The following is a 104,009-nucleotide window of genomic DNA, read 5'->3' as shown; positions in this document are numbered from 1 at the left end:
GGCCTCCTCCTACTCGATTGGAAAACCTACTTCTTCATCTCTCTAATGATCATCTGAAAATTCAACAGCGCTGATTACCATGTGTGTATATGTCTTTGAAATCACCCAAAGATCGAAGGCGATGATCTTTCCTTGGGTCGAAATGGACAAAAAAGGATCTATATTGATTTGGTTATCCACAGTTTCTGTGGATAACCTGTCTCAAATTCAGTGAGTAACCAGATCTAAGTGGAGTAGGGAGGTTATTTCGAAGGCTGTATTTGAGCGAGAACTCGCCCTTCTTTGGTCAGAGATGTCTTCAATGAGAGGTGAAGTACAAGGGCTAGAGAGCAGCTCATCATCACGAAAATCGCCAGCATGATCATCAGTTGATACTTAATCGCGATCATCGGTGAAGCACCACCTAAGATCTGTCCAGTCATCATTCCCGGCAGCGTTACTAAGCCTGTGGTTGCCATAGAGGCCATGATAGGGGACATCGCTTTCTGTATTGCATTACGTACAAAAGGCGCAGCAGCATAAGTAGGAGACGCGCCTAACGCGATTGCTGCTTCATATTCTGATTTCTGTGTTTCAAAGGCACCAAACAGGTTCTGCAATGCCACGATATTACTGCTTAAGCTATTACCCAATAACATCCCTGCGATTGGGATAAGGTACTGCGCGTTAAAAACCGGTGTCGGCTTAATGATGAAAAAGCAGATGAACAAGACAATAGGTACACAAGTTACCGCAAGGCTAACGGCGACAGGAGCCAAAAGTAGGTTTCTTGGCAGTCTAGATTTTTCAACAATCGAGCTTGCACCGACGATAATCATAGTAAATAACCACAGCAAATTGACCCACAAACTATTCAAAGTGAACAAGTATTCTAGGTAAAGTCCCACCAGAAATAGCTGAATAACCATACGAATGATGCTGATAGAAGCCTCTTTGCCAAGGCCGAGTTTTAACTTGTGGTTGATGGTAATGGGTAGCAAGAGAAGTGAGCTGAAGAACAATAACTGCCACCAAGATATATCAATAACGTCTTGCATAATGTTTCCTTTTAAGTAGGTCCCCATCATATCTGAAAGTGCCAAATGATGCATTTCAGCTTCTCAGCCGTTGCTTTAAAAAATACTCAATAATTTAACAATCAAACCACAGAATATTGGTTTTTTGAGGCATTTTTGGCTACTACTTAGTAGGTAAAACGTTAAAATTGGTTACAATACGGTTGCGCAGGTGTTGGAATTTAACATTTGTGAAATATACTTAATTCTTCACATTTGTTAATACTTTTTAATAACTTTGTTTAACTAAAAACAACTTTGGATGAGCTCAAAAAAGTATTGATTAGCAAGGGTTATAACGGGAGATTTGATTGAACCCTACTTTGAGTATGGTCTAAAATTTGTCGTTAGATACTTAAGAACTTTAGCCCCATAGAATGGGTTACTCGAAATTACTAAATACAAAATAGGCAAAATGTATGAGTGATGTTAATAAAATTGAAACTAGCGAAAAACATTCGCTGGAGTGGAAGTCTTTCCTCTTCATCGCGGTGGTTCTCTTCCCAATATTAAGTGTGGCTTTTGTAGGCGGTTACGGCTTCCTAGTTTGGGCACTGCAAGTGTTTGTATTCGGACCTCCAGGTGCTCACGGCGGCATGTAATGCCCTCTAAGTAACAACATTTTTTAAAATCAATATTTAAGAGAGCTAAACATGAAATCATTTTTAGTTAAATTATGGCGCACAATGACTCGCCCAGCAGTACACATCAGTCTTGGTGTGCTAACTATGGGTGGCTTTATCGCCGGTGTTATTTTCTGGGGCGGTTTTAACACAGCTCTAGAGCACACAAATACAGAAGAATTCTGTGTAAGCTGTCACACCATGCGTGACAACGTATACGTAGAACTACAAGAAACGGTTCACTGGAAAAACACTTCTGGTGTACGTGCTACTTGTCCTGACTGTCACGTTCCACATGAATGGACAGCAAAAATCGCTCGTAAGATGCAAGCTTCTAAAGAAGTATTCGCTCAAGTATTTGGTGACCTAGATACGCCTGAGAAATTCGAAGCTCGTCGTATCGAACTGGCTAAACACGAATGGGATCGCTTCTCTTCGAACAAATCTCTAGAGTGTAAAAACTGCCACAACTACGATTCAATGGATTTCGAAAACATGCGCCCAACAGCGCGTATCCAGATGAAGAACGCGGCAGAGCGTGATCAAAGCTGTGTTGACTGTCACAAAGGTATTGCTCACAACCTTCCATTAGATATGGCATCAGCGAGCGGTATTGTTGGCGAGCTAGAAAACGTAGCAAGCAGCACATCTTACGCAAATGGTTCAGACGTGATCTCTATTCGTCACCTACCAATGTACACAGATGAAACAGCTGAAGTTGAAGCGGGTCTATTAAGCCCTGCAAGTAAAGTTGCGGTTATCGACGAAAAAGGCGATATGATCAAGATTCAAATCGACGGTTGGCGTAAAGCGAAAGGCTTCGGACGTGTAATCCAAGAAGACTTCGGTATGAACATCTCAACTGCAATCTTGACGAAAGAAGTATCTCAAAGTGACGTTATCACTGTTGGTGAGAAGAAAGAAGATGAGCTTACTGGCCTTCCATGGGAAGAAGTTAACCTAGCACTTTGGATGAAGAAAGAGTCTATGGTTGATAACTTCGATCCAATCTGGAACGCAGCGGGTCAAGCGTACCAATCTAACTGTTCAACGTGTCACTCACAGCCAGATGAAGCTCACTTCAGCGCTAACGGTTGGGTAGGCATGCTAGATGGTATGATTGCATTCGTTAACTTCGATACAGATACAGAAGCACTGGTTCTTAAGTATCTACAGAAGCACTCATCAGATTTTTCTGAAGGCCATCACTAATAAGACGTCAATTGGAGTAACACAATGGCAATTACAAGAAGAAGTTTTCTGAAAGGTGTCGCTACTACAAGTGCGGCATCGGTTATCGGTCCAAGCTTATTGGCGTCGGCATCAGCGTCTGCAGCAGAAACAGACGGTGCGTGGAAAGTCTCTGGTTCTCACTGGGGTGCATTCCGAGCTCGTGTTTATGCGGGTAAAGTACAAGAAATTAAACCTCTAGAAATCGATCAACACCCAACTGAGATGTTGAAAGGTATTAAAGGTATTATCTACAGCCCATCACGTGTGCGTTACCCAATGGTTCGCCTAGATTGGTTGAAGAAGCATAAATACAGCGCAGACACGCGTGGTAACAACCGTTTTATTCGTGTGACTTGGGATGAGGCACTAGACCTTGTTTACCGCGAGCTAGAGCGCGTACAGAAAGATTACGGTCCATGGGCGCTTCACACAGGTCAAACTGGTTGGAGACAAACGGGTCAGTTCCACAGCTGTACTAACCACATGCAACGTGCAATGGCACTTCACGGTTACTCTGTGAAGAAAATCGGTGACTACTCAACAGGTGCTGGTCAAACGATCATGCCTTACGTGTTAGGTTCTACTGAAGTTTACGCACAAGGTACATCTTGGGAACTTATCTTAGAAAACAGTGACAACATTGTTCTTTGGGGTAACGATCCAGTTAAAAACCTGCAAGTAGGTTGGACATGTGAGACTCACGAGTCGTTCGCATACCTAGAACAGCTGAAAGAAAAAGTTGCTAAGAAAGAGATCAACGTTGTTTCTGTTGACCCTGTTAAAAACAAAACAGGTCGTTACCTAGAAAACGAGCAAATGTACATCAACCCACAAACTGATGTGGCGTTCATGCTTGGTGTTGCTCACGTGCTTTACAACGAAGGCCTATACGACAAGAAGTTCATCGAAACTTACTGTCTAGGTTTTGAAGACTTCATCAAGTACGTTCAAGGTGAAACGAAAGACAGAGTTGAGAAGACGCCAGAATGGGCTTCTGCTATCTGTGGCGCAAGCGCGGACTCTATTCGTGACTTCGCTAAGATGCTGGTTAACGGTCGTACACAGATTCTTGTTGGTTGGAGTATCCAACGTCAAGAACACGGTGAACAGCCTTACTGGATGTGTGCAGTTATCGCAGCAATGGTTGGCCAAATTGGTCTTCCGGGCGGTGGTATCTCTTACGGTCACCACTACTCTGGTATCGGTGTATCTTCAACTGGCTTCGCTGCTCCGGGTTCATTCCCGCTGAACATCGACAAAGGTCAATCGCCTAAGCACACTAACACTGATTACAACGGTTACAGCCGCGTAATCCCTGTTGCTCGTTGGGTAGATAGCCTGTTAGAGCCAGGTAAGAAGATCAAAGCAAACGGCGCAACAGTGACACTGCCTGACATCAAGATGATGGTATTCAGTGGTAACAACCCGTGGCACCACCACCAAGATCGCAACAAGATGCGTAAAGCATTCAAGAGCCTACAAACTGTAGTGGCTGTTGATTTCGCTTGGACTGCAACTTGTCGTCACTCTGACATCGTGCTTCCTGCATGTACTCAGTGGGAACGAAACGATATTGATGGTTATGGCGCATACTCTGGTCGTGGTTTGATCGCGATGCACAAGCTAGTGGATCCTCTGTTCCAGTCTAAGACTGACTTCGAGATCATGTCTAGCCTGACTAGGCGTTGGGGTCGTTACGACGATTACACGCGTGGTATGGACGAAATGCAGTGGGTTAAATCACTGTACGACGAATGTCGCGCTTCAAATGAAGGCAGCTTTGAAATGCCTGAATTTGCTGAGTTCTGGGAGAAAGGTTTCCTAGACTTCGGTAAAGGTAAGCCATGGACTCGTCACGCTTCATTCCGTGAAGATCCAGAGATCAACGCACTAGGTACACCTTCTGGTTTCATCGAAATCACAAGCCGTACTGTTGGCAATATGGGCTACGAGCACTGTCAAGAACACCCAATGTGGTTCGAGAAATCTGAACGTTCACACGGTGGTCCAGGCTCTGACAAACACCCGTACTGGCTACAATCTTGTCACCCAGACAAGCGTCTTCACTCTCAGATGTGTGAATCTGAAGAGTGGCGTGCGACTTACGCGGTACAAGGCCGTGAGCCAATCTACATCAACCCAGTAGATGCTAAGAAGAAAGGCATCAAAGATGGCGATGTAGTACGTGTGTTTAACGACCGTGGTCAACTACTAGCAGGTGCTGTTCTAATGGATAGCTACGCTCCTGGTGTTGTTCGTATCGAAGAAGGTGCTTGGTACGGTCCGATCAACGAGAAAGTGGGCGCGCTAGATACATACGGCGATCCAAACACACTGACTCAAGATATCGGTACGTCTGAACTTGCTCAAGCAACGTCAGCAAACACATGTTTGGTTGATTTCGAGAAGTTCCAAGGCAAACTGCCTCCAGTAACTTCATTCGGTGGTCCAATCGAAGTTTCTTAAGTCTTGTCTTAAGAACCAAGATTAAAGCTTGAATTAAAGCCCCTGTAAGCACTCTTACAGGGGCTTTTTGTATTTTTGATATCAGTGTTGGTGTTTCTAAATAAGCATTATACAGGGCTAATAGAGGGCGTTTTTGAGACAGGCTGTAACGCGCTGTTTGAGAGAGGTGGTAGAAGCAGTGAAGCAGGAAGGGAATGTAAAAAGAACCTGTGGAAAGACTTAAGCAGGCGGAAACAAAAAGGCCGATACAAAGTACCGACCTTACAGAAGCCTATGGAATTAACTCTACTCAAGTTAGATCTCAAATATAAACCAGTAGCTATAAGCACAGATTAGTGCGGGCACACTAGAGTATAAGGTCGCGACCAGTGCCGCTTTGGGAGCCATCGCAATCGCAGGGAATAGCGCGTCACCATCATTTGAAATTGCGTTACCTACCTGAGCCGAAAGTGGCAGGGCGCCTGAAAGGTATAAGCTAGTGACCAATAATTGCGGTCCACAGCCCGGTAGCAAACCCATCAACACGCCAGCCAGGGGGAGCATGATCCCCCAACTTGAGAATAGCGTCGCAAAATCCACATTTGCTAGCACAGAACCAAATTCGAAGAAAAGAAAGGCAACCACAACCCACGCTGTCACAAAGTTGGTGTCTTGAGCGGTTTTTTGCAGTGGATGTGAGCCTAAACATTTCTCATCTTCACTTACTGCTGATTTGTAATCTTCAATTTCCCGAGTGAGGCCCCATAGAAACATCGAGCTAATCAATAAAATTGTTCCCGCCCATTCCATCGACATTTCAGGCAACGCGAGTAACTCGTTCACATCGACTTGAAAAGAGCCAAGTAGAGCTACTGCAGCGCCGGGAATAATCAGCACTGACCATAGGTAACCTTGCAGGTTGATCGCCTTTTTAGAGACGGATTCTTTGTCTTGGGATTGAGATGAGCAACTGTGAACGGCTTCATTTTTCTGTGCTTTTTTTGGGCGTAAGAAGTCGTCTGCGTGAAACAAGTTAATGATTCGGCCTGACGCAGTACCCACGATCACGCCCATCGCCATCATGGCTAAACCTGTCTTAGGCTCGCTCGCTATGAGCAGGAACGCCGCGTCACCCATGGTTGAGACGAGCACCGCAACTACCGCACCAAATCCGAGTTTTCCCGAGATAAATTGTGTGGTTACCACTATCGCACCGCCACAGCCGGGCAACGCGCCCATGAGAGCCGCGAATACCACTTGGTTTGAACGAGATTGATGGACGAGCTTATTGAAGACGTTATCTTTGTTTATGTACAGACTTAACCAGTGGTAAATAGCCAAGGTTAAAGCAACATAACAAGACACTGCCCAAAACGCGTCTGACAAAGTAGTCACCGTCAGCTCTCGTGTAGCTGGGGCTGCAACCAAAGCTGCAAGTGAGACAGGCAAAAGCAGGCGCTTAAATGACAGTGAAAACTGAGTTGTTTTCGCAGCACTACTGCTTGGCAAAAAAGAGATTAGTCGATCCATAGGTGTTACTCAAAATTAGTGGCTTAAGATAAATATATACGAATGATAATAATTATCAATTGTATTTGTTGTTTTTTTATCTATTGTTACTATTGGCTAAACCCACGAAACATGACCAATCTAAAAAAATGAGGTAAAGTATGGCTAATAAAGAGAGGCTCTAAAGGTAGAGTCATAATTGTTAGTGTAATAGGAAGAAACATGATTTTAGTTGTTGGTCACAAAAACCCTGATAGTGACAGTATTTGTAGTGCGTTAGTTGCAACTGAGCTTCTTAAGGCTCGTGGCGAGGAAGCGACACCAATTCGCCAAGGCGAGATCAACCGCGAAACTCAACACATTCTAGAAGTCGCTGGTGCTGAAAAGCCAGAGCTTCGTACTTCTGTTGCTGGTGAGAAAATCTGGCTAGTAGACTACTCAGATCTAGCACAAGCACCAGATGATGTTGCTGATGCAGAGATCGTAGGTATTGTTGATCACCACCGTCTAGGCGACGTGATGACAGTAAACCCAATGGAAGCTTGGATCTGGCCTGTTGGTTGTACAAACACTGTACTTTTCAACATGTTCAAGATTGAAGGTCACGCAATCTCTCAACAAATCGCTAAACTAATGATGTCTGCAATTCTTTCAGACACAGTTGGTTTCGCTTCTCCAACATGTACTCAAAAAGACAAAGACGCGGTTGCTGAGCTTGCTGAAATTGCTGGCGTAACTGACGTTGATGCATTCATCAAAGCGCTTCTAATCGCAAAAACAAACATCGAAGGCCTATCTGCTGCACAGCTAGTAGAAAAAGACCTTAAAGGCTACCCATTCAACGGTCGTGATGTTGTTGTTGGTCAAGTTGAACTTGCGACTCTTGAGCAAGTAGACGGCATGATCGAAGCGCTAGAAGCTGATCTTGAAGAGCGTTGTGAGAAAGACGGTCTAGCGTTCGCTGCGGTAATGCTAACAGATATCACTACTGCTCAAACTCGTCTTCTATACAAAGGTGAGTGGGCTGAGAAATTGGTTAAGCACGAGAAAGGCGGCGTATTAATGATGGAAAATACACTAAGCCGTAAGAAGCAAGGCTGGCCTTGGCTACAAGGTGAGCTTGTTTAATCAAGTCGCTTAATATTAAACGCCTGCTTATTTAGCAGGCGTTTTTCTTTGAAGTAGACTTTCTTCTTCATCGATAATGTTTGAAGTTAACAACACTCGGCATAAAATAGCTTTAAGAGCAAAGTTACTGACTAAAGTAGGAAATTAAGATGACTACACAGCTAGACGATAAAAAAATCGCTGAAATCAACAAGTATACGGGCGAGCAACGCCTGAAATACTGTGTGAAAGAAATCGTAGCAAACCGTGAAGTATGGATCTTAACCGATGAACACGGTTGTGTAATGCTGAACACAGAAGATGAAGATTGTGTTCCAGTATGGCCAAACCAAGAGTTCGCAGAATCATGGGCAACGGGTGATTGGTCTGAGTGTAAAGCTGAGTCTATTTCGTTGAACAAATGGCACAGTCGCTGGACGAACGGTCTAGAAGACGACGAACTTGCTGTTGTAGTATTCCCGAACGAGCAAGAAGAAGGTGTTATCTTGTTCCCGGATGAGTTCGACTTCGAATTGAAAAAGCAGGCAGCTAAGCGCTAGTTCTTTCGTAATACAGTAACATCGTAAGTCAGCGTTGCCTTTCTTAGGCAGCGCTATCATTCAATTATCCCATCTAAGCTGCTTCCAACGTATATTCGTCAATACCCAATCAACTGATACAAAGGCGCTTGCTGTGCGGCTTTAGAAGCTTGCTGAAGCACACCTGTTTTGCTGTATCTCTTGAGTATCTTTCGAACGATAGGTTTTACTTCAGATTTTGTCATTCCAGCTTTCAATTCTGGTTCATACAGCAATTGCAGTAGCACTACGTCTAACGGCGATAATAAGTCTTCTGGCGTGTGGTCGTTGAAAATAGAAGGGTAGGCTTTATCTGAATCATTCGGCAGGCCTAGAACTTGTGTGATCTCTTCCACGATACAGGCGACCAGCTTACCTCGCGATCTTGCCTGATCAACTGGGATTACAATCCCAGCGTATACAATCTCGCCTTTAGAATTGGTTCTATAGCCCGCCGTGCAGATGGCGCTATTTAAATGTTGAGTTGATTTGAGCTTGAGCACCGATTTCGCCTCAGATACCCACTGGCTCTGCCTTGTGTATATCCATTTAACGTTCGCTTCGGACTCTTTACTGACGATTGTTATTGGATGTTGGGTGACTTCAGATAAGTGTTTGATATGAAGCTCTGTGATCTCTTGATGCAGTTCCTCATCGCCCACTCGATGATCGATCCAAATCTTGATCGGTTGTTTCCACTTGGCGAGCGGTTTGTTGCCTTGGGAGTATTCGTGTTGAAGCGCGACGTTATAAAAGGCAGTTTCGACGAAGCTTCTATCTAGCCATGTGAGCGGTGTGCTTGTCGCGTTAAAGGACAACAGCACCAACAAGAGGGGAAGCATTGAAGCTGTTCGATACATACTTTTCCCCTCTGCTAAATGTAGCGTGATTCCAGGTTAGTGGTTCGGCGCTTTGGAGAAATGGCTCTCAACCAATCTTTGGGTGATTTGGTGAGTTGGATTGGTTAGCACTTGATCTGTTTCCCCACTCTCAACCACATTGCCTTCATGCATGACAATAATCTTGTCGGTAATGTGCTTAACAATACCGAGGTGTTGAGATACATAAACGAACGATACGCCCATCTCTTCTTGTAACTCTAAGAACAGATTGATGATTTGCGAGCGCATTGCCATGTCCAAACCATTTAAAGCTTCATCAGCAACAATGATGGATGGCTGAAGTATTAAGGCACGAGCCAAACAAACCCTTTGTTTCTGGCCTGCAGCAAGCATCTGAGGGTAGAAATACGCATGTTCCGGTAGAAGGCCTACGCGCAGTAGTGTGTCTTTCACACGACGCATACGAGCTTCTGGAGGCATGTTGGTGTTTCGCTTTAATGGACCTTCAAGAATTCGACCGATCTGAATGCGCGGGTTAAGTGACGTATTCGGATCTTGGAAGATCATTCGAATCAGCTTACAACGAGTCGAGTAGTCTTTGTGCTCTAGCTTTTCGCCATTCACGCGGATCTCGCCTGCGGTTGGCTCCACCATGCCTGCGAGCATTCTGGCTAATGTTGATTTGCCAGAACCATTCTGGCCGATAAAACCAATTGTCTGGCCTGCTTCAAGAGAAAAGCTAACTGGCTTCACCACCTGATGAATCTTTTTACGGAAAAGACCAGAGCGAGTCGTAAAGTCTTTAGACAAATCACTGACTTCTAATAATGCACTCATGATTTCTTTTTCTTCTCCATATTAAGAGGGAAGTGACAATTGAACTTATGGTTTTTGATTCGTTTGGTATAAGGAATCTCGACACACTGCCTTTGTGCGTATGGGCAGCGAGGCCCTAATCGACAACCAATAGGAAGATGTTGCAGCGGTGGAATTGACCCCGGCAAAGACTGGAGTTTCTCCTTGTGGGGAATCCAGTCGTTAAAGTCTGGCATCGCTTTTAACAAAGCAACGGTGTACGGGTGCTTTGGTGCATCCAACAGCTTCGGTGTATCAGCGGATTCTACCGATTGACCACAGTACATCACGGTAATGCGAGTCGCCCATTGGGTAATGGTGGTTAAGTCATGGCCGATCAACACGATGGTGGTGTTATTGATCTGGTTCATACGACTCAAAAGACGCAATATTTGAGACTGTGTAATTGGGTCTAAATCGTTGGTTGGCTCGTCAGCAATCAAGACTTTTGGCTTGGCAGCGATCGCCATTGCGATCATGACTTTTTGACACTCACCATCTGTCAGCTCATAAGAGTAACTGTCCATTAGGCGAGAGTGGTCTTTGATGCCGACTTTGTGTAGTAATGCGATCGCTTGCTTCTTACGCCACTTAAATCGTTGCCACCAACGACCTTCAAACGAATGGGAAGGGATCGCTTCAACGAGCTGGTTACCTACTTTTTCAGAAGGGTCAAGACACGTTGATGGCTCTTGGAAGATCATTGCGATATCGCGGGCGATCACTCGGCGTCTTTCTTTCGGCGTCAGTTGCAGTAGGTCGATATTACCTAAGCGCATTCGGTCTGCAGAAACCTTCCAGTTTTCTTTACATACTCCGACGATCGCTTTTGCAACCAAACTCTTACCTGAGCCTGATTCACCTACTAAGCCACGAATTTCCCCTTCATTGAGGGTAATACTCATTCGATCTACGGCTTTAACCATCCCTTGAGGGGTCTCAATCTCGATGGTTAGATGTCGAATATCAAGTAACGGCATTATTCGATTCCTGCATTTAGCGCTTGGCGAACACCTTCACCGACGAGGTTAATCACGATAACTGTAAACATAATAGCTAAGCCGGGTAGGGTAACTGTCCATGGCGCAAGGTAAATCAACTCGACCGAATCACCCAAGATGGAGCCCCATTCGGTACTCGGTGCTTGAGCGCCAAGCCCTAGGAAACCTAAAGCCGTGATGTCAAGAATTGCGACTGACAGTGCCAGCGTAACTTCAAGAGCGATCACGGTAAGGATGTTCGGAAGGATTGAGTTCCATAGCAGGTAAAAATCGTTCGCACCATCAAGGCGAGAAGCCAGAATATAGTCTTTTTCTACTTCAGCATGCACGGCAATGTACACCGAGCGTATAAAGCGCGGGATCAGTGCCAAGCACAAGGCGAGCAAGATATTAAACTCCCCAAAGCCAAGGAATGCCACGAAGATAATCGCCAGCAGAAGAGATGGAATCGACATAACAGTATCAAGCAGGTGGTTTAGCGTGCTTGATAGTAAACCGCGCGTCATACCAGCAAGTACGCCAATCAGACAACCAATGACGGCTGCGATAAAGGTAATCACCACCGCGGCGCCGAAGGTTAACTGAGAGCCAATTATTAGGCGAGAGAGAATATCTCTGCCTAAGTCATCCGTACCCAAAAAGTATTCTACCGTTCCCGCAGGATCCCAAGAGGGCGGCGTTAATAGGTGACCGGTTTGTTCTTGTGCATCATGCGGGGCTAGCCACGGTGAAGTGACGGTGACCAGAATGATAAGCACCAAACACCACAAGCCAAACATAGCTAGATTATTGCTGCGGAAGCTGCGCCAGAAACGTTCGAACTGGGTTGGAATCTGTTCTTCTTGGTAGACGTTATTTGTTAGCATACCATTCCTTCCTTACCAGTGGATTGATCATCGCGCCCAGTAGATCGGACAGAATATTAGCGGTCAAAACTAAGGTAGCCACCACAATTACACCAGCTTGAATTGAAACGTAATCTTGATTCGATAAGGCATCCAATAACCAGCGGCCAATGCCCGGCCAGTTAAAGATAGACTCGGTAACAATAGCAAGCGTTAACATACTCGATAGCTGAACACCGACCTTAGGAATAATCGGAGGTATCGCGTTTCTTAGCACGTGCTGCGTGATGATCTCTCTAGTGGAAAGACCTTTAATTCGCGCAGCGCGGATGTAGTTTTGCGTCATTACTTCAGCCACTGACGCTCTCATCAATCGGATGACCTGAGTCGTTGGCGCCAGTGCTAAAACAAGACAAGGCAACGCCATGTGCTCGATAACACTTTGTAGTGCGTGCGCACGGTAGCGACCCTCGGCAAAAAAGGCGTCAATCATCGCGAATCCAGTCACGTGTTCAATCTCGTAAAGTAGGTCGTATCGGCCACCAACTGGGAACATTTCAAAGTGCAGTGAAAACACCATGATCATCAGCAACGCGACCCAAAATATAGGCGCAGAGTAACCGGCCATTGAGGTGAACGATATGGTGGTATCAACAAATTTACCTTGTCTCATACCAGCAATGGTGCCGAAAGGGATACCGATGATGAGTGCCAACACAAAGGCAAAGAAGCACAGCTCTAGCGTTGCAGGGAACACCAGGACCAACTCATCGATGATAGGCACACCGTGTTTGCTTAGGCCAAAGTTTAGCGTCGATAATTCAGTGATATAGCTAATCCAACCGGGCCAAAAATCTTGAATTGCCCAAGGTGAGGTTTGGTCTAATCGAAGCAGGGAAAAACCTACCAAGGTCAGAATTCCTAGCGTAATAACGAATAAGTTTACACGTCTTAATGTATACCAAAACATTACTGCACCTCTCTTCTGACTTGATCAAAAGGTTGGGCATTGAAAGGACTTGCTTTAAAGCCTGTTAGCGAACGATCGTGCACGCGAAATTGCACGCCATGAGCTAAAGGAATCACAGGAACTTCTTCATTGAGAATGTTTTGGGCTTGTCGGTACAAGTTCACACGGTGCCTTTGTTGATTGATCTCTAATGCTAAGTCGAGAAGGAAATCAAAGTCTGAATTACACCACATCGAGACGTTTAACCCTGCACGCTCAGAGCTGCATGAGAGCAGCGGACGTAAGAAGTTGTCCGGGTCACCGGTATTGCCTATCCAGCCTGTAAGCAACAAGTCTGTTGAGGAAATAGAGGACAACTGTGTGCGGTCAAATCGGTCGTCGGTATAGAGTTTCAATTCAATACCAATATCGGCTAAATTTGCTTGGATAAGTTCTGCCGTTTTTCTTGGACTTGGATTGTATGCGCGTGGCTCTAGTGGTACCCACATTGAAAGCTCTAACCCAGGTTCAACGCCAGCTTCTTTGAGAAGCGCAACCGCATAGTTTCGGTCGTAGCGAACTTGAACGCTGTCTTTTTGGTGAGCCCAAGAAGTCGGAGGAAGCAAGGTGTAGGCTTTGGTTCCTGTACCGTAATACACAGAATCAAGAATGTTCTGACGATTGATGGCTAAGTTGAGCGCTTTACGAACTCGAGAGTCACGCAGTGCAGGGTGCTCAGTATTCAGCGCGATGAAAGAGACATTAACCGCCGGAGTAGCAGAAATCTTCAACTCTTCATGAGCCTGAATAATAGGGATTTGGCTAGAAATTGGTGAGTTGAGCACGTCACACTCACTACGCAGAAGCTTGGCAAGTGTGCCTGTTCCACGTTGCGAAGTATCGAACACAACTTGGTCCATTTGTACTTCACCCTTCCAGTAGTGCTTGTTCTTTTTCAAGCGCACTAGGTCGTTGATTTGGTATTCATCCAAGTAGAAAGGGCCAGTGCCGACTGGATTGGAATCGATTCGATTTTTCTCATCCGCTGCAATGAGCTGATTGGCATACTCCTTAGAGTGAATGACTGCATAGCTGGTGGCGATGTTATTGAGAAACGAATTGTCTGGGCGACTTAATTGGAATTTCACCGTTAGGTCATCAACTGCGGTGATATCGACAATCAGGTTTTTGAAGTCGATTCCGGCAAACCATGGGTATAGGCCGCCACCCACATAATGAAATGGGTTTGAACTATCAATGACACGTTCAAAGCTAAACACCACATCTTGTGCATTCATGCTACGAGTTGGGGTGAACCAGTCTGTGGTTTGGAACGCAACATTTGGGCGCAGTTTGAACGTGTATTCTGTACCTGATTTATCAACAGACCAACTTGTCGCTAAGTTCTGTTTTGGTCGGTACGTCATCGGATCAAGAGTGAGCAGTGTATCGAAGATTTGAGGACTCAGCGATTCTGCGGTAATGCCACTATCAACTAGCTGTGGATTGAAGGTACTAGGATTACCTTGGCCGCAATAAATGAAGCCTTTTTCACGGATTTGCTCGTGATTCACACTCTCACCACATCCAGCGAGAAAGCTCAACGTGCAGATGCTCAGTGATAGTCTTATTAGTGCTTTCATAAAAAGAAATACTTTTCGAAACGAGGCGTTAGAGGAGCCTCAAGATCCGGACAATTTAACATTTTATTTATTCGGCTCCAAATAATAATCAAGCGTGGACAGTTATTTATCGTTAGCTTGTCCGACAATCGCGTACTTCCTCACCATTCCACGTAATTGGTTGTAGGTTAACCCAAGTAATTCTGCGGCTTGTTTCTGGTTATATTTGCTCTGTTTGAGGGCTTGGTTGAGTAGCTTGATGTCTTGTTGTTCTTGCCATGCTTTGTAATCAAGCGGCAAAGAAAACAAGCTCTCTGATGAAGTATGGCTGTTAGACGGCTCATTGCCAGTTTCCGGAGAGGAATCTTGCTCTGTTTTCCATGCGGGTTTAAATGGGTTAAACACCAAATATTCAATAGGATATGGATCTTTTCCGTGCTGATAGATAGCTCGCTCAATGACGTTTTTGAGTTCTCGTACATTCCCTGGCCAAGAATAATCCAAAAGCGATTCAACGGCAGAGGGGGCAAAGCCAACAAACAACTCCAATTCCAATTCACGACACATCTTAATGGCGTAATATTCTGCCAGTAGCATGATGTCTTCTTTTCGCTCACGCAAAGGAGGGATAGTAATGACGTCAAACGCCAGTCTATCTAATAGGTCTGCTCGGAATTCGCCCTTTAATGCCATGTCTGGTAAGTCGGCATTGGTTGCACACACCAGTCTGACATTGGCACTTAGCGCCTTTTGCCCACCGACACGTTCATATTGCCCGTATTCAATAACGCGCAGTAGTTTCTCTTGAACCGCAAGGGGAGTGGTCGCCAGCTCATCCAGAAACAGCGTTCCGCCTTCTGCTCTTTCAAAACGACCTTGATGACGCCCTTTCGAACCCGTAAAGGATCCCGATTCATGACCAAACAGTTCTGAATCAATCAAACCTTCACTTAAGGTTGAGCAGTTCAATGAGATCAAAGGTTGATCCCAACGTCTTGAAAGGTAATGCAGTCTTTGTGCGATCAACTCTTTACCTGTGCCACGTTCGCCAATGATCAGAATGGGTCTTTCTATTGGTGCGAGTTGGGAAACTTTATCTAACACAGAGAGAAAGCTAGGTGATTCACCAATGAGGTTCTGCTGCATAGCGGGTCCTTGTATGAATTAATCGCTGGAGAGGTCATGTAAGAGCCATAGTGGTGAAAAATACCAATACTTGGCTAAATTCATCATAGCATGGTTCGAGTTAATCACCATTTTATTGTAAGTAACTGATAATAAATGGCTTAAAAGTTGGCACGCTACTTGGATTATTTATGGTAGGTTTAACAACAAACGTAAATTTTTGAGCAAGTGGATTGATAAAGTCGCACAGCGATTTGAAACGCATTTGCCATCATTGTAATTAAGGAGTTCCTCATGGGTATTTTTTCTCGCTTTGCAGACATTGTAAATTCAAACATCAGTGCACTATTAGATAAGGCTGAAGATCCAGAAAAGATGATTCGTCTTATTATCCAAGAAATGGAAGACACCTTAGTTGAAGTTCGTACCAACTCAGCAAAAGCAATGGCTGACAAGAAAGAGCTAGCGCGTAAAGTAGAAGCTATCGAAACACAGATTCTAGATTGGCAAAATAAAGCGACACTTGCCCTGACCAAACAACGCGAAGATTTGGCGAGAGCGGCGCTAATCGAAAAGCAAAAACTGGAAGACATCATCAAGAGCCTTCACACCGAACAAACCTTGGTTCATGAAACCATCGAAAAATTGACGAGTGAAATTGGTAAACTTGAAACAAAGATCGCAGAAACTCGTGCAAAGCAACAAGCATTAATGATTCGTAACAATGCGGCAAGCAACCGTCGTGATGTTCAAAAACACCTGCACTCAAGCAAAACCAACGAAGCAATGGCGAAGTTTGAGCAATTCTCGCGTAAAGTGGATGAATTAGAAGCTGAAGCGGACGTTTACGCTAAGACTGGCAACGCAAAATCTTTAGACCAAGAGTTTGCCGAGCTACAAGCTCAAGATGAAATCGAAAAAGAGCTAGCGAAACTGAAGCAACAAGTTGAAAACCGCGATAAATAATCTAGGAGTTGTCTATGTCAACATTTCTAATTGCAGGTCCACTGATTGTCTTTTTAATCTTCGTGGCACCGCTATGGTTATTCTTACATTACCGCAGCAAGAAGAAATCCAGCAATGGTCTTTCTGAAACGGATCTTCAACGTCTGCATAAGCTTTCTGCGCAAGCCGAATCCATGCAAGACCGAGTGAAAACGCTAGAAAAAATACTGGATGCGGAGTCGCCTAACTGGAGACGAAACTATGAGTAGAGAACTGTATCGCGACACGATTAACGGCAAATTGTCTGGTGTGTGTGCAGGGTTAGCGAACTATTTTGGCCTTGAAGTGTGGTTGGTTCGCATCTTAGTTATCTCAGCAGCACTGCTTGGTGGTAGTTTTCTGGTGTTATTAGCGTATTTAGCTTTGACATTTATGCTTGAAAAACAACCACCTCAGTATGTCGACCAAATGAAGGCGAAACAAGAGCATACGCTGAAGCAAAAGCCTTGGGAAAAAGGGCAAACTGCAGAGTCGCTATTGAACACTTTAGAGGGTGATTTCCAGAAGTTAGAGACCAGTGTCCGCAACATGGAAGCTTATGTCACCTCAGATACGTTTAAAGTGAATCGTGAATTTAAGAACATGTAGTGGTAAAACCTAAAAAGGATTAGATAACGGTTTAGGAAAATTTATTCCAAGCCGTTATTTTTTTTAATAATTTTCTCTAAATAAATCTTACGCTGACTGGTAAGTTACATGTGATTAATCTATGTTATAAAAATATTTATAGATATGGATGATCACCAATGTATAGAGCCTCCCTTGTCCTATTGACTGCCTTAGCTGGGTTGTCTGGGTGTGGTAAGGAGCTTCCTCCCGTGCCTGAACCTGAGTCCAGACCCGCCAAACTCTTCACTGTCTCCGTCGGTAATAATGCCTTTGAGCGTAATTTCCCTGCTACCACAGAAGCTGGTGACAGAGCGGTACTCGCATTCCGTGTTCCTGGGTTATTGCAGAGCATCGATGTGACCGCTGGGCAGCACGTGTCTAAAGGCGACGAGCTTGCTAAGTTAAATCCCGATGAATATCAACTACTCGAGAAGCAAGCAAAAGCGAATTTTCAGCTAGCCGATGTTCAATATCAACGTGCGATCAAACTTCGTAAAGATCGTGTGGTATCAGAGCAAGATTTCGACCAAGCGAAAGCGAACCACAATTCAGCTCGCGCGGTGCTTAATCAAGCTAACGCGAATCTTCGCTACACCACTTTGGTTGCGCCGTATGACGGAACCATTTCCATCATTCCTGCTGAAAACCATGAATACATTGCGGCTAAACAAGGCGTGATGAATATTCAAACCAATCAAATTCTTAAAGTCGTCTTCTTATTACCCGACCAACTTATTACGCGCTTTTCATCAGGGGTCGAGATTGATGCAACCATGGTTTTTGATGCGTTTCCTGAAAACTCTTACGTTTTAACCTTCCAAGAAGTGGATACCGAAGCTGACCCGAAAACAGGTTCGTACAAAGTCACCATGGTAATGGAAAGACCAACCGATGTGGGTATTTTGCCCGGTATGTCTGGCTCGGTAAATCTCGTTTCATCGTTAGCGGCGGCCACCAAAATACCAACGTCAGCAATGATGACCGATGGGGATGATGTCTCTGTATGGCGTGTGAATAGCGACGGCATTGTTGAAAATGTTGCCATTGTCATCGATGAAAAACGCCATATCGTCTCTGGATTGAACGATGGCGATCGCATTGTGACTTCTGGCGTCAATGGTCTTGAGTCGGGCATTAAAGTTCGAGAGTGGATCAAGGAAAGGGGGCTATAACATGAAAACACTTAAAGTGGCTGCTGGCCTGTCGTGTTTAGCCTTACTGACGGCTTGTGAAGATAAGCAAGCTGTAGAAGTGAATAACACGCCCTTGGTTAAAGCTATCGAGATTTCAGTCATCGATTTTAGCGACAAACTCTATTTCCCTGCGGTAGCAAACGCTGCTGAGAAGGCTCACCTCAGTTTTCGAGTCGCGGGTGAAATCTTCAAGCTAGATGTGAAGGAAGGTGAACGAGTTGCCAAAGGGGACATCATTGCCGAGCTTGACCCTACCGATTATCAATTGGATGTGGACAATGCTCAAGCTCGTTACACGGTAATCAATAGTCAATACCGACGTTCGAGTCCGCTAGTGAAGAAAGGCTTATTGGCTAAGTCGCAATTCGATGAAATTGCCGCTCAACGCCAGATTGCTTATGCCGAGTTGGAACTGGCGAAACTGCGCTTATCGTTCACTATGCTTCGTGCGCCTGTTGATGGGATTATTTCTCGAGTCAGTGTCGACCAATATGAAAATATTCAGGTAGGCCAACAGATTGTGAACATTCACAGTGTTGAGGATGTCGAAGTTGTGATTCAGCTCCCTGACCAAATTTATGTGAATCAACCCAATGAAACGCTCCTCTCGAACGTGGAAGCTGTGGTGAGAGTGCCAAGCGGTAATGAATACACCGCAGGTATTAAAGAGTTCACCACTGAACCCGATCCAAGTACGGGTACCTTCACGGTTACATTAGCTTTGCCGATGCCAGAAGACGATTTGATTCTTGATGGTATGGCCGTTGATGTGACTTCAAACGGGCGGGATATCGGTTTGGAGCTAAAAGCTGGTGTACTTATTCCGATCGAAGCGGTATTCAATGCAGACGGTGATGAACTGGATAGTAAAAACTCTTATGTGTGGGTTCTTAACGACGACAAGACAGTCTCGAAACAACAAGTCGTGTTAGGAAAAGCAAACCAGGAAACATTGCAGGTAGTGAAAGGATTGGAAATGGGGCAGCATGTCGTTGTTGCAGGCGTATCGCGATTGCGAGATGGGATGACAGTGGAAGTATTGTCTCAGGAGACGAACAATGAGTGAAGTAAATAACAAGCCCCAAAATGACGATCAACAGGGTGATGATCAGATCACAGGTGTTGCTTCTTACTTTATACGTAACAAAGTCATTAGCTGGATGTTATCTCTGATCTTTCTTATTGGTGGTGTTTCAGCATTCTTCGGTTTGGGGCGTTTAGAAGATCCTGCCTTTACCATCAAAGATGCAATGGTCGTGACTTCATACCCGGGGGCAACGCCTCAGCAGGTGGAAGAAGAAGTTACCTACCCACTAGAGAAAGCGATTCAACAGCTTACCTATGTCGACGAAGTGAACTCTATTTCAAGCCGTGGCCTGTCTCAGGTAACGGTAACGATGAAGAATAACTATGGTCCGGACGATCTTCCGCAAATTTGGGATGAACTTCGCCGAAAAGTGAATGATCTTAAGGTTGAACTGCCACCTGGGGTCAATGATCCTCAAGTCATTGATGACTTCGGTGACGTTTACGGGATCTTGCTTGCGGTGACGGGTGATGGTTATAGCTACAAAGAGCTGCTGGATTACATTGATTATCTAAGGCGAGAGCTGGAGTTGGTTGATGGGGTCAGTAAGGTCTCTGTTTCTGGTCAACAACAAGAGCAAGTATTCATTGAGATATCGATGAAGCGGATAAGCTCCTTAGGTCTGTCTCCAAGCACGGTATTTAATCTTTTATCGACTCAAAATATTGTATCAAGTGCGGGTGCGGTAAGAATTGGCGACGAATACATTCGAATTCATCCAACGGGTGAGTTCCAGAATGTTGAGCAGCTTGGCGATTTAATTCTGACAGAAGGTGGTGCTCAAGGTCTCATCTATTTAAAAGATGTGGCGAATGTAACTCGTGGTTATGTTGAAGTGCCAAGTAACATCATTGGCTATAACGGCAAGCTCGCACTTAACCTTGGTGTCTCTTTTGCGCAAGGCGTGAACGTAGTAGCGGTTGGTGAAGCGTTTGATCGAAGATTGGCCGAGCTAAAGTATCAACAACCCGTCGGCATCGACATCTCCGAGGTTTATAACCAACCTAAAGAGGTAGACAAGTCGGTAAGCGGATTTGTGGTGAGTTTAGGGCAGGCGGTTGCGATCGTAATCGTGGTGTTACTGTTCTTCATGGGACTAAGATCGGGCCTATTGATTGGTTTGATACTGCTATTGACCGTATTCGGTACATTCATTTTCATGCAGTACTTCAAGATCGACCTACAACGTATTTCACTGGGCGCGTTGGTTATCGCCTTGGGGATGCTGGTGGATAATGCCATTGTGGTGGTGGAAGGGATATTGATCGGCACGCAGAAGGGGCGAACCCGGATGCAGGCCGCCACCGATATCGTAACCCAAACCAAATGGCCGCTGCTTGGTGCGACGGTTATTGCGGTGACTGCGTTTGCTCCAATTGGTTTATCTGAAGACTCAACAGGCGAATACTGTGGCACCTTGTTCACGGTGCTACTGATCTCCTTGATGCTGAGTTGGTTTACTGCCATCTCGCTCACGCCGTTCTTTGCCGACATGTTCTTTAAAGGTCAGAAGGTCGATCCAGATAACGAAGGTAAGGACCCATACAACGGGATGGTTTTTGTTATCTACAAAAACTTCCTTGAGTTCTGTATGAAGCGTGCTTGGTTAACCATGTTTGTTCTGATTATTGGTTTAGGCGCGAGTGTGTACGGTTTTGGTTTCGTTAAGCAAGCCTTCTTCCCGTCTTCAACCACACCTATGTTCCAAGTGGATGTGTGGATGCCAGAAGGTACCGATATTCGAGCGACCAATACCAAGCTTAAAGTGCTTGAGAGTTGGCTAGCTGAGCAGGACGAAGTTGAACATATCACGACAACCGCGGGTAAAGGCCTGCAACGTTTCATGCTGACTTATGCGCCAGAGAAAAGTTATAGCGCTTACGGCGAGATAACGGTTCGTGTGAAAAGTTATGAAGTACTTGAAGGGCTAATGAAACGCTTCCGTGAACATGTAAATGGTCAGTTCCCAGAGATTGACTACAAGCTTAAACAGATCGAATTAGGTCCTGGTGGCGGTGCGAAAATTGAAGCGCGAATTGTGGGTTCTGATCCAACGGTTTTACGTTCAATCGCTGCACAAGTGATGGACATCATGCGTGCTGATGAAGGCGCATTTAACGTTCGTCACGATTGGCGTGAAAGAACTAAGGTATTAGAGCCTCAGTTCAATGAAAGCCAAGCGCGTCGTTATGGTATTACTAAATCTGACGTTGATGATTTCCTAGCAATGTCTTTCTCTGGTAAGTCGATTGGTGTGTATCGTGATGGTACAACGTTAATGCCGATTGTGGCTCGTTTGCCTGAAGACGAGCGTGTCGATATTCGTAACATCGAAGGCATGAAGATCTGGAGCCCAGCATTAAGTGAGTACATCCCACTTCAACAAGTAACGTTAGGTTACGAGCTAGAATGGGAAGATCCACTGATCATCCGTAAGAACCGTAAGCGTATGCTAACGGTAATGGCGGATCCTGATCTATTGGGTGAAGAGACGGCCTCAACTCTACAGAAACGCTTACAACCACAGATTGAAGCGATTGAGATGCCTCCGGGTTACTCATTGGAATGGGGGGGTGAATATGAGTCGTCAGCAGATGCACAGGCGTCACTGTTCACAACCATGCCTCTGGGTTACTTGTTCATGTTCTTAATCACTGTGTTCTTGTTTAACTCGGTGAAAGAGCCTCTGATCGTTTGGTTAACGGTTCCATTGGCGTTGATAGGGGTGACGACAGGCTTGCTAGCCTTGAATACACCATTCGGCTTTATGGCGCTGTTGGGCTTCTTGAGTCTATCTGGGATGCTTCTGAAGAACGGTATCGTACTACTTGATCAAATTGAGATTGAGATGAAATCTGGTAAAGATCCGTATGTAGCGGTTGTTGATGCGGCTCTGAGTCGTGTTCGCCCGGTATGTATGGCGGCGATTACCACCATTCTAGGTATGATCCCTCTACTACCGGATATCTTCTTCAAACCAATGGCAGTAACCATCATGTTTGGTTTAGGCTTTGCGACTGTACTCACGCTAATCGTAGTGCCTGTGCTGTATCGTTTGTTCCATAAAATTGAAGTGGCTTAACGTCAACTGACCTTTGAAATAATGCCCCTAATTGGGGCATTATTTTTATGTACGATTACTAAAAGAGACCATCGAAATGGAAGCTAATACAGTGGATAGAACGTGTGCATGGGCGCTTAAACATGAGCTTGAAAGGGAGTACCACGATGCAGAGTGGGGCGTGCCTGTTTATGATGACCAAGTTCTGTTTGAGTTCATTACTTTAGAAGGTGCTCAAGCAGGTCTGAGTTGGATTACGATCCTTAAAAAGCGTGAAGGCTATCGTGCCGCGTTCGATAATTACGATCTAAACAAGCTAGCTGAGCTGAATGAAGACAACGTGGCGAATATTATCGAACACTTCGATGTGGTTAAGCATAAGGGCAAGATTGCTTCGGTATACAACAATGCACGAGCAACCCTTGAATTACAGAAAGAGTTCGGCTCTCTTTCTAATGCCTTATGGCAATTTGTTGATAATGAAGTGATCGTGAATCAATGGACTGAGATGTCTCAAGTTCCCGCTTCTACCGAGCAATCTAAAGCGATGAGTAAGTTTTTGAAGAAGAGAGGCTTTAAGTTTGTAGGAGAAACAATCTGTTACGCATTTATGCAAGCAACAGGTATGGTCAATGATCATTTAGTCGGTTGCCCACACAAATAAAGTGTTATTTATTTCAGCGGAACAATCACTTAGAAATTGAAAAATTCATAGCCATTTTTTCATCGCTCTGAGATCTTTAAGTGGATGTGCTTTAAGGTTCAATATTGGCTTTGAAAGCTTCTGGACTATGAGCGGTTTGTATTATGAGCTGAAGTATCTGAATATGAGTATTTTGAGTTATGCTTTAAACAGAAAAAGGCAGGAATATCCTGCCTTTTTTGCATATTAGACCTATCGTCTCAGATTAAATCAGAGCGCTATAACGTTCTAATCCCGCCTCTAGATCAGCAATCAGGTCATCAACATCTTCTAACCCAATATGAACACGTATCAAGGTACCTTCGAAATTAGGATTGGCAACAGTTCTCAAGCTGTCAAAACTGCTTGGTTCGTTAGCTAGAATCAAACTTTCAAATCCACCCCAAGAGTAACCCATACTAAAATGTGTCATTCCATCAAGTAACGCTGTCGTCGCTTTGATATTAGAGTTGTTTAGTACAAAAGAGAACAAGCCATTACCGCCAGTAAAATCTCGTTTGAAGAATTCATGGCCTGGGCAAGACTCAAGAGCAGGGTGACGAACGTGGTTAACTTCAGGACGAGTCTCTAACCATTTTGCGACCTTCAAGCTGCTTTCTGCGTGTTGGCGTAGACGCACATCAAGAGTACGAATGCCGCGAAGCCCTAAATAAGCATCATCAGGTGAGACACATTGCCCCATCAAGTAACTTTGCTCTCTTAGTTGATCCCAGCATTTCTCATTGGCGACTGCCGTACCTAGCATCACATCAGAGTGACCCACGATGTATTTGGTCGCTGCTTGAATCGAGATATCAACACCAAAATCAAACGGTGAGAAGTTCACGCCAGCCGCCCAAGTATTGTCTAGCATAACGATGATGTCATGTTCATGAGCGATACGCGCTAGTGTTGGAATATCCTGCACTTCCATGGTGACAGAGCCTGGAGACTCAGTAAACAGCACCTTAGTGTTTGGCTTGATAAGGTCTTGGATACCTTCACCAATCGTTGGCTCGTAGTAAGTTGTCTCTACCCCCATCTTTTTCATGATGGTGTCACAGAAATCACGAGTAGGTTCGTAGCAGGTGTCAACCATTAAAATATGATCACCTGTTTCTACAAAAGAGAGAATGGCATTCGAAATTGCTGCTGTACCACACGGGTACAGTGCACAACCCGCGCCGCCTTCTACTTCAACCATCGCATCTTGGAAGGCAAAATGAGTGTTGGTTCCACGACGTCCGTAAAAAAGGGTCTTGTTAGCGCGGTTAATCGTAGCTTTACGCTTCTCTTCTACTGAGTTAAATACGACAGTTGAAGCGCGTTGTACTGGTGGGTTAACAACACCATTGGTCCACTTCTTATCACGACCGGCAGTGATAAGTTTAGTGGTTTTGTTCTCGGACATGCTGTGAATTCCTTATCAATCGGTTATGTCCTATTTAAAACATGCCAAGAGTGTTCAAAGCAAGAGCGGAGCGGGGATTTTTGCGCTTTTCTTACGATTTTTAACCTTTCACTCAGTTAACAGTGAAAGGTTAAAAATGATCGATGGGGAAACAACGAGCCATAATCGACTCATTGCTGGAATTATAGGAGTGGGTTGAACAAGTAGAACAGCCTCTCAAAGAAGCGATTACTAAGGTTTCTTTGCTCCCACTGTTCTAACTCTACAGAGTGGGATGAAGCGATATAAGATTTCTGCAGCTCAGACAGTTTTTGCGTGAAATGCACATCATCCACAGCCAGAGTCACTTCAAAGTTGAGCCACAAACTGCGCATGTCGATATTGACGGTTCCGATCAAGCAAAACTCTTCATCGATCACTACCGATTTGGTATGAAGAAGGCCACCGTAAAATTCATAGATCTTCACGCCAGCTTCAAGCAACTCGGTATAAAACGCACGAGAAGCCCATTTAACCATTAGTGAATCGTTATTGTGTGGAATGATCAGTTCTACAGTTACGCCGCGTTGAGCTGTCATCTTAAGTGTTTCGAGTAAGTCAGCACTTGGCACAAAATAAGGTGTAGTAATACGTACAGAATGATTCGCTTGATTGATGGCGATGGTCAGTACTTGTAAGATCAAATATTCCGGCATGCCAGGGCCAGACGGCACTACTTGAACCGGATGATGTGTCATGATTTCTTCAACTGGGCATTCAGGTATATCAGGGAGAATGCGTTCACCAGTCTCAACTTCCCAATCCCAGCCATGAATAGCGGATAACACATTAACGGTTGGCCCAGTCACTCTGACCATTACATCAATCCACTGACCAACGCCGGAACTTTGTTTGAAGTGAGCAGGATCGACCATGTTCATTGAACCCGTATAGGCGATAGTCTCGTCAATCACAATGATTTTGCGGTGTTGTCTTAAATCTAGGCGACGTAAAAAAATACGCCATGGGCTCACTTCTAGTGCTTGTACGACTTGAACGCCTGCGTCCTTCATCATTGACTGCCAGTGGCTTTTGAAAAAGCGAGGGCTACCGGCTGAATCGAGCAAAACTTTAACATCTACGCCACGTTTTGCAGCGCGAATCAGCGCAGAGGCAACCGAATCGGTCAGGCCACCTGGATGCCAAATATAGAAAACCATCTTGATACTGGTTTGTGCATTTTCTATATCTTCGATAATTGCGTGTAGGATCTCGTTTGGTGAAGATTGCAGCGATAGAGTGTTTCCACTGAGTGCAGGGATGCCCATTCGATTGTTACAAAGCTCGTCAATCTTATGGATAGGGGAGCCGACTTTCCCTGGTTGGTGAAGTTGGCAATCATTCAATTGACGGAACCAGTCGCCGAAAGGGGTAAACATACGATGAGCGCGTTCAGCCCTTTTTCTGCCTAGGTTTAGCTCACCAAAAAGGAAGTAACAAGCTACACCAACAATCGGGATAATGTAGATAACCATTAGCCAAGCAAGAGAAACGCTGACAGAGCGTCGTTTTAGTACAACACGAAACGTCACACCGGCTACGAGAACCCAGTACAAAACAACAGAGGCCAAAGTTAAAAAATGATAAAGCTTATCCACATTGAATACTCGAAAAAAGAGACACTTAGATAGTAATGCTATTTAACGGATATGGGAATTTAAGGATTCAACTATTTACAAAATAGAGCAAAAGATGTAAATAGGTTAAAGTTGTTAAGTTTTGGTCAACTTAAGAAGAAAACGATTGTTTTGTATGAAAAGTCGGCATTTAACCATAAAAATTTACATCTTTAACGAAATTTGTACGGTATGCTCTTCCAATTTTATTCTTAAACTGGTTTACTTGCTAGACAACGAGCGTCAATCAAATCTTTTAGGTGTGTAAATTTATTTATACACTTTCCTTTTAAAGACGCCACCCAAAGCAAAACACAACATCACATAACACAAAAGTTTGGAGTACACGTGGCTACTAGTAATACAACCACAACACCCCGCGATACCTGGGGTTCGAAGTTAGGATTCGTAATGGCTGCAGCAGGTTCTGCTGTTGGCTTAGGTAACATTTGGAAATTCCCATACACAGCAGGCGAAAGTGGCGGTGGTGCATTCGTTGCCATTTACCTGTTTTTTGTAATTTTTATTGGTTTCAGTGTCATGCTGACTGAATTTGCGATTGGCCGTCATACGCAAAAATCAGCAGTAGGTGCATTTAAAACAACTGACCGTCGTTGGACGTTCGCTGGCGTTATCGGCGTATTCAGTGGTCTACTTATCATGGGTTTCTACCCAGTAGTAGGCGGTTGGTCAATCGCATACATCGGTAAAATTGCAGGTGGTCTTCTAGACGCACCAGAAGCAATTGGTGATAGCTTTGGTGGCTTTATCTCAAACCCAGTTCAACCACTAATGTGGATGGGCTTATACCTACTACTTAACGTTGTTATCGTTATGAAGGGTATTTCTGGTGGTATTGAGAAAGCGGGTAAGATTTTGATGCCACTTCTTTTCATCATCCTTATCGTGGTATCTATCAAAGGCATCATGCTTCCGGGCGCGATGGCTGGTCTAGAATTCCTATTCAGCCCTGACTTCTCTAAAGTAGACAGCAATGTAATCCTAGCCGCTCTAGGTCAAGCATTCTTCTCTCTAAGTCTTGGTATGGGTTGTATGATGACATACGGCTCTTACCTTAAGAAGAAAGAGAACCTAGTTCAGACAACAGCAATGGTAACCGCAATGGATACTGGTGTTGCTATTCTAGCTGGTGTTGCAATGTTCCCTGCAATGTTCGCGTTCGGTATGGAACCTGCAGCGGGCCCTGGTTTAGTATTCGTTGTTGTTCCTCAGCTATTCGCTGAAATGGGCGGCGTAGTTGGTCTTCTATTTGCTCTTATGTTCTTCGTTGGTTTGAGTGTTGCGGCACTAACATCTTCAGTATCTCTACTTGAAGTTGTGGTTTCTTACCTAATCGATGAGAAAGGCATGAAGCGTGTAACAGCGGTACTGTCTGCAAGTGTTGTAATGGCGATTCTATGTATCTTCGCTTCTCTATCACTTGGCGGCTTCGGTCCAACACTGTTTGATACTGGCGCGTTTGACATTTTCGACCTACTAACGGATAAGATTTTCCTAGCGGTTGGCGGTATGTTGGTATGTATCTTCGCTGGTTGGAGACTAAACCGTGCAGACCTAGAGAAAGAAATCACTAACGACGGTGAAGTCTCTTTCCCACTATTTGGTCTATGGTACACACTAGTTAAGTACATCATCCCTGTAGCTATCGCAATCGTTGCGTTCATGGGTATCTCTTCTGGCTTCGATAGCGGTAAAGGTGCAATCATGCTACTAGGTATTGGTATCATTGCTGGTTTTGCGCTGATTTCTAAGAAGTTCTAATCGCAAGATAAAGTAATTTGATAAACGGGAGCTCATTAGCTCCCGTTTTTTTATGTCTGGAACTTAATTATCCAAGAAAAATAACCATTAAAGGTATCCGTCTGATAGCCGATATAAATGGAACGAATAGCTGTTAGAGCTATATTTTGATTTAGGTAGGTGTTGTTTGAAATTGTCAGTGAGAAAGAAACTGTATGCCGGTTTTGGCTCTATATTGGCGGTGCTTGTCACGTTAGTCGGTATTGTATGGATGGAAGTTATTGGCGCTCATAAGAGCGCCGATGAGATTAGATTAGATGATGTACCGGGTACCGTTACCTACCTTGTTTTGATCGATGAAGCTGGAGATGTCTATCGAGATGCTCTGGGTGCAATCACTCTGGTCGATAATGCACTCAATGATTATCGAACCAACAAGAACGAATTTGCTCAAGCTATCGAGCAGGCTAAGCGTTTGGAGAGTAGAGGTTCGGAAGACCACCGCCGTATTCAGCGAATTGAAGACCTGATGGGGCGTTTCACTCAAGAGTTTGAATCAAAGCTTGTGCCGAAGATCAATGATGAAGCTGCGCTACTAGCCAATATTCAACAGCTACGATCTTTGTATGAGAGCAATCTTATCCCTATTGAGAACTTACTGGATCAAGCGTCAGCAAGTGAGCGCGCAGATACAGAACAGTCACTACTGACACTAACCGACACGTTTACTACCATCGAGCGCACCATCATGGTGTTGTCTGCTATTGCGATTGTCTTTGGTTGTGTGATTGCGTATCTATTGTCTAGCTCTATTACCAATCGTCTTACTCGTGTAGAACAAGTAGCACGACGTGTAGCAAATGGTGACCTAACGGCAGGCGACATTATTGATGATTCTGGTGATGAATTGGCTGAACTGGCTAAGTCGATTAACCAGATGCAGAAATCACTAGTAGACCTATTAGGTTCAATCTCGTCTGTGACTCACCAAGTCCAATCGGTGACAGGGGAGCTCTCTTCTATTAGCCAAGACATCGTTATTGGTGCATCAGCTCAAGCAGACAAAGCTAACTTGATTGCAACGGCTGCTGAAGAGCTAAGCTTGACCATTTCTGAAGTGGCGCAGCAAGGTACTTCAACTTATGAAGAAGCACGTCGCTCAGAAACCTCTGCAGAAGATGGCCGCAACGTGATTGTTGAGATGGTGGCGAGTATTCAACAAGTGTCGACTCAAATGAGCTATATGTCGTTGCAAATGAATACTCTAGGTTCTCACGGTGAGCAGATTGGTAGCGTTATCAAGGTAATCGAAGACATTGCTGAGCAAACTAACCTGTTAGCTCTTAACGCTGCGATTGAGGCTGCGCGTGCTGGCGAGTTTGGGCGTGGGTTTGCTGTAGTTGCTGATGAAGTGAGAGCGTTGGCTGAGAGAACAACCAAAGCGACACAAGAAGTATCGGGCATTATTCAATCAATTCAATCTGGTACGCAAGAAGCCGTTACTTACACGCAGGATAACTGTCGGTTAGTTGAGATTGGCGTAGAGAAAAGTTCAGGTGCGGTTTCAGCATTGGAAGCGATTGTTAGCGGAGCGGGCAATGTACAAAGCATGGTTAACTCTATTGCGACTGCAGCAGAAGAGCAGACAGCTGTAACCAAAGAAATTGCAGCGGACATTACGGCAATCAGTGATATCTCTGAGCAATCTTTGCAACTGGCGACTCGAAGCTCTGAAAACACATCAGGCTTGAACGCTAAGGTTGCTGAGCTAGAAGCATTAGTTGGTAAGTTTAAACTGGCGTAAAGCGGTAGCTTGGTTCTATTTACCTATTGGTAATCGAGTAAAGACCACGCACTGATCGCTAGTTGCTGAAAAGAAGCCCAACGATTCAATATTTATTGAGTGAGTTGGGCTTTTTCGTAGCTGGAATCTGGGTTCAGACGAGGTATACTCCACGTTCTACAATGGAGCTAGCCTTTAATGTTCGATATTCTTCTGAACCACTCTGATTTTTTACTTATCAATAAGCACCCTGGAGTCAGCGTCCACAAAGACGATGGCGATACCATGTTGCTTCAAGAAGTTGCTAAGGCAATTAATGAGCCTAAGCTGTATCTCGTTCATCGACTAGATAAAATGACTTCGGGCATTCTGCTGCTGGCAAAAAATGCGTCGGCGGCGAGCGAGCTTTCACAGCTATTTGCAAAGCGTGAAGTAGAGAAATACTACCTTGCGATCGGTTCTAAGAAGCCAAAGAAAAAGCAAGGTTTGATCTCAGGAGACATGGAGCGTTCACGACGCTCAAGTTGGAAACTTCTGACATCCAAAGAGAACCCTGCGATTACTCAGTTTTTATCAGCAACGGCTGAACCCGGTGAGCGTCTGCTGTTATGCAAACCCTATACAGGGCGAACTCACCAGATCCGTGTCGCGATGAAGTCGATCGGCTCAGCCATTGTTGGTGACCCTATTTATAATCCATCGAGTGAGGCTGACAGAGGTTATCTACATGCCTTCGCGATTCGATTTGCCTATCAATCACAAGCCTACGAATATGTCTGCGACCCAAGGAGCTTAAACTCTTTGGGTGAGAAGTGGCATCAGGAAACCGTGTCGAACGGTTTGGACAGTTGGCTTGAACCTTGGTCATTAACTTGGCCAAAGCTAAACACTAAGTGAGTGAAATAATGGAAGCATCAGCTTTACCTCTGTTTTTTAGTCATATTGAACAGCAACTTAATGAAGTACCAAACGAACTACGCCGTATTTTCCACGGGCGCGGTAAGTTTTGGCCTGGTCTAGAGCAACTGACATGTGACTGGGTTGATGGACAGCTACTGGTTAACGTGTTTAAAGAAGTCGACGATGAATTCTTGTCATCTCTTAAAGCTGGATTGGTTGAACTCACCAACAAAGATATCTGGCAATCAAAGCAGGGCACAAGCATTGTTCTGCAACACCGTTATGCCGATGGTGCGCCTTCAGAGGTTCTATGGGGTGAGTTGAATGACTCTCCGGTTGTGGTTGAGCATGGCCTTAAGTACCAATTAGACATTGGCCGTAATCAGAACTTCGGTTTGTTCCTAGACATGCGTAATGGTCGTCAGTGGGTACAAGATAATGCCAAGGATAAGAACGTTCTTAACCTGTTTGCATACACTTGTGGTTTCTCTGTCGCGGCTATCGCTGGTGGCGCTCGTCAATGCATGAACGTGGACATGTCACGTGGCTCGCTAAACAAAGGTCGCGATAACCACCGTCTGAATGAACACGATATGCGCTCGGTTAACTTCCTTGGCTACGATATCTTTAAGTCGTGGGGGAAAATCAAGAAGGGCGGTCCTTACGAGCTCGTTATCATCGATCCACCTTCGTTCCAAAAAGGCAGCTTTGCTCTAACCAAAGATTACAAAAAAATCTTACGTCGTTTGCCTGAACTTCTAACTGAAGGCGGTGAAGTGATTGCGTGTGTGAACTCACCAGCAGTATCACCAAACTTCCTGATTGAGACGATGGCAGAAGAAGCGCCAAGCGTTGAGTTTATTGAACGCCTAGACAACCCGCCTGAGTTTGTCGATGTCGACCTTGATTCAAGCCTAAAGGTATTGAGGTTTAAAATCACGGCTTCAGCTGAAGCTTGATGCCATGATTTAGCGGGCATTATCCATACTAATATAGAAAACGCCGCTCACAATGAGCGGCGTTTTTATAGGTGCAAGAAACTAACTCATTTATTAACTAGCTTGGTTTTTTAGTGTCTGAAAACCAAAATAAATACGCATGAACGTGGTTAGCCAACAAGCTGCACCAAAGGTGTAAGCGATAACCGCAAAGTGTTGAGGCCAAATACAAAACGCGATGAAACAAGCGATGGTTTCAGTGCCTTCGGTTAGCCCTGACATGTAGTACAGAGACTTATGCTTATAGACTGGGTTTTCAATGCCTCGCTTGCCTGCCATAACCGCAAACGCTAAAAAGCTGCTGCCTGTGCCGATAAAAGAGAAGATCAAAAATGCACCGGCAATGGCGTTGTGTTCTGGGTTGGCAATGACAAATCCAAAAGGGATCAACGAGTAGAATAGGAAATCTAGGCTGATGTCGAGGAAACCACCCGCATCACTAATGCCTTGGATTCGAGCCAAGGCCCCATCAAGCCCATCACATACTCTATTAAACACAATGAAGCCTAACGCCCACTCATATTGTTGAAATGCCAACGCTGGAAACGCTAAACACCCAATCAGAAATCCGAATAACGTGGTTTGATTGGCCGTGATACCCAATTGGTTTAGTAACTTAGCAGACTGATTTAATGGCCACTTAATGACCTTAATGGAGTACTTATCCAGCATGGTTACTTCTCCATGGCCAAGACAGTACTTCTGCCCCTTGAGGTACATCGGCTTCGTCGTGCGTGACCATTAATGTAGGGATATTCGCTTTGGTCAGCTGTTCGAAGACCCAATCGCGAAATTGTGCTCTTAACTCTTGGTCTAGCTTGCTGAACGGTTCGTCAAGCAGGGCGAGTTTAGGCTTGGCTAACAACATACGAGTCAAGCTTATTCTTGCGCGTTGACCGCCGGATATTTGATCCGGGAAAGATTCAGCTAAGTGAGTTAGCTCTATGTCTTTTAGTGCAGCCATTGCTTGTTTTTGGCGAGCGGAACCTTTAACAGAGTTCGGTAACGAAAAGGCCAAGTTTTCCCATACTTTGAGGTGCGGAAACAACAAGTCATCTTGAAACAAAATACCGACTTCACGCTGATGTGATGGAAGCTCGTCGAGCTGAATATTGTTCAACACAACGGTGCCAGAGTACGAAAAATCTTCACTTAAGTGACCAGCAATCGCATCCAGTAAGGTCGACTTTCCGCAGCCACTCGGCCCCATCAAAGCCAGTATTTGGCCAGATTCTAATGTGACGTTTAGCGCTGAGAACAGCGAATCTCCATCGGTTTTACGGATGGCGAGGTCGTTGAGGTACAGACTCATTACTTAGGAAACCTTTAAAAGTAAGACGGCGATATCTCAGTTGAAGTCGGCTGACTAATATCGCTAAAGAGAAAAAGAACAGAGGCAATAGGGCCTGCCAAATGGCATAGATTGCTGTCACCCTGCGGTCGAAACCACTGGTAAGTGCAACGGCTTCTGTGGTGATCGTGCTAATACGGCCCGCGCCGAGCATTAATGTTGGAAGGTATTGGGCCAAACTCACGCTGATCCCGACCGCCCAAGCAAAGGCAATTGCTGGAAGCAAGATTGGTAGTTTGATCGAATACCAACTCTGAAATGGCGATTTACCTAGGCTCAGCGAGGCTTTAATCAACCCATCATTGAAGCTTTTCCACGGGCCATCCAAAGACAGGTACACAAACGGGAAAGCAAAGAAAACATGCGCCCAAATCACCCAGAACTCATAGGCACTACTGCCGATGTAGAGGGTCGTGACTTGCATACCAAACAACACTGAAAGCTGTGGTATTAGCATTGGAATAGCGATAATGAAGCCCGGAACTTGCCACTTGTATTTGATTCTGTATTCGTGAGCAACCAGCGCAAGCAACAAAGCGATTGAAGCAGCAATCAGACCAATCCATAAGCTTTGACCAACGGTGCTCATGATGCCTTCCCACTCGAACTCCCAGAAGCGCGTGCTGTAGCGGCTCGGCAGGAAATCAGGGAAGCGCCAACGCTGAGCAACGCTCCAAATTACCATTAAAGGAATGATCAGCAGTGAAAGGCTAGCAAGGACAGTGAATACCGTTTTCCCCGGAAGGTTTGCCCCTGTTCTTCCGGAATACTGCCAAGTTCGAAAGTACTTAAGAACCGCCCATTCAACTAAACGCGCCAAGGCGATGATCAACGAAGCTAAACCAAACAAAACGATGGCACCAGCAGCAGCTCGCGGAAGTAGGTTAAGATCCGGATCGTTGAACCATTGCCATACCAAAACGGCAAAGGTCGGCGGGTTGGTTGGGCCTATGATCAAAGCAATATCGACAACCGAGACACTGTAAGCGAGTACCGCCAGCATTGGGAAACGAAGCTTAGTAAACCATTGTGGGAAAATACATTTCCACCAGATCTGAGCGCGGCTGTAACCGAGCGATGCACTGACCTTGGTGATACGCTCTACATCAATTTGCTGAAGTATCGAAATGCTCATCAGCAATAAGAAGGGGACTTCTTTGAGTGCGAGCATAATAATTAAGCCGAACGCGTATGGGTCTTTCACCAATAACGCCAATTCAGAGCTGGTAGCCGATTCGCCGAGCAAGTGATGTACCGCTCTTGCGCCAAGCCCCGTTGGACTAAACAGAAAAGCAAAGCCGATAGCGAAAGCTACATGTGGAATGGCAAGCATTGGCGATAGCGTAAACTCAATCTTTCTCCAAAACTTGTTTCCCCAAGAGGCTTGAAGAATACAAAAGGTCAGGAAGCAGGCTATATAGCTGCTTGCAATTGCTGAACCTAGGCTTAAGCCAATAGAGTGCCAAGCCCCTTCCCATTGAAAGACTTGGCTAAAACCGTTGAGTGTCGGCTCCTCTAAACCAAGGGGCGGGATGAAACTCAGTGACGAAGCCACGACTCCCGCTACCCCAGGAATGGTCGGGATAATGCATACAGCTATAACAACAAAATATAGAGCGCGTAGCATGAAGACTAGTTACCGTATCGCTTAAGCCACTCTTTCTCGAGCGCGTTTTGCCAGCTAGGGTGTGGTTCATCAACCGATTTAAATTGCTGGGTGTTTTTAGCGCTGCCAGTGAGGTACTTGCTGCTCAGAACCGAAGGATCGCCCCAAACATTGAGATCCCCCTTGCGAGACTGTGCTTCAGGGCTCAGTAAGAAGTTAATGGTCACTTGAGCACCCGCGGTTGCATTGGCGTTCCAAGGAATCGCAAGGAAGTGAATGTTAGATAGAGCGCCGCTTTCTAGAGCATAAGCCTTAGTGGTTTCGGCTAAGCGACCACTGGCTTGTGCTGAATAAACAGAGTTTGGATTAAACGTAATCGCGAGATCGATCTGTCCGTCATCCAGAAGTTGGATGCTTTCCGATGTGCCTGCTGGGAACTGCTTTCCACCGCGCCACGCCACTTTATGGAATTTATCTAAGTAAGCCCACAGTGGTGCCGTTACTTCTTGGAAGTTGTCTTCTGAAACCGGCTGAGCCAGCGCAGGGTTATTGTTTGTTAGTTCAATCAGTAGTGACTTAATGAAGCTCGTGCCATGAAACTCTGGTGGGCGAGGGTAGCTTAAGCGGTTCGGGAAAGCCTGAGCGTAGCTTAACATCTCAGAGAATGATTGTGGCGGGTTGTGAAGTGTTTCTTGGTCATGAATGAACACCAGTTGTCCCACGCCCCACGGTGCTTCTAAGCCTTCTGTCGGCTCTGAGAAATCAACATCAATCGGCAGAGACTTATCGACATACTGCCAATTTGGAAGTGATTCCGTAAATGGCCCAAACAATAGCGCGTTGTCTTTCATCGAACGGAAGTTCTCGCCATTAATCCAGACGATATCGACGCTGCCTTCACTGTTCTTTCCTGCCGCTTTTTCAGCAAGCAGTCGAGTGGTGGTTTCCGCAATATCGGTCACTTTCACATGCTTTAACGTGACACCGTAGTCACTTTGTAATTTCTTGCCTGCCCACTGTAGGTAACGATTGATCTCTTGGCTTCCGCCCCAAGCGTGAAAGTAGACAGTTTCTCCCTCTGCCTGCTGTTCTATTTGGTTCCAGCTGTCGATGGATGTTGCTTCATCAGCATAAATGGTTGCGCTGTATGCAACGGTTGCCATGATTCCTAACGTACTTACTATATTGTTCATAAACTTTTCCATTTGGTAGTGAACGGGCAAGAGCATTGTATTTTCAAACTCCCTAGGGCGTGTTGATCCTTCGTGGTTAACGAAAGATCAACATGCCCTAATAGTTATTCTATCTGTTTCTGAAATAAATTCTAATTCAACAGTAAATTCAATCAATTACTTGAGAACAAGCAGGGAGTTCTCGGTTGAGTTTTGTTCGATCTGTAATCACCTCGAAAACTCGACAGACTCTAGGCTTTTGCCATCCTAGCAACAGACCGCTGAACCGTTGAATTTATTGCATCTAAATGAGAGATTTTTGAGGTTTATTGGAGGCTGGTACGAAAAGTCGGCGATGAGTGTCAATTTTGAAGAAGTAGTGAGGGCAAGCTGACAATAAAAAAGGAGCCATCAGGCTCCTTTAATCAGTATTTGGTTTCGATGACGGATTAGTTTACCCAGTCACGAATTGTGTACGTTAGCGTGTGTACATCGTTTTTCAGTACTAGCGTATCGTTTGTTAGCGTTACGTCGCTCCACTCGCTTAGAGTAGCAGAAACCGATTGTTCGATTTCCATCGCAGAGCCGTGACACATTTTCATTGTCATGCCCATTTGCTTGATACGGAATTGACCGTCTTTCAGCTCGCCTTGACCGAAGAAGTTGTTACAACCAGCCATGCCGTTTGCAGTCATCTTTTCGCCGATCTCTAGACGAGGAGCTGCTTGGTCTTCGCTTTTCACAATGTCCTTGCCATCAATTTGCGCAAGTTCCCAATTATGGTGCTGTAGATCGGTTGGTGTTACTTGCATCGCGTTGTCACCTGTTGTTGTGCATGCTGCTAGCATCATAGGTAAAGCGGCTACTGCTAGTAATTTTTTTGAACTAAACTTCATATTATAAGGCTCCAAAGGAAAGAACGAAGTTACCGGATAAGTGTAACTTGATGGGTTCAAAGTATAGTTTACAAAACACTATATGTGTCAGTATAAGGTCATAGTTAGTATGGATTTCACGAGCCAGGCGACAAATTAATCGCTTATTTTTGAGAGAGTAAGCGTAATTTTGAATGTGTAAGGAGGCATGGTGGAGCAGTTAGAGTTTTTCCAAGTTCCAAGCCCTTGCGTTGGGGTTTGTTCAAGCGATGACAAAGGCTATTGCAACGGTTGTATGCGCAAGAGAGAAGAGCGCTTTAATTGGATGTCGATGACACCGTCAGAACAATTGCACGTGATAAAGCTGTGTCGTCAGCGCTATAGAAGAAAAATAATGAATCAAAAAAACTTGATTGGTAAGCAGGTCGATGAAGAGGGAAATACCAGTCCCCAAAGAGATCTTTTTGGCTAAAGAGGAAGTATTTAGATTTTATTTAACTCCGAAGTAACTATTACTTTACATAATGGTTGGGGTGTAATATTAAAGTAGGTACCTTTGTACCTGAAGGAGTGGTGTCGGTATGAATAAAAAGAACGTAAAAATCAAAAAAGAGCCAGTCAAAGCACTTGACCGAAAACCGATCGGGGCAAAAGATGACCCTGAAGAGACTCCGCGTGATTGGCATTCGATGTCAGAAGAAGAACGAATGGAAATCCTTTCTCACCTCTCAGACATGCCTTTCCAATAACACCACTGGTTCTTCAGAGCCTTTCTTAAAGCTCAGTTTTCAGAAACAAAAATGTGATTAAACAAACATGTGATTCGCTTTCGTTACACCACGATGGTACGTGCAAAATGTATCATCGGCCTCGGTGGTTTTACTGTGAATCTTAATGTTTGTGATCACTTCTACCGCCCCTGCATCGTAGCAAGCTTGTTCTGCTTTTTTAACGATATCGAGTAATTGGTTGAGTTCACCTTTCATCGTAGTTTCCATCGCACCGACTTGGAAAGGCACATCGGCAGCTTTCACAACTTCAATGGCTTTATCAACCACTTCGAAGTTGTTGCCTTCTTTAACGCGAGGTATCACTTGGAAGGCAACCATCACTTCTTTTTCTCTTTTTAACTCAGACACTTTCTGCTTACTCTAGGGTAGGGAATTGTTGCAGATTATAGGTTAATGCGGAGACGAATTCTACAGCGATTATGCTGGTTGGATTACTCTCTTTGTCCTACTTGTTACCCCAGTGGTCACTTACCCAACCACCTATGTGCTCATCAAAATGACTGCCACTGAACCTCTGGTTGCGTTCAACCGAAGTATCACAATCATCTTTATTATCTATTAGGGTTTGTATGTAGTTTGCCATCGGGTCATTGGAACGTTGACGATCTCGGCGAGTTGCCACTTCCTTAATCAGTTGTAATCGATATGTAGAGCTAGCACGTTTCATTTCAATGACCTCCTGTTGTAGACACTAATAGAAAAATCTAGTTGCTAGATATAGGGGCGTCAACGTGATTTAAGAGTATTTTTTTTGAGCAACCAAGAATCAATACGTTGGCATCATAATTCACAAAAGTGTCATTTAAGTTGGCAACTTTAGGGAAGTTTTTGGGTGTGAATTTGTATTTTGTTGCATATAAAAAAGCCCAGTACAAACTGAGCTGACCATTCTATTTCTGGTTACTTAGAGCTATTTGGTTTGCTTTTAAATTGCTTAATGCTTTTCTTTTTAGCTGTTCTTCGATTGGCCATTTTATCTTTAGGTGGACGCTTGCGAGCGGTCGTTTCAGATGCAGGTTTGTCGGTAACCGGGAAACCCTCTAATGGTTGCAGCACTAACGGCTTATTGGTCAAGGTGCGAATCGCATTGAGGTAGTCAGTTTCGCTGTGGCTAACCAGAGAGACCGCGCAGCCAGTACTTCCTGCTCTTGCTGTACGACCAACGCGGTGTACGTAAGTTGCTGAGTGAGAAGGTAATTCGAAGTTAATTACGACAGGTAACTGATCAATATGAATGCCTCTAGCCATCACGTCTGTCGCGATAAGCACACGAGTCTCGCCATTTTTGAAACTTTCTAATGCTTGCTCTCGTTCTTCTTGGCTCTTATTTCCATGTAACGCACTCACACTGATTTTGGCTTTATTCAATCGTTTGGTTAATGCATCGGCATTGTCTTTTGCGCCAATAAATACCAATACTTGCGGCCATGTGTGTTGATTGAGTAGTGCGATGAGCGCTTGAGCTTTACTGCCTTTGTTCACTAAATACAGGGTTTCTTCAATAGTCGCGACCACGCTGTTTTCTTGATGTGTCGTGACTTTAACTGGATTTAAAAGAAGCTCTTCAGCTTGCCCTACTAATTCGGGCGGAAGTGTCGCAGAGAACAACAGTGACTGACGTTTGCTCGGTAGTGCTGAAGTAATCGCTTGAACATCTGGCCAAAAGCCCATGTCGATCAGGCGGTCGGCTTCATCAAGAACCAATGATGAACACTGAGCGACATCCAGTTCATCACTTTTGATTAAAGCAAGTAAGCGGCCCGGTGTGGCGATGGCTAATTGTGGTTTAGTCGATAATTGTTGCTGTTGATCATCAGTATTTACGCCGCCCGTTAGCGTTACCAATTTGATATCAAGCGCTGTTGCGATCGGCTCTAAAGATTTGGTCACTTGAGATGCAAGTTCACGGGTTGGAACAATGATCAGTGCTTGAAGTTCATTCACATCTTGGTTGATGTTATTCAGTAACGGTAAGCCAAACGCCAATGTTTTACCGCTGCCCGTTTGAGCCAATGCAAGTACGTCTTTCCCCGCAATAATGGTAGGAATTACCGCTTGCTGTATCTCTGTTGGCTTATTGAATTGAGATGGGAGCGCGGAGACGGTTTTTGCGTTAAGGGTTAGGCTAGCAAATGACATAAATGAACCAAGTATCAAAAGGGAGGTGGAGTCTAACAGGGCTACAAATGTTAGAGAATCAGTTTTGTATGTTAGACGATAAACACATTCATTATACGCGCGAATTATGTCTGTTAGCTATACGCGATAATTAAGCGTTTATCATATTGTAATGGCACTGAATGGACGTACAATGTCCGCCCTAAAAATGTTCATGAAATGAGATCGAAATGAGTTGGGACAGTATCTGGCTGTTTATCGTTATCGTGTTTTTTATTGCCATTATCCCGGGCCCAAATGCGCTGTTGGTATTAAGCACAGCCTTAACTCAAAGGAAGCTGTTCGCATTTGTGAACGTGTTGGGCGTGTCATGTGGTTTCTTTTTTCATGCCTTTATCTCGGCTAACGGCATAAGCTTATTACTGTCGAACACTCCCATGGCCTTTGAAGGGCTAAAGTGGGCTGGGGTTTTGTATCTTGGCTGGCTTGGGTATAACCATTTTCGTGCGGCGCTGCGCGCTCAAGAGGGCGTGCTCTCTGTGGTCAGTGCATCGGGAAGTAAGCTTTATAAGCAATTTTTCAAAGGGCTTCTCACTAATCTACTGAATCCTAAAATTGTCCTGTTTTATCTTTCTATATTCCCTCAATTTGTTTCAACAGATGCGATTGTGACAGACAGTTTGATACTTGGTGCAATTCAAGCGTCAGTGGTGTCGATGTGGTTCTTAGTTGTGATCTTAATGGCGGATACCTTTAAGCGCTTGTTAGTTCAAAAGCGCACCTCGCAAATGATGAACATTGTGTGTGGGATTCTATTCGTGGGCTTCAGCATTCAGTTGGCATTGTTTCAGCTTTAGGGTGCGATGCGAAGAATTGGGTTTTTAGCTATTGGTTCAGTTCATTTCCGGCTTAGTTCTCGTTTCCATCTTAGTTTTCATTTCCGATTCAGTTCTCATTTTTTACTGAATGCTAAGCAATCAGTGTTTCTCTGTATAAATCTCTAAAGCATTAGCTCGGGAAGTCGATATAATTATTAGCTATCAATTTGGTGAATGTGTTTATTTGAGACCAATTGAAGCTACAGCCTATTGCTTGACCGAAATAACAGAGACAGGGAGTCACCAATGCGTGAAGATTCATTCACCCAGAAACGCAAATATTACCGCTTAAAGTACCCTCAAAAGGCTCGTCCGGTGATGCGAATTAAGGATGAGCTTTTTCATGTCAGCGAAGTTTCTGAAAAGGGTGTACGCCTGATGATGCGTAACATCATTCCGGTTTATCGTGGCTTTTCAATGGCCGGCACCTTGAGGTTGCATGACAACAACAGTATCGATATTAGCGGTGCTGTATTGCGACAAGAAGGTGACGAAGTGATCGTTCAGTTATCACAAGGTCCGAGCTTCAAAGATATGGTGTCTGAACAACGCCACATTAGGCAAAGATACCCAGTGTTTTTTGCTAGCCTCAGAGTGGCATAGAAAGCTTTTAAAGTTAGATGCCTTAAAGTCCAAGTCACTCATTCAGATCCGATATCAAAAAGCCCAGCACTTTCACAAGTGCTGGGCTTTGCTATATATGTAAGCAAACTAACTATACGGACAAACCAAGGCGCTTAGCCTGTCTATGGTTCGTTTTATAGCTCGTCTACTGTTGCCCAAACCGCTGCTAGCATGTCGTGACCAAATGCAACACTGCGCTCTGGAGACCAGCCGTAAAGTTCGTCAGCGTGGCTGATGTGATCTTTAAACGGCATCTCGACAGTGTAAGCCAGACATTTGAACTGATCGCCGATCCAGTTTGTGCCGACGGTCATATTTGCTTTGCCCGGTTCGTCTTTATCGTAACCAAATTCATCTTGGAATTCTGGCGTGATAGTCAGAAGCGCTTGTTTGAAGTGACTCTCCAATTTTGCAATGCGCTCGTTGTATGAAGGTGTGCCTTCGCTACCTGCAACAAAGTTATATGGAATCGCTTCGTCGCCATGAATGTCTAGGCACAGATCAACGCCAGTTTCTAGCATGCGCTCGCGCACAAGGAAAACTTCAGGGCTGCGTTCTAGAGAAGGTGATTGCCATTCGCGGTTAAGGTTTACACCAATCGCATTAGTGCGCAGGTGACCACGGATGCTGCCATCTGGGTTCATGTTCGGTACAACGCGGAACACAACGCTGTCTAGAAGAGAGCGACCGACTGTGTCTGTCTCATCAAGCAGGCGTTGCAGCAGACCTTCGATTAGCCATTCAGCCATAGTCTCGCCTGGGTGTTGGCGACCAATAACCCAGATGTTTTTCTTCTCTTCACTTGGCTCACCAATGGTTAGCAAGGTGATGTCGTTGTTGTCTAGCGTGTGACCTAGAGTTTCAAGCTTACAAGCCGGGTGCGTTTGAGCACTGTGCAGAAGATCTTGGTGACGATCGTATGAGTACGGCGCAAAGTAGGCGAAGTACATTGAATCGTGTTCAGGGATGATATCAAAGCTTAATGTATCGCCATCGAACTGAGATGGAATACGGAACCACTCTTCACGGTCATAAGATGCTACAACATCATAATCTTTCCACCCATCAGGGTAAGCAGATGTTGCCAATTGGCCGATTTCAAAGTGGTGAGCTTGTTGAGCTTCACTTTCTAAGCGGAAGTGAAACCACTGAGAGATTTCAGTTTGGTAGTCTGCTGGGATCGTCAGTTGAATGTTTTGTGGTGAATCTGCAGAAACGACGTGAATGTTGCCGCTTTCGAAATTGCTGAAAATTTTCATTGTAGTTTTTATCTCGTAGTTGAGTTGCCGTAAGACTAGCACACTTTTTTTCGAGCAAACCACTAACTAAATCGTAATGAGATGTTATTTCAACTATCTACTTTTTAGTTCTCTACTTTGAGCAGTACTTCCTATCTATCGACGCTGACAAGTTGTACACCCACGACAGGCTGAACGTGTGTGGCGATCTAACTTGCTGCGTTGAACCTTACAATAAGCGTTTTTCAGCGCTCTTCTTCCTGAGAACCAATCATCGGGTTTTGATAGGATCAGATAACCATTAAAGCGTTTCACAAGCTCGACTCTATTTTGGTTGATGAACTTGCTATCAAACCCAATTTCGAAGTAATCAAGCGCTTGTTCAATCGAGGTGAAACTCGCCATTTTTTGTTGGAATTCTGTTTGGTTCATTGAGTGAGGAGTTTATGAAAAATAGATAGCCAATATTGTAATAGATTTACAATTTACTTCTTTGACTTAGAAAGCCGTTTTGTCTCGTTGATGTTGGATTAATCAATAATGAATATTTAACCGCTGCTTCTTATTTGGTGGGTGATTGTATCTGGTGGGGAATAATTTCGTGAAGTGACCTTGGGTTCTCATAAAGGTTCAATTTTTGTTCCTCAGAATGCGATTTATGATCCAAATCAAACTGATCTACCCCTAAAGTACTATTCTGATCTTAATTGTAACCAATTGTTGAAGATGATTAAGAATTATGACAATAAAAAAACGTTATATCGCACTAATAGCGGTGGTTGGTATAGGTATTGGCTGGTTAACCTTAGGGGGAACTGCAGCCGTTATGCACTATACATCGAGCACTGAGTTTTGTGTTTCTTGCCACACAATGGAAGCACCCCACAAAGAATACCAAGGTTCTGTACACTTCAGTAACGCAAAAGGCATTCGAGCTGAATGTGCCGATTGCCACATTCCAACTGATCCGATTGACTACGTGATCACCAAAGTAAGAGCGTCCAAAGACATCTACCACGAATTTATTTCAGGTAAGATAGACACGCCTGAGAAATATGAAGCACACCGTGAAGAGATGGCTGAGACAGTTTGGGCTCAATTCCGCGAGAATGACTCAGCGACTTGTCGCTCTTGTCACGAATTCGATGCAATGGAAGAGTTCGAGCAATCTCGTGATGCAGCAAAAATGCATGCTTATGGTCGTGAAAATAACCAAACGTGTATCGATTGTCACAAAGGCGTTGCACATTTTGCTCCTGAAGCTCAGCTAGATAGCAAAGCGTTCGATACCCTGATCGCATTTACGAAAAACACGCCAGCAGATGCGAAAGTGGTTTACCCAGTAACCGATATCGCAATGGGTGACTTCGGCAGTGTAAACCCAACAGCAGAACTGCAAGTGGTTAAGGCTGAAGGCGACAACCGTACTGTGACTTTGAATGCATTCCAAATGAAAGGTGCAGAGCAAGTGCTTTACTTCGGTGAAGGCCAACGTGCAATCGTTGCGACATTGACAGACAAAGGTCAAGAAGCACTGACTACTGGTGACTATAAAGCCGATGCTTACGGTAACGAGTGGCGTTCAGTTGCGCTAACGGGTGATATCACTTCTCCAGTTGTCGATAAACTAGACCCAATCTGGTCTTACGCAGAAGAGTTGGACAACGTTTACTGTGCAACGTGTCACGCGAAAATTCCTTCAAACCACTTCACTGTGAATGCTTGGGGACCTGTTGCGAAAAGTATGGGCGACCGTACAGACATTTCTGAGCAAAACCTTGAGCTGCTGACTAAGTACTTCCAAAACCACGCGAAAGACGTTGTTGGTCACTAAAGAGAATTAGAAGGATAAAATTATGACTAATATGACACGTCGTGGATTTATGAAAGGCACAGGTATTACAGCTGGTGCGTTGGCATTCACATCTTTGACGCCGATGAGCGCAATTGCTTCGGACAAACGTGGTTCTGGTGTTCTAACATCAGGTCGTATGGGACCAATGCTGTGTGAAGTGAAAGATGGCAAGTTAGTGTCGACGACGAATGCACTGGCACAAACGGTTCCAAATAGCCTGCAGACCACAGGCCCTGATCAAGTACACACCAAAGCGCGTGTTAAGTACCCTATGGTTCGTAAAGGCTACTTGGCTAACCCATCTGCACCTGAAGGTGTACGTGGTAGTGATGAATTTGTTCGTATCTCTTGGGATGAAGTGTACAAATTGATTCACCAACAACACTCACGTATTCGTCAAGAGCACGGTGCGGAATCTGTATTCGCAGGCTCTTATGGCTGGCGTTCAAGTGGTGTTCTGCACAAAGCGCAAACGCTTCTACAACGTTACATGAGCATGGCTGGTGGTTACTCTGGTCACTTAGGTGATTACTCAACAGGTGCTGCGCAAGTTATCATGCCGCACGTTGTGGGTTCGATTGAGGTGTATGAACAGCAGACGACTTACCCAGTTATCCTTGAGCACAGTGATGTGGTGGTACTTTGGGGCCTAAACCCAATTAACACCTTGAAGATCGCTTGGAGCTCAACCGACTGTGCAGGTCTTGAGTTCTTCCACCAGTTGAAGAAGTCGGGCAAGACAGTGATTGCGATTGACCCAATGCGCTCTGAGACTATCGAGTTTTTTGGTGACAACGCAGAGTGGATTGCTCCTCACCCAATGACTGACGTAGCCATGATGATGGGTATCGCACACACGTTAGTGAAACAGGGCAAGCACGATAAAGAATTCTTGGGTAAATACACAACAGGTTACGACGTATTCGAAGCTTACTTGATGGGTAAGGAAGACGGCGTAGAAAAATCTGCTGAGTGGGCGTCTGAGATCTGTGGTGTGCCAGTGAAGCAGCTTGAGCTACTTGCGGATATCTTCAGTAAGAACCGTACTATGCTGATGTCTGGCTGGGGTATGCAGCGTCAACAATACGGTGAACAACGTCACTGGATGTTGGTTACGCTAGCGACAATGCTAGGTCAAGTTGGCTTGCCTGGTGGTGGTTTCGGTCTTTCTTACCACTACTCAAACGGTGGTAACCCTGCTCGTGATGCAGGCGTACTTCCTGCGATTTCAGCGTCACTTGGCGGTGGTTCTTCGGCGGGTAACGATTGGGCTGTTTCAGGATCTGTGAACGCATTCCCTGTAGCGCGTATTGTTGAAGCGCTAGAAAACCCGGGTTCAAGCTACCATCACAATGGTCACAACCTAACGTTCCCAGAGATCAAAATGATCTGGTGGGCAGGCGGTGCGAACTTTACTCACCACCAAGATACCAACCGCTTGATCAAAGCTTGGCAAAAGCCTGAGCTGATTGTTATCTCAGAACCTTACTGGACAGCAGCAGCTAAGCACGCGGATATTGTTCTGCCAATTACTACATCGTTTGAACGTAATGATATGACGATGACGGGTGACTACAGTAACCAACACTTAGTGCCAATGAAGAAAGTGGTTGAGCCACAAGGTGAAGCTCGTAACGATTTCGATGTATTTGCGGACATGTCTGAGTTACTTGCTCCGGGTGGTCGTGATGTGTACACCGAAGGCAAGACCGAGATGGAATGGCTGTATGGTTTTTACAAAACCGCACAGCAAGGTGGTCGTGGTCAGCGTATCGTAATGCCTAACTTCAGCAAGTTCTGGGAAGATAATCAGTTGATCGAGATGAAGTGGAACGAGAAGAACGCACAGTTTGTTCGTTACGCTGATTTTCGTGAGAACCCAATCATGAACCCACTAGGTACACCAAGTGGCAAGTTCGAGATATTCTCAAGAACCATTGAAGGTTACCAACTAGATGATTGCCCTGCACACCCAACTTGGTTAGAACCAACAGAGTACACAGGCAACGCTAAAGATGGCGAACTGCAACTGATGACAGCGCACGCCGCGCACCGTCTGCATAGCCAGTTCAACTACGCGAAGATCCGCGAAGAGTATGCGATTGCAGACCGTGAGCCGATTTCAATTCACCCTGAAGATGCGAAAGCTCGAGGCATTAAAACGGGTGACTTGGTTCGTGCACATAATGGTCGTGGACAAGTATTGGTGGGTGCATTAGTGACGGATGGCATCAAACAAGGCTCTGTATGTATCCATGAAGGCGGTTGGCCTGATTTAGATAAAGACACAGGTCTATGTAAAAACGGTGGCTGTAACGTGCTTACGTTGGATATCCCGACTTCTCGTTTGGCGAATGGCTGTGCTGCAAACTCTGCGCTTGTGAAGATTGAAAAATACACAGGTCCAGTATTAGAACTCACGGCATTTGATCCACCTAAAAACGGCTAATCTTTAACAAGTAATAGCTAACTGAATGAAGCCAGCCTAATCGCTGGCTTTTTTTGATCCTTTTCTTGCGACGAAGACTATTACTCAGTGTCGGCTAGACAATCCATAATAATCAATGACATCTAAGCGAGAAATTAACTCATGAATCGAATCAATCCAAAGAAACTACTTCGCAGTAAATGGACGGCCGTTAGCCCTGTAAAGAAAGAAAAACACTTTATGGTCACAGAGGTCGAGTTTGAAGAAGGGGAGGTTATTCGTTGTTTGATAGAAGCGGTGATGACCAAACGAGAGGAAGACATCAACTGGCGGGATCTCACCGACAAGGATCATTGGCTTCCCGGTTGGAAATAAGGATAGGAAGCAGGGAGCAGTCGGTCACCTCTACTTATTTCTAATTACCCGCTGCTGCACGGCCTTGCCAGTATTTAAGGCCTTCTAAGACACCCTCAGCATGTGTTGCTCTACTCGTGTATACGTTGTCTCTATCCGATAGGTGAGCAACCTCTGGGTAATGGTTAGCAACCAGTATCGAGTTTACGCCTTCAATGGTGAGCATTGAGGTGTCGTTAGCTGAGTCACCTGCGACGCACACTTCTGCAACGCTCAAATCGTGTTGTTCGAGTAGGTGGTGAATCGCAGTCGCCTTGTTAACGCCTTTTGGTGTGATATCTAAGTACCAATCATGAGAGTAAGTAAGGTGAACATCTAATCCGTGCATCTCCAAGCTAGATTCAATCAGTTCGTGTTGAGGCTCTGAAAGCTTTCCTTCAAAGGTGATCTTGTAATCGCCTTGATGGTTTTCTATGCGCTCACCCATAAAATCAAGGGGGGCGAGAGCCGTCTCTACCTTTGATTTGTTCCAAGAAGCTTCCAGTTGGTTATGCCAAACATGGTCTGGTTTTTGGGAATGAACATGATGAATTTTGGTGCCCACATCGCTAATAATACTGTGTGGCTTCGGGTAGTTATCCGATTCTAAACCCATTCGAATCGAAGGTAATGTTCTTCCTGTCGCGATGATAAAGCGAATATCAGGTTGTTCTGTGAGGTAATCAAATAGCTGGTTAACACCGTGAGATGAGCCTCCATCAAGCGTACCGTCAAAGTCACACACCAACATTTTTATCATTCGAATTCCTTGTCTTTTTCTCTATTTCGTCACGGGAAAATGCTTATTTCTTTTATAAAGAATGGCTCAGCAATGAGCACTCTACAAGTTGAAGTTCAGCTTAGATAATCACCAATTGGCAGTTTGCAGCAAGTATCACAGTTGGTGTGACGTATTAAAATTCTTGGTTGAAAAGGTTGATTTCAACTCGCTGACTTTAGCCGGTTGACCTTTGGTTTTTAGGTAGAGATTGAGAGTTGATCTTATATTTTTTATCGAGCGAACTTTCGCCTCGGAAACATCATGAAAGCTTAATAAATAGTTCGTATTCGAATTGTTTGTGCACGAACTAATTATGGCTTTTGTTGGTTAATTCAGCCTATTAATTACTCTAATGTAAAATTAATATTCAATAATCTACGACTACGTAATACATAATATTGGCCGTACGCTTATCTAATTTATCCCTTTTATTATCAGTGACTTGCTTTGTTTTTGCTTATTTTTTGGTCTTGTTGTTGCTGGTCTGGTTTCAGTCTGTTGCCTTGTTTTACCGAGCGAAGAACCTTGATGTTCATGATGTACAACGCCAAACGCTTTGTTCATTGTCCAACTCGCGGTAAGAATGTAACCGCCGTCTGTGTGCTCTTCCCATTTTACATCGGTGTAATCAACGTCTTTGAAACCTTGGTCGATGATGTTTTGCCAAAATGCTTGAATCGCTTCATGACCTTCAAAAGTACCAAATGGACGCGCTTCCATTACACAGCTTTTAGTATATTGATCGGCACAACCTTTCGCATCTTGGTTGTTGAAAGCCTTTTGCCACGCGTTAATGCCTTGCTTACATGCTTCTAAAATTTGGTTGTCTAACATTGTCTTTCTCCATAACAGTCTTGCTTCGAGCACTGTTTTTTTGATTTGGTATCTCGATAAGTTGAATTGAGTTTAGTCTTGGAAATTGATTTGAAAAACAGAGATAATAGAAAATACTGTTTGTAAAAAGAGAACAATAAAATGAGTAAGCTAAAGCAGATGTCGATTTTCGCTCATATCGTAGAGCAGGGTTCAGTCTCGGCTGCGGCTGAAAAGTTAGAGTTGTCTAAATCTGTCGTCAGTCAACATCTCAAAATTCTAGAACAAGAGTTAGGCGCCTCTCTCCTTAAACGCACAACACGAAGACAAACTTTGACAAGCATGGGTGAGCGCTTTTATTTGAGTTGCAAAGACATCAATGTGATCGCTGAATCGGCTTGGGATATGGCAAAAGCCGAGCTAGAAGAGCCACAAGGCCGGATTCGTATCACAGCTCCGAATGCCTTGATGGATTTATTGGTAGCGCCTGTTATTGCCGATCTGATGAAACAATATCCGAAGTTAAAGCCAGAACTGATAAGCGACGATCAGCATTTAGACTTCATGGAGCACGATATTGATCTCGCGGTACGAGTGGGCAGTTCTCGTGACAGTAACTTAAAGCAGAAGAGGTTAGGTGAGTTTAAAGATGTGTTATGTGGCGTTGAAAGCATGCGTGAACGTGAGCTTGAATCGATTCCTTACATTGCAAACTCTTGGCAGGGAAAGCAGGTGACTCATCATTTTAGTTCTCAAACTGAGCAGGACTTTGTCTACCAACAGCAAGCTAGTTGCGTCACCAATTCGTTCCACAGTTGCCTTGCACTGATTAAATCAGGTGTTGGTATCGGTGTGATTCCAGATTTCTGCATTCCTCAGTTATTTGGTGAGGTGGTCGACATGATGCCAGCATTTCAACTACCGACCAACACGGTTTATGCGCTAAACCCATTCGCTTCAAATACGCCTATCGCTATCAAGCTGTGTATCCAAGCGTTGGAAGAAAAGCTTAAGCAGAATTTAGTATAAGCTTTCTATCGTTGGTAAAATCCGGTGCTTAACCATATTTACTAATAAAAGAAATAACATGTTTATTACTCAGTAATTCGATCTTGTCGATAGTCAGTACGCAATAGCGGTAGTTTTTGTTTTTGAAGGTGATGTTCGACTTTTGTTCTGTTGGTTCTGAAAACTTCCATATTTCAAATCCGATGTTCTTCATAAGTTCCAATGCACTTGGGTTCTTTATGATCATGGAATACTTTTTAATCTTAGTATTTCTTGCAAGAAGCTTCATATCGGAAATCAGGTTCGCAATAGATTGTTCACGCTTCTCAGAGTGACCGCTAACCACAATGTAATTTAAGTTATGATTAGAATCTAAAGAGCAGGCTTGCTTAATATGTAGATGTTTATTTTGGTATTGCTCGAATACCTCTTCGTTGAAGAAAAAACCTAGGCTATGACTAACAATATCGCCATTAACATCGACCATTTTTCTGCCATGCGCCTTTTTTTCACTGCAATAGAGAAACAGGTCGATAGTATCAAGAGCTGAAGGATCCACCTTTGTATATTGTGAAATCAGCTTTATTCTATCTATTACTGATTTGTCATTCTGATCTGTCATTAGTGGCATGATCTGACAGTCGCAGCCTTCTTCTATTTCCCCTTTAGTGATAGACGATATTCGGCTTTGAAACGAAAAGAACCTCTCACGAAGGAAGTCTTCAAGTAATGCACTGTCTTCGTTATCTTCTGAATCAAAGGATTTCAACGTTGTATACAAGTCCAGACCAAGGCAGTCCAGTAGCTTTAGGGCTTTGTAATTACTTGGCTTTACTTTGCTATTTTCCCATCGATTTATCGTTACGACATCTACAGAGCTGAATTCATCATCTAAGTGATTAATGTATGCCGCAAAATCCTTTTGCGTTAACTTCAATTTCTTGCGCGCTTCGCGCAGTAATTGCGGAAATTTCATCATGGTAGAATATTCATCTTTGATTAGTGACATTACGTTCCGATTCGTCAGATAGTCTATTTTATCAATCGTTAATATACAGTAGCTATAATATTTATTTTTGAATGTAATATTACATTTTTTAGCAGAAGGTTCTGAAAATTTAAATACTTCAAACCCCACGCCCTTCAAGAGTTTCATCATGTTGGGGTCTTTTACTAAAACAGAATATTTTTTAATGTTTTTGTTCTGAGAAAGTAACTGTATATCTGAAACTATATGCTCAATAACATGATCTTTTGTCTCTGAGTGTGAGCTTATATTAAAATAATTTATGCTTTTGCTTGAATTTAAAGAGCAGGCCATTCTTAGATCTAACTCTTGAGTTTTTAATGTTTCAAATTGATGGTCTTCAAAGAAAAAGCCTACGTTGTGACTCACAATGTCACCATTTACATTGATCAGTTTGTGACCATGTGCTTTTTTCTCACAGTAGTAGAGATATAAATCAATTTGGTCCAATGGCGAAATATCGACTTTTGTGAATTTAGAAAGTAGTTTGATTCTGTCGATAACGCCAGTGTCACACGGCTCTGACATTAAAGGCCGTGACTTAAAGTTGCGTTTGCCTTGTTGTTGATTCAGGCCTGATAGAGCTGAAATTCTACTTTGAAATGAGCCATAGGATTCGTTTAAAAACAGTTCGATTAGTGTGTCTTTTTGTTCGGATTTAAAGCTCTTTATTGTCTCAAACAAATCTCCGCCAAGGTACTGTAAGATCTTGAGTGCTTTGTATGTACTAGGCTTTACCTTACTGTTTTCCCAACGATTTATCGTTACGACGTCAACCGCATTAAACTCGTCGTCCAGCTGATTTAAGTAGGTTGCAAACTCTGTTTGTGTAAATTGAAGTTCCTTTCTGAAGTTACGTAACAACTGTGAAAACTCACTCATTAAAACATTAACCTTCTGATAATTAACTCAATGTCTTGATTCTAATTTAGACATCAGATTCTCTATTTAACATCTTCAGTAATTTGTTTTTTACAGATGTTAATTGTTCGGATTATTTGAACTGTATGTTGCGCATGTCCCTAATAGGCTAAGTGCCAAATTAGTGACGTCAAATCTATGGCTTTTTGCCTAGACACTTGTCAATCTACTGTGAAGTGCGCGTTAATGTTCAGATACAACCTTGCCTTTTTCTTATCTATTTTATTGATTCCATTTGCCTCCTATGCGGACACAACGGGTCTTGTTATGGATCTGTCTGTTGACAGCGCGTCTTACGACAACGACCAAGAGGTGGCTTATACGCTTGTTTTAACGAATGAGTCGGATAAAGCTATTGCTGAGTTGGACGTTAAGGATGAGCTGTTAAATATCTTAACGACAGATGACCAAGGGAATAATGTCAGCGCGTTCTCGCAAGTCTCGACTCAAGCGCAATCCTCCTTCCTGTCATCTCCAGGTGATTACAGTCGCTTCGGAAACTTAGATGCATCAGGTGTGCGTATTGCGGCTGGTGGGTCAGTGACCTACACCATGGTCGCCACCGTTTCTGCTAACGCAGCCGGTACGATTGATAACTTCGCAAGTGCGAGCACTGGACTATTGGATGCTGTTGAATCAAATACAGAATCCATTCAGCGTGGTGTGTATCAACATGATGTTGTTGTTTCGGTCGATAAAGCGAACTATCAACTCAATAACAAACTCACCTATAAGATTAAGGTTTCGAATACTGGCGATACGTTTATTCAGGCGCTCGACGTTCAAGATATCATTTCAGATATAAAGGCACTCAATATTGAAGGGGCTTTGCAACAAGCTTTTACTGACAACGTTAACTCTGCCACCAAGGTTGAAGGCAGCAAAAGCGATCCAGGCACCTTCGCCGAATCAGGGGACTTATCAGTAAGTGATGCGTCGATTGATATAGGCGGTTCTGTGACTTACGAAATTAAAGCGACCGTTGCCGACAATTTAGTCGGCGACATCGTTAATGACGGTATAATCGCTGAAACACGCGATGACTTGGTCACAGTTGATGAGGTTATCACTCCACCCACTGAGCCTAGTATCACCCTGACACATACCTTGAACCAATCGGATAACTACCTAGTCGACGATGAGTTTTCCTATACGGTCACGGTTGCTAATCAAGCAAACACTGGTATCGCGTACCATTATTCGGTTCAGCAGTTTCTTGCGGATCTTGAAACCGATCTAGGCAACGATGTCAGCAACGAAAAGAACGCAACTGACACGGTTGGTAACCCTTACGATTTTTGGACCAATGAAGTGACCTCGATCGGTTCTAATAGCCTTTCTGAACTCAATGCATCTGGAAAGGAGTCCAACAAGTCACTAGAAGACAAAGTGTCTATCTATCCCGGTGAGCAGATTGTTTATTCCGTTGTGGTGGACGTTAGCCCTGTGTCTATTGGTCAAATTCCCCAAGTTGCAGCCCGAGTGGTTGATGCTGATGGCCACGCAGATTCTGGCGATGCTTTGGCCAATATTCTCGATTCGAAAGACGTTCTGACGACGTCATCAAGTCAAATTACACGTAATAAGAACACCACAGATACGACTTATGTTCCGGGGATAGTCGGTGATAACGAAGTGGTCTATGACATTGTTATTTCTAACAAGGACACAGAGTTCTTCGCCAACGATATCGAAGTTGTCGATAAATTTGCTTGTATCGTGACAGAGCAAGCGGATGGCTCTAATGCTTCAGCATTTTCCGAGTGGAAGCTTGAAGTCGCTGATAGAAGTGGTGAAGGATCGAATTATGGTTCATTTAATTACAATACTTGGACAACAAACGACATCAATTTGAAAGTCGACCTCGCACCTGAGGGCTTCGTTCATTATAAGCTGACCGCAAAAGTGGCAGACACCAGTGTGGGGCAGATTGTTGATGATGGTACCGATGCCGGCTTGTGCTTAGGGGATAATTTAGGCGAGTCGGGTTCTGGCGTCCAAATGCCAAACTCGAAATTAAAGGTCCAAAAGGAAGTGGATTCTCGTTACTACTCAGCTGGCGGTACCCTGAACTACGACATCACGGTAGAGAATAACGGTGACGGCTATGCGATTGATATACCGGTTTATGATGATTTAGTCTCTGTCATGACTCAGTCTATTAATGATACACCGACTAAAGCGTATTTGAGCTGGATTATTACTGCGAAATCTTATGCCTCTGACGGCTCAATTTCGACAAACAGTGATCCCGGCTTTACTGATGACATAGAAGGTAATCAGAAGAATCAAAAGATCTTAGATGTGAAGGCAAAGCTAGCTCCACACGATAAGCTCGTTTATAGCATTGCCGCGATCGTAAACCCCATTGCCGATGATGAAATCCGTAATGAAGTGACGGTTGACAGCGTACTTTATTCCGATAGAGGCTCATACCCACGAGATTACTACTTAGTATTGGATAAGCGTGTTGATGGTCATGACGAACAAAACGCGTATACCGACACCACCAATACTGTCACTTATACGATTAGCATTACCAACCCAGCAGGGAACGGTTTCGCCTCTAACATCAATGTTAAAGATGAAATCAGTACCATAGAAGCAGAGTTACTTCACGAGCCGGGTGAAACCAAGCCCGTGTTCTCTTCGTGGACGATCAGTGCAGAAAGAGAGGCAGACTCCCCGTGGGTGAAAGCCGTGACTGACCCTGGATCGTTCTCGGATAACAATGATCTGGATGCCACCGCTCAGCTCCCGCCAGGTGCGACGATTACTTATACCATTGTTGGGACACTCGATCGCAGTGTCGACAGTGAGATTCTTTGGGGAGCATTCACCAATACCGCAACAGTGACGGGACCAGATACTAATCTATCGGATACGGTACGTACCTATCCTAGCGAGCCGAATCTTGTAGTCGCTAAGACCGCTCAAAATACCGACTTTGTTGTAGGTGAGCGCGCTACGTTCGATATTTATATCTATAACCGCGGTGTTGGCTATGCAAATGACGCAACGGTACAAGATAGTATTTCAGCGCTTAACTTCTTTAATAGTTGGACAATTGTAGGTTCGACCAACACAGATAAACCGGGTTCTCGTTACGGTGACATTGCTAACGACACTGACATCGATACCGACGTTGATATCACTCCCGGAGGGTGGGTTCACTATGAGGTGAGCGGCATTGTTAAGTCTGACTATGAAGAAGAACAAGTATCGAACCGTGTTGATGTTTACGATCCTATTACAGACCGTGACCACAGCTCTTCCGCTCAAATAGATAACTCACACAGTACCTATGACATCAATGTTTCATTAGCCAAAACGACCGATGTTGTCCGCTACACGCCGGGTGAAGATCTCACCTACACCATCGTTATTGGCAATAACAGCGACACTGATGAGACCGATCTTATCTTCATGGATCGCCTGAGTGAGATCACTACTACGCTAGCGAATGATAAAGATGGTGAAGTAGAAGATGTTCTTAATCAAAACCCGTTTGACTATTGGTCTGTTGATACTGGCTCTGGTTTCGGCCCTCAAACGACTGAAGATGTGGAGTTCCCAGTTTCAATTCCGGCCAAAGACTTTGTCACGGTGCGTATTAAGGCGCATGTCAAAGACAATGCGGTATCTAACGGTGTAGCGGACAGAGACGGCGGCATAATCCGCAACGAAGCCGTGCTGATTCATGATGATAATGCCGGTTGTACTGACGATTGTGAGTATGCCAAACGTGCCGTGGCTGAAAACCATCAGGTACATAATAACGGCGGCGTTGTTCGCACTACTAACATTAACCGCTACTCTCCGGGAGATGAGTTGACTTATACCATTAGGTACAACTCTCAAGATGGACATGGTTATCGAAACAACGTAGACGTTAACGAACTGATTAATGACATATCAGTGGAGCTACAAGATGGCAATTCAGGTAATCCATTTTTCGATGATTCGGTAGGTTCAAACAAGTTTACGGTGGCGGTTGCTAAGAGCGATCCTGCGAACGCGGGTACAACAGATGGTACCAAAGACGGTGATGTTGCGAACGACACTGACATCGTAACCTCGATTGATATCGATGCTGGCGAAGACGTGACTTACACAGTAACAGGTACCGTAAGACCGGATGCGGTCGGTGATATTCATTATCGAGATACCGTCGTGATTCCCGATGACTACCATTTAGATTTTGATAAAACGACTGATGAAGCGGTGTACGAGCCCGCTCAAACCGTGACCTATCACTTAGTGATTGAGAATGACGGCAAAGGTAACGCTCACGATATTCCAATCGTCGATAACCTCGAAGATATTACGGTCAGCTTAGTGGATGGTAATACAGGACCAGCGTATTCAGATTGGACCATCACATCGATCGCAACTGGAACTGATTCTGAGTATGTGGATGCGGGCGCAGGTGCTGGCAATGTTTACACATCAACCAACAGTAACCTAAATGTTGAAGCCGATATTCCGATGGGCGCTAAGCTTGAGTACCAAGTTGTTGCGACCATCAATGACAAAGCCAATGGCGATGTTGTTAACGTTCTAACCGTCGATGGCGACACGATATCTCATAATATTTCGCAAACTGGTCGCAAAATTGATTACGAAAAAAACATTCTGGCTTACTACGACACGGATGGTAATGAGTTGGTTGGTGCTACCAATTACATGCCTGGCGGCTACATCGAGTATGAAATCCTAATCGAGAACATCGCATCGGCGCACGTTGATGACATTAGCCTGCGTGATGATATCGACCAGATAACGACTCAATACTACGATGGAACTCGCGGTTCGGCGTTTGATAGTTGGACGATTGAAACTTTCGCTGATGGATCGGGGATTTCAGATCCTGATGTAGATAACTCGATTAAAGACAATCAACCGATTGATACGCACTTTGATATATCGGCAGACAACTTTGGCGGTGTAGTATTGTCATCGTTTGTGCGTTACGTCATCAAGGCCAAAATCAGTCCGAAAGCAGTAGGTTCTTTCACTAACCGAGCGTACATCGATGAAGATGACGGAAATGAACTAATTGCCGTATCTCCACCTGCAAAGATGGCTGAGCCTGAAATTTCGTTCTCTAAGAAAGCATTTTATGACGCAGGCCTCTCCTCGGCAAAGACTGAGTATTCTCAAGTCGCTGGTGAAAGTGAGGTTTACTACCGAGTTCAAATTAAGAACACGGGTAATGGTATTGAGTATGGTTCTCGCCTAGAAGATGCGATTTCGGAAATTCAAACTCGTATTGCAGAAGACAGCACCACTTCAGGTGGTGATCCTGTTGGACAACCGTTCTTGGCTGGCTGGGAAGTTAGCCTAGATAAAACGGCTGCGACAGGCTCTATTACCGACGCGATTGACTTTGTTCCGGGCAATAACATCAATATTGATAACGAAATTGTTATCGCGCCTCAAGAAAGCCTAACGTTCACTATTCATGCTCAAATTCGTGAAGATGCATTGGGTGACATTCAAAATAAAGCGACGTATGACGGTAGTGCTCGAACAGCGAATTTAATGCCGCTTGAAAATAATACCAGTGTTGAAAAACGTGTGGTGTCGATCAACGGCAACCCGTTCAATGATGGTGATACCTATCTTCCGGGTGACGAAGTTGAGTATGAATTTGTAGTCACAAACCCTGAAAACGGTTGGGCGAATGATATTCAGATCAAAGACACAATCACAGACATTCAAGTCGAAGTGATTGGCGGTAAAACGGAATCCGCTTTTGTTTCTGGCGATATAATCCATGAAGTCAGCAATGGTATTGATGCCAACATTGATACCTATGTACCAAGCTACAACACCAGTGGCAACCTTGATATTGAAACCGATATTGCAGCGGGAGAAGTGCTGACCTTTAACTTAACCGGTGTCGTTCGTGACGACGCTTTGGGCACGATTGATGCGAACCAAGTGACCGCAGGAAGTGACTCTGCAACGTCGCAAGTGATACCACCTAAAGATGCTGAACTCGATTACTTCAAAACCTTGGTGTATACCGATGGTGAATCGGCAGGGTGTTCTGTTCCTTCAAACGATGGCAGCGGTTGTACTTACGCACCACGTGGTGATGTTGAGTATCAAGTTACGTTAGATAACACAGGCGATAGCATCGCAAATGACGTGAGCGTTATTGATGCGATTCACACCATTAAAACCGAAGATGGCGATGATGCGTTCTCTAGCTGGACAACGGCTATTGCGGTTGAACCTGTTGGCACTTATGACGTGCAAGGTAACTACAACGGTAGCGTACCATTGAATGCAACTGTCGATCTTCGTCCTGGTGAGCGTATTGTGTTTGACGTGAAAGGCACCGTGTCGACTTCAGCGACAGGCACTATTACCAACACGGCGCAAGTGAACGGTGATAACACCAACGACATCGTACTTGATCCGGGCCGCTCGAATATCCTGATTGATAAATGGACGGATACGCCTGAGTACGTGCCGGGTGGAACAGTGAATTACTACATCGACATCACCAATGACGATGTGGATTCTGGCCTGTTTTCGATTCGTGACATCATCAGCGGCTTTGAAGTCGAAACCGTCGACGGCTCAATGAAAACGGCATTGACAGAATGGACGGTTGATTACGATGTGCTTTATAACTCGGCGCCGTCAGACCCTGACGCTAATGATTTCTCAGAGTTAGATAAGCTAGTTGGTCAAAACAGTCCTGACATCGATTTACCTGTTGAATCGATCAAGATGGCAGGGCGTGACGATGCCGGTACGGGTGGCGGTGATAAGTACACAGTTGTCCGTATTCACGTTCAAGGCAAGGTTCGTGATGATGCGATTGGGCGCTTTACCAATACGGCTTATCTACGACATGGTTTGGACGATTCGAAGATCGCTCGCTTACGAGAAGGCTTTATCACTCCGAAGTCGGGTCAATTGGTTCTAACCAAAGAAACGACGCCAATTGCAGAACCTGATGCTAAGTATCAACCGGGTCAACCTATCTCATACAAGATCACCGTGGCTAACACAGGTGAAGGTTACCTTGTCGATCAAGTCCTGACGGATCGCATCGATACCATCATGACAGAGGTGGCTAACAGCCCAGATCAAGAGCAAGCGTTGACAGGTAATTGGATCATTAGCGACGAACAGCTTGATGGCAGTGGCGCTCCAGCCCTGAACGCTCGCAAAGATGTGGTTAATAACGCACAGGGTTATAGTGCGACTTACAGCATTCACCCGGGTGACAGTTATTCATTTGTCGTGACCAACACTGTTAATGATAAGGCCAAAGGCGAGATCACTAACGTCGTTAAAGTTGATAGCGACGACGGTGAGCACTCTGCAGACGCGACCTACATTCCAGAAGATGCGCAAGTTGAGATCACTAAAGATGTCGATAAAGCAGAGTACCTTCCGGGAGAAACACTTCAGTACACCGTGACTGTTAAGAATAACGGCTTAGGTTGGGCTGAAGATGTTGCTATTGAAGATGCGCTGAAGTCGGTTGAAACCACGATTGCAGGTGGTACGACTGAACAAGCTTTTGACCCTGCTTCAATCCAAATATCGGCGGTATCGACAACCGGTGAAACCCCAGTACCGGATGCAACCCGTGGTGAAGACCTTCATGAGACGCTCGATATTGCGCCTCAAGACAGTATTGTTTTCACTATTCAAGTTGCGACTAATCCGTTGGCGACAGGCGATATTACTAACATCGCATCAGCGACCTTTGACGGCACAACATTTGATGACAGTGCTACCAGTACACCAGTGTTGGCGACGGTTTCGGTCAAGAAGACGGTTGATACGCCATCGTATGAAGTAACCAAGCTGATTAACTACGACATCACCGTAACCAACAGCTCTGATGCGTTTGCATCTGGTGTTCAACTTCAAGACATCATCAGTGACATTCAAGTCGACACGACCGCGGATAAACAAGAGTCGGCATTCCTACTATGGGAAGTGAGCTTTGACGCCTCGGATGATCGCTCTGTTGTCACTCCCAAGACGTTCGACTTGAGTGAAGATATCGATGTGAGTATGGATGTGGCGCCACAAAGTACCGTGACATTCCATGTTAAGGCGTTGATTCGTACGACGGCGATTGGCGATATCAGTAACACGGCAACCATCACTTATAACGGAACACCACAAGACTCAACGGTAGTCATGACACCGAAAGACTCTGAGTTTGTTGCGACGAAAACTAACGTACAAACCGAGTATGAGCCGGGTGGTGAGCTGGAATTCTTGATTACCATTGAAAACACCTCTAACAACTACATCAGCGATTTAAGTGTTGTCGATGACATGAGCACGATAGAGGTGGGCTATTACGATGGTACCACTGGGCCTGCTTTTGTTGCTGGAACCACTTCTTTGGTTGTTGAGTCAACCACGGTAGGAACGACGACGGAGCAAATTAGCCCGATTGAGTACAGTGTGGATATTGCACCGCACGGCACAGTTGTGTTCCGCTCAAAAGGCACCGTAGTCGATACCGCGACCGGACACATCATTAATACTGCGCAAGTAGATGGCGGCGATGTTATCAGTCCTCCAGTTCAAACAGTTGCGGCTGTGGTTCAAGCTGAGCTGTTTACCGATGCCCCGTATTACGTGCCGGGAGAGCAGGTTGAGTATCACTTAGTGGTGCAAAACATAGGCCGAGGTATAGCCAAAGATGTCGCGCTTTACACCCAGTTCTCTGAATCCATGGGTGATCATATTGATGGTAATTTTAGTAATGCGTTTGATGAATGGACACTAACGGCAACATCAGAAGGGGCTGAAACTCAACCTGGCACCTTTGATGACGACAAAGACCTGTTCACCTTGGTCGACATATCGCCGGGCGGCAAGATTGATTACACGTTCACATTGACGGTCAACGAAGACATGCTGACTAATATCGATGTGCTTGGATACTACCTCGACTTAACTGGTAGCCCAGCGATGCGCGCTCGTTCTAAAGGCATGTTGGCCTCTGAAACCTCGATGCAGGCAGTGGCAGATCAAGTATCTGCTTTGGATTTGCCGCCAGTGGGTGCTGATCTGGTTGTTGAAAAACGTTCTGATAAGCCTGAATACACCGAAGATGACGACAGTGTCACTTATTACTTAGCCGTGACCAACAACGGTCAAGGTAACGCGGCTAATGTTCGTCTAACCGATGAGATCAGTGGACTACAAAACAGCACAGGTAATAAAGTCTTTATCGATTGGACAATTGAAGGTGTGGAAGTCGACGACTCAGGCGCGGTTATTCAGCGTCATTCTTTCCCGTCGAATAAAGACTTAGACACTACCGTTAACCTGAAATCCAACAAACGAAATGCTTACGCGTTTGAGGTCGTGGGTACGCTAGGTAAGGGCTTGGATGACGACATTACCAATACCTTTACGGCGACCGAATCTGACGGTACCGAAACCAGCGACAGTGTAACTACTCATATCAAGAAGATTCCTGATAATTCTGGAGAGTTGGAGCTGACCAAGTCTGCGTTGCAAGATACCGCGCAAGTGGGTGATGCGGTTGAGTACGAGATCATCGTTGAGAACAACAATGAATCTTACTTTAAGAACGTGACTGTGGAAGACCGTTACCCAGGTGGTCTGAAATACATCGTGGATACATCAGAAGTTGTGCTAAGCGGCATTGATGGTGAGTTCGGTACGGAAGACGATCAGGTTATCTCTCAAGATCCATCAGATACGGGCAAGTTAATGTTCACATCGTTGAACTTTGATCCGGGCGAGAAGCTGCGTATTCGTTACTTATTGCGTGTCTCGGTAGGTGCCACTTTTGGTGATTACATCAACACCGCAGTAGCGAAGGTTGATGGCTCGGCTGTTTCTAATGAAGACACCGCCAAAGTGACCATTGAGCCGGACAAGGTGTTCGATACCTCATCGATCATCGGTAAAGTTTTTGAAGATCATAACAAAGATGGATTCCAAGCTGATGCAACCGCGTTTGATGTTGAGCTAACTGCGAACTTAGCAACACAAGGCTACATCGCTGATTCGACGCACATCATTCGTGATGGTCAAGACGTTGCTATTCAAGATGGTGCGATAACCACTGCACTTGAACAAGGTTTGGAGCTTGGTGACCTTTGGGGACATTCAGTGAACCGAACACTGCCAGAAACCAGCAAAGTGGTGATTCAATTTAAAACTCGCACACAGCAAAGCTTTGATTTCTACGTCACAACCGATGCGGGCTCTCGTATCGAGTTCGACGCACAAGGTCAGATTCAGTTTAAGCATGAATCGGACAAGAAAAAGGGACTGAGCGCGGAAAACCTCAATGTAACCAGAAACCTATATCGCGATGGCGAGGATTACCTGTGGGAAATCGTTATCGAGAACAAAGGTATTTACGAAGATGGTATTCCGGGCGTTAAGTTGATGACGGTTGAGGGAATCGTTATTTACACAGACCAGTACGGTCGTTACCACGTGCCCGACCAATGGGTACTCAATAAGAAAGGTAAGAACTTCCTCGTGAAGTTGGACACTGATTCGCTCTCCACCTCCATGGAAGTGGTGAGCGAAAACCCAAAAGTGTTGCGAATTACCCCGAACAAGCTCACCAAGTTCAACTTTAGCGTTCATCGCAAAGACCAACAAAGTGAACAGAAGTAAGCCATTGGAACCGTAACTGGAAATTGTATGAAAGTATTTAGTAAGTCTCGTTTAGCGACGTGTGTGTTAACGGCCATTCCTGTGATGGCGGTAGCGAAAGACACAGGTAAGCTTGAAAAACTCGGTTCTGAGACGACTGGCATTGAAATCACCAAGCCGAACCAAGACCAAGACAGCTCGCGTATTTACTTAGAGCAAGGCGCTATTTGGGCAAGCCGTGACATCACTCGCTTTGACCCAGTATTAGATGTCAGTGTCAGCGATGAATTAGAAGTCGAACAAGGCACACTGCGTGACAGCGTCGGTTTCACCATTACCACCAACTACGGTTACTACATCAAAAAGTACCAGTTGGAAGTGTACCGAGTGGGTGACTTTGGTCTGTCTGAGCCAATCGCTGTGCTTGAAGGCGATAAACTGGCGAACGACTCTGACATCAATTGGGATGGTCAAACTGATGTTGATTATCAGTTTGAGGTCGGTGAGCAGCTGATGTTCCGCCTAAAAGCGTGGGACAAAGATGGCAACATGGATGTGACCACCGTTGGTGTGACTGACTTAGTTAAGCCGGACTCTGAAGTCGATATCGACCGAAACGATAACGACGATGAAGAGAGCAAAGGTAAAAGTTACGGACAGGCAAAGCTGATGCGTCACAACATCCCGACCAATGCGGGTTTAGCGAAGTTCATCGGCACTGGCTTGAAAGGCGTAGATAAAGTCATCATCGGTGAAGATGAATTTGATGTCGAAGATGGCAACTTATATGCAGAGCAGTACTTACCAACAGACTCCTACATTTTCCCTACCAAGGTTGTGTTTGATAACGGTGATGAACGTCGTTACAAGCTGTACGTTCGTATTCCAGATACGTACTACGCACAAACCGGTTTGGCTGATCTTTATGTTGGTAAGAATAATGTGTCTGGTAATAGCGATGCATTAAGTGTCGATGACCAGTATCAAAATGACATCTATAACCAAGGTCGTTTAGCGTACTTTGGTCAGGGTAAATTTGGCGACAAACTTCGTGTAACCACTCACTTTGATACGCGAGAAAGTGAAATCAAAGACATGTTCAAACATCCGTTCGCCTCAGACGATTCGGATGTGTTCGATATCCTCGAAGACGACGATGAGCTTTATTACGGTAACTATGGTGACAGCTCAAACATCGAAAAAGTGGTCAACACCAAGGGCAAGGTTTACCTCAATGTGGAATACGATAAGTCTCAATACTTGTGGGGTAACTACAACACGGGTTTAACAGGCACTGAGAACAACGATTACAACCGTAGCCTCTATGGTTTCAAAGCTGATTATCGCACTCGCGATACTACACAATACGGTGAAGATCGTCTGAACATGGTCGGTTTTACCGCAGAAGCAGATTCGTTGTATGCACACGATGAGTTCTTGGGTACAGGCGGCTCTCTGTACTTCCTTCGTCATGGTGAAGCGGTACCGGGAAGTGACAAAGTTTACGTCAAAGTAAAAGATGAATCTGGCCTAGTGCAGAATGAAATCCCACTTGAGCCGGGCGTCGACTATGACTTTGACCCGTACCAAGGTCGAATTATTTTGACCAAGCCACTCGACAACATCCTATCCGACAGCTTTGGCAGCGTGATTGAAAACGGAGACGACTACGAAAACTTTCTGGTTGTCGACTATGAGTATGTTCCACAAGGTTCAGATTCATTAGATGCGATGTCTTACGGTGGTCGTGCTAAAGGTTGGATCAACGATTACGTTGGTGTTGGCGTGACGTATGCAACTCAAGAAAAGGACAACCAAGACTACGAGTCTTACGGTACGGACTTAACGTTGCGTGCAACAGAAGGTACCTACATTAAGGCTGAGTTTGCACACAGTGAAGGCAGGCAAACCGAGTCGAATTTCGTCTCTACCGATGGTGGTTTAACCTTTACGCCAATTGGCGATACGTTAGAAGATCGCGAGGGTGACAGTATCCAAATAACGGCTGTGACTAGCCTTTATGATCTTGCTCCAACCATTTTTGGTGCCGTTGGCAATGACCTTAAGCTTTGGTACCGAGACAAAGACGCGGGATACAGCTACGCAAGCAGCAGCGATGATTTAGAGCAAGAGGCATACGGTGCTGAAGTTCGTTTACAAGCTACTGATCGCTTGGCGGTTCTCTCTCGCTTCTCGACCAATGAAGAGCGCGATGTCGATGGTAATCTAGAAACAGATACTGAAACGATTGAGATCGAGACTCAAGTCAAAATCACCGAGCACATTAAGGTTTCGGCGGCAGGGCAACAAACTGAAGAGCTTAACCAAAACGACGAGCACAGTGATGCCACCTTAGCGGGTGTGCGTTTGGAATACATGTGGGACAGTGAGAACAGCGTTTACGTCAAAGGGCAAAAGACCGTCGACCAGTCGGATGACTATGATGAAAACGACAGCGCGTCGATTGGTGCTGAATTCCAAGTGTTGGAAGACTTGTCTCTTGGTGGCGAATACACCGATGGCGACCGAGGCCAAATAGCAGAAGCGACTGTGACTTACGATGTATCCGATGACCACTCAACCTACGTAACTTATGTAGATGATAACTACGAAGGCCAAAACAACGTGATTGTTGGTCAGCGTGCAGACCTCACCAGCAGTGTCGATTTTTACCAAGAGAACCAGTTTGTTGATGAAAATGATGGTCATGGCCGTATCGACTCGTACGGCTTTGGCTACGATGTGACGGAAGATGTCGAGATGGGGATCGGTTATCAGCTTGGGGAAATTGAAGATGACCAGAGCATCACCACAGAGCGTGAGTCCATCAGCTTCAATGCTTCAATTGACCTAGATGACATCACCCTAAGCCACAAATTTGAATATCGAGTGGATAAGAGTGAAGACGACCCTGACATCGCTCAGCGAGAGCTGCAACAAATCGTGACGACCAACCGTTACACGCATCACTTAACGGAAGAGTACACATTGTTCGGCAAGTACAACTACTCCATTACCGAAAGCGAGACTACGGGCGAAACCATGGCGCAATTTACCGAAGCCACTGGCGGCCTCGCGTATCGTCCGATCTACAACGATCGACTCAATTTACTGAGCCGCTACACCTATATTGCAGATTTCGACCAACTGGATCGCGATGTGGATTATCAAGACGAAACCAGTCAGATCATTGAAGTTGAGGCGATCTATTCGATTGACCAACACTGGGATATCGGTACTAAGTACGCCCATAAAGACAAACAGCAAGCTTTTGAACGAGCATCTGGTTCGAATGAGCTGGTTAAAAGCGATATCGACCTATACGGATTAAGCGCTTCTTACCGTGTGATGAAAGAGTGGGATGTGACGGGTGAATACCACTGGAAAACAGACACACTCAACGATGAGCTAGAACACGGTGCGTTAGTTTCGGTGAACAAGCACATCGGCGAGAACTTCAAAATGGGGATTGGTTATAACTTCTCTGCGTTTGATAGTGACTTAACCAATGATGACGACTACGACGCATCCGGCGTGTTTATTAACTTAGTCGGTAAGATCTAAGCATGCCCCAAAGTGGGTTGAAAGTTAAGAGTTGAGAATTCAAAGTGACAGTAAAGAGTAAGATGAAAACAATTATTTTCCTAATAAGCGCAGTGATGAGTACTTTGCTGCTGTCCGGCTGTGCAACCGACACCTATGTGAGCCAGGAGAACCGAGACAAGTTCGCAGGCATCGATGTGTCTAAGTTTTTAATCAGCGAGTGTTTGGCGCCAGAGCGTGAGGTGCACATCGCCATCGCAGAGCATTTTGCGTTTGATAAATACCAATTACGCGACCTCGACAAGATCAACTTAGATACCTTTGTTAAAGAGATCAGAGGCTTAAAAGGGCGCATCACGATTGTCGGCCATACTGATTTCAAGGGTTCTCTCGAATATAATGAGCGCCTTTCACAGCGCCGTGCTAAATCGGTCGCAGATTATTTGAAAGGGCAACTAGACCCAACGCAATATGACTGGGAAGTGAAACATCTTGGTGAGACTCAACCTCTTCTGTTTGGTAAGACAGATAAAGACCGAGCGGAGAACCGCCGTGCATTTATCGTGTTTGAAGAAGCTCAGAAGTACGAAGAGATGCCTTTCTGTGAGCCGCCAAAACCAGAACGTAAAGTTTATATGGCAATGACGCCGCACTTCGATTTCGATAAGTCAGTACTCAAGCAAGAAGACCTAACTCAGTTAGATGACTTCACAACTAAGTTGAGCGGCCTGCAAGGTAGCATAATGGTGGCAGGGCACACCGACCAAGCGGGTTCACTTTCTTACAATGAAAAGCTGGCAGAGCGCCGCGCAGAAACGGTGGTTGAATACCTCAAAACCAAACTCGACCCTAAGCAGTTCATCTGGGAAGTGAAGTCATTTGGTAAGTTGCAGCCTGCGATTAATGAACGCTCTGAAAAAGCCGATGCATTAAACCGCCGCGCGTTCATTGTGTTCAAAGAATCTGATATTACCGCCGAACAGCAAGCTCTTGCTGGCAGTGAACAAGAAGCGGTGAGCAGCGAGAGCGATTAGAGTTCACCGAAGAATAACGAATAGTTGCCTTTACAATAAAACGCAAAAAGCCCCATACGTTGGGGCTTTTTGTTGCTCGCTCTACGGATTAAGTCGGGTCGAAGATCTATTCTGATGGCAAATTCTGTTTCAATTCCAGAAGCATTCGGTAGGCACTTTCTCCTGACATCTCATACGGGTTGAACTGGTCTGATGTTGAAAACTGTAAATTAACCAGTTCAGTTAGGCTAGATTGTGGAATATCACCCATAGACCAATCACCAAACTGCCTACAATCGATCTCTTTGAAATATAAAATCATGACGTTTTTGTGTCGCGTGTCATTCAAGATATGATTGTAAGTATGGTTCACTGCGGTTCTCGAACCTTCAATACATTGCAGGAAATACTTATCATTGTGGCTTAGAAGGCCTGTTAAATGGCTTTGCTTATTGCGGTCGTGTGAAATCTGAAGAATGTCGTTCAAAGCCTGAGAATCGCAACTTTCACAGAGCGTACTGACATAAATTAACCGAGTTAGGAACACAGGCATCATTTCGAATTTTTGTACAAAGGGTATTAATAAATATAAGCCAAGTTCATGGAATTGCGAGTCATTGATTTAATTGTCACTCGGTGGCTTTTGGAAGAGAAGAGGATGGGGATGAAGTAGAAAAGGGCAGGTTGCAAGATACGCTAAAATGACTCGAATGTTGGCCATTCAATTATTTTAGCGACCTGCTTGTGAGCTCGTTAGTTGTTTAGAGTTGAAATCGATTCAACGTTAGAAGAGGAATCAAATCGAACGTTGACCAACACATTTTCACTTTCGAAAGTCACATCATCAAAGTCAGTCGTTGCGATCTTAAATCCATTTCTTGCGAATAAACTCGTCACCGTTGTTCGTTGTTTCTGTTCCATAGCGCATGTCAGTAGTTCGTTCATCGTGATCTCCATTAGGTAACCGTGTGCATAGTGTAAGCGTACAGACTCTACATTATGAGATCAATTGCTTAATCGATAAGCTATATTGATATGTTCAATTGAGTGATTCAGGTATTTAAAAGCCGGATGGATAGTGGGCAAGGGAGTTATGCGACCTATGACAAGTGGAGCGTTATGTGACCACTGTTCAGCATTCCTTGAACACGAAGTTTGTCGCAAAAATCGCGTTGAAATAAGTGGTTACAAAGCAGGAGGAATTATGACCGCCGTTTGGTATGTTTGGTCGGTTATTGGAAATATTATCGGCCTATATCTCACTTAACTAAAGTACATCGATTTACGATGAGTAGACTCCTCAATAAGCCTTCTTTTTATTTGAATTTTATATGCTAAGTGGTGTTGTTATAATTATTATTAATGGCATGGGCTTGATTTTAATATTGGTTTGATTTATAAAACAAGCATTCGTTCATTAACTTCATGATTATATTAGTTTTTACTAACCTTTAAATAACATGGAGAAAGGCGATGAATAAGAACCAAACACGCAACAGGTTAGCGAATTTAGTGCGACTTCGTAGGTCATACAAAGCATCAGACTTTCTGGTGGGTTCTGATGAACTCCGAGTTAAAAAAGATGTGTATAGCTTACGTAAAATCAAACAGTTAGAAATTCGTCAATTGGGTCTTAAAGAAAACGCAATCAATATCGTTTCGTTGGCTTTAGTCCTCTCGGCGGCGACTTGGGCATTTGTTCCTCAGTTCGGTTTACCAATGCTTGCACTGACCTTTATTTTGGCGTTTGTTACATGGCGACGATATGAGTTGCGTGCAGAGTTTAAAGGGGCCGATGAAACTGGCGACTACTGGGTTTCCGTGGCGCGCGGTTGTACTCGAGAAGAGTTCAAAGTGTTGAAAAACGTTGAATTGGCTTTGCGCGATCAGGTGTCTTAATGGTTAGATCGGTTAAGGCTTGGGTCTTATAACCGTTAAGCTCCCATAATCAATAAAGCTCGTCATTGCATGGCGAGCTTTTTGTTTTCTGAAAAACACAGATAGTGCAGGTTACTTTGAGAGGCCAATGCTTATATGTGTAATGGGGATTGATATGAATCTTAAGTCACGGCATTTGTGATGCTCTTTGTGGTTTTGAATATAGGGAGAGGGTGGAAATGAATACACGAGTCAGTGAGAGTTCTTTTAAAAGGCTCATCCAGTTAGTTGGTTGTGTTTTGATTATAGTGTTGAGCAATAGTCGACTCTCCAATGCTCAAAGCATCGAGTTTCCTACTTGTGCGAAGAGTGAGGTTTTGAATACAGAGATCCATCTTTATGTTGATGAATCTGTATTAGCCGAATATTCCAAAGCATTTGTTGCCTCTAAAATAGCGACATGGGAAAGCTATTCGAATCTGGTGTTGAAAAACTCCTGCATTCCTATGACGCGAAAAGTCACCAAGGTGATTTATACGTTTGAAATCGACAGCCTTTGGTTTCAAGATTTGGGCGCAGCAGAGAGGTTATTAAAACTCTCGATGGAAGAACCGATTCCAGAAACAACAGAAGACGGCGTCCCCATTTTTACTGGGATAGTATTTTCTAATTATAATTTTAGCTTTGAGTCTGATTATTGTGGTATGTCTTCTTCGGTATCCTACTTTTTTTCTTTAGCGATAAACTGCCCTGATTACTTAATGGAGCATGAAATTGGCCATTTAAGTGGTGCTAATCATGACTATAAAACGTTATTGAAAGATTTTGATAGTATAGAAAGTTACATTTCTGGAACGTATCCAAGAGCTCCTCAATATTCCTTCGGTACAATTTGTGCTGACAGAGGCACAGTGATGTCTTATGAGCGAGATGTTATACCTGCATATTCCAGCCCGGACATCAGAGTAGATGGCACAAAGTGCGGGGATAGCAAATACCACAATAATGCGAGAGTGCTTAGAGAGTTCGCACAAGCTTATTTAACCCCATGATTGCCTAGTTGGTAGCCTGTTGTTTTATCGAACGTTATAACGCGTTCAATTCAAAGTGTTTGTCCTGTGATCTTTAAATTTGGAACGAGCGTATTTCTCCCAGTTTATAAAGGAAGAGTATGCATGATGCTATCTAAAGAGAATGAATCAAGAATTATCGAAATGGCGTGGGAAGACCGAACGCCATTTGAGGCAATAGAGCACCAATTTGGTTTAAATGAATCGCAAGTGATTCGTTTTATGCGTAGCCATCTCAAGCTTGGCAGTTTTAAGCTGTGGCGCTCACGTGTTTCTGGGCGCTCGATCAAGCATGTAAAACTGCGCAGTTCGGACGTTTCGAGAGGTTATTGTCCGACTCAGTACAAGCATCGTTAAAAGAGGGGATGCCCAGCCAGTATCCCAAATCAACACACAGATATGGGAAATGAAAGGAATGAAACAATTTTGCGCTCTACTTTTGGTGCTGCTTAGCTTCGGCATCAGTCATGTTCAAGCGAATGATACGCGACTTAAGCAAGCTTACGAAAATCACAAAAGCGACGTTCAGGTGCGCGGATCGGGTACGGTGTATCGAGTACTTCCTGATGATAATAAAGGCTCTCGACATCAGAAATTCATTTTGCGACTCGATAGCGGACAAACCTTGTTAGTCGCACATAATATTGACTTAGCGCCTCGTGTTCAGGGACTGGCAAAGGGCGATCGAGTTGAATTTTATGGTGAATATGAATGGAACAATAAAGGTGGCGTAATGCACTGGACGCACAAAGACCCTCGTAATCATCACACTCATGGTTGGTTGAAGCATAACGGGAAAGTATACGAGTAAACACCTCCGAGACTTTTCCCTTCAAGGCTATAAGATAAAAAGGAATTTTGATGTTTAAGCTGGAAACTGACAGGTTGATTCTTCGAGATATGAGTATCGAAGACGAGTGTGCCTTTGTTGCGATCTCTCAAGACGCAAAGTATCAGCGTTTCTATGATGAAAGTGATTGCGAACCTAACAAATATCGAGAGCTAACTCAGTTGTTTGTTGCACAGGCTTTGGAAGTACCACGCCAGTCCTATCAGCTAGCGGTTGAAAGCAAAGATTCGGGGAAGTTTATTGGAACCGTTTGTTTACGTCTTGAACGCGATAAACAAGCTTCAATGGGCTGTGCTTTATCGAGGGAAACTCAGGGAAAAGGGCTTTCTATAGAAGCATCTGAAGCCCTCGCTGATTTTGGTTTCTCAGAGTTAGGCATACACCGTATCTACGCCGAAACCATCAGCAAGAACTTGGCTGCGATTAAATTATGTAAGTCACTAGGAATGAAACAAGAAGCGTGTTTTAAAGATCATCGATTCTTCAAAGGTCAATGGTGGGATACAGTTGTGTTGGCGGTTCTACGTTCTGATTGGAAAAAGGCTTAGTGATGGAAAGTGGTATGCAGAAGCTAGATAGAGGGCTCGATAGAGAAGGGTTCATTCAAAATCTTTATTCGCCAAAGAACATTGCGCCTGAATTTCAAGACGTGGTGTCAGCAGTCGTTGATTCGCTGCTAAGAGAGCTTCCAGGTCAAGTTGATGGTATCTACTTGTATGGAAGCGTGCCTAGAGGAACGGCCATTGTTGGTCGCTCTGATTTGGATGTTTCTATCGTACTCGCTACGCCTGTTGGTCAGAGAGAAAAGGAAGTATTTAACCTACTTTCCGGCACCATACCCCAAACCTATCCGCAAGTGACTAAGCTTGATATTGATCCAGGGTATCTCTCAGAGGTTCTGCAGCCCAACGAAGAATTCCATTGGCAGTTTTGGCTCAAGCATTGCTGCTGTTGTGTTTGGGGGAATGATTTATCTAATGAGTTCCCACTATACAAACCAAGCATTGAAATCGCTCAAGCTCTCAATGGTGACTTGTCTACTTTTCTTGAGCAAATGCCCTCGAGTTTCAAAACAATGACTGATGCGGATGTCGCTAAGGTGATTGGAAAGAAGTTGGTTCGAGTTGCGTATTACTTTGTGGCTGAGCAAGACGGCAGCTGGTACACCAACCTGAGCCAGTGTGCTGCAGTCGCCAAGCGCTATTACTCCAATCAAAGCGACGATATTGAGCTAGCTCATCAATACGCTCTCGGAAATTTGATATCTAAAACAGAAGCTTTTGAATTGTATGAAAGGCTGAGTAAAAAGCTTGTTGTAAATTAAGCATTAACACAAGCTAGAACAACAAACTTAACTATCTTTGTAACGGCTTTAGGAAAATTAGATGGATGTCCACGAGTGTGTTTCTTTTATCATGCTGAAGGAATCGCAGGTATTACTAGAAAAGCGTAGTGAGTCTAGGGAGACCGATCCCGGTTTAATCACTATACCTGGCGGCCATATTGAACACGGTGAAAACCAGGTTCAGGCGCTGTTTCGTGAACTTGATGAAGAGCTTAATGTTGTTCCGATTGATTACCAATACTTGTGTTCGCTTTACCATCCTACGAAGGAACTTCAGTTGATTCATTATTTTATCGTGAGTGACTGGAAAGGAGATATCACCGCTCAAGAGACTGATGATGTTAAGTGGTATTCACTAGGTTCAGCTCCTGTTGGTATAGCAGCCGATGGTATTGCTTTGAAAGAAGTAGAGCGCGTGGGTAGGTATCTTTAGTTTGGATTCGATAAGATGTTTTGGACGTTTTTTGAGGGCTCAAAAACGGTGAAACCCCGATGTTGGTAGCATCGGGGTTTCGAATTTCTAGATTTCTCGACTGGTAAGATCGATTATCTTTTCTATGCAGAAGGCTGGATTAATCCAATCTTATTCCTTGGTAGGGAATTAGATGCGGATGAAGTCCATGTGCTCAACTTTTGGCTTGAACGCGTGACGTTGAACGTCTTGTGGCTTAACCTTAACTTCTGCGCCGTCAATCAGTAAAGTGATTGCTTCGTAGAATTCAGGCTTGTCCATTTGGTTGATCACGTCAGCGTGAACAAGTTCGATAGCTACAGCTTCAGCTTCACCACCGTAGATTACAGCTGGGAATTTACCAGCGTGACGTAGGCGGCGGCTCGCACCTTTACCTAGTTCAGTACGTACTACTGCTTCAAATTTCATAGTTTTACTCTCAAATTAGTAAAAATTAACTTCACACCTCAATGCGACCTTGAGTGTGTGGTAATGCTTAAACATAAAAGTTCATGCTTAAGCGAGCGCGGATACTAACATCACATTCCAATATGAGCAAGTCAGAAGCCCATCTCAAAGTGAATTTCCTTCGATAATGGGTTCGTTTGGAGATAAAACGTTCGCTAACGCTTGTTTAGCGCATTTTACTCCCTTTTACATCGCAATCCTTATCTATTTATATCACTGCTAAATCATCAAGTTAATGAACGGAAAATGAATGTTTGCCTAAGACTTGGTTAAGTCTTAGTTCGTTAATCTTAGTGTTAATTAAACAGCAGAATGAATAGGTGAAAATATGAAACCGGTAAGCATTGTCGTAATTACGCTAAACGAAGAGAAACGCATTAGCCGCTTAATGGAAGAGTTGAGCGTGCAAACCCACCAAGAGTTTGAAGTGATTGTTGTCGACTCGAACAGTGAAGATAACACCAGAGAAGTGGCGCAAGCTTATGAAAACGCGTTGCCAAAATTAACGGTGCATCACATGGAAAACCGTGGTGTGAGCTTTGGCCGAAACACGGGTACTTCATTGGCGCAATACAACCGAATCCTTTTCTTAGATGCTGACGTGAGCTTGCCTCGAAACTTCCTTGCGAAAGCGCTTTATGAACTAGAAGAGAAGAAGCTTGAAGTGGCGGGTGTGTACATGAGCTCGAAAGGTTTGCCGCTTGTACACAAGTTTGGTTACGGGCTATTTAACGCAGGCTTGTTTACTACTCAGTTCTTTTTCCCGACGGCGATTGGCACATGTATTTTCTCGACTAAACGGGCGCATGATGAGATCGGCGGTTTTGATGAAGAGATCGTCCTGTGTGAAGATTGTGACTACGTAAAACGTGCGAGCAAAACATGGCGATTTAGATTCCTAAATATGACTTTTGGTTTTGACCCACGTCGCTTAGACCAAGATGGCGTTGTGAAGACAGGCTCTACTTATCTTAAAGCCAATGTAAGACGCTTCTTTAAAGGCGAAATGCGTAACAACGAGATGAACTACAAGTTTGGTCACTACAAAGAACAGTAAGCATTGAGGTTGTTATGTTTGATGGACTAGGGCTGTTTCTGGGAGCATTGGGTGATGCTCTCATTGGCCCAAACCTATTTGTACCGGGAGAGCCCTTCTTTATCGCAGCGGGCTTTCAACTGTATTCAGGTGCATGGATGGCGTTGGTTTTGGTAATGCTAGGTGGTTTGCTTGGTGACCAAATCAGTTATTTCATTGGTTATAAATATGGTGCTAAGGCGCAACGAAGGCTTATTAAGTTTCGTCCCAAAACCAAAAGGTTAATCGCGCGCTGCCGCTATTTGGTTGCTCGTAAAGGTATATACATCATTCTTTTTGCTCGCTTATTAGGGCCTATCGCTTGGGTAGTGCCATTTATAGCGGGTTCGCATCGTGTACCGTGGCGTAATTTCAGTGTGTTGGCGTTTATCGGCTTGGCCCTTGGTGGAGGGCAGTTCATTGCTTGGGGCATGTTGTTGGCGCACGGCGTTGAAAACTTTCCGTGGCTTAATAGCCTTAAGATATTTATCTCTGAGCACAATAGTTTGATCGTCGGGGTATTCGCGGTATTGGTCTTCACCATTATCGGTTACCGAATGAAGTGGCGACGCTTGGTTCTTAAGTCGAGTGCGCTGATGTTAGCGTGGGTATTGTTTGCGAACTACGCCCACTTTTTTTGGAAAGCGGATGATTTTCAGAATCAACAAGAGACGGATCAAATAAACAAAGTAGACTGGAACTCGGTTACCTATAAAGCATTCCCAGGGAAATCGTCATTCTACTCGGCGCAAGCGATCAACGTCATTTATGTTGGAGTAACCCCAAGAGACTTAATGAAACAATTAGGCTGGATAGAGAATCAAACCTTCTCTCGAAATGAGATTGAATGGGCTGGCTATCTCGCATTGCTTAGAGACAAAACGCCACCTGTATCTGATTTGTATTGGCGAGACAAGCCGCAAGATATGGCGTTTCAATTGCCGGGTAATTTGATGAAGCGCAGCCATATTCGCTGGTGGCGCGCAGGTGTTGATATTAAAACTAACCAGCCTCAGTGGTTAGGCGCAATTAGCTATGATGATGGCCTTAAAGTCACCCCTTATTCTGGCATTGTGACCGTACTTCATAACATTGACCCTAATGTTGATGAAGAGCGAGATAGGCTCGCTAATCAGATACGAGCGTCACTACCAGACATCGAGCTAGACAAGTACCCATTGGCAACGGTGGAAGTGATCAATGAGGAGCATGACTATTACACGGATGGTCGGGTATTAATGATTGGAGCAACGAACCTGAGTAATAGTTCACAAACTTTAAATGTCGCGGTGAACGATATTCAGAGTGATATATAAGGTCGACTCAACGAAGTCTTTCTTCGTAGTGCTCTGGTTTTTCTTAGATATCAACAAACTCGAGCCTTGTTTGAACCCTCAATCAAACAAGGCTTTGCACTATCTGCTTGCCATGTTTATCCAAACATCACCTTCTCTCAAGCAATGCCTCGGCTATAACTTGTTCTACTTTGACTATGCTCATTAAGGGCGAACAAGCAGCGAAAGCTGAGGATAACGTTATGCAAATGAATCCGATTGGTTGGTTTGAAATATATGTTGATGACATGTCGAGAGCAAAAACTTTTTATGAATCAGTATTTAAAGTGACGCTGGATAAGTTGGACAATGAAACTGGAATCGAAGTTGAGATGTGGGTATTTCCTTGCGATATGGACAACTATGGCGCCACAGGAGCTTTATGTAAGATGTCCGGTGTAAAAGCGGGAGGCAACAGCACCATGGTTTACTTCTCTTGTGAGGACTGTGCCACAGAAGCCAGTTTGGCAGCGGCCAATGGTGGCGCGCTACAAGTACCCAAAATGGACATTGGTGAGCATGGTTTTATCAGTGTAGTGAGTGACACGGAAGGCAATATGATTGGGCTTCACTCGATGAGCTAATCATATTGAAGCGAGAAAAGCTTTGTTAAACCAGAATAAAGTTAAGCCCTAGCGTTGTGCTAGGGCTTATCGTGTTTACTTGGTTTACTTGGTTTACTTGGTTTATTTAGCGCGTTTAGCTTACTTAACCTTTGCTTAGTTTAAGCACCAGAGAGGCTTTTAAGCCGCCCATTGAGCTCTTGCTGAGCGTTAGGCTGCCTCGGTAGCTGTGCGCCATTTCATTCACGATGTTAAGCCCCAATCCTGTTCCCGGTGTGGTTTCATCAAGTCGAACACCACGTTTGGTGACTTGCTCAAGCTTCTCTTCAGGAATGCCTTGGCCATCATCTTCAATCACCAACTCTATGTTGCCATCGTCGAGTTCATTTGCATGGACGCGAATAATGCTGCCCGCCCACTTGTAACTGTTCTCGAGTAGGTTGCCGACCATTTCATCAAGGTCGGTTTTTTCTACTGCCACTTCAATCTCAGAGTCTAGCTCGTTAATCATGGTGACTTCATTGGCAGCGTAGACTTTATCAAACGCCATTGAGATAGCTTCGACACGCTCACAAGGTGAAGACTTCACCGAAAGAATGTTCATTGCACCTGCCATACGAGCGCGGCCAAGGTGATAATCAATTTGGCTTTGAATCTGATGAATGGGCTGTTGCAGCAGTGCCTTGTCATCCTCTGGAAGTCGCTCTATCTCATTTTTTAGAACTGAAAGCGGTGTTTTCAACGCATGAGATAAGTTACCCGCGTGGTTACGAGCTCGTTCTAATAACTCTTGATAGTGGAAGAGCAGGGCATTGAGGTCAGAGACTAATGGAGAAACCTCTTTCGGGTAGTTATCGCTTAACCCTTGTTGCTCGCCGTTTCTTAGCATTACCAGTTCGCGTTGCATCTTGCTGAGCGGTAATAACGACCAACTGACTTGAATACCGATCAACATCAGCACGCCAACAAACAGCAACATTAGGATCAACCAGACTTGACCAGTAAGCTCTGTCAGTGTGGATTCTAATGGATCTTCATCAATACCAATGGTGATCGTGACAGGGTCGCTCAGTTCAGGCAGGTAGATATCTTGCTCGATGTAAATCAGCTTTTCTTTCTCTGGCCCTTTGACTGATGTGTGAATCGGTGAACGCTTGATGGTGAGGTCTTTATCCCATAGCGAGCGAGATCGAATGATCTGCTCTTGGGTAGCGGCGCGCCAATAAATACCACTGTAGGGCTGGTTGAACCTAGGATCAGACAGACGCTCTGCCATGATCAGGTTACCACTGTCATTGGTTTCGATATTGGCGGTTAACTCATCCATGGTTAAGCCAAGCTGCTGCTTCATGTCATCGACGAGGTAGTCGTTAACCAGTTTCGGAATCCCGACACCAGCCGCTAATATCATCGCACCTAGCCAAAAAGCCGCAGCAAGGAGCAAGCGGCTTTTTAAACTGATGTTTTTAAGTGTTCGTTTCTTTAGATTCATGCATTTCCAACCTGCCTTTGCTCATCGTAACTTATCGTATTGCGATGATCAGAACAGGCTGTCCACTTAATTAATGGTTGCTCTTGGCGTGATTGACGACTGAGCTATTCAGCATTCAGTTGGTAGCCAAGGCCACGAACGGTTTTGATGATCTTTGGTGCGATTTTCTTACGAATACGACCGATGAACACTTCAACCGTGTTTGAGTCTCGGTCGAAGTCTTGCTTGTAGATATGCTCAACCAACTCAGTGCGCGAGATAACCTTGTTTTGGTTATGCATGAAGTACGCGACAACTTTATATTCCAGCGCCGTGAGGCTAACTGCTTGACCTTGCCACAACACTTTAGAACTGCGTGTGTCTAGGCTTAGATCACCGATTTGAAGTATCGGAGCAGCACTGCCTGATGCTCGGCGCAGTTGAGCTCGGATACGGGCAATCAGCTCGACCATCTCAAATGGCTTAGTTAGGTAGTCATCAGCACCGGCGTTCAAGCCCTCAACACGTTGAGTTAGCGTGTCACGAGCACTTAAGATAATCACTGGCGTGTTGATGTTTTCGTCTCGAATGCCTTTTAATACCGTTAGGCCGTCAAGCTTAGGTAAACCTAAATCGAGGACAATCGCGTCCCATTCTTCTGACGTTGCACGGTAGAGTGCGTCGATACCATCATGAGAGAGCTCTGGAACCCAGTCGGCCCCCTCAAGTGTTTCAATAATTTGTTGGCCCAAACGAGGCTCATCTTCAACGACTAAAATTTTCATAATTGTTCTTCTAATTTCTTCTAATGACTGTTCGTCGTGCTTAGCTCTTCGTCGTACGTAACTAGTCGCCGTGTTTAATTGCGTCTTTAAAGTTGCGGCCTTTGATCATAAGCATTTCTAACGTCTCAGCGTTGTATTCGACTTTGATGATGTTGTTTTGGTAATTGATTTTTAGTTCATACACCCAAATGTCGTCATCTTCTTCTAGTTCTACTTTAATGATTCTGCCATGAAGATCGTTTTCAACCGCCGCATACATTTCTGAGAAAGGGCGAATGTAGCCTTCTCGTACGGCTTCATAGACTTCGTCTTGATCTTCTTCAAATTCGATGCTGGTTCCTGCTTTATGAACGTCCTGCACTAATTCATGACCATTATGATGTGAGTCAGCCCATGCGCCAGCAGAAACAAATAAGCCTAAGCTTATAGAAAACAAAGAAATCATAGCTTTACTAAACATAGCGAATCCTAGAGAAGGTTGATAGCGTTCAGTATAAAAAAGTAATTCTGAACAGAAAGTGAACCTGATTAATAATGAGAATTTGATACCGAAAAACTTAACGCTTAAATGGCGCAGGCTTTAATACATAAGATTAATTGCCGAGTGTTAAGAACGTAAGACTTACTTTTATTCTTAACCTTAACGCTGCTGTAGTTCGTCTTCGAATATCTTGTCTCTCATTTTCCAAAAGCGTCCGACTTTACGGGCAATCACGAATTGAGGTGGGCGGAATCTATGTTGGTGAGCAACCACTTTCGTCGGTGAGGCTTCTTCGAAAGGGCGATGTCTGTCTGCAAGGTGAGGGCGAACAAACTGGTCTTTGAAGTTCTGCTTCTGCTTTTTGCTGGTTAATGACCAAAACTCATGCACTTGCGCTTGGTTTTCTCCGCGATAGGTGACCTTAAGTTGTGATTTACCTTTCTCGTCTTTAAGCACGTTGAGGTCCATTTCCAAGCATTCAAATACCAAGGCATCTTTTAGGTTCAGTGCTTCTTTTAGCTTTTTGTCTGGGTCGACTAAGGTTGCATCGCACTCATGACAAATGCGCGCAGCAATGTCATTATCAGCACCACATTCACCGCAATATTTCGCTCGGAAGCGATAATTACAGTGCTCGCGCTCGCCCGTGTCTTCATCGGTAAAGTAGCCTTGGCATTTGCGCCCAAAGTGCTCAAGCAAGAAGCCATTGCTGTCTAGCTTGCCCCAAAAGTTATTATTGAAGCCGCACGCGGGGCAAGGGATGGTGATGATTTCACTGTCTGAATCGGGTTTAGGGTCGCCAACCTCAGGTTGGTAGAGGTCGTAACTGTTGCCCGCATAGTCGAGCACCAAACACTCTTTTTTACCCGGAGATAGGCGTAAGCCACGGCCAACGATTTGTTGATACAAACTGATGGATTCTGTCGGGCGCAAAATCGCGATTAAATCGACGTGTGGCGCATCAAAACCTGTGGTTAATACCGATACGTTAACCAAGAACTTGATTTTACGTTCTTTGAAGTCGCTGATAATTTGGTCACGTTCGAGAGTTGGTGTATCACCAATCACAATTGAAGCTTCACCTTCTGGCAATAAGCTGAGGATCTCTTGCGCGTGTCGAACGGTCGCAGCGAATACCATGATGCCTAGTTTATCTTGGGCTAGGTGAATAATCTGATCGACAATCTGTGGGGTCGCTCGTTTCGATTGCTCGATCACCATGTCGAGTTCTGCTTCTTTGTAGCGACCAGTGCTCGCGGGCTTTAACTGCGAAAAGTCATAGCTCAACACGGGTGCATCAATCATGCGTGCAGGAGTTAAGAAACCTTCATCGAGCAGGTAACGAATCGGCAGCTCAAAGATACAGTCGCGGAAGAAACGTGGCTCATCTGAACGCACTTGACCGCGAGTGTGGTATTGATAAATCCAACCCATCCCAAGACGATATGGGGTCGCTGTTAATCCAAGCACCTTGATGCCCGAATTATTCTCGCATAAGTGAGTGATGACTTTCTGATAACTACTGGTCTTTTCATCGGGAACACGGTGGCATTCGTCGATAACCAACAGCGAAAATTGGTTAGAGAATGAATCGAGATTTCGCACCACAGATTGCACCGAAGCAAACACGACTTGTTGGTCGGTCTCTTTGCGTCCTAAACCCGCAGAGAAAATCGAGCCTTTCAGCCCGTAACCTTCATACTTTTCATGGTTCTGTTCAACCAACTCTTTTACGTGAGCAAGCACCAACACTCGACCTTTCGCAAGCCTTGCTAACTCTGCAATCACAAGGCTTTTTCCTGCACCTGTCGGAAGCACGAGCACTGCCGGAGTTTGGTGTTTTCTGAAGTAATGAATCACTGATTTTACAGAATCAGCTTGGTACGGGCGGAGTGTATACATATCGCGTCTTGTAAGAAGGAAAACAAATAGTGTGAAATAGCTCAACTAATTGAGCAAAGGTGACTATAATACCCGACTTAGATTAGTTGAGGTATTCATGCGTTTAGATAAATTTCTGTGCGATGCATTAGGCGTCACTCGAAGAGAAGCAACACACTTATTAAAATCCAAGGCAGTGACAGTAAATGATGTCATTCAAAAAAGCGGTTCACTCAAGGTAACTGAAGAGTGCGTTGTCGAATGGCAAGGCAATGAACTGAATGTTCACGGCCCACGTTACATCATGCTTTATAAGCCTGAAGGCTTTGTTTGTTCGCATGAAGATGGCGCAAATCGTATCGCGTTTGAATTACTTGATGAAATCAAAATGGACAAGCTGCACTTTGCTGGTCGTCTAGATATTGATACAACAGGTCTTGTGTTGATTACAGACGATGGTAAGTGGTCTCACCGTATCACTTCGCCAAAGCACAAGTGCGAGAAGACGTACCGTGTGTGGTTGGTTGAACCTGTTGAAGACGATTACGTTGAAAAATTCAAAGAGGGCATCCAGCTTAAGAGCGAAGATGGCCTAACACTTCCTGCACACCTAGAAGTTCGTGCAGAGCGTGAAGTATTGCTAACGATTCACGAAGGCAAATACCACCAAGTTAAACGTATGTTTGCTGCTCTTGGTAACAAGGTAGAAGCACTACACCGTGAACGTATTGGCGAAATTGAGATGGACGAATCTTTAGAGTTAGGTGAATACCGTTACCTAACGCAAGAAGAAGTCGATTCAATCTGGAAGTAGTCCTTAGCTAGAAGTTGCTCTTAACAAGAAATTGTTCTTAACAAGAGACCACTTTTGCTGGAAATAGCCCTTTCGTTGTAAAGCCGATCATGGATAGCGTCGGCTGATGATGTTGACTGGTACTAGGAAAGTCTCAGCCAATCTTTGACTCGCGTACTCACGCTAGTCCCTAGCTCTATCAGTTGAACATTCGGAGAACCATGCAAACATCGACCTCACAGAGCCAAAGCTCCCAACTAGAAACACCTCAATTAGGCTTAGTGCTGTTTTTGATTCTAGGTGCGATTGGTGCACTTACTCCGCTAGCCATTGATATGTATCTGCCAGCGATGCCGACCATTGCTAAAGATCTTGGTGTGACGGCGGGTGAGGTACAAATCACGCTAACAGCCTATACCGCAGGTTTCGCGCTGGGGCAGTTGCTGCATGGCCCGTTGGCGGATAGCTATGGTCGCAAGCCTGTACTGCTTATTGGTGTGTTCTTGTTTGCTATCGCTTCTATGGTGAGTGCGACAACTCATGGCATTGAAGCGCTGACTTACATCCGTACCGCTCAAGGTTTTGCTGGTGCTGCGGCGGCCGTTATCATCCAAGCGGTGGTAAGAGATATGTTCGATCGTGAAGATTTCGCAAGAACCATGTCTTTCGTTACTTTGGTGATGACAGTTGCGCCATTGGTTGCTCCGATGATTGGCGGTTACTTAGCGTTGTGGTTCGGTTGGCGTTCAATTTTCTGGGTTCTGGCTATTTTTGCGGTGATCGTGATTCTGGCGGTATCGATGAAGATCCCAGAAACGCTTCCTGCAGAAAACCGACAACCATTGCGCTTTAAAACCACGATTCGTAATTACGCCCGTTTATGTAAAAACCCGACCGCTATGGGCTTGATTTTCTCGGGTGCATTCTCGTTCTCTGGGATGTTTGCATTCTTAACTGCAGGCTCTTTTGTCTACATTGATGTCTATGGCGTACGTCCTGACCTGTTTGGTTACCTATTTGGTCTGAACATTGTTGCGATGATTCTGATGACGACAATCAATGGTCGAATCGTTAAGAAGGTCGGTTCTCATACAATGTTGAGGGCAGCGTTGGTCATCCAATTACTGGCTGGCGTAGGTTTACTTGTCGGTTGGGCGCTGGATCTCGGGCTTTGGGGAATCGTGCCGTTTGTGATGCTATTTATTGGCACCATCTCTACTATCGGCAGTAACTCTATGGGTCTATTGCTCAGTGGTTATCCAAACATGGCAGGCACGGCTTCATCGCTTGCGGGAACATTAAGATTTGGTACTGGTTCTGTCGTTGGGGCTATCGTTGCGATGCTGCCAAGTGACAGTGCTGGGTCTATGGCTATGGTAATGGCTGCATGTGCAGTAATGTCAGCATTACTATATTGGACATTAGGAAAGAAGGCATAATGTCAAAATACTATATTGAAATTCAGAAGTTAGTGAATGATGCGCTAGCCGAGCTATATGCTCTACATAAGTCTGGCAAGGCCATTGACGCACCTATCGCGAACAACCTTTATTTGGTTCGTTGGGTAACAAAGGCAATTAAATCCCAAGCTTATGATCGCGTGATTGTGCCTGACTTGGTTCGCTGGCAGAAACAGGGTCGCTCAAAAGGCAATAACTCTGATTTAACTTTTACCTTTAAACGTATTTCTGCGTTTTACGGACGTTTTTTCCCTGAAGGCGAAGAGCCTAAAACGCTAAAAGACAGTGATGTTGAAGCGTTCATGGACAAAATGTACGAGATGGGTTGGAGCGTATCGAGTGAAGACGAGCTAACGACTGGCGGCAAGATTCAATTCTTCACCGATGGCGAGCACTCTTTTGCTTTATGCGGTAAACAGTGTGACGACTCTTTCGACGGGGAGTTGATGGTTAAGCCAATGAACTGGTTTGTTCGTGGCAACCATGCTGAGTTCATCCAAGCGGCGATGGAAGCGGGCTTCATGCTTCACAAAGTAACGGACTATAAGTCTGCGGTGAAGTATCACGGTGAATACATCGTTTACCCTGCTAACCAAGGCAACCAACTGGCTGAGATCCCAATTAGCGTTATCGGCTAATAGCGGATTCGAGATGAGAGATACGAAGAGCGGAATTATCCGCTCTTTTTTTGACTCTCATAGCGCGTGTCGCTAATTTGCTTTTAGTCTTTTCGCATCTCGACACTCGAATCCCGCATCTGCTTTTAATCCTGTTCTTTAGCCTGCTTCTCAATTGCCTTCACCATGCCTTTGAAAATAAACAGGTGAGCTGGCATCATCGCAAACCAATACAGCAATCCTAGAAAGCCTTTAGGGTGCCACCAAGCCGAGATGTTTAGCTCGCGAGCATCACCGTGGTCAGAGACGGTAATCTCGAGTCGCCCTAAACCGGGGCCTTTCATACCGAAAAGCAGGGATAGAAACTGATTCTCTTCACAGCGAATAACCTTCCAAGAGTCAATCTTGTCACCGACTTTGAGGTTGGGTCCTTCTGGCATTTGTCGAACCGGTACGCCGCCACCGAAAATAACATCCAACCATTCGCGTGTGCGCCATAAAGCGTTAGCGAAGAAGTAACCTTGCTTCGGGCTTCCGATTTGTTGAGCCACGTGCCAGAGCGATTCCAGTGAAGCGCTTGAAGTGATACTTGCGCCTGTTTTCTTTGGATAATAACCGTATCCAGCTTGCCAGCGTTTGAAGGCGGTTTTATCAAAGCCCCACACATTGCTTTTGACAAAGTTTCCTTCAGCGTGAATGGCTTGTTCAACCATGCTCTCGAACGAGACAAGCTTCTGAGGGTACTTTTCTTGGATGGTGGTCGAGTTAGCAATAAAGTCATGCTTTAAACCCGCAAGCAAGGCTCTACCTATGTTGGAAGGGACAGAGGTCACCACGCCAAGCCAATAAGAAGCGATTTTAGGTGTGAGTAGCGATGTCGCCCACAGCCTGAGTGGACGATCGGCAGTTTTGGCAATATGCGCGAATTGATTTCGATAAGAGACGATATCTGGGCCACCCACCTCAAAGGTTTGGCTTTCGTTAGGCGTGTCTTGTGCAAGTTTCAGCAGGTAGTGATTCAGGTTCTGCAAGGCAATTGGGTTCGCTTTAGAGTCGACCCACTTTGGCGCAATCATGATTGGTAGGTTGTAAACGAAGTCTCGCATTATCTCGAAGGCAGCTGAACCCGGGCCGATAATGACGCCTGCACGAAGCTCAGTAACAGGAACTGAACCTTTACGAAGCAGCTCACCCGTTTTCTTTCTAGCTTGAAGGTGCTCAGAGTTGCCGGTTTGAGGTTGAAGTGAACTCAGATAGATAACATGCTGGTTTTTAGGACCAAGTGCAGAAACAAAGTTACGGGCTAAGTTCAGCTCATAATCGATAAAGTCGTGGCCTTCCGCCATGCCATGGACGAGAAAGAAGATAAGATCAAAGTCGGGGACTAAGGCTTGTGTCGCGGCTTGATCGGCCAGATCAAGATACTCAAGCGATAAGCTTTCGTGAGGCTCGGTCCGTGCCTTTAAATAGTCGATATGCCTTGCTGCTGCCGTGACTTGATAGCCTTGCTCAAGCAGGAGAGGGAGGAGTTGCGAACCAACATATCCAGAAGCGCCTAAAACCAGTACTTTCTTCATTGTTACTCCATTTATATCTGTGGTTAAAAACCGAACATTGATATAATAGCGCGATATTTATCTTTATTCATCAATACGTTCCGTTTAGGTATCTCTCTATGTTGCTCTCTTCAATTATTCATCACACACGAGGTGATTTTGTTCGCAGGCTTATTGCGATTGCACTGCCCATCACCTTGCAGAGCATTATGTTTTCAAGCCGAGGCTTGGTGGATGTATTGATGTTGGGTCAACTTGGCGAAGCAGACATCGCAGCTGTGGGTGTGGCGAGCCGAGCGATGTTCGTGACGACCATTATGCTGGTGGGTGTTACCACGGGCGGTGCTCTTCTTACTGCTCAATATTGGGGCGCGGGTAATAGACAAGGTGTGAGAGAAAGCACTGCGCTGACGTGGCTGGTGTCGACACTGTTTGCTTTACTGACTATCGGGTTTTTCGTTTCATTTCCTGCACAAATCATGGGCGTGACGACCGACTCTCAAGAGGTCATCAACTTAGGCGTTGAATACATCGTAATTACGTCATTTAGCATGCTAGCGGTATCGTGTGTCAGCAGTATGGCTGTGGGTTTGAGAGCGATGCACAAACCCGGGCTAAGTACATTTTTCAGCGGTATCGGCATCCTGTCTAACGTGTTCTTAAACTGGGTGCTGATCTTCGGTAACTTAGGCTTTCCTGCGCTTGGAATCAAAGGTGCGGCGATTGCGACGGTACTGAGTGGCGCGATTGAAGTCGCGACTTTGTTTGGTTATCTCTATTTCTCTAAGCATTTATTAGCATTTAAGTTTTGCGATATTAAAGCGGCAGCTTCGATTGATAAGGTGGTTCGCTTCTTGAAGCTGTCTCTGCCGACCACGTTTAACTTCTTAGCGTGGGCGGGTGGTTTGTTTGCTTACCACGCGATCATGGGGCAATCGGGCGTTCAAGGTCTGGCTGCGCTATCGGTCATGACGCCGGTTGAATCTATCTCATTGAGTTTATTGATTGGCCTTTCGAATGCGGCAGCTGTTTTGGTGGGTAATCAACTTGGTGCGAAAAACAATGAAGCGGTTTACTATCAAGCGCTTGGCTTAACAATTTTGTGTTTCTTAACTAGTATTGTTGTAGCCGTTTTTCTCTATTTCGTTCAAACGCCAATACTTAATGCCTTTAGCGCACTGACGGAAGAAACCAGAGCCCTCTCAGAGAAGTTCATTCTGATCCTCTGTGTGGGTATTGTCATTCGCTCGGTGCCATTGACTGTGATCGTTGGGGTGTTGAGAGCGGGTGGTGATGTGAAGTTCTGCCTCTATCAAGATTTGATTGCTCAGTGGGTGATCGGTATCCCATTGGCAGCCATCGCGGCTATCTATTTTAAGTTTCCACCTGAGTGGGTATATCTGCTTTTCCTAACGGAAGAAGTCCTCAAGTGGGGCGGGTCGCTCTATCGCATGAAAACAAGAAAATGGATTAAAAACTTGATAGGAAGTTGAAGTAGGGCGCACCAATCGCATCACTTTATCGTTGGCGTGTGATCTATCTTTCAAAATACTTCCTCCTAACAGGGAATTAGTGTAGATTCTCCTTCCAAATTCTAACTAATGCGAGCTGTTTAATGTTAAAGCTGTCAGACCTATGTAAAGGCTATGTCGATGGGGGGGAGTTTCACCCTGTTTTGCAAGGTGCTGAATTAACATTAAACCAAGGTGACCAGCTGGCATTAATGGGAGAAAGCGGTTCAGGTAAAAGTACTTTACTGAATCTTATCGCGGGCTTAGACCTAGCGGACTCAGGTGAAATCGCTTTTCCTCACTTCAATATGCACGACTCAACCGAGCGTGACCGCACCGCTTATCGCAGAAACAACATTGGCCATATTTTTCAGCAATTCAACTTATTGCCAACGTTAAATATTGCCGATAACATCCGTTTTTGCCGCCAGTTAAAAGGCTTACCTGAAGACAAAGGTCTCTGGAGACAGATTCTCTCTGCTTTAGATCTTATGCCTTTACTTGGCCGTTACCCTGAAGAAGCGTCTGGTGGCCAACAACAACGTGCGGCCATTGCGCGTGCGCTGTATATGGAACCAAAAATATTGCTGGCCGATGAGCCGACCGGTAGTTTAGATGAGCGTAATGCAGAAGCGGTAATGCGTTTGCTGACCTCTTTGGCTCGTCAATTAGAATGTACGTTGCTGTTGGTAACACACAGTGAAAAAGTAGCTCTGCATATGGATGGTAGGATCCGTCTGCAAGGAGGGCAACTGCATGTTATGGCCCGTAGTTAAGGCACTACTCGGTCACTATCGACGTTACCCACTGCAGATTATTTTGGTATGGCTTGGTTTAACCCTCGGCGTATCACTTTTGGTTGGTGTTACTGCTATCAACCAACACGCCAAGCAAAGCTATGCGCATGGCGAAAAACTCTTTTCGAATCCTCTTCCTTACCGTATTCGACCAAAACACAACGCCAATAAAATCCCGCAAGGCTTTTATATCCAACTTCGCCGTGAAGGTTTTCAACAGTGTTCTCCTCTTGATCACCATCGTATCACTGATGAAAATGGCGCAAACTTCATGGTTGTCGGTATAGATCCTGTTTCTATGCTTCAGCTACAACCTGGTATAGCGTTAAAAGATCTCACCGCTTTGAACCTCATGAAGCCACCATATCCAATCCTTGTCAGTGATGATCTTGCTGAACACATGGAATGGCACAACGGTGATTACATCCCTTTGATGGATGGTTCTGAACTTGGTCCTGTGGTTGTTGATCAAAATAATATGATTAATGGTACAAGGTTGATTGCGGATATCTCCTTGCTCCGAATGCTTAAACGCAGTGCTGGGCTTTCAGTGATTGCTTGTTCAGACATGCCCACTGAGAAGTTTGAACGTCTTAAAAATATGTTACCTAATGGTTTGACGATCTCTCGTAGCTCTAAGGCAGAGCTTGAGTCGCTGACCAGTGCGTTCCACTTAAACCTAAAAGCGATGGGTATGCTGTCGTTTGTGGTTGGTTTATTTATTTTCTATCAAGCGATGTCGTTGTCATTTATTCAGCGCCAACCGTTAGTCGGAATCTTAAGACAAACAGGTGTATCGGGCTGGCAATTGGCTAAAGCGCTTTGCTTAGAATTGTTGATATTGGTCGTACTGAGCTGGATCTGCGGTAATGTATTCGGTGTCATGTTAGCCAACCAATTGTTACCAGCGGTATCTTCAAGCTTAGGCGACTTATACGACGCCAACGTTGGCTTAACGATCGACTGGAATTGGCGATGGAGCGGCTACAGCTTATTGATGGCGTTACTTGGTGCGTTTTTAGCGTGCGCTTGGCCATTGGTGCGTTTGCTTAGATCACAACCGATTCGTTTGACCTCTCGCTTATCTTTGATGCGCTTTGCGGGTACAGAGTTTACTTGGCAAGCATTGATTGGCTGTGGCTTCTTGGTTGCCGCTGTCGCCGTGTATCAAGCCCCTCAGACTCAAGAGACGGGTTTTGCGATTATCGCGCTAATGCTGATCAGTGTGGCGCTATTTACCCCGTTTTTGATGTGGAAGTTATTTAACAGCCTCTCTTATTCGTTGCGCTGGGTTCGTGCTCGCTGGTTCTTTGCTGATGCAGCTTCCAGTATGAGCTACCGTGGCGTGGCGACGATGGCGTTTATGTTAGCCTTAACAGCCAATATTGGTGTAGAAACCATGGTCGGTAGCTTTAGAGATACCACTGATAAATGGCTAACACAGCGTTTGGCTGCCGATCTGTATATCTACCCAACCAACAATGCCGCTGCTCGTATGAGTAATTGGTTATCTGACCAACCTGAAGTGGATTCGGTTTGGTGGCGTTGGGAGAAAGATGTGGCGTCTCCAGTCGGTAGTATTCAGGTGGTCAGTACGGGGCCTTCTGAAGGTGAGCTAGAAGCGCTGACGATCAAATTAGGTATTCCGAATTACTGGTATCACTTACATCACTCTAAAGGTGTGTTGATCAGTGAATCGATGTCTCTCAAGCTGGGGATTCGCCCTGGCGACTACATTGACCTCTATGATAGTCTCGGCTCTGGTTGGCAGGTTGTCGGTGTTTATTACGATTACGGTAATCCTTACCATCAAGTCATGATGTCGCATCGAAACTGGCTGTATGGCTTTGCAGGGCGGGGTAATGTCGGCCTTGGGGTAATACTCAAAGACAATGTGAATTCATTAGGGCTTCGCAGCCGATTAGAAAGCGTATTCAGGCTTGGCTCCGAGCGCGTTTTCGATAACAACAATATTCACAGTCAAGCAATGCGGGTGTTCGATAGGACGTTCGCGATTGCAGATACACTAGGTAACATCACCTTGGTTATCGCCGTCTTCGGTATCTTCTTCGCGACGGTTGCGGGAGAAGTGTCTCGCCAAAGGCATATTTCCTTGCAGCGCTGTTTGGGTGTCTCGGCGAAAGAGCTGATCCTGACAGGTAGTTTGCAGTTGTTTGTGTTTGGGCTTATTTCCTCCTTAATTGCGATTCCGCTCGGATTGGCGTTAGCGAGCCTAATTGTTGATATCGTGATAAAGCAGTCTTTTGGGTGGTCACTCGAGTTACAAGTGATTCCTTGGGACTATTTGCAGACATTTGCATGGGCCATGGCAGCATTGATGCTAGCTGGTGCTTTACCAGTGATGAGAATGATTCGGAACACTCCGATGAAGTCACTGAGGGATGCGCTTTAGTATGTTTTTACGGAATACTTCAACTAAGTTAAGACAACGAATTCTGTCTTCTCTGCTATTAATCAGTTTCTTCGGCATCTTTTTAAGTGTTTGGGGTTATTACTCCTATTTCATCGATCCTGGTGAAAAGGACGTGAATGAAGTTAACTCAATATTGGTTAATGAACACTTCAATGTGTTCGAACCTGTTTTGCCAGACCGTAATGTTTCGCTACCACAAGATTTTAAGTTCCACCCAGAGTTTCAGCACGAGTGGTGGCATTACTTTGCATCTTTGAAAGGTGATGATGGTAAAGACTATTCGGTCCAGTGGAGCTTTTTCCGTATCGCAACGGACGAACGTGAAACACCAGGGTGGCAAAGCCCTCAAGTCTATATCTCAAATGTAGTGGTCTCTTCTAAGTCCAAAGTATGGAAAGAACAGCGCATGGCTCGTGGCGGCATTGGCCAAGCGGGAATGACTAATCGTCCATTCAGGCTTTGGATTGATAACTGGAACTGGCGTGCACTCGGCAACACCCCATTCCCCGGGCGCCTTCAAGTGCAAACAGACACGTTTGGACTTGAACTCGACACCATTGCAAAAGGGCCCTATGTGTTCAACGGCGATAACGGTTATCAGAAAAAGCACGACTTATTACCTGTCGCGTCTTATAACTTCAGCGCTCCATTTTTATCGTTGAGTGGTGTGTTGAACCTAGACGGCGTTACCAAGGAAGTGGAAGGAACTGCGTGGGTACATAAAGAGTGGGGCAGTGGCTTACTTGGAGTGGGCCAACAAGGTTGGGATTGGTTTGTATTTAACCTCGATGACGGCACAGCGCTGAGCATTAACCGCTATCGTCATAACCAACAGTTGCCTTACATATTCGGGACATTAGCAACGCGCTCAGGCAAAGTTTACCAATTAACGGAATCCGACATTTCCATTCAACCATTGCAAAATACAACGTTGATGAATGGAAGACGGATGCCTTTGCAGTGGATCATTAACGTCCCTAAGCATGATATCAACCTCACAACGCGTATTATACGCAGGGATATGTGGCTTCCATTTGTCATACCATATTGGGAAGGGCCGATTAAGGCGAGCGGGAGTCATGAAGCGACAGGCTTTATGCAGTTAACTGGCTACTAAAAAACACCTAAGGCTATAATTTGATAGCCTTTTTTTATGCCTGCGCCTTTAGCGTCCCCCAATGAATTGTGCATACAGGTTCGATGATCTCATCTATACTTAATTCATGGTGCATAACAACATTATGGTATATACGACGTATTGTTTAGTATTTGTAGGAAAAACCGAAGTTAAACATCCGAAGAAGTGATTATCTATCAATTAAACTTGGATATAAACTCGTGGTTATTCTTTGTTATTCGTTTATTTAAATAATAAATATAAGGGCGAAATCATGACCGACGTCATCCGTGACTTCTTTAAAATGGAATCTGCTGGCGGCATCATACTAGTCATCGCTGCGGCGATCGCAATGTTTGTAGCAAACTCACCACTGAACGAAATGTACCAAGGTGTACTTCACAGTTACGTTCTTGGTATGTCTGTGTCTCACTGGATTAACGATGGCTTAATGGCTGTCTTCTTCCTTCTAATCGGCTTAGAAGTTAAGCGCGAACTTTTAGAAGGCGCATTAAAGTCTAAAGAGACAGCAATCTTCCCAGCTATCGCAGCTGTGGGTGGTATGTTAGCTCCTGCACTTATTTACGTGCTATTTAACTCAAGTAACCCTGAAGCGCTTCAAGGTTGGGCTATCCCAGCAGCGACTGATATCGCATTCGCATTGGGTATCATGGCTCTTCTTGGTAACCGTGTACCGGTAAGCTTGAAGGTATTCCTGCTAGCACTGGCAATTATCGATGACCTAGGTGTTGTTGTTATCATTGCTCTGTTCTACTCAGGCGACCTATCAACACTTGCACTTACAGTTGGCTTCATCGCGACTGGTGTGTTGTTCATGCTAAACAACAAGCATGTAACTAAGCTGAGTGTGTATCTCATTGTTGGTGCAATTCTGTGGTTTGCAGTATTGAAGTCTGGTGTTCATGCAACGCTGGCTGGTGTAGTGATTGGTTTTGCTATCCCACTGAAAGGCAATAAAGGTGAACATTCTCCGCTGAAGCATCTAGAACATGCTCTGCACCCATACGTCGCTTTTGCAATCTTGCCAGTCTTTGCTTTTGCAAACGCAGGTATTTCATTGGAAGGTATCTCAATCTCAAGCCTAACAGGTATGCTACCGCTTGGTATCGCTATGGGTCTATTGATTGGTAAGCCTCTTGGTATCTTTGCATTCAGCTGGGGTGCGGTGAAATTGGGTGTTGCTAAGCTCCCTGAAGGTGTGAACTTTATGAACATCTTCGCAGTATCTGTCCTGTGTGGTATTGGTTTTACAATGTCTATCTTTATTTCATCACTAGCATTTGGCCCAACGAATGTAGAGTTTGACACACTAGCTCGACTAGGCATCCTGATGGGATCTACAACAGCTGCAATTCTAGGTTACTTCCTGCTAAGCGTTTCTTTACCGAAAACAGCAAAGCAACAAGAAGTAAAACTATAATCAGCGGTAGGCTCGTTTAACGGCGAGCCTATTCACTGATTAACAAGCTAACTTCTGAGTAGCAAGACGAGTCACAGAATCATCCTCCCCGATTCATGTGACAGCAAAGAACAAAAAAGCCGTGATAGGGTTTCCTATCTCGGCTTTATTGATCCTAACTGCTAGTATTTTTAGTTTGGTTAGTTATTGATGATCTAAAACTCCTAGATTCAACTCATTATTTTGATCGGCATGAATTGCGGATCGTTTTGGATGACCAGAGTGACAGTGTCATGTTATTTTTCTAGCGTGGTAAATATGGTCCACTCCTCGACGATCTGTTCGCTTAGTCCGACAACTGTGGCTGTTACTCGGCGGTTCAGTGCATGAGACGTAGCATCGTTGCCATCGCTCTCTAAGCGGTTTTCACCGTAACCAACAACTCTTACTCGGCTCGGGTCGATACCATTCGACAACAGTTCATCTTCAACGTGGTGAGCGCGTTTCTTTGATAGCTCTAAGTTGTATTCACTCGCGCCGACTTTACTGGCGTAACCTTGAATCTCTATCGATGCACTTTGGTAGGTTTCTAAGAACTCAGCCATAGTGGTGATTTGATCTGAGAAGATAGGGTTAACTTCATAGGAGTCATTGGCGAAAAGGATGTTCAGCCGTCTGACTTCTTGCGAGCTAACCGTCTCTCCACAGCCTTCGTTGTCTACCAGAGACGACTCTGGTGTGCCAGGACAGGTGTCTCGTGCATTGACCACACCATCGTTATCATCGTCTTGCAGGTCAGAAATTTGCTCCGCTTCTGGCGTTTCTATGTAGGGCTCTTCATTTTGGCTAGAGCATGCACATAGCGTTATCGTTAATGCGGAAAGTAATAAATAAGGTCTCTTCATCATTAATACTCCACTGCCGTTGTCCACTCGTCTGGAATGTCGACCAGTAGAGCGTTCAATAGAGAGCCTGTCGCGTTCATTACACGGTATTTAGCGTACTGTTCAGAGTAATGCGCATCTAAGTAATCTTTGCGGGCTTCAAACAATTCGTTTTCAGTGTTAAGCAGATCAAGTAGCGTACGTTTGCCGATTCGATATTGTTTCTCATAAGCGATAACGGTTTCTGACGCCGAATCCACGTGATCAGACAAGAAGTTCTTTTGTTGCAACGTCAGATCCAATGCACTCCAAGATAGGCGAAGGCCTTCTTCCACTTGTCGATAAGCACGATCTCTTAGATCCTTCGCTTTATTAAGTTGGTAAGCTGCAGCTTCTGAATTAGCACTATCGGTACCACCGTTGTAGAGGTTGTATCGCATTCTTAACATTGCCAACGTCTCTTGGCTCGAACCTTCATCGCCTCCCGCATCATCGCGCCATGATTGAGATGCCTCGATAGAGAAAGTAGGGTAGTTAACCCCTTTTGATTGTTTGTACTGGAAGTGCGCCGAATCGACATCTGCAGTTGCGACTTTGATGACTGGGTGTTGGTCCAGAGCATTAACAAGGGCGTCTGACAATGACAGAGGAATCATAGAAATATCGGCTCTTGGGTAGACCAAGCCAAGCGGTTCTTGACCCACTATTCTTCTAAATTGAGTGTGGGTATCAATTAGGTTGTTCTGTGCGGCTAATAAATTGCCGTGCGCTTTTGCAATCCTAGCTTCTACTTGAGATACATCTGCGGTTGAGCCTATGCCTGAGGCTGCTCGTTTTTTGATGTCTTTATAGATTTTCTTGTGGATAGCAAGGTTACTTTCCGAAAGGGCTAAAACTTCAGTTGCTTTGACTGCATCCAGGTAGATCTGTGTGACCTCTAGCGCTTTGTCTTCGGCATCCGCGAGTAATTGTAAGCGAACCGATTCCGCTTCTGCGGCAGTACGGTCAATATCATTGAGAGTCGACGAACCATCCCACAACAACTGAGTGAGGGATATGGTGGCTTCCTTTCGTGTGAGATCGGTATCAGGACCGTTGTTTGGCGCAGGGTTTATGCCTTCATAGCCAATACCAGCATCAAGATCGATACTCGGCCTATAAGCACCACCTGCGGCATCGTTTCGTTTTTGTACACTCACAAACTCATTAAAAATACTTTTTATCTCAGGATTGGTAGCCAAGGTAATGGCAACAGCCTGTTCTAAAGTCTGAGCAGAGAGTGGGGTTGCAATAGCTAAGCAACAGATGATGGGTAATTTAAACAGTCTCAAAGTAGGTCTCCTTCTACTTTTAAAAGCTCCCGCCGCTTCCCAACAAGCGTTTAACTACTTAATTGAAAAGGGTATTAAACGAAGCTTAGGACATCTGCAAGAAATTGCTAAGTTTGTTGGCTTTATTTCGAATGTAAGTCTCTATCCTTATTGATTAATTTACCAATAGTAGCAAATGGCAAGCTTCGAATGGATGCACCGTAAATAGAGGAAACGTAGTATTAGGTTTGGACTCAGATAGGTAAACGTTGGCTAGTAGGTTGTTTGAAATACGAGTTCCAGTGATAACAATGTGCCAAGCATGGTAGTTCGACTCTTAGGAAGAAATGACAGCATATAAAGAGGCGGTCGCGCTGTTCAGGTTGTAGTTAGTAGCTGTGAAGAGGGGTAAGTAAGGCTCACTCTCGTCCCAAACAACAAACAAAAAAAAGCCCAAACCAACGTGGTTTGGGCGGATACAAGTATAGGAGTTAATAAGGAAAATGCAGTAATTAAGAAAGCAGTGAGAAGAACAAGTTTGACGGCCTGTTAAACTTCTAAATACGCTGTTTTCTACCTAATTTAGGACTCTCCATTTCCATTTCAGTTCCAAGAAAATTCATTATTTTTTTCTTTTTTTATAAACACACAGCGATTCAATCGTTTAGTGCTGAGTTTTATTAACTGGTACGACCAATTTGTGAAAATGTGATGTTGCTTGCTTGTTAAATAAATGTACTAAGCGTATATTTCAAACAGTTGTTTAATACGAGTGATTGAAATGGCACCAAGAAGTACAACCAAAGACAAAATCTTAGATGTGGCTGAAGGCTTATTTGCTGAGCACGGTTTTAATGACACCTCTTTACGTACGATTACGAGTAAAGCGAATGTCAACTTAGCTTCAGTGAACTATCACTTTGGCGATAAGAAGACTCTGGTTCGTGCGGTACTCAATCGTTACTTAGAAGCATTTATGCCAGCACTGCAAGATGCATTAGTGAACTTAAACTTGAACGAAACGTATTCTATGAGTGACGTGTTTGAGTCGTTGAGACAGCCACTAAGAGCACTTAATGATGTTAGGCCAAATGGTACAAGCCGATTCATGTTACTTATCGGCAGAGGCTATACGGATGTGCAAGGACACTTGCGTTGGTTCATTACTACTCGCTACAGCGAAGTACTTTCTTTGTTTACGACATCTGTAATGAAGGCGAATCCGAACCTCACTCAAGAACAGTTATTTTGGCGATTACACTTCACCCTAGGGACTTGTGTATTCACCATGGCATCAAGTCAGGCTCTGGTAGAAATTGCAGAGAATGACTATGACAGAAAGATAGATGCTAAGGCAGTGGTCGATATTCTTATTCCATATTTAGCCGCAGGCATGTCAGCAGAAGAATAAAACAATAAAAAGCGAAACATTCACAACCAATATAGTGAACAAAAGGATCTGAACTATGAGCTCTCTAAGACAAAAATGGGTAAGTGACCCAGCTTTTAAACTCTTTAAAAAAGTACTACCACCACTATCTAGCACCGAGAAAGAAGCGATGGAAGCGGGTAGCGTGTGGTGGGACGGAGAGCTGTTTTCTGGTAAACCAGATTTCACTAAGCTGCATCAATACCCAAAACCTCAGCTGACAGCAGAAGAGCAATCGTTCATGGATAATGAGCTTGAAACCTTGCTCGCTATGCTTGATGACCACCAAATTGTAAAAGAAGATCGAGACCTTCCTGAAGAGGTGTGGAACTTCTTACGCAAAGAGCGTTTCTTTTCGCTAATTATTGCGAAAGAGTATGGCGGTCGTGAATTCTCAGCACACGCTAACTCAACTATCGTAACTAAGATTGCGACTCGCAGTATCAGTACTGCGGTTTCAGTAATGGTTCCAAACTCTCTTGGTCCTGGTGAGCTGCTGTCTCACTACGGCACTCAAGACCAAAAAGACTACTGGCTACCTCGTCTTGCTGACGGTACAGATATCCCATGTTTCGCACTAACAGGCCCAGAAGCGGGTTCTGATGCGGGTGGTATCCCTGATGTCGGTACTGTGTGCATGGGCATGCACGAAGGTAAAGAGACGCTAGGTATCAAGCTTAACTGGAACAAACGCTACATTACACTAGCACCAGTGGCGACGGTACTTGGTCTGGCTTTCAAACTGCACGATCCAGAAAAGCTACTGGGTGACAAAGAAGACATTGGCATCACTTGTGCGCTAATCCCGGCTGACCACGAAGGTGTTGTGATTGGTGAGCGTCATGACCCACTTGGTCTTGCGTTTATGAATGGTCCAACACGCGGTCACGATGTATTTATTCCTATGGAATGGTTAATCGGTGGTGCCGATTACGCAGGTAAAGGCTGGCGTATGCTGGTGGAATGTCTGTCTGCAGGTCGTGGTATCTCATTACCCGCACTTGGCACGGCGATGGGCCACCTAACGGCGAAAACGACCGGCGCATACGCTTATGTTCGTAAGCAGTTCGGTATGTCGATTGGTAAGTTTGAAGGAGTTGCAGAGAGTTTAGGTCGTATTGGTGGCTTAACGTATCTACTAGAAGCGACTCGTACACTAACAACTACTTCACTCGATATGAAAGAGAAGCCGGGTATCGTTACGGCTATCGCGAAATATCACATGACAGAAATGGCGCGTACTATCCTGAATGATTCAATGGATATCCACTCTGGTCGTGCAATTCAAGATGGTCCAATGAACTACTTAGCTGCGCCTTACCTAGGTATTCCAGTTGCTATCACAGTAGAAGGTGCGAACATCTTAACTCGCAACCTGATGATCTTCGGTCAAGGTGCGACACGTTGTCACCCATACGTGCTAAGCGAAATGGAAGCGGCAGCAAACCCAGATGAGAAGCAAGGTGCGAAGGATTTCGATAACTTGTTGTTCAAGCATATCTCTCACGCAACTAAGAACACGTTTGGTGCGTTCGGTGCGGCATTGACAGGCTCTAAGTTCATTAAAGCGGATATGAGCGGTCCAACGAAGCCTTACTACCAAGACTTAACTCGCTTGAGCCGTGCGCTTGCAGTGAGTGCGGATTTCGCAATGCTTACACTAGGTGGCGAACTGAAACGTAAAGAGCTTATCTCTGCACGTCTAGGTGATGGTCTAAGTTACCTATACATGGCGTCTGCAGCGCTTAAGAAGTATGAAGATGAAGGTCGTCAACAAGCTGACCTAGACTACGTACACTACGCGGTTCAACACTGTTTCCATAACGCGGCTAAATCGCTACAAGAAGCGTACAGAAACTTCCCGAACAAGATGGTAGGTAAAGTACTTAAAGGTCTAGTTTTCCCTGTCGGTAACCACTTTGAAAAACCAAGTGATAATCTAACGGTACAACTGGCAGAAAGCTTGATGACTCCGGGTGCACACCGTGAACGTCTAACTCACCTTTGCTACATAGGCAAAGAAGAAGAGGATAGTGTTGGCCTAATGGAGAATGCGTTCAATGCGATGTACAGCATCAAGCCTCTCGAACGTAAGATCTTCAAAGCAGTGAAAGAGGGCAAAGTGGCTCGTAAAGGTCTATTGCAAGATAAACTTGCTCAAGCACTGGCGGCAGATGTTCTTACTCAAGACGAAGTTGACCAAATCATTGCAGCAGACAAACTTCGCTACGCAGCGATTCAAGTTGACCACTTCAGTCATGATTACAGTGAAACTTTGACGCGAAAAGAGTTAAAACCTAAGCTAAATAGCGTTGCTTAGATAAAGAAATGACAAAAGGCACCTTATTAGGTGCCTTTTTTTGTTTTTGTCGTAGAAGTTGCAATAGAGGCGTTAACAAATGGTGACTTAGTCAGCAAATATTCACTGAGTGCTCCAACCACTTGCATTTTCGCCACATTTTTACAGAAATTAGATGCCATTTGCGTACGAAACTTTTATCCTTAACCTGATTTTTTAAGGAAGTTGAATATGATCATCAAACCTCGAATTCGCGGATTCATCTGTACTACAACACATCCAGTCGGTTGTGAAGCTAATGTAAAAGAACAAATTGCTTACACAAAAGCTCAAGGCCCAATCGCAAACGCACCTAAACGTGTACTAGTTGTTGGCTCTTCAAGTGGCTACGGCTTGTCTTCACGTATTGCGGCTGCATTTGGTGGCGGCGCTTCAACTATCGGTGTTTTCTTTGAGAAAGCCGGTACTGAGAAAAAGCCTGGCACAGCTGGTTTCTACAACTCAGCAGCGTTCGACAAGTTTGCTAAAGAAGAAGGCCTATATTCAAAAAGCCTGAACGGCGATGCTTTCTCTAACGAGGCGAAACAAAAAACAATTGACCTGATCAAAGAAGATCTAGGCCAAATCGATATGGTTGTATACTCACTGGCGTCTCCAGTGCGTAAAATGCCAGAGACTGGCGAAGTAATTCGTTCATCTCTAAAGCCTATCGGCGAAACGTACACGTCAACTGCGGTTGATACCAACAAAGACACAATCATCGAAGCAAGCGTAGAGCCTGCAACTGAAGAAGAGATCAAAGACACTGTTACTGTAATGGGCGGTGAAGATTGGGAACTTTGGATCAATGCTCTTTCTGAAGCTGGTGTTCTAGCGGACGGTTGTAAGACGGTTGCTTACAGCTACATCGGTACTGAACTAACGTGGCCAATCTACTGGGATGGCGCACTAGGTAAAGCTAAGATGGATCTAGACCGTGCAGCGACAGCGCTGAACGAGAAGCTAGGCCAAACTGGCGGTACTGCAAACGTTGCTGTTCTTAAGTCTGTAGTGACTCAAGCAAGTTCTGCAATCCCTGTAATGCCTCTTTACATCGCTATGGTGTTCAAGAAGATGCGTGAAGAAGGTATTCACGAAGGTTGTATGGAACAGATCTTCCGTATGTTCAGCCAACGTCTATACAAAGAAGACGGCAGCGCGCCAGAAGTGGATGAAGTGAACCGTCTACGTCTAGATGACCTTGAGCTTCGCGAAGACATTCAAGATCACTGTCGTAACCTATGGCCTCAAATCACAACTGAGAACCTAAAAGAACTGACTGACTACGTAGAGTACAAAGAAGAGTTCTTGAAGCTATTTGGTTTCGGTGTTGAAGGTGTTGATTACGAAGCTGACGTTAACCCAGCTGTTGAATTTGATGTAGCTGACATCTAATTCAAGTTATCGAATCTAAACGAAATAGGCGCTCATTGAGCGCCTATTTTTTTGTCTGCTATTTGGTTCAAGAGATTAAGAGCAGATATGGGATTCGAGTGGCGGGATGCGAAGAGATTTAAGAGCGGATACGGCTACCGCGATTCGAAGGGGGACAAGAGTAGAAATATGGGATGAAGAGAGTTAAGAGCAGGAGTGGGGAAGAAGGCTTGAACCGCTTAAAACAGGTTATAAAAAATGCACTAACCCAAAGTGAATTAGTGCATTCGAAATATCTAAGCTTGGCTGCTTTTAATGCAGCAGATGCTAGCTAATTATGATGATGAAAGTACCTGCTAAGGTCATCAATATATTGGCTATCGCATAAGTACCCGCATAACCCAGAGCCGGAATCGTTGAGCGAGCGTGGTCATTTACGATGTCCATCGCTGGAGCGCAAGTTCGCGCGCCAATGATTGCACCGAACAACAAAGCTCGGTTCATCTTCAATACGTAAGCGCCAACCAAGTAAGCGAAGAATACTGGCAGCACACTCACTACTAGGGCAATACCTATTACCTGTGGGCCAACTTGGGTTAAGTGCTCAAATATCTTACCACCGGCGCTCAAGCCGATACCGACCATAAAGAACATCAAACCGAGGTCTTTGACCATGTTCAGAGCACCTTGAGGCACATAACCGAAAGTAGGGTGGTTCGCTCGTAGGAAACCAAGCATGATGCCCGATAGAAGCAGGCCAACCGCGTTACCTAGCCCAAACGATACCTGACCGAATGTCATGGTGATTAAACCAAACAAAATACCCAAAATGAAGAAGCTACAGAAGGCCATCAAATCCGCCATTTGGCTGTGGATTGAGATGAAACCAATTTTCTCAGCTAGGCCGTGCACTCGACTCTTTTCACCACTCACCTGTAGGACGTCACCTTTAGAAAGCACGATGTTTAAGTCCATCGGCATTTCAATCTGAGCACGTACTACGCGGCTAAGGAAACAGCCGTATTCAGACAGGTTTAAGTCTGATAGGCGCTTACCTGCGATACTGTCACTCTTAACGACGATCTCTTCTTCCACGATACGCAGATCGAGAAGGTTACGGTCGAAAACTTCTTTACCGTTACGGAAGCTTGGGTCTAGACGAGCGTGGCTATCTGGGAAACCAACCAATGCGATCTCATCGCCTTCTTGCAGAATTGCATCACCATCTGGATGGGCAAGAATACCATTACGTCGAATACGCTCGATGTAACAGCCTGTTTGGCGATAGATGCCCAGTTCACGCAGATTCTTACCGTCAGTCCAAGAGATGAGCTCTGGTCCCACTCGATAAGCACGAATAATGGGCAAGTAAACCTTACGCTGACCTGAAGCGCCTAACCCACGTTCTTGGGCGATTTGCTCTGCCGAGTCGTGTAGGTTCACTTTTTGAAGTTTTGGAATCAAGCGAGCAAACATAATCATACTGATTAAGCCAACCAAGTAAGCCATCGCGTAACCGACTGAAAGGTTTTCGATAATCAGGCTCAAGTCCATGTTTCTTGGTAATTCTGCAAGCCCAGAATTCAGAGCATCTTGAGCACCTACCAATATCGGCGTTGCTGTTAAGGCACCTGCCATCATGCCTGCAGATAAACCAAAGCCTAGGCCAAGGTAATGACTACTGAAATAGGTTAGGGCAATTGCGGTAGAAAGTACCACAAGGCTCAGAATGAGGTAGTGCTTACCGTCTCTGAAGAAGATACCGAAGAAGTTTGGTCCAGCTTCAATGCCAACACAGTAGATGAACAGCATGAAACCAATGGTGAGCGCATCTGCGTTAAAAGAAAAGCCAAGATGTCCCATGATAAGGGAAGTAATCAAAACACCGATTGAATTACCAAGTTGGAGGCTACCGAAACGAATTTTACCAATGGCTAATCCAATCGATAAAACAACAAAGATGAGGAGAATGGGGTTTTGTTCTAACAGAAAAACAACGTCGATATTCACAGTGGTCGCTCAATAATTGGCGTGAAACACAGGGTAAGTTTGAGAGGTGAATTGTATCTAAATATAAATAAAATATAAGCGATATTTTGCTATTTTACTTGATTTTGACTTTATTATTATTCCGTACGAAAACTGGTCATAAAAAAGCCCGCTACAGTGAGCGGGCTTTCTATACATCGTACAGTCTAACGCCTAAATGGGTCAGCTGTTTAAGGCTTTAGCCCTGATTCTCGTTTGAGAAATCCTAGCTTAGTCGAAAAGACCTAGGTTTTCTTTTGCGTATGCTTCAAATTCTGTGCAGCCGCCGATGTGGTCTTGGTCGATGAAGATTTGTGGAACTGTATCGACAGGTTTACCAACAGTCTTCTCTAGATCAGCTTTGCTGATACCTTCAGCGTGGATGTCAACGTAACGGTAGTTGAAGTCATCGCGTTTAGCTTTAAGAGTTTCAGCATGCTCTTTTGCACGAACACAGAATGGGCAAGCAGGGCGACCAAAAATAACTACAAACATTTAATTTCTCCTAAATACGGGATGAGGCTCGTTAACTCGATTATGTTAACTATTCTTTAGTGAATGCCACTCAAAATTTCATAAAACCAACTATGCCTCAATGCCATGGGGAAATAAAGATGGAATTACCTCTTAATACAATAGGTTTTGTCTATCAGAGCAAATAATGGTCACAAAAAGGATCCATGCTGATTTCTGATGGGTATTCAGATTGATTACCCTTAATTTAAGAGTGTGAATTACCCCTAAGAATACGACATTAATCCATCTTTAATGCGACAAGTTGCACCTCGTCAAAAAAAGCGCATACAGAACGAGGCATCTTAATACTGATGCACTATATAAAGGCTAAATTCCAATAACCAAGAGTTCGCAGTTTTGTTCGGTCATAGGCGCAGGAGGCACCATGTTTCAATTTATGACATCTACAAAGATCATCTTTGGTGATGGAGCACTTTCCGCTTCATTGTCTCTCTTTAATCAATATGGCTACAGCGTGCTATTGGTTACAGGCAATACATTAGAGCGCACTTCAATTGTTACTGACTATCTTGATGCGCAGAGTATGCGTTATCAGCACATTGCCGTTTCCGGTGAACCTAATATCAAAATGGTTGAAGAGGCGGCTATTTCTGCTCGTCGATTTAAGCCAGATATGGTTGTCGCCATGGGGGGCGGTAGCGCCATCGATATGGGCAAAGCGTTGGCTGCGGTTTTACCTAATCAAGGCAATTTATATGACTATGTTGAAGTGGTCGGGCGTAATGTTCCTCTTAAAACCAAACCACTTCCGTTTATCGCAATTCCAACCACAGCGAGTACCGGCGCCGAGGTCACTAAAAACGCGGTGCTGAAATCAGGCCAAGACCAAGTAAAAATCAGCCTGAGAAGCCCAGACATGCTGGCCGACGTTGCGATTGTCGACCCAACCCTAACTCATGGAACCAATCTATATCTATCTGGGCGAGGTGCGATGGATGCCTTTACTCATCTAATGGAAGCCTACGTGTGTGGTGAACCGAATCCGTTAACCGATATGATTTGTGAAGAAGGGCTGCGTAAGTTGAGTGGTTCTGTGGTTAAAGCGTGTGTTTATGATGAGCCTCAAGCGCGTTCTGATCTTGCTTTCGCTTCTATGCTCGGTGGTATGGCGATAACTAATGCCAAGCTTGGCGCAGCCCATGGTTTAGCCTCCGCACTAGGAGGTAAGATTTCTGCGCCTCATAGTGTGATTACCGCGCGTTTAGCGCCGTTTGTGATGTTGGAGAACATAGCCGTTGCAAAAGAGCAGCAAAGAAGCGACATCCTAGCGCGTTATCAGCGAATCGCTCAGATAGTAACAGGTAACGTAGAAGCAATAGAAGAGGAGGCAATTTCTTGGTTATCGGAAGTGCTTGATACGCTTAAGTTACCCAACTTGTTGGAATTTGGTGTCTGTGAAGCCCAGTTTGATGAGGTGTCTGCCGACGCGCTCAAATCAGTGGCGATTAAAGGAAACCCTTTGCCGCTTAACCAAGAGAGGCTCGTGCATATTTTGAAGCAAGTATGCGAGAAGTGCAGTTGTAGAGAAGGGCATCATGAGGGAGCTTCAATGAATCAAATTGGGCAAGAGCCAGCTGTCGAGTCGAGCTTTACCATTATCAATTCTTATGCGTCCGAAAACAGCGTGGTTGAGAAGGGCAATAGTTGGACTATCTAACGGTCTTAAACTTGTTCGTTGTATAAGTCATTTTATACAGACAAATAAAAACGGAGCTCTAGGCTCTAATGCCGTTCACTTAAGA

General features: G+C 44.7%; 85 protein-coding genes. 49 read left to right on the top strand and 36 right to left on the bottom strand.

Features of this window, described 5'->3' with window-relative positions:
- Nucleotides 1-242: 242 nt before the first annotated feature.
- Nucleotides 243-1,037, bottom strand: coding sequence for an ABC transporter permease (locus AB4263_RS00865; protein ID WP_017067668.1), 795 nt, complete (start codon nucleotides 1,035-1,037; stop codon nucleotides 243-245).
- 437 nt (nucleotides 1,038-1,474) lie between these two features.
- Between AB4263_RS00865 and torE the strand changes: the two genes are divergently transcribed.
- Genes torE through torA form a run of 3 tightly spaced genes read left to right on the top strand, consistent with a single transcriptional unit; the run spans nucleotide 1,475 to nucleotide 5,377 of the window.
- Entirely contained in the window at nucleotides 1,475-1,657 is a 183-nt protein-coding gene (gene torE, locus AB4263_RS00860; protein WP_017060298.1) for a trimethylamine N-oxide reductase system protein TorE, read from the top strand.
- A gap of 51 nt (nucleotides 1,658-1,708) precedes the next feature.
- Nucleotides 1,709-2,890: a pentaheme c-type cytochrome TorC gene (torC, locus tag AB4263_RS00855; RefSeq protein WP_017060299.1), complete on the top strand. Its 1,182-nt coding sequence runs from the start codon at nucleotides 1,709-1,711 to the stop codon at nucleotides 2,888-2,890.
- A 24-nt stretch (nucleotides 2,891-2,914) separates the two neighbouring features.
- Nucleotides 2,915-5,377, top strand: a complete 2,463-nt coding sequence (gene torA, locus AB4263_RS00850) for a trimethylamine-N-oxide reductase TorA (protein WP_372097205.1) — start codon at nucleotides 2,915-2,917, stop codon at nucleotides 5,375-5,377.
- A gap of 294 nt (nucleotides 5,378-5,671) precedes the next feature.
- On the opposite strand, the gene AB4263_RS00845 is transcribed toward torA, so the two are convergent.
- Nucleotides 5,672-6,886 (bottom strand): putative manganese transporter, encoded by a 1,215-nt coding sequence (locus AB4263_RS00845; RefSeq protein ID WP_371720802.1) that lies wholly within the window; start codon nucleotides 6,884-6,886, stop codon nucleotides 5,672-5,674.
- A gap of 201 nt (nucleotides 6,887-7,087) precedes the next feature.
- Between AB4263_RS00845 and AB4263_RS00840 the strand changes: the two genes are divergently transcribed.
- Nucleotides 7,088-7,993: a manganese-dependent inorganic pyrophosphatase gene (locus AB4263_RS00840; RefSeq protein ID WP_017065328.1), complete on the top strand. Its 906-nt coding sequence runs from the start codon at nucleotides 7,088-7,090 to the stop codon at nucleotides 7,991-7,993.
- A gap of 149 nt (nucleotides 7,994-8,142) precedes the next feature.
- Nucleotides 8,143-8,532 (top strand): DUF2750 domain-containing protein, encoded by a 390-nt coding sequence (locus tag AB4263_RS00835; protein WP_004734596.1) that lies wholly within the window; start codon nucleotides 8,143-8,145, stop codon nucleotides 8,530-8,532.
- A gap of 98 nt (nucleotides 8,533-8,630) precedes the next feature.
- Here AB4263_RS00835 and AB4263_RS00830 read toward each other — a convergent pair whose 3' ends face one another.
- The 7 genes from AB4263_RS00830 to pspF all read right to left on the bottom strand — a co-directional run bounded on the left by AB4263_RS00830 (nucleotide 8,631) and on the right by pspF (nucleotide 15,810).
- The gene (locus AB4263_RS00830; protein WP_029235328.1) at nucleotides 8,631-9,410 is read right to left on the bottom strand and encodes a DUF2927 domain-containing protein; all 780 of its coding nucleotides are present in this window, start codon (nucleotides 9,408-9,410) and stop codon (nucleotides 8,631-8,633) included.
- Nucleotides 9,411-9,446: 36 nt separating this feature from the next.
- Nucleotides 9,447-10,229, bottom strand: a complete 783-nt coding sequence (locus AB4263_RS00825; RefSeq protein ID WP_372097203.1) for an ATP-binding cassette domain-containing protein — start codon at nucleotides 10,227-10,229, stop codon at nucleotides 9,447-9,449.
- Complete coding sequence (locus AB4263_RS00820; protein WP_372097201.1) at nucleotides 10,226-11,227, bottom strand: oligopeptide/dipeptide ABC transporter ATP-binding protein; 1,002 nt, start codon at nucleotides 11,225-11,227, stop codon at nucleotides 10,226-10,228. Before AB4263_RS00820 ends, AB4263_RS00825 begins: the two co-directional genes overlap by 4 nt.
- Complete coding sequence (gene sapC, locus AB4263_RS00815) at nucleotides 11,227-12,114, bottom strand: putrescine export ABC transporter permease SapC (RefSeq protein ID WP_017065331.1); 888 nt, start codon at nucleotides 12,112-12,114, stop codon at nucleotides 11,227-11,229. The genes AB4263_RS00820 and sapC overlap by 1 nt, the downstream gene beginning before the upstream one ends.
- Complete coding sequence (locus AB4263_RS00810) at nucleotides 12,101-13,063, bottom strand: ABC transporter permease subunit (protein WP_017060307.1); 963 nt, start codon at nucleotides 13,061-13,063, stop codon at nucleotides 12,101-12,103. The genes sapC and AB4263_RS00810 overlap by 14 nt, the downstream gene beginning before the upstream one ends.
- Complete coding sequence (gene sapA, locus AB4263_RS00805; RefSeq protein ID WP_017065332.1) at nucleotides 13,063-14,685, bottom strand: ABC transporter substrate-binding protein SapA; 1,623 nt, start codon at nucleotides 14,683-14,685, stop codon at nucleotides 13,063-13,065. The genes AB4263_RS00810 and sapA overlap by 1 nt, the downstream gene beginning before the upstream one ends.
- 102 nt (nucleotides 14,686-14,787) lie before the next feature.
- Nucleotides 14,788-15,810, bottom strand: a complete 1,023-nt coding sequence (gene pspF / locus AB4263_RS00800) for a phage shock protein operon transcriptional activator (protein ID WP_017060309.1) — start codon at nucleotides 15,808-15,810, stop codon at nucleotides 14,788-14,790.
- Between the two features lie 273 nt (nucleotides 15,811-16,083).
- Here pspF and pspA point away from each other — a divergent pair, with 273 nt between their 5' ends.
- The 7 genes from pspA (at nucleotide 16,084) to AB4263_RS00765 (ending at nucleotide 23,408) form a co-directional block, all read left to right on the top strand.
- Nucleotides 16,084-16,755 (top strand): phage shock protein PspA, encoded by a 672-nt coding sequence (pspA, locus tag AB4263_RS00795; protein ID WP_372097199.1) that lies wholly within the window; start codon nucleotides 16,084-16,086, stop codon nucleotides 16,753-16,755.
- Nucleotides 16,756-16,769: 14 nt separating this feature from the next.
- Nucleotides 16,770-17,003 carry an envelope stress response membrane protein PspB gene (gene pspB, locus AB4263_RS00790; protein WP_004734605.1) on the top strand — a complete coding sequence of 78 codons (234 nt, stop codon included), beginning with the start codon at nucleotides 16,770-16,772 and terminating at the stop codon, nucleotides 17,001-17,003.
- On the top strand, nucleotides 16,996-17,382 hold the full coding sequence (pspC, locus tag AB4263_RS00785; protein WP_017065334.1) for an envelope stress response membrane protein PspC: 387 nt from the start codon (nucleotides 16,996-16,998) through the stop codon (nucleotides 17,380-17,382). The genes pspB and pspC overlap by 8 nt, the downstream gene beginning before the upstream one ends.
- A 158-nt stretch (nucleotides 17,383-17,540) precedes the next feature.
- Nucleotides 17,541-18,575, top strand: a complete 1,035-nt coding sequence (locus tag AB4263_RS00780; RefSeq protein WP_029235302.1) for an efflux RND transporter periplasmic adaptor subunit — start codon at nucleotides 17,541-17,543, stop codon at nucleotides 18,573-18,575.
- Nucleotide 18,576: 1 nt separating this feature from the next.
- Nucleotides 18,577-19,662, top strand: coding sequence for an efflux RND transporter periplasmic adaptor subunit (locus AB4263_RS00775; protein ID WP_372097197.1), 1,086 nt, complete (start codon nucleotides 18,577-18,579; stop codon nucleotides 19,660-19,662).
- The gene (locus AB4263_RS00770) at nucleotides 19,655-22,765 is read left to right on the top strand and encodes an efflux RND transporter permease subunit (protein ID WP_017065336.1); all 3,111 of its coding nucleotides are present in this window, start codon (nucleotides 19,655-19,657) and stop codon (nucleotides 22,763-22,765) included. The genes AB4263_RS00775 and AB4263_RS00770 overlap by 8 nt, the downstream gene beginning before the upstream one ends.
- A gap of 76 nt (nucleotides 22,766-22,841) precedes the next feature.
- Complete coding sequence (locus AB4263_RS00765; protein WP_372097195.1) at nucleotides 22,842-23,408, top strand: DNA-3-methyladenine glycosylase I; 567 nt, start codon at nucleotides 22,842-22,844, stop codon at nucleotides 23,406-23,408.
- 244 nt (nucleotides 23,409-23,652) lie between these two features.
- Here the strand turns inward: AB4263_RS00765 and AB4263_RS00760 are convergent, their stop codons facing one another.
- Together AB4263_RS00760 and cls are read right to left on the bottom strand one after the other, a co-directional pair.
- Nucleotides 23,653-24,837: a cystathionine beta-lyase gene (locus AB4263_RS00760; RefSeq protein WP_017065338.1), complete on the bottom strand. Its 1,185-nt coding sequence runs from the start codon at nucleotides 24,835-24,837 to the stop codon at nucleotides 23,653-23,655.
- Between the two features lie 182 nt (nucleotides 24,838-25,019).
- Nucleotides 25,020-26,474 (bottom strand): cardiolipin synthase, encoded by a 1,455-nt coding sequence (gene cls / locus AB4263_RS00755; protein WP_017065339.1) that lies wholly within the window; start codon nucleotides 26,472-26,474, stop codon nucleotides 25,020-25,022.
- 366 nt (nucleotides 26,475-26,840) lie between these two features.
- Between cls and AB4263_RS00750 the strand changes: the two genes are divergently transcribed.
- The 4 genes from AB4263_RS00750 (at nucleotide 26,841) to AB4263_RS00735 (ending at nucleotide 31,895) form a co-directional block, all read left to right on the top strand.
- The gene (locus AB4263_RS00750) at nucleotides 26,841-28,274 is read left to right on the top strand and encodes a sodium-dependent transporter (RefSeq protein ID WP_136979674.1); all 1,434 of its coding nucleotides are present in this window, start codon (nucleotides 26,841-26,843) and stop codon (nucleotides 28,272-28,274) included.
- A 166-nt stretch (nucleotides 28,275-28,440) separates the two neighbouring features.
- Nucleotides 28,441-30,057 carry a methyl-accepting chemotaxis protein gene (locus AB4263_RS00745; RefSeq protein WP_372097192.1) on the top strand — a complete coding sequence of 539 codons (1,617 nt, stop codon included), beginning with the start codon at nucleotides 28,441-28,443 and terminating at the stop codon, nucleotides 30,055-30,057.
- Between the two features lie 177 nt (nucleotides 30,058-30,234).
- On the top strand, nucleotides 30,235-30,933 hold the full coding sequence (locus tag AB4263_RS00740; protein ID WP_017060318.1) for a TIGR01621 family pseudouridine synthase: 699 nt from the start codon (nucleotides 30,235-30,237) through the stop codon (nucleotides 30,931-30,933).
- Between the two features lie 8 nt (nucleotides 30,934-30,941).
- Nucleotides 30,942-31,895: a class I SAM-dependent methyltransferase gene (locus AB4263_RS00735; protein WP_017068057.1), complete on the top strand. Its 954-nt coding sequence runs from the start codon at nucleotides 30,942-30,944 to the stop codon at nucleotides 31,893-31,895.
- Between the two features lie 93 nt (nucleotides 31,896-31,988).
- Here AB4263_RS00735 and AB4263_RS00730 read toward each other — a convergent pair whose 3' ends face one another.
- From AB4263_RS00730 to AB4263_RS00710, 5 genes are all read right to left on the bottom strand, one after another.
- Nucleotides 31,989-32,606: a CDP-alcohol phosphatidyltransferase family protein gene (locus AB4263_RS00730; protein WP_017060320.1), complete on the bottom strand. Its 618-nt coding sequence runs from the start codon at nucleotides 32,604-32,606 to the stop codon at nucleotides 31,989-31,991.
- Nucleotides 32,596-33,246 carry an ATP-binding cassette domain-containing protein gene (locus tag AB4263_RS00725; RefSeq protein ID WP_017068056.1) on the bottom strand — a complete coding sequence of 217 codons (651 nt, stop codon included), beginning with the start codon at nucleotides 33,244-33,246 and terminating at the stop codon, nucleotides 32,596-32,598. Before AB4263_RS00725 ends, AB4263_RS00730 begins: the two co-directional genes overlap by 11 nt.
- Nucleotides 33,212-34,912: an ABC transporter permease gene (locus tag AB4263_RS00720; protein ID WP_372097190.1), complete on the bottom strand. Its 1,701-nt coding sequence runs from the start codon at nucleotides 34,910-34,912 to the stop codon at nucleotides 33,212-33,214. Before AB4263_RS00720 ends, AB4263_RS00725 begins: the two co-directional genes overlap by 35 nt.
- A gap of 5 nt (nucleotides 34,913-34,917) precedes the next feature.
- Nucleotides 34,918-36,084 (bottom strand): ABC transporter substrate-binding protein, encoded by a 1,167-nt coding sequence (locus AB4263_RS00715; protein WP_017068055.1) that lies wholly within the window; start codon nucleotides 36,082-36,084, stop codon nucleotides 34,918-34,920.
- Between the two features lie 428 nt (nucleotides 36,085-36,512).
- Nucleotides 36,513-36,959, bottom strand: coding sequence for an META domain-containing protein (locus tag AB4263_RS00710; protein ID WP_004734625.1), 447 nt, complete (start codon nucleotides 36,957-36,959; stop codon nucleotides 36,513-36,515).
- 187 nt (nucleotides 36,960-37,146) lie between these two features.
- Here AB4263_RS00710 and AB4263_RS00705 point away from each other — a divergent pair, with 187 nt between their 5' ends.
- Nucleotides 37,147-37,410: a DUF1289 domain-containing protein gene (locus AB4263_RS00705; RefSeq protein WP_017060324.1), complete on the top strand. Its 264-nt coding sequence runs from the start codon at nucleotides 37,147-37,149 to the stop codon at nucleotides 37,408-37,410.
- Between the two features lie 109 nt (nucleotides 37,411-37,519).
- Nucleotides 37,520-37,687, top strand: a complete 168-nt coding sequence (locus AB4263_RS00700; RefSeq protein WP_017060325.1) for a hypothetical protein — start codon at nucleotides 37,520-37,522, stop codon at nucleotides 37,685-37,687.
- Between the two features lie 57 nt (nucleotides 37,688-37,744).
- Here AB4263_RS00700 and AB4263_RS00695 read toward each other — a convergent pair whose 3' ends face one another.
- The 3 genes from AB4263_RS00695 to AB4263_RS00685 form a co-directional block, all read right to left on the bottom strand.
- Nucleotides 37,745-38,047 carry a thiamine-binding protein gene (locus AB4263_RS00695; RefSeq protein WP_017065764.1) on the bottom strand — a complete coding sequence of 101 codons (303 nt, stop codon included), beginning with the start codon at nucleotides 38,045-38,047 and terminating at the stop codon, nucleotides 37,745-37,747.
- A gap of 127 nt (nucleotides 38,048-38,174) precedes the next feature.
- The gene (locus tag AB4263_RS00690) at nucleotides 38,175-38,396 is read right to left on the bottom strand and encodes a hypothetical protein (RefSeq protein ID WP_017057116.1); all 222 of its coding nucleotides are present in this window, start codon (nucleotides 38,394-38,396) and stop codon (nucleotides 38,175-38,177) included.
- Between the two features lie 233 nt (nucleotides 38,397-38,629).
- Nucleotides 38,630-39,868: a DEAD/DEAH box helicase gene (locus AB4263_RS00685; protein ID WP_371725014.1), complete on the bottom strand. Its 1,239-nt coding sequence runs from the start codon at nucleotides 39,866-39,868 to the stop codon at nucleotides 38,630-38,632.
- Between the two features lie 209 nt (nucleotides 39,869-40,077).
- On the opposite strand from AB4263_RS00685, the gene AB4263_RS00680 reads away from it, so the two are divergent.
- Complete coding sequence (locus AB4263_RS00680) at nucleotides 40,078-40,704, top strand: LysE family translocator (protein ID WP_372097188.1); 627 nt, start codon at nucleotides 40,078-40,080, stop codon at nucleotides 40,702-40,704.
- A gap of 267 nt (nucleotides 40,705-40,971) precedes the next feature.
- Nucleotides 40,972-41,328, top strand: a complete 357-nt coding sequence (locus AB4263_RS00675; RefSeq protein WP_017060329.1) for a hypothetical protein — start codon at nucleotides 40,972-40,974, stop codon at nucleotides 41,326-41,328.
- Nucleotides 41,329-41,483: 155 nt separating this feature from the next.
- Here the strand turns inward: AB4263_RS00675 and AB4263_RS00670 are convergent, their stop codons facing one another.
- Entirely contained in the window at nucleotides 41,484-42,608 is a 1,125-nt protein-coding gene (locus AB4263_RS00670; RefSeq protein WP_372097186.1) for a M14-type cytosolic carboxypeptidase, read from the bottom strand.
- A gap of 135 nt (nucleotides 42,609-42,743) precedes the next feature.
- Nucleotides 42,744-43,019, bottom strand: coding sequence for a nitrogenase-stabilizing/protective protein NifW (locus AB4263_RS00665; RefSeq protein WP_050645067.1), 276 nt, complete (start codon nucleotides 43,017-43,019; stop codon nucleotides 42,744-42,746).
- 307 nt (nucleotides 43,020-43,326) lie between these two features.
- Between AB4263_RS00665 and AB4263_RS00660 the strand changes: the two genes are divergently transcribed.
- From AB4263_RS00660 to AB4263_RS00650, 3 genes are all read left to right on the top strand, one after another.
- Nucleotides 43,327-44,421 (top strand): NapC/NirT family cytochrome c, encoded by a 1,095-nt coding sequence (locus AB4263_RS00660; RefSeq protein WP_372097184.1) that lies wholly within the window; start codon nucleotides 43,327-43,329, stop codon nucleotides 44,419-44,421.
- A gap of 22 nt (nucleotides 44,422-44,443) precedes the next feature.
- Nucleotides 44,444-46,891 (top strand): molybdopterin guanine dinucleotide-containing S/N-oxide reductase, encoded by a 2,448-nt coding sequence (locus tag AB4263_RS00655; protein ID WP_017060333.1) that lies wholly within the window; start codon nucleotides 44,444-44,446, stop codon nucleotides 46,889-46,891.
- Nucleotides 46,892-47,032: 141 nt separating this feature from the next.
- Entirely contained in the window at nucleotides 47,033-47,245 is a 213-nt protein-coding gene (locus AB4263_RS00650) for a TIGR02450 family Trp-rich protein (RefSeq protein ID WP_017068050.1), read from the top strand.
- Nucleotides 47,246-47,285: 40 nt separating this feature from the next.
- Here AB4263_RS00650 and AB4263_RS00645 read toward each other — a convergent pair whose 3' ends face one another.
- Nucleotides 47,286-48,023 (bottom strand): HAD-IIB family hydrolase, encoded by a 738-nt coding sequence (locus AB4263_RS00645; RefSeq protein WP_050053016.1) that lies wholly within the window; start codon nucleotides 48,021-48,023, stop codon nucleotides 47,286-47,288.
- Between the two features lie 435 nt (nucleotides 48,024-48,458).
- A complete protein-coding gene (locus tag AB4263_RS00640; RefSeq protein ID WP_347232041.1) occupies nucleotides 48,459-48,878 on the bottom strand; it encodes a nuclear transport factor 2 family protein in 420 nt (139 codons plus the stop codon).
- 141 nt (nucleotides 48,879-49,019) lie between these two features.
- Between AB4263_RS00640 and AB4263_RS00635 the strand changes: the two genes are divergently transcribed.
- The gene (locus AB4263_RS00635; protein ID WP_372097181.1) at nucleotides 49,020-49,886 is read left to right on the top strand and encodes a LysR family transcriptional regulator; all 867 of its coding nucleotides are present in this window, start codon (nucleotides 49,020-49,022) and stop codon (nucleotides 49,884-49,886) included.
- Between the two features lie 28 nt (nucleotides 49,887-49,914).
- Here the strand turns inward: AB4263_RS00635 and AB4263_RS00630 are convergent, their stop codons facing one another.
- Nucleotides 49,915-51,774, bottom strand: a complete 1,860-nt coding sequence (locus AB4263_RS00630; protein WP_372097179.1) for a helix-turn-helix domain-containing protein — start codon at nucleotides 51,772-51,774, stop codon at nucleotides 49,915-49,917.
- Between the two features lie 306 nt (nucleotides 51,775-52,080).
- Here AB4263_RS00630 and AB4263_RS00625 point away from each other — a divergent pair, with 306 nt between their 5' ends.
- The 3 genes from AB4263_RS00625 to AB4263_RS00615 all read left to right on the top strand — a co-directional run bounded on the left by AB4263_RS00625 (nucleotide 52,081) and on the right by AB4263_RS00615 (nucleotide 67,031).
- The gene (locus AB4263_RS00625; protein ID WP_372097207.1) at nucleotides 52,081-62,475 is read left to right on the top strand and encodes a hypothetical protein; all 10,395 of its coding nucleotides are present in this window, start codon (nucleotides 52,081-52,083) and stop codon (nucleotides 62,473-62,475) included.
- Between the two features lie 27 nt (nucleotides 62,476-62,502).
- The gene (locus AB4263_RS00620; protein WP_372097177.1) at nucleotides 62,503-66,018 is read left to right on the top strand and encodes a hypothetical protein; all 3,516 of its coding nucleotides are present in this window, start codon (nucleotides 62,503-62,505) and stop codon (nucleotides 66,016-66,018) included.
- Nucleotides 66,019-66,080: 62 nt separating this feature from the next.
- Complete coding sequence (locus AB4263_RS00615; RefSeq protein WP_371722140.1) at nucleotides 66,081-67,031, top strand: OmpA family protein; 951 nt, start codon at nucleotides 66,081-66,083, stop codon at nucleotides 67,029-67,031.
- 106 nt (nucleotides 67,032-67,137) lie between these two features.
- Here AB4263_RS00615 and AB4263_RS00610 read toward each other — a convergent pair whose 3' ends face one another.
- Complete coding sequence (locus AB4263_RS00610) at nucleotides 67,138-67,557, bottom strand: BLUF domain-containing protein (protein WP_017067227.1); 420 nt, start codon at nucleotides 67,555-67,557, stop codon at nucleotides 67,138-67,140.
- Between the two features lie 206 nt (nucleotides 67,558-67,763).
- The gene (locus AB4263_RS00605) at nucleotides 67,764-67,955 is read right to left on the bottom strand and encodes a hypothetical protein (RefSeq protein WP_372097175.1); all 192 of its coding nucleotides are present in this window, start codon (nucleotides 67,953-67,955) and stop codon (nucleotides 67,764-67,766) included.
- A 528-nt stretch (nucleotides 67,956-68,483) separates the two neighbouring features.
- On the opposite strand from AB4263_RS00605, the gene AB4263_RS00600 reads away from it, so the two are divergent.
- The 7 genes from AB4263_RS00600 (at nucleotide 68,484) to AB4263_RS00570 (ending at nucleotide 72,586) form a co-directional block, all read left to right on the top strand.
- The gene (locus AB4263_RS00600; protein WP_372097173.1) at nucleotides 68,484-68,909 is read left to right on the top strand and encodes a hypothetical protein; all 426 of its coding nucleotides are present in this window, start codon (nucleotides 68,484-68,486) and stop codon (nucleotides 68,907-68,909) included.
- A gap of 218 nt (nucleotides 68,910-69,127) precedes the next feature.
- Nucleotides 69,128-69,940 carry a hypothetical protein gene (locus tag AB4263_RS00595; RefSeq protein ID WP_372097171.1) on the top strand — a complete coding sequence of 271 codons (813 nt, stop codon included), beginning with the start codon at nucleotides 69,128-69,130 and terminating at the stop codon, nucleotides 69,938-69,940.
- A 123-nt stretch (nucleotides 69,941-70,063) separates the two neighbouring features.
- Nucleotides 70,064-70,315 (top strand): TIGR03643 family protein, encoded by a 252-nt coding sequence (locus AB4263_RS00590; RefSeq protein ID WP_372097169.1) that lies wholly within the window; start codon nucleotides 70,064-70,066, stop codon nucleotides 70,313-70,315.
- Between the two features lie 58 nt (nucleotides 70,316-70,373).
- A complete protein-coding gene (locus AB4263_RS00585; RefSeq protein ID WP_372097168.1) occupies nucleotides 70,374-70,769 on the top strand; it encodes a DUF3465 domain-containing protein in 396 nt (131 codons plus the stop codon).
- 50 nt (nucleotides 70,770-70,819) lie between these two features.
- Entirely contained in the window at nucleotides 70,820-71,356 is a 537-nt protein-coding gene (locus tag AB4263_RS00580) for a GNAT family N-acetyltransferase (RefSeq protein ID WP_372097166.1), read from the top strand.
- A gap of 14 nt (nucleotides 71,357-71,370) precedes the next feature.
- Nucleotides 71,371-72,132 (top strand): nucleotidyltransferase domain-containing protein, encoded by a 762-nt coding sequence (locus tag AB4263_RS00575; protein ID WP_372097164.1) that lies wholly within the window; start codon nucleotides 71,371-71,373, stop codon nucleotides 72,130-72,132.
- 61 nt (nucleotides 72,133-72,193) lie between these two features.
- Complete coding sequence (locus AB4263_RS00570; protein ID WP_017060354.1) at nucleotides 72,194-72,586, top strand: NUDIX hydrolase; 393 nt, start codon at nucleotides 72,194-72,196, stop codon at nucleotides 72,584-72,586.
- A 168-nt stretch (nucleotides 72,587-72,754) separates the two neighbouring features.
- On the opposite strand, the gene rplY is transcribed toward AB4263_RS00570, so the two are convergent.
- On the bottom strand, nucleotides 72,755-73,033 hold the full coding sequence (rplY, locus tag AB4263_RS00565) for a 50S ribosomal protein L25 (RefSeq protein ID WP_017060373.1): 279 nt from the start codon (nucleotides 73,031-73,033) through the stop codon (nucleotides 72,755-72,757).
- Nucleotides 73,034-73,400: 367 nt separating this feature from the next.
- On the opposite strand from rplY, the gene AB4263_RS00560 reads away from it, so the two are divergent.
- The 3 genes from AB4263_RS00560 (at nucleotide 73,401) to AB4263_RS00550 (ending at nucleotide 76,065) form a co-directional block, all read left to right on the top strand.
- The gene (locus tag AB4263_RS00560; protein WP_372097162.1) at nucleotides 73,401-74,129 is read left to right on the top strand and encodes a glycosyltransferase family 2 protein; all 729 of its coding nucleotides are present in this window, start codon (nucleotides 73,401-73,403) and stop codon (nucleotides 74,127-74,129) included.
- A gap of 14 nt (nucleotides 74,130-74,143) precedes the next feature.
- The gene (locus AB4263_RS00555) at nucleotides 74,144-75,463 is read left to right on the top strand and encodes an LssY C-terminal domain-containing protein (protein ID WP_372097160.1); all 1,320 of its coding nucleotides are present in this window, start codon (nucleotides 74,144-74,146) and stop codon (nucleotides 75,461-75,463) included.
- Nucleotides 75,464-75,684: 221 nt separating this feature from the next.
- Nucleotides 75,685-76,065 (top strand): VOC family protein, encoded by a 381-nt coding sequence (locus tag AB4263_RS00550; RefSeq protein WP_102503794.1) that lies wholly within the window; start codon nucleotides 75,685-75,687, stop codon nucleotides 76,063-76,065.
- A gap of 124 nt (nucleotides 76,066-76,189) precedes the next feature.
- On the opposite strand, the gene AB4263_RS00545 is transcribed toward AB4263_RS00550, so the two are convergent.
- The 4 genes from AB4263_RS00545 to AB4263_RS00530 all read right to left on the bottom strand — a co-directional run bounded on the left by AB4263_RS00545 (nucleotide 76,190) and on the right by AB4263_RS00530 (nucleotide 80,683).
- The gene (locus tag AB4263_RS00545; RefSeq protein WP_372097158.1) at nucleotides 76,190-77,536 is read right to left on the bottom strand and encodes an ATP-binding protein; all 1,347 of its coding nucleotides are present in this window, start codon (nucleotides 77,534-77,536) and stop codon (nucleotides 76,190-76,192) included.
- Between the two features lie 104 nt (nucleotides 77,537-77,640).
- A complete protein-coding gene (locus AB4263_RS00540) occupies nucleotides 77,641-78,300 on the bottom strand; it encodes a response regulator transcription factor (RefSeq protein WP_372097156.1) in 660 nt (219 codons plus the stop codon).
- A 61-nt stretch (nucleotides 78,301-78,361) separates the two neighbouring features.
- Complete coding sequence (locus tag AB4263_RS00535; protein ID WP_017066076.1) at nucleotides 78,362-78,760, bottom strand: PepSY domain-containing protein; 399 nt, start codon at nucleotides 78,758-78,760, stop codon at nucleotides 78,362-78,364.
- A 180-nt stretch (nucleotides 78,761-78,940) separates the two neighbouring features.
- A complete protein-coding gene (locus AB4263_RS00530; protein ID WP_372097154.1) occupies nucleotides 78,941-80,683 on the bottom strand; it encodes a DEAD/DEAH box helicase in 1,743 nt (580 codons plus the stop codon).
- Nucleotides 80,684-80,780: 97 nt separating this feature from the next.
- Between AB4263_RS00530 and rsuA the strand changes: the two genes are divergently transcribed.
- The 3 genes from rsuA to AB4263_RS00515 all read left to right on the top strand — a co-directional run bounded on the left by rsuA (nucleotide 80,781) and on the right by AB4263_RS00515 (nucleotide 83,553).
- Entirely contained in the window at nucleotides 80,781-81,476 is a 696-nt protein-coding gene (rsuA, locus tag AB4263_RS00525; RefSeq protein WP_017060380.1) for a 16S rRNA pseudouridine(516) synthase RsuA, read from the top strand.
- A gap of 200 nt (nucleotides 81,477-81,676) precedes the next feature.
- Nucleotides 81,677-82,894: a Bcr/CflA family multidrug efflux MFS transporter gene (locus AB4263_RS00520; RefSeq protein WP_102333192.1), complete on the top strand. Its 1,218-nt coding sequence runs from the start codon at nucleotides 81,677-81,679 to the stop codon at nucleotides 82,892-82,894.
- On the top strand, nucleotides 82,894-83,553 hold the full coding sequence (locus AB4263_RS00515) for a DUF2913 family protein (protein WP_372097152.1): 660 nt from the start codon (nucleotides 82,894-82,896) through the stop codon (nucleotides 83,551-83,553). The genes AB4263_RS00520 and AB4263_RS00515 overlap by 1 nt, the downstream gene beginning before the upstream one ends.
- A 125-nt stretch (nucleotides 83,554-83,678) precedes the next feature.
- Here AB4263_RS00515 and AB4263_RS00510 read toward each other — a convergent pair whose 3' ends face one another.
- A complete protein-coding gene (locus tag AB4263_RS00510) occupies nucleotides 83,679-85,109 on the bottom strand; it encodes a DUF2867 domain-containing protein (protein ID WP_102320608.1) in 1,431 nt (476 codons plus the stop codon).
- A 98-nt stretch (nucleotides 85,110-85,207) separates the two neighbouring features.
- On the opposite strand from AB4263_RS00510, the gene AB4263_RS00505 reads away from it, so the two are divergent.
- From AB4263_RS00505 to nhaA, 5 genes are all read left to right on the top strand, one after another.
- A complete protein-coding gene (locus tag AB4263_RS00505; protein ID WP_372097150.1) occupies nucleotides 85,208-86,581 on the top strand; it encodes an MATE family efflux transporter in 1,374 nt (457 codons plus the stop codon).
- Nucleotides 86,582-86,703: 122 nt separating this feature from the next.
- Nucleotides 86,704-87,375: an ABC transporter ATP-binding protein gene (locus AB4263_RS00500; RefSeq protein ID WP_017060385.1), complete on the top strand. Its 672-nt coding sequence runs from the start codon at nucleotides 86,704-86,706 to the stop codon at nucleotides 87,373-87,375.
- Complete coding sequence (locus tag AB4263_RS00495) at nucleotides 87,356-89,809, top strand: ABC transporter permease (protein WP_372097148.1); 2,454 nt, start codon at nucleotides 87,356-87,358, stop codon at nucleotides 89,807-89,809. The genes AB4263_RS00500 and AB4263_RS00495 overlap by 20 nt, the downstream gene beginning before the upstream one ends.
- A complete protein-coding gene (locus tag AB4263_RS00490) occupies nucleotides 89,799-90,947 on the top strand; it encodes a lipocalin-like domain-containing protein (RefSeq protein WP_065583902.1) in 1,149 nt (382 codons plus the stop codon). Before AB4263_RS00495 ends, AB4263_RS00490 begins: the two co-directional genes overlap by 11 nt.
- 274 nt (nucleotides 90,948-91,221) lie before the next feature.
- Nucleotides 91,222-92,388 carry a Na+/H+ antiporter NhaA gene (gene nhaA, locus AB4263_RS00485; protein WP_010441484.1) on the top strand — a complete coding sequence of 389 codons (1,167 nt, stop codon included), beginning with the start codon at nucleotides 91,222-91,224 and terminating at the stop codon, nucleotides 92,386-92,388.
- Between the two features lie 275 nt (nucleotides 92,389-92,663).
- On the opposite strand, the gene AB4263_RS00480 is transcribed toward nhaA, so the two are convergent.
- On the bottom strand, nucleotides 92,664-93,275 hold the full coding sequence (locus AB4263_RS00480; RefSeq protein WP_102428233.1) for an OmpA family protein: 612 nt from the start codon (nucleotides 93,273-93,275) through the stop codon (nucleotides 92,664-92,666).
- Nucleotides 93,275-94,582, bottom strand: a complete 1,308-nt coding sequence (locus AB4263_RS00475) for a TolC family outer membrane protein (protein ID WP_010441480.1) — start codon at nucleotides 94,580-94,582, stop codon at nucleotides 93,275-93,277. The genes AB4263_RS00480 and AB4263_RS00475 overlap by 1 nt, the downstream gene beginning before the upstream one ends.
- A gap of 760 nt (nucleotides 94,583-95,342) precedes the next feature.
- On the opposite strand from AB4263_RS00475, the gene AB4263_RS00470 reads away from it, so the two are divergent.
- The 3 genes from AB4263_RS00470 to fabV all read left to right on the top strand — a co-directional run bounded on the left by AB4263_RS00470 (nucleotide 95,343) and on the right by fabV (nucleotide 99,723).
- Entirely contained in the window at nucleotides 95,343-95,972 is a 630-nt protein-coding gene (locus AB4263_RS00470) for a TetR/AcrR family transcriptional regulator (protein ID WP_017065403.1), read from the top strand.
- Nucleotides 95,973-96,027: 55 nt separating this feature from the next.
- Entirely contained in the window at nucleotides 96,028-98,310 is a 2,283-nt protein-coding gene (locus AB4263_RS00465) for an acyl-CoA dehydrogenase (RefSeq protein WP_017071963.1), read from the top strand.
- Nucleotides 98,311-98,520: 210 nt separating this feature from the next.
- Entirely contained in the window at nucleotides 98,521-99,723 is a 1,203-nt protein-coding gene (gene fabV, locus AB4263_RS00460) for an enoyl-ACP reductase FabV (RefSeq protein ID WP_017065406.1), read from the top strand.
- 306 nt (nucleotides 99,724-100,029) lie between these two features.
- On the opposite strand, the gene AB4263_RS00455 is transcribed toward fabV, so the two are convergent.
- Nucleotides 100,030-101,712 (bottom strand): aspartate:alanine antiporter, encoded by a 1,683-nt coding sequence (locus AB4263_RS00455; protein WP_065584163.1) that lies wholly within the window; start codon nucleotides 101,710-101,712, stop codon nucleotides 100,030-100,032.
- Nucleotides 101,713-101,961: 249 nt separating this feature from the next.
- On the bottom strand, nucleotides 101,962-102,225 hold the full coding sequence (locus tag AB4263_RS00450; protein ID WP_009847069.1) for a GrxA family glutaredoxin: 264 nt from the start codon (nucleotides 102,223-102,225) through the stop codon (nucleotides 101,962-101,964).
- A 406-nt stretch (nucleotides 102,226-102,631) separates the two neighbouring features.
- Here AB4263_RS00450 and AB4263_RS00445 point away from each other — a divergent pair, with 406 nt between their 5' ends.
- Nucleotides 102,632-103,924 carry an iron-containing alcohol dehydrogenase gene (locus tag AB4263_RS00445; RefSeq protein ID WP_017060396.1) on the top strand — a complete coding sequence of 431 codons (1,293 nt, stop codon included), beginning with the start codon at nucleotides 102,632-102,634 and terminating at the stop codon, nucleotides 103,922-103,924.
- Nucleotides 103,925-104,009: the final 85 nt, after the last annotated feature.

This window comes from Vibrio sp. 10N.261.55.C5, from assembly GCF_041470505.1.
Classification (GTDB): Bacteria; Pseudomonadota; Gammaproteobacteria; order Enterobacterales; family Vibrionaceae; genus Vibrio; species Vibrio crassostreae_C.
The sequence above is the reverse complement of the archived record's forward strand: the minus strand, read 5'-3'. Positions and strand labels throughout refer to the sequence as shown.

Excerpts from the sequence above, each read along its gene's own strand:
- AB4263_RS00635 (WP_372097181.1), top strand. The coding sequence starts at position 49,020 with ATGAGTAAGCTAAAGCAGATGTCGATTTTCGCTCATATCGTAGAGCAG.
- pspA (WP_372097199.1), top strand. The coding sequence starts at position 16,084 with ATGGGTATTTTTTCTCGCTTTGCAGACATTGTAAATTCAAACATCAGT.
- AB4263_RS00630 (WP_372097179.1), bottom strand. The coding sequence starts at position 51,774 with ATGAGTGAGTTTTCACAGTTGTTACGTAACTTCAGAAAGGAACTTCAA.
- AB4263_RS00655 (WP_017060333.1), top strand. The coding sequence starts at position 44,444 with ATGACTAATATGACACGTCGTGGATTTATGAAAGGCACAGGTATTACA.
- AB4263_RS00705 (WP_017060324.1), top strand. The coding sequence starts at position 37,147 with ATGGTGGAGCAGTTAGAGTTTTTCCAAGTTCCAAGCCCTTGCGTTGGG.
- AB4263_RS00450 (WP_009847069.1), bottom strand. The coding sequence starts at position 102,225 with ATGTTTGTAGTTATTTTTGGTCGCCCTGCTTGCCCATTCTGTGTTCGT.
- AB4263_RS00695 (WP_017065764.1), bottom strand. The coding sequence starts at position 38,047 with ATGGTTGCCTTCCAAGTGATACCTCGCGTTAAAGAAGGCAACAACTTC.
- AB4263_RS00500 (WP_017060385.1), top strand. The coding sequence starts at position 86,704 with ATGTTAAAGCTGTCAGACCTATGTAAAGGCTATGTCGATGGGGGGGAG.
- AB4263_RS00740 (WP_017060318.1), top strand. The coding sequence starts at position 30,235 with ATGTTCGATATTCTTCTGAACCACTCTGATTTTTTACTTATCAATAAG.
- AB4263_RS00600 (WP_372097173.1), top strand. The coding sequence starts at position 68,484 with ATGAATAAGAACCAAACACGCAACAGGTTAGCGAATTTAGTGCGACTT.
- AB4263_RS00765 (WP_372097195.1), top strand. The coding sequence starts at position 22,842 with ATGGAAGCTAATACAGTGGATAGAACGTGTGCATGGGCGCTTAAACAT.
- AB4263_RS00670 (WP_372097186.1), bottom strand. The coding sequence starts at position 42,608 with ATGAAAATTTTCAGCAATTTCGAAAGCGGCAACATTCACGTCGTTTCT.
- torE (WP_017060298.1), top strand. The coding sequence starts at position 1,475 with ATGAGTGATGTTAATAAAATTGAAACTAGCGAAAAACATTCGCTGGAG.
- AB4263_RS00490 (WP_065583902.1), top strand. The coding sequence starts at position 89,799 with ATGCGCTTTAGTATGTTTTTACGGAATACTTCAACTAAGTTAAGACAA.
- AB4263_RS00555 (WP_372097160.1), top strand. The coding sequence starts at position 74,144 with ATGTTTGATGGACTAGGGCTGTTTCTGGGAGCATTGGGTGATGCTCTC.
- rplY (WP_017060373.1), bottom strand. The coding sequence starts at position 73,033 with ATGAAATTTGAAGCAGTAGTACGTACTGAACTAGGTAAAGGTGCGAGC.
- AB4263_RS00520 (WP_102333192.1), top strand. The coding sequence starts at position 81,677 with ATGCAAACATCGACCTCACAGAGCCAAAGCTCCCAACTAGAAACACCT.
- AB4263_RS00580 (WP_372097166.1), top strand. The coding sequence starts at position 70,820 with ATGTTTAAGCTGGAAACTGACAGGTTGATTCTTCGAGATATGAGTATC.
- AB4263_RS00665 (WP_050645067.1), bottom strand. The coding sequence starts at position 43,019 with ATGAACCAAACAGAATTCCAACAAAAAATGGCGAGTTTCACCTCGATT.
- AB4263_RS00700 (WP_017060325.1), top strand. The coding sequence starts at position 37,520 with ATGAATAAAAAGAACGTAAAAATCAAAAAAGAGCCAGTCAAAGCACTT.
- sapA (WP_017065332.1), bottom strand. The coding sequence starts at position 14,685 with ATGAAAGCACTAATAAGACTATCACTGAGCATCTGCACGTTGAGCTTT.
- AB4263_RS00725 (WP_017068056.1), bottom strand. The coding sequence starts at position 33,246 with ATGAGTCTGTACCTCAACGACCTCGCCATCCGTAAAACCGATGGAGAT.
- AB4263_RS00775 (WP_372097197.1), top strand. The coding sequence starts at position 18,577 with ATGAAAACACTTAAAGTGGCTGCTGGCCTGTCGTGTTTAGCCTTACTG.
- AB4263_RS00540 (WP_372097156.1), bottom strand. The coding sequence starts at position 78,300 with ATGAAAATTTTAGTCGTTGAAGATGAGCCTCGTTTGGGCCAACAAATT.
- AB4263_RS00445 (WP_017060396.1), top strand. The coding sequence starts at position 102,632 with ATGTTTCAATTTATGACATCTACAAAGATCATCTTTGGTGATGGAGCA.
- sapC (WP_017065331.1), bottom strand. The coding sequence starts at position 12,114 with ATGCTAACAAATAACGTCTACCAAGAAGAACAGATTCCAACCCAGTTC.
- AB4263_RS00840 (WP_017065328.1), top strand. The coding sequence starts at position 7,088 with ATGATTTTAGTTGTTGGTCACAAAAACCCTGATAGTGACAGTATTTGT.
- AB4263_RS00620 (WP_372097177.1), top strand. The coding sequence starts at position 62,503 with ATGAAAGTATTTAGTAAGTCTCGTTTAGCGACGTGTGTGTTAACGGCC.
- AB4263_RS00570 (WP_017060354.1), top strand. The coding sequence starts at position 72,194 with ATGGATGTCCACGAGTGTGTTTCTTTTATCATGCTGAAGGAATCGCAG.
- AB4263_RS00465 (WP_017071963.1), top strand. The coding sequence starts at position 96,028 with ATGAGCTCTCTAAGACAAAAATGGGTAAGTGACCCAGCTTTTAAACTC.
- AB4263_RS00710 (WP_004734625.1), bottom strand. The coding sequence starts at position 36,959 with ATGAAGTTTAGTTCAAAAAAATTACTAGCAGTAGCCGCTTTACCTATG.
- AB4263_RS00720 (WP_372097190.1), bottom strand. The coding sequence starts at position 34,912 with ATGCTACGCGCTCTATATTTTGTTGTTATAGCTGTATGCATTATCCCG.
- AB4263_RS00675 (WP_017060329.1), top strand. The coding sequence starts at position 40,972 with ATGCGTGAAGATTCATTCACCCAGAAACGCAAATATTACCGCTTAAAG.
- AB4263_RS00505 (WP_372097150.1), top strand. The coding sequence starts at position 85,208 with ATGTTGCTCTCTTCAATTATTCATCACACACGAGGTGATTTTGTTCGC.
- pspC (WP_017065334.1), top strand. The coding sequence starts at position 16,996 with ATGAGTAGAGAACTGTATCGCGACACGATTAACGGCAAATTGTCTGGT.
- AB4263_RS00595 (WP_372097171.1), top strand. The coding sequence starts at position 69,128 with ATGAATACACGAGTCAGTGAGAGTTCTTTTAAAAGGCTCATCCAGTTA.
- pspB (WP_004734605.1), top strand. The coding sequence starts at position 16,770 with ATGTCAACATTTCTAATTGCAGGTCCACTGATTGTCTTTTTAATCTTC.
- AB4263_RS00510 (WP_102320608.1), bottom strand. The coding sequence starts at position 85,109 with ATGAAGAAAGTACTGGTTTTAGGCGCTTCTGGATATGTTGGTTCGCAA.
- AB4263_RS00685 (WP_371725014.1), bottom strand. The coding sequence starts at position 39,868 with ATGTCATTTGCTAGCCTAACCCTTAACGCAAAAACCGTCTCCGCGCTC.
- AB4263_RS00560 (WP_372097162.1), top strand. The coding sequence starts at position 73,401 with ATGAAACCGGTAAGCATTGTCGTAATTACGCTAAACGAAGAGAAACGC.
- AB4263_RS00645 (WP_050053016.1), bottom strand. The coding sequence starts at position 48,023 with ATGATAAAAATGTTGGTGTGTGACTTTGACGGTACGCTTGATGGAGGC.
- AB4263_RS00495 (WP_372097148.1), top strand. The coding sequence starts at position 87,356 with ATGTTATGGCCCGTAGTTAAGGCACTACTCGGTCACTATCGACGTTAC.
- AB4263_RS00550 (WP_102503794.1), top strand. The coding sequence starts at position 75,685 with ATGCAAATGAATCCGATTGGTTGGTTTGAAATATATGTTGATGACATG.
- AB4263_RS00810 (WP_017060307.1), bottom strand. The coding sequence starts at position 13,063 with ATGTTTTGGTATACATTAAGACGTGTAAACTTATTCGTTATTACGCTA.
- AB4263_RS00615 (WP_371722140.1), top strand. The coding sequence starts at position 66,081 with ATGAAAACAATTATTTTCCTAATAAGCGCAGTGATGAGTACTTTGCTG.
- AB4263_RS00715 (WP_017068055.1), bottom strand. The coding sequence starts at position 36,084 with ATGAACAATATAGTAAGTACGTTAGGAATCATGGCAACCGTTGCATAC.
- AB4263_RS00650 (WP_017068050.1), top strand. The coding sequence starts at position 47,033 with ATGAATCGAATCAATCCAAAGAAACTACTTCGCAGTAAATGGACGGCC.
- AB4263_RS00690 (WP_017057116.1), bottom strand. The coding sequence starts at position 38,396 with ATGAAACGTGCTAGCTCTACATATCGATTACAACTGATTAAGGAAGTG.
- AB4263_RS00820 (WP_372097201.1), bottom strand. The coding sequence starts at position 11,227 with ATGCCGTTACTTGATATTCGACATCTAACCATCGAGATTGAGACCCCT.
- AB4263_RS00625 (WP_372097207.1), top strand. The coding sequence starts at position 52,081 with ATGGATCTGTCTGTTGACAGCGCGTCTTACGACAACGACCAAGAGGTG.
- AB4263_RS00735 (WP_017068057.1), top strand. The coding sequence starts at position 30,942 with ATGGAAGCATCAGCTTTACCTCTGTTTTTTAGTCATATTGAACAGCAA.
- torC (WP_017060299.1), top strand. The coding sequence starts at position 1,709 with ATGAAATCATTTTTAGTTAAATTATGGCGCACAATGACTCGCCCAGCA.
- AB4263_RS00515 (WP_372097152.1), top strand. The coding sequence starts at position 82,894 with ATGTCAAAATACTATATTGAAATTCAGAAGTTAGTGAATGATGCGCTA.
- AB4263_RS00585 (WP_372097168.1), top strand. The coding sequence starts at position 70,374 with ATGAAACAATTTTGCGCTCTACTTTTGGTGCTGCTTAGCTTCGGCATC.
- AB4263_RS00680 (WP_372097188.1), top strand. The coding sequence starts at position 40,078 with ATGAGTTGGGACAGTATCTGGCTGTTTATCGTTATCGTGTTTTTTATT.
- AB4263_RS00845 (WP_371720802.1), bottom strand. The coding sequence starts at position 6,886 with ATGGATCGACTAATCTCTTTTTTGCCAAGCAGTAGTGCTGCGAAAACA.
- AB4263_RS00470 (WP_017065403.1), top strand. The coding sequence starts at position 95,343 with ATGGCACCAAGAAGTACAACCAAAGACAAAATCTTAGATGTGGCTGAA.
- AB4263_RS00545 (WP_372097158.1), bottom strand. The coding sequence starts at position 77,536 with ATGAATCTAAAGAAACGAACACTTAAAAACATCAGTTTAAAAAGCCGC.
- AB4263_RS00575 (WP_372097164.1), top strand. The coding sequence starts at position 71,371 with ATGCAGAAGCTAGATAGAGGGCTCGATAGAGAAGGGTTCATTCAAAAT.
- AB4263_RS00530 (WP_372097154.1), bottom strand. The coding sequence starts at position 80,683 with ATGTATACACTCCGCCCGTACCAAGCTGATTCTGTAAAATCAGTGATT.
- AB4263_RS00825 (WP_372097203.1), bottom strand. The coding sequence starts at position 10,229 with ATGAGTGCATTATTAGAAGTCAGTGATTTGTCTAAAGACTTTACGACT.
- AB4263_RS00535 (WP_017066076.1), bottom strand. The coding sequence starts at position 78,760 with ATGTTTAGTAAAGCTATGATTTCTTTGTTTTCTATAAGCTTAGGCTTA.
- AB4263_RS00605 (WP_372097175.1), bottom strand. The coding sequence starts at position 67,955 with ATGAACGAACTACTGACATGCGCTATGGAACAGAAACAACGAACAACG.
- AB4263_RS00770 (WP_017065336.1), top strand. The coding sequence starts at position 19,655 with ATGAGTGAAGTAAATAACAAGCCCCAAAATGACGATCAACAGGGTGAT.
- AB4263_RS00760 (WP_017065338.1), bottom strand. The coding sequence starts at position 24,837 with ATGTCCGAGAACAAAACCACTAAACTTATCACTGCCGGTCGTGATAAG.
- AB4263_RS00660 (WP_372097184.1), top strand. The coding sequence starts at position 43,327 with ATGACAATAAAAAAACGTTATATCGCACTAATAGCGGTGGTTGGTATA.
- AB4263_RS00865 (WP_017067668.1), bottom strand. The coding sequence starts at position 1,037 with ATGCAAGACGTTATTGATATATCTTGGTGGCAGTTATTGTTCTTCAGC.
- AB4263_RS00730 (WP_017060320.1), bottom strand. The coding sequence starts at position 32,606 with ATGCTGGATAAGTACTCCATTAAGGTCATTAAGTGGCCATTAAATCAG.
- rsuA (WP_017060380.1), top strand. The coding sequence starts at position 80,781 with ATGCGTTTAGATAAATTTCTGTGCGATGCATTAGGCGTCACTCGAAGA.
- AB4263_RS00835 (WP_004734596.1), top strand. The coding sequence starts at position 8,143 with ATGACTACACAGCTAGACGATAAAAAAATCGCTGAAATCAACAAGTAT.
- nhaA (WP_010441484.1), top strand. The coding sequence starts at position 91,222 with ATGACCGACGTCATCCGTGACTTCTTTAAAATGGAATCTGCTGGCGGC.
- AB4263_RS00640 (WP_347232041.1), bottom strand. The coding sequence starts at position 48,878 with ATGTTAGACAACCAAATTTTAGAAGCATGTAAGCAAGGCATTAACGCG.
- AB4263_RS00480 (WP_102428233.1), bottom strand. The coding sequence starts at position 93,275 with ATGATGAAGAGACCTTATTTATTACTTTCCGCATTAACGATAACGCTA.
- pspF (WP_017060309.1), bottom strand. The coding sequence starts at position 15,810 with ATGCAGCAGAACCTCATTGGTGAATCACCTAGCTTTCTCTCTGTGTTA.
- AB4263_RS00830 (WP_029235328.1), bottom strand. The coding sequence starts at position 9,410 with ATGTATCGAACAGCTTCAATGCTTCCCCTCTTGTTGGTGCTGTTGTCC.
- fabV (WP_017065406.1), top strand. The coding sequence starts at position 98,521 with ATGATCATCAAACCTCGAATTCGCGGATTCATCTGTACTACAACACAT.
- torA (WP_372097205.1), top strand. The coding sequence starts at position 2,915 with ATGGCAATTACAAGAAGAAGTTTTCTGAAAGGTGTCGCTACTACAAGT.
- AB4263_RS00780 (WP_029235302.1), top strand. The coding sequence starts at position 17,541 with ATGTATAGAGCCTCCCTTGTCCTATTGACTGCCTTAGCTGGGTTGTCT.
- AB4263_RS00590 (WP_372097169.1), top strand. The coding sequence starts at position 70,064 with ATGATGCTATCTAAAGAGAATGAATCAAGAATTATCGAAATGGCGTGG.